Annotated in this window: 100 protein-coding genes, 3 tRNA genes, 2 pseudogenes and 1 other annotated feature (2 of these 106 cut by a window edge); of the genes and pseudogenes, 44 read left to right on the forward strand and 61 right to left on the reverse strand. The window is 63.2% G+C overall.

Features of this window, described 5'->3' with window-relative positions:
- From M2375_RS00785 to M2375_RS00795, 3 genes are all read right to left on the reverse strand, one after another.
- Positions 1-733 carry the 5' portion of an FAD-binding oxidoreductase gene (locus M2375_RS00785; protein ID WP_259163343.1) on the reverse strand. The gene continues 545 nt to the left of window position 1, outside the view, so 733 of the gene's 1,278 nt are visible here — the first part of the coding sequence; the start codon lies at positions 731-733; its stop codon lies beyond the left edge, outside the window.
- Entirely contained in the window at positions 730-1,581 is an 852-nt protein-coding gene (locus M2375_RS00790; RefSeq protein ID WP_259163344.1) for an NUDIX domain-containing protein, read from the reverse strand. Before M2375_RS00790 ends, M2375_RS00785 begins: the two co-directional genes overlap by 4 nt.
- Positions 1,582-1,682: 101 nt before the next feature.
- Positions 1,683-2,663 carry a quinone oxidoreductase gene (locus M2375_RS00795; protein ID WP_259163345.1) on the reverse strand — a complete coding sequence of 327 codons (981 nt, stop codon included), beginning with the start codon at positions 2,661-2,663 and terminating at the stop codon, positions 1,683-1,685.
- A gap of 94 nt (positions 2,664-2,757) precedes the next feature.
- Between M2375_RS00795 and M2375_RS00800 the strand changes: the two genes are divergently transcribed.
- Together M2375_RS00800 and M2375_RS00805 are read left to right on the forward strand one after the other, a co-directional pair.
- Positions 2,758-3,660 (forward strand): DMT family transporter, encoded by a 903-nt coding sequence (locus M2375_RS00800; protein ID WP_259163346.1) that lies wholly within the window; start codon positions 2,758-2,760, stop codon positions 3,658-3,660.
- A 122-nt stretch (positions 3,661-3,782) separates the two neighbouring features.
- Positions 3,783-4,628, forward strand: a complete 846-nt coding sequence (locus tag M2375_RS00805) for a DUF2076 domain-containing protein (protein WP_259163347.1) — start codon at positions 3,783-3,785, stop codon at positions 4,626-4,628.
- Between the two features lie 78 nt (positions 4,629-4,706).
- On the opposite strand, the gene M2375_RS00810 is transcribed toward M2375_RS00805, so the two are convergent.
- The 11 genes from M2375_RS00810 to M2375_RS00860 form a co-directional block, all read right to left on the reverse strand.
- The gene (locus tag M2375_RS00810) at positions 4,707-5,534 is read right to left on the reverse strand and encodes an SDR family oxidoreductase (protein ID WP_259163348.1); all 828 of its coding nucleotides are present in this window, start codon (positions 5,532-5,534) and stop codon (positions 4,707-4,709) included.
- 72 nt (positions 5,535-5,606) lie between these two features.
- Entirely contained in the window at positions 5,607-6,479 is an 873-nt protein-coding gene (locus tag M2375_RS00815) for a DMT family transporter (protein WP_259163943.1), read from the reverse strand.
- A 73-nt stretch (positions 6,480-6,552) separates the two neighbouring features.
- Positions 6,553-7,860 (reverse strand): DUF3422 family protein, encoded by a 1,308-nt coding sequence (locus M2375_RS00820; protein ID WP_259163349.1) that lies wholly within the window; start codon positions 7,858-7,860, stop codon positions 6,553-6,555.
- Between the two features lie 121 nt (positions 7,861-7,981).
- Positions 7,982-8,632, reverse strand: coding sequence for a DUF4198 domain-containing protein (locus M2375_RS00825; protein WP_259163351.1), 651 nt, complete (start codon positions 8,630-8,632; stop codon positions 7,982-7,984).
- 281 nt (positions 8,633-8,913) lie between these two features.
- Entirely contained in the window at positions 8,914-11,391 is a 2,478-nt protein-coding gene (locus M2375_RS00830) for a TonB-dependent receptor (protein ID WP_259163352.1), read from the reverse strand.
- Positions 11,392-11,582: 191 nt separating this feature from the next.
- On the reverse strand, positions 11,583-12,710 hold the full coding sequence (locus M2375_RS00835) for a FecR domain-containing protein (protein WP_259163353.1): 1,128 nt from the start codon (positions 12,708-12,710) through the stop codon (positions 11,583-11,585).
- Between the two features lie 60 nt (positions 12,711-12,770).
- A complete protein-coding gene (locus M2375_RS00840; RefSeq protein ID WP_259163354.1) occupies positions 12,771-13,316 on the reverse strand; it encodes a sigma-70 family RNA polymerase sigma factor in 546 nt (181 codons plus the stop codon).
- A gap of 123 nt (positions 13,317-13,439) precedes the next feature.
- Complete coding sequence (locus tag M2375_RS00845; protein WP_259163355.1) at positions 13,440-14,954, reverse strand: tripartite tricarboxylate transporter permease; 1,515 nt, start codon at positions 14,952-14,954, stop codon at positions 13,440-13,442.
- 12 nt (positions 14,955-14,966) lie between these two features.
- Entirely contained in the window at positions 14,967-15,455 is a 489-nt protein-coding gene (locus M2375_RS00850; RefSeq protein ID WP_259163356.1) for a tripartite tricarboxylate transporter TctB family protein, read from the reverse strand.
- Positions 15,456-15,710: 255 nt separating this feature from the next.
- Positions 15,711-17,474 carry a GspE/PulE family protein gene (locus M2375_RS00855; RefSeq protein ID WP_259163945.1) on the reverse strand — a complete coding sequence of 588 codons (1,764 nt, stop codon included), beginning with the start codon at positions 17,472-17,474 and terminating at the stop codon, positions 15,711-15,713.
- A gap of 497 nt (positions 17,475-17,971) precedes the next feature.
- Positions 17,972-18,754, reverse strand: a complete 783-nt coding sequence (locus M2375_RS00860; RefSeq protein ID WP_259163357.1) for a spermidine synthase — start codon at positions 18,752-18,754, stop codon at positions 17,972-17,974.
- Between the two features lie 226 nt (positions 18,755-18,980).
- On the opposite strand from M2375_RS00860, the gene M2375_RS00865 reads away from it, so the two are divergent.
- Positions 18,981-19,274: a DUF2798 domain-containing protein gene (locus M2375_RS00865; RefSeq protein ID WP_259163358.1), complete on the forward strand. Its 294-nt coding sequence runs from the start codon at positions 18,981-18,983 to the stop codon at positions 19,272-19,274.
- Here the strand turns inward: M2375_RS00865 and M2375_RS00870 are convergent.
- From M2375_RS00870 to M2375_RS00885, 4 genes are read right to left on the reverse strand one after another with little or no spacing between them, the layout of a single operon-like run.
- Entirely contained in the window at positions 19,253-19,759 is a 507-nt protein-coding gene (locus tag M2375_RS00870) for a DNA-deoxyinosine glycosylase (RefSeq protein WP_259163359.1), read from the reverse strand. The two genes, M2375_RS00865 and M2375_RS00870, sit on opposite strands and share 22 nt — an antisense overlap.
- Positions 19,752-20,624, reverse strand: coding sequence for a TatD family hydrolase (locus tag M2375_RS00875; RefSeq protein ID WP_259163361.1), 873 nt, complete (start codon positions 20,622-20,624; stop codon positions 19,752-19,754). The genes M2375_RS00870 and M2375_RS00875 overlap by 8 nt, the downstream gene beginning before the upstream one ends.
- 29 nt (positions 20,625-20,653) lie before the next feature.
- The gene (gene lolD / locus M2375_RS00880) at positions 20,654-21,337 is read right to left on the reverse strand and encodes a lipoprotein-releasing ABC transporter ATP-binding protein LolD (protein WP_259163362.1); all 684 of its coding nucleotides are present in this window, start codon (positions 21,335-21,337) and stop codon (positions 20,654-20,656) included.
- Positions 21,330-22,586 (reverse strand): lipoprotein-releasing ABC transporter permease subunit, encoded by a 1,257-nt coding sequence (locus tag M2375_RS00885; protein ID WP_259163363.1) that lies wholly within the window; start codon positions 22,584-22,586, stop codon positions 21,330-21,332. The genes lolD and M2375_RS00885 overlap by 8 nt, the downstream gene beginning before the upstream one ends.
- A 100-nt stretch (positions 22,587-22,686) precedes the next feature.
- Between M2375_RS00885 and M2375_RS00890 the strand changes: the two genes are divergently transcribed.
- The 3 genes from M2375_RS00890 (at position 22,687) to M2375_RS00900 (ending at position 26,861) form a co-directional block, all read left to right on the forward strand.
- Positions 22,687-23,607, forward strand: coding sequence for a phosphoglycerate mutase (locus M2375_RS00890; RefSeq protein WP_259163364.1), 921 nt, complete (start codon positions 22,687-22,689; stop codon positions 23,605-23,607).
- A complete protein-coding gene (recJ, locus tag M2375_RS00895) occupies positions 23,604-25,319 on the forward strand; it encodes a single-stranded-DNA-specific exonuclease RecJ (protein ID WP_259163365.1) in 1,716 nt (571 codons plus the stop codon). The genes M2375_RS00890 and recJ overlap by 4 nt, the downstream gene beginning before the upstream one ends.
- A 282-nt stretch (positions 25,320-25,601) precedes the next feature.
- Positions 25,602-26,861, forward strand: a complete 1,260-nt coding sequence (locus M2375_RS00900; protein ID WP_259163366.1) for an FAD-binding oxidoreductase — start codon at positions 25,602-25,604, stop codon at positions 26,859-26,861.
- A gap of 40 nt (positions 26,862-26,901) precedes the next feature.
- Here the strand turns inward: M2375_RS00900 and M2375_RS00905 are convergent, their stop codons facing one another.
- From M2375_RS00905 to M2375_RS00925, 5 genes are all read right to left on the reverse strand, one after another.
- The gene (locus M2375_RS00905; RefSeq protein ID WP_259163367.1) at positions 26,902-27,612 is read right to left on the reverse strand and encodes an aspartate/glutamate racemase family protein; all 711 of its coding nucleotides are present in this window, start codon (positions 27,610-27,612) and stop codon (positions 26,902-26,904) included.
- An 8-nt stretch (positions 27,613-27,620) separates the two neighbouring features.
- Positions 27,621-28,091 carry an Lrp/AsnC family transcriptional regulator gene (locus tag M2375_RS00910; protein ID WP_259163368.1) on the reverse strand — a complete coding sequence of 157 codons (471 nt, stop codon included), beginning with the start codon at positions 28,089-28,091 and terminating at the stop codon, positions 27,621-27,623.
- A gap of 15 nt (positions 28,092-28,106) precedes the next feature.
- The gene (locus M2375_RS00915) at positions 28,107-28,880 is read right to left on the reverse strand and encodes an amino acid ABC transporter ATP-binding protein (RefSeq protein WP_259163369.1); all 774 of its coding nucleotides are present in this window, start codon (positions 28,878-28,880) and stop codon (positions 28,107-28,109) included.
- 1 nt (position 28,881) lies between these two features.
- Positions 28,882-29,547 (reverse strand): amino acid ABC transporter permease, encoded by a 666-nt coding sequence (locus M2375_RS00920; protein ID WP_259163370.1) that lies wholly within the window; start codon positions 29,545-29,547, stop codon positions 28,882-28,884.
- Positions 29,548-29,639: 92 nt separating this feature from the next.
- Complete coding sequence (locus M2375_RS00925) at positions 29,640-30,479, reverse strand: transporter substrate-binding domain-containing protein (protein ID WP_259163371.1); 840 nt, start codon at positions 30,477-30,479, stop codon at positions 29,640-29,642.
- A gap of 272 nt (positions 30,480-30,751) precedes the next feature.
- Here M2375_RS00925 and M2375_RS00930 point away from each other — a divergent pair, with 272 nt between their 5' ends.
- The 7 genes from M2375_RS00930 to M2375_RS00960 all read left to right on the forward strand — a co-directional run bounded on the left by M2375_RS00930 (position 30,752) and on the right by M2375_RS00960 (position 39,561).
- Positions 30,752-31,636, forward strand: a complete 885-nt coding sequence (locus tag M2375_RS00930) for a 3',5'-nucleoside bisphosphate phosphatase (protein WP_259163372.1) — start codon at positions 30,752-30,754, stop codon at positions 31,634-31,636.
- 69 nt (positions 31,637-31,705) lie between these two features.
- Positions 31,706-32,341: an L-threonylcarbamoyladenylate synthase gene (locus tag M2375_RS00935; RefSeq protein WP_259163373.1), complete on the forward strand. Its 636-nt coding sequence runs from the start codon at positions 31,706-31,708 to the stop codon at positions 32,339-32,341.
- Between the two features lie 116 nt (positions 32,342-32,457).
- Entirely contained in the window at positions 32,458-33,114 is a 657-nt protein-coding gene (locus M2375_RS00940) for a site-2 protease family protein (protein ID WP_259163374.1), read from the forward strand.
- Between the two features lie 45 nt (positions 33,115-33,159).
- On the forward strand, positions 33,160-34,452 hold the full coding sequence (locus tag M2375_RS00945; protein ID WP_259163375.1) for a tryptophan--tRNA ligase: 1,293 nt from the start codon (positions 33,160-33,162) through the stop codon (positions 34,450-34,452).
- Between the two features lie 157 nt (positions 34,453-34,609).
- Positions 34,610-35,317 (forward strand): response regulator transcription factor, encoded by a 708-nt coding sequence (locus M2375_RS00950; RefSeq protein WP_259163377.1) that lies wholly within the window; start codon positions 34,610-34,612, stop codon positions 35,315-35,317.
- A gap of 120 nt (positions 35,318-35,437) precedes the next feature.
- Positions 35,438-37,141 (forward strand): FecR domain-containing protein, encoded by a 1,704-nt coding sequence (locus M2375_RS00955; protein ID WP_259163378.1) that lies wholly within the window; start codon positions 35,438-35,440, stop codon positions 37,139-37,141.
- Positions 37,142-37,203: 62 nt separating this feature from the next.
- Entirely contained in the window at positions 37,204-39,561 is a 2,358-nt protein-coding gene (locus M2375_RS00960; protein WP_259163379.1) for a CHASE2 and HATPase_c domain-containing protein, read from the forward strand.
- Here the strand turns inward: M2375_RS00960 and M2375_RS00965 are convergent.
- The 5 genes from M2375_RS00965 to M2375_RS00985 form a co-directional block, all read right to left on the reverse strand.
- Positions 39,558-40,811: an MFS transporter gene (locus M2375_RS00965; RefSeq protein WP_259163380.1), complete on the reverse strand. Its 1,254-nt coding sequence runs from the start codon at positions 40,809-40,811 to the stop codon at positions 39,558-39,560. The two genes, M2375_RS00960 and M2375_RS00965, sit on opposite strands and share 4 nt — an antisense overlap.
- 178 nt (positions 40,812-40,989) lie before the next feature.
- Entirely contained in the window at positions 40,990-42,231 is a 1,242-nt protein-coding gene (hemW, locus tag M2375_RS00970) for a radical SAM family heme chaperone HemW (RefSeq protein ID WP_259163381.1), read from the reverse strand.
- A gap of 1 nt (position 42,232) precedes the next feature.
- Positions 42,233-42,868 carry a non-canonical purine NTP pyrophosphatase gene (locus M2375_RS00975; protein ID WP_259163382.1) on the reverse strand — a complete coding sequence of 212 codons (636 nt, stop codon included), beginning with the start codon at positions 42,866-42,868 and terminating at the stop codon, positions 42,233-42,235.
- 148 nt (positions 42,869-43,016) lie between these two features.
- Complete coding sequence (locus M2375_RS00980) at positions 43,017-43,877, reverse strand: PP2C family serine/threonine-protein phosphatase (protein WP_259163383.1); 861 nt, start codon at positions 43,875-43,877, stop codon at positions 43,017-43,019.
- Complete coding sequence (locus tag M2375_RS00985; protein ID WP_259163384.1) at positions 43,874-44,866, reverse strand: serine/threonine-protein kinase; 993 nt, start codon at positions 44,864-44,866, stop codon at positions 43,874-43,876. The genes M2375_RS00980 and M2375_RS00985 overlap by 4 nt, the downstream gene beginning before the upstream one ends.
- 72 nt (positions 44,867-44,938) lie before the next feature.
- Here M2375_RS00985 and M2375_RS00990 point away from each other — a divergent pair, with 72 nt between their 5' ends.
- From M2375_RS00990 to M2375_RS01005, 4 genes are all read left to right on the forward strand, one after another.
- Positions 44,939-45,850, forward strand: coding sequence for a YicC/YloC family endoribonuclease (locus M2375_RS00990; protein ID WP_259163385.1), 912 nt, complete (start codon positions 44,939-44,941; stop codon positions 45,848-45,850).
- Positions 45,851-45,864: 14 nt separating this feature from the next.
- Positions 45,865-46,503 carry a guanylate kinase gene (gene gmk, locus M2375_RS00995; RefSeq protein WP_259163387.1) on the forward strand — a complete coding sequence of 213 codons (639 nt, stop codon included), beginning with the start codon at positions 45,865-45,867 and terminating at the stop codon, positions 46,501-46,503.
- Positions 46,503-46,706 (forward strand): DNA-directed RNA polymerase subunit omega, encoded by a 204-nt coding sequence (gene rpoZ, locus M2375_RS01000; protein WP_259163388.1) that lies wholly within the window; start codon positions 46,503-46,505, stop codon positions 46,704-46,706. The genes gmk and rpoZ overlap by 1 nt, the downstream gene beginning before the upstream one ends.
- Positions 46,707-46,870: 164 nt before the next feature.
- Positions 46,871-49,048: a bifunctional (p)ppGpp synthetase/guanosine-3',5'-bis(diphosphate) 3'-pyrophosphohydrolase gene (locus M2375_RS01005; protein WP_259163946.1), complete on the forward strand. Its 2,178-nt coding sequence runs from the start codon at positions 46,871-46,873 to the stop codon at positions 49,046-49,048.
- Positions 49,049-49,138: 90 nt separating this feature from the next.
- Here M2375_RS01005 and greB read toward each other — a convergent pair whose 3' ends face one another.
- The 5 genes from greB to M2375_RS01030 all read right to left on the reverse strand — a co-directional run bounded on the left by greB (position 49,139) and on the right by M2375_RS01030 (position 53,179).
- Complete coding sequence (gene greB / locus M2375_RS01010; RefSeq protein WP_259163389.1) at positions 49,139-49,699, reverse strand: transcription elongation factor GreB; 561 nt, start codon at positions 49,697-49,699, stop codon at positions 49,139-49,141.
- A 98-nt stretch (positions 49,700-49,797) separates the two neighbouring features.
- Positions 49,798-51,309 carry an amidase gene (locus tag M2375_RS01015; RefSeq protein ID WP_259163390.1) on the reverse strand — a complete coding sequence of 504 codons (1,512 nt, stop codon included), beginning with the start codon at positions 51,307-51,309 and terminating at the stop codon, positions 49,798-49,800.
- Positions 51,306-52,259 carry a tripartite tricarboxylate transporter substrate binding protein gene (locus tag M2375_RS01020; protein ID WP_259163391.1) on the reverse strand — a complete coding sequence of 318 codons (954 nt, stop codon included), beginning with the start codon at positions 52,257-52,259 and terminating at the stop codon, positions 51,306-51,308. The genes M2375_RS01015 and M2375_RS01020 overlap by 4 nt, the downstream gene beginning before the upstream one ends.
- The gene (locus tag M2375_RS01025; RefSeq protein ID WP_259163392.1) at positions 52,256-52,855 is read right to left on the reverse strand and encodes a TetR/AcrR family transcriptional regulator; all 600 of its coding nucleotides are present in this window, start codon (positions 52,853-52,855) and stop codon (positions 52,256-52,258) included. The genes M2375_RS01020 and M2375_RS01025 overlap by 4 nt, the downstream gene beginning before the upstream one ends.
- A 120-nt stretch (positions 52,856-52,975) precedes the next feature.
- Positions 52,976-53,179, reverse strand: a complete 204-nt coding sequence (locus tag M2375_RS01030) for a hypothetical protein (RefSeq protein WP_259163394.1) — start codon at positions 53,177-53,179, stop codon at positions 52,976-52,978.
- A 306-nt stretch (positions 53,180-53,485) separates the two neighbouring features.
- Here M2375_RS01030 and M2375_RS01035 point away from each other — a divergent pair, with 306 nt between their 5' ends.
- From M2375_RS01035 to M2375_RS01055, 5 genes are all read left to right on the forward strand, one after another.
- Positions 53,486-55,303 (forward strand): IPTL-CTERM sorting domain-containing protein, encoded by a 1,818-nt coding sequence (locus M2375_RS01035; protein ID WP_259163947.1) that lies wholly within the window; start codon positions 53,486-53,488, stop codon positions 55,301-55,303.
- A 39-nt stretch (positions 55,304-55,342) separates the two neighbouring features.
- Positions 55,343-56,941, forward strand: coding sequence for an IPTL-CTERM sorting domain-containing protein (locus M2375_RS01040; RefSeq protein WP_259163398.1), 1,599 nt, complete (start codon positions 55,343-55,345; stop codon positions 56,939-56,941).
- 153 nt (positions 56,942-57,094) lie between these two features.
- The gene (locus tag M2375_RS01045; RefSeq protein ID WP_259163399.1) at positions 57,095-57,469 is read left to right on the forward strand and encodes a hypothetical protein; all 375 of its coding nucleotides are present in this window, start codon (positions 57,095-57,097) and stop codon (positions 57,467-57,469) included.
- 57 nt (positions 57,470-57,526) lie between these two features.
- Positions 57,527-58,069, forward strand: a complete 543-nt coding sequence (locus M2375_RS01050; protein ID WP_259163400.1) for an RNA polymerase sigma factor — start codon at positions 57,527-57,529, stop codon at positions 58,067-58,069.
- 2 nt (positions 58,070-58,071) lie between these two features.
- A complete protein-coding gene (locus tag M2375_RS01055) occupies positions 58,072-58,941 on the forward strand; it encodes an anti-sigma factor (protein WP_259163401.1) in 870 nt (289 codons plus the stop codon).
- Positions 58,942-59,010: 69 nt separating this feature from the next.
- Here M2375_RS01055 and M2375_RS01060 read toward each other — a convergent pair whose 3' ends face one another.
- Positions 59,011-59,184 (reverse strand): hypothetical protein, encoded by a 174-nt coding sequence (locus tag M2375_RS01060; RefSeq protein ID WP_259163402.1) that lies wholly within the window; start codon positions 59,182-59,184, stop codon positions 59,011-59,013.
- Positions 59,185-59,584: 400 nt separating this feature from the next.
- On the opposite strand from M2375_RS01060, the gene M2375_RS01065 reads away from it, so the two are divergent.
- Together M2375_RS01065 and M2375_RS01070 are read left to right on the forward strand one after the other, a co-directional pair.
- The gene (locus tag M2375_RS01065; protein WP_259163403.1) at positions 59,585-59,905 is read left to right on the forward strand and encodes an FHA domain-containing protein; all 321 of its coding nucleotides are present in this window, start codon (positions 59,585-59,587) and stop codon (positions 59,903-59,905) included.
- A 312-nt stretch (positions 59,906-60,217) separates the two neighbouring features.
- Entirely contained in the window at positions 60,218-61,792 is a 1,575-nt protein-coding gene (locus tag M2375_RS01070) for a hypothetical protein (protein WP_259163404.1), read from the forward strand.
- Positions 61,793-61,820: 28 nt separating this feature from the next.
- Here the strand turns inward: M2375_RS01070 and M2375_RS01075 are convergent, their stop codons facing one another.
- A complete protein-coding gene (locus tag M2375_RS01075) occupies positions 61,821-62,444 on the reverse strand; it encodes a LysE family transporter (RefSeq protein ID WP_259163405.1) in 624 nt (207 codons plus the stop codon).
- Between the two features lie 65 nt (positions 62,445-62,509).
- On the opposite strand from M2375_RS01075, the gene M2375_RS01080 reads away from it, so the two are divergent.
- The 4 genes from M2375_RS01080 to M2375_RS01095 all read left to right on the forward strand — a co-directional run bounded on the left by M2375_RS01080 (position 62,510) and on the right by M2375_RS01095 (position 66,153).
- Entirely contained in the window at positions 62,510-63,457 is a 948-nt protein-coding gene (locus tag M2375_RS01080) for a LysR family transcriptional regulator (RefSeq protein WP_259163406.1), read from the forward strand.
- 231 nt (positions 63,458-63,688) lie between these two features.
- Positions 63,689-64,465: an SDR family oxidoreductase gene (locus tag M2375_RS01085; RefSeq protein WP_259163408.1), complete on the forward strand. Its 777-nt coding sequence runs from the start codon at positions 63,689-63,691 to the stop codon at positions 64,463-64,465.
- Positions 64,466-64,659: 194 nt separating this feature from the next.
- Positions 64,660-64,929 (forward strand): hypothetical protein, encoded by a 270-nt coding sequence (locus M2375_RS01090; RefSeq protein WP_259163409.1) that lies wholly within the window; start codon positions 64,660-64,662, stop codon positions 64,927-64,929.
- A gap of 18 nt (positions 64,930-64,947) precedes the next feature.
- Positions 64,948-66,153 (forward strand): low temperature requirement protein A, encoded by a 1,206-nt coding sequence (locus M2375_RS01095; RefSeq protein ID WP_259163410.1) that lies wholly within the window; start codon positions 64,948-64,950, stop codon positions 66,151-66,153.
- A gap of 101 nt (positions 66,154-66,254) precedes the next feature.
- Here M2375_RS01095 and M2375_RS01100 read toward each other — a convergent pair whose 3' ends face one another.
- Positions 66,255-67,847 (reverse strand): THxN family PEP-CTERM protein, encoded by a 1,593-nt coding sequence (locus M2375_RS01100; protein WP_259163411.1) that lies wholly within the window; start codon positions 67,845-67,847, stop codon positions 66,255-66,257.
- Between the two features lie 192 nt (positions 67,848-68,039).
- Positions 68,040-70,277: an IPTL-CTERM sorting domain-containing protein gene (locus tag M2375_RS01105; protein ID WP_259163412.1), complete on the reverse strand. Its 2,238-nt coding sequence runs from the start codon at positions 70,275-70,277 to the stop codon at positions 68,040-68,042.
- A gap of 514 nt (positions 70,278-70,791) precedes the next feature.
- On the opposite strand from M2375_RS01105, the gene M2375_RS01110 reads away from it, so the two are divergent.
- The 3 genes and pseudogenes from M2375_RS01110 to M2375_RS22510 all read left to right on the forward strand — a co-directional run bounded on the left by M2375_RS01110 (position 70,792) and on the right by M2375_RS22510 (position 73,896).
- Positions 70,792-71,631 (forward strand): response regulator, encoded by an 840-nt coding sequence (locus M2375_RS01110; protein WP_259163413.1) that lies wholly within the window; start codon positions 70,792-70,794, stop codon positions 71,629-71,631.
- Positions 71,632-71,766: 135 nt separating this feature from the next.
- Positions 71,767-72,831, forward strand: a pseudogene (locus M2375_RS22505) (GGDEF domain-containing protein); the annotation flags it as partial.
- Entirely contained in the window at positions 72,832-73,896 is a 1,065-nt protein-coding gene (locus M2375_RS22510) for a sensor histidine kinase (protein ID WP_404979269.1), read from the forward strand.
- A gap of 47 nt (positions 73,897-73,943) precedes the next feature.
- Here the strand turns inward: M2375_RS22510 and M2375_RS01120 are convergent, their stop codons facing one another.
- The 12 genes from M2375_RS01120 to M2375_RS01175 form a co-directional block, all read right to left on the reverse strand.
- On the reverse strand, positions 73,944-74,732 hold the full coding sequence (locus M2375_RS01120) for an ABC transporter permease (RefSeq protein ID WP_259163948.1): 789 nt from the start codon (positions 74,730-74,732) through the stop codon (positions 73,944-73,946).
- Positions 74,732-75,952, reverse strand: coding sequence for an ABC transporter substrate-binding protein (locus M2375_RS01125; RefSeq protein WP_259163415.1), 1,221 nt, complete (start codon positions 75,950-75,952; stop codon positions 74,732-74,734). The genes M2375_RS01120 and M2375_RS01125 overlap by 1 nt, the downstream gene beginning before the upstream one ends.
- Positions 75,953-75,992: 40 nt before the next feature.
- Positions 75,993-76,814 (reverse strand): ABC transporter ATP-binding protein, encoded by an 822-nt coding sequence (locus M2375_RS01130; RefSeq protein WP_259163416.1) that lies wholly within the window; start codon positions 76,812-76,814, stop codon positions 75,993-75,995.
- Positions 76,811-77,896: an acyl-CoA dehydrogenase family protein gene (locus tag M2375_RS01135; protein ID WP_259163418.1), complete on the reverse strand. Its 1,086-nt coding sequence runs from the start codon at positions 77,894-77,896 to the stop codon at positions 76,811-76,813. Before M2375_RS01135 ends, M2375_RS01130 begins: the two co-directional genes overlap by 4 nt.
- Before the next feature lie 209 nt (positions 77,897-78,105).
- Positions 78,106-80,250 (reverse strand): tripartite tricarboxylate transporter substrate-binding protein, encoded by a 2,145-nt coding sequence (locus tag M2375_RS01140; RefSeq protein ID WP_259163419.1) that lies wholly within the window; start codon positions 80,248-80,250, stop codon positions 78,106-78,108.
- A gap of 216 nt (positions 80,251-80,466) precedes the next feature.
- Positions 80,467-81,078 carry an alkylhydroperoxidase domain protein gene (locus M2375_RS01145; RefSeq protein ID WP_404979255.1) on the reverse strand — a complete coding sequence of 204 codons (612 nt, stop codon included), beginning with the start codon at positions 81,076-81,078 and terminating at the stop codon, positions 80,467-80,469.
- Positions 81,075-81,743: a CMD domain protein gene (locus M2375_RS01150; RefSeq protein ID WP_259163420.1), complete on the reverse strand. Its 669-nt coding sequence runs from the start codon at positions 81,741-81,743 to the stop codon at positions 81,075-81,077. The genes M2375_RS01145 and M2375_RS01150 overlap by 4 nt, the downstream gene beginning before the upstream one ends.
- Positions 81,744-81,763: 20 nt before the next feature.
- On the reverse strand, positions 81,764-82,861 hold the full coding sequence (locus tag M2375_RS01155) for a putative FMN-dependent luciferase-like monooxygenase (protein ID WP_259163421.1): 1,098 nt from the start codon (positions 82,859-82,861) through the stop codon (positions 81,764-81,766).
- Positions 82,827-84,470, reverse strand: a complete 1,644-nt coding sequence (locus M2375_RS01160; protein WP_259163422.1) for an ABC transporter ATP-binding protein — start codon at positions 84,468-84,470, stop codon at positions 82,827-82,829. Before M2375_RS01160 ends, M2375_RS01155 begins: the two co-directional genes overlap by 35 nt.
- Positions 84,467-85,441 carry an ABC transporter permease gene (locus tag M2375_RS01165; RefSeq protein WP_259163423.1) on the reverse strand — a complete coding sequence of 325 codons (975 nt, stop codon included), beginning with the start codon at positions 85,439-85,441 and terminating at the stop codon, positions 84,467-84,469. Before M2375_RS01165 ends, M2375_RS01160 begins: the two co-directional genes overlap by 4 nt.
- A gap of 2 nt (positions 85,442-85,443) precedes the next feature.
- Complete coding sequence (locus M2375_RS01170) at positions 85,444-86,388, reverse strand: ABC transporter permease (protein ID WP_259163424.1); 945 nt, start codon at positions 86,386-86,388, stop codon at positions 85,444-85,446.
- Between the two features lie 34 nt (positions 86,389-86,422).
- Positions 86,423-88,090, reverse strand: coding sequence for a TIGR04028 family ABC transporter substrate-binding protein (locus M2375_RS01175; RefSeq protein ID WP_259163425.1), 1,668 nt, complete (start codon positions 88,088-88,090; stop codon positions 86,423-86,425).
- Between the two features lie 344 nt (positions 88,091-88,434).
- Here M2375_RS01175 and M2375_RS01180 point away from each other — a divergent pair, with 344 nt between their 5' ends.
- The 4 genes from M2375_RS01180 to M2375_RS01195 all read left to right on the forward strand — a co-directional run bounded on the left by M2375_RS01180 (position 88,435) and on the right by M2375_RS01195 (position 91,473).
- On the forward strand, positions 88,435-89,001 hold the full coding sequence (locus M2375_RS01180; protein WP_259163427.1) for an OsmC family protein: 567 nt from the start codon (positions 88,435-88,437) through the stop codon (positions 88,999-89,001).
- 32 nt (positions 89,002-89,033) lie between these two features.
- The gene (locus tag M2375_RS01185; protein ID WP_259163428.1) at positions 89,034-89,810 is read left to right on the forward strand and encodes a VOC family protein; all 777 of its coding nucleotides are present in this window, start codon (positions 89,034-89,036) and stop codon (positions 89,808-89,810) included.
- A 92-nt stretch (positions 89,811-89,902) separates the two neighbouring features.
- Positions 89,903-90,751 (forward strand): AraC family transcriptional regulator, encoded by an 849-nt coding sequence (locus tag M2375_RS01190; RefSeq protein WP_259163429.1) that lies wholly within the window; start codon positions 89,903-89,905, stop codon positions 90,749-90,751.
- An 83-nt stretch (positions 90,752-90,834) separates the two neighbouring features.
- Positions 90,835-91,473, forward strand: coding sequence for a LysE family translocator (locus M2375_RS01195; RefSeq protein ID WP_259163430.1), 639 nt, complete (start codon positions 90,835-90,837; stop codon positions 91,471-91,473).
- A 151-nt stretch (positions 91,474-91,624) separates the two neighbouring features.
- Here the strand turns inward: M2375_RS01195 and M2375_RS01200 are convergent, their stop codons facing one another.
- Positions 91,625-92,137 (reverse strand): helix-turn-helix domain-containing protein, encoded by a 513-nt coding sequence (locus M2375_RS01200; RefSeq protein WP_404979256.1) that lies wholly within the window; start codon positions 92,135-92,137, stop codon positions 91,625-91,627.
- Positions 92,138-92,206: 69 nt separating this feature from the next.
- Here M2375_RS01200 and M2375_RS01205 point away from each other — a divergent pair, with 69 nt between their 5' ends.
- Positions 92,207-93,451, forward strand: coding sequence for an MFS transporter (locus tag M2375_RS01205; protein ID WP_259163431.1), 1,245 nt, complete (start codon positions 92,207-92,209; stop codon positions 93,449-93,451).
- Positions 93,452-93,669: 218 nt separating this feature from the next.
- Here the strand turns inward: M2375_RS01205 and M2375_RS01210 are convergent, their stop codons facing one another.
- Both M2375_RS01210 and M2375_RS01215 read right to left on the reverse strand, forming a co-directional pair.
- The gene (locus tag M2375_RS01210) at positions 93,670-94,650 is read right to left on the reverse strand and encodes an aldo/keto reductase (protein WP_259163950.1); all 981 of its coding nucleotides are present in this window, start codon (positions 94,648-94,650) and stop codon (positions 93,670-93,672) included.
- A 197-nt stretch (positions 94,651-94,847) separates the two neighbouring features.
- Positions 94,848-95,942 (reverse strand): NADH:flavin oxidoreductase/NADH oxidase, encoded by a 1,095-nt coding sequence (locus M2375_RS01215; protein ID WP_259163432.1) that lies wholly within the window; start codon positions 95,940-95,942, stop codon positions 94,848-94,850.
- A gap of 91 nt (positions 95,943-96,033) precedes the next feature.
- On the opposite strand from M2375_RS01215, the gene M2375_RS01220 reads away from it, so the two are divergent.
- Positions 96,034-96,924 (forward strand): LysR family transcriptional regulator, encoded by an 891-nt coding sequence (locus M2375_RS01220; protein WP_259163433.1) that lies wholly within the window; start codon positions 96,034-96,036, stop codon positions 96,922-96,924.
- A gap of 308 nt (positions 96,925-97,232) precedes the next feature.
- Here M2375_RS01220 and M2375_RS01225 read toward each other — a convergent pair.
- A tRNA-Arg gene (locus tag M2375_RS01225) sits at positions 97,233-97,309 on the reverse strand.
- Positions 97,310-97,324: 15 nt separating this feature from the next.
- Positions 97,325-97,414: transfer RNA gene (locus tag M2375_RS01230), tRNA-Ser, on the reverse strand.
- Positions 97,415-97,608: 194 nt separating this feature from the next.
- On the opposite strand from M2375_RS01230, the gene M2375_RS01235 reads away from it, so the two are divergent.
- Entirely contained in the window at positions 97,609-97,968 is a 360-nt protein-coding gene (locus M2375_RS01235) for a MarR family transcriptional regulator (RefSeq protein ID WP_310473152.1), read from the forward strand.
- Positions 97,969-98,158: 190 nt separating this feature from the next.
- Here the strand turns inward: M2375_RS01235 and M2375_RS01240 are convergent, their stop codons facing one another.
- Positions 98,159-100,279 (reverse strand): hypothetical protein, encoded by a 2,121-nt coding sequence (locus tag M2375_RS01240; protein WP_259163435.1) that lies wholly within the window; start codon positions 100,277-100,279, stop codon positions 98,159-98,161.
- 743 nt (positions 100,280-101,022) lie between these two features.
- Between M2375_RS01240 and M2375_RS01245 the strand changes: the two genes are divergently transcribed.
- Entirely contained in the window at positions 101,023-101,355 is a 333-nt protein-coding gene (locus M2375_RS01245) for a YegP family protein (protein ID WP_259163436.1), read from the forward strand.
- 128 nt (positions 101,356-101,483) lie between these two features.
- Here the strand turns inward: M2375_RS01245 and M2375_RS01250 are convergent, their stop codons facing one another.
- Positions 101,484-102,335, reverse strand: a complete 852-nt coding sequence (locus M2375_RS01250; RefSeq protein WP_259163437.1) for a GIY-YIG nuclease family protein — start codon at positions 102,333-102,335, stop codon at positions 101,484-101,486.
- Between the two features lie 402 nt (positions 102,336-102,737).
- Between M2375_RS01250 and M2375_RS01255 the strand changes: the two genes are divergently transcribed.
- From M2375_RS01255 to M2375_RS01265, 3 genes are all read left to right on the forward strand, one after another.
- A complete protein-coding gene (locus M2375_RS01255; RefSeq protein WP_259163438.1) occupies positions 102,738-103,997 on the forward strand; it encodes a glutamate carboxypeptidase in 1,260 nt (419 codons plus the stop codon).
- A 287-nt stretch (positions 103,998-104,284) separates the two neighbouring features.
- On the forward strand, positions 104,285-104,782 hold the full coding sequence (locus M2375_RS01260) for a DUF421 domain-containing protein (protein WP_259163439.1): 498 nt from the start codon (positions 104,285-104,287) through the stop codon (positions 104,780-104,782).
- Between the two features lie 418 nt (positions 104,783-105,200).
- Complete coding sequence (locus M2375_RS01265) at positions 105,201-106,133, forward strand: hypothetical protein (RefSeq protein WP_259163440.1); 933 nt, start codon at positions 105,201-105,203, stop codon at positions 106,131-106,133.
- Between the two features lie 142 nt (positions 106,134-106,275).
- Here M2375_RS01265 and M2375_RS01270 read toward each other — a convergent pair.
- Positions 106,276-106,908 (reverse strand): annotated as a pseudogene (locus tag M2375_RS01270) (IS3 family transposase); the annotation flags it as partial.
- Positions 106,547-106,691 (reverse strand) — a sequence feature (AL1L pseudoknot). (Overlaps the previous pseudogene by 145 nt.)
- 357 nt (positions 106,909-107,265) lie before the next feature.
- Here M2375_RS01270 and M2375_RS01275 point away from each other — a divergent pair.
- Positions 107,266-107,688 (forward strand): hypothetical protein, encoded by a 423-nt coding sequence (locus M2375_RS01275; RefSeq protein ID WP_259163441.1) that lies wholly within the window; start codon positions 107,266-107,268, stop codon positions 107,686-107,688.
- 421 nt (positions 107,689-108,109) lie between these two features.
- Here the strand turns inward: M2375_RS01275 and M2375_RS01280 are convergent, their stop codons facing one another.
- The 3 genes from M2375_RS01280 to M2375_RS01290 all read right to left on the reverse strand — a co-directional run bounded on the left by M2375_RS01280 (position 108,110) and on the right by M2375_RS01290 (position 112,850).
- The gene (locus M2375_RS01280; protein ID WP_259163442.1) at positions 108,110-109,501 is read right to left on the reverse strand and encodes a lectin-like domain-containing protein; all 1,392 of its coding nucleotides are present in this window, start codon (positions 109,499-109,501) and stop codon (positions 108,110-108,112) included.
- 1,425 nt (positions 109,502-110,926) lie between these two features.
- Entirely contained in the window at positions 110,927-112,132 is a 1,206-nt protein-coding gene (locus M2375_RS01285) for a hypothetical protein (RefSeq protein ID WP_259163443.1), read from the reverse strand.
- A 223-nt stretch (positions 112,133-112,355) separates the two neighbouring features.
- A complete protein-coding gene (locus tag M2375_RS01290; RefSeq protein ID WP_259163444.1) occupies positions 112,356-112,850 on the reverse strand; it encodes a hypothetical protein in 495 nt (164 codons plus the stop codon).
- A 298-nt stretch (positions 112,851-113,148) separates the two neighbouring features.
- Between M2375_RS01290 and M2375_RS01295 the strand changes: the two genes are divergently transcribed.
- Positions 113,149-113,225, forward strand: a tRNA-Arg gene (locus tag M2375_RS01295).
- Positions 113,226-113,367: 142 nt separating this feature from the next.
- On the opposite strand, the gene M2375_RS01300 is transcribed toward M2375_RS01295, so the two are convergent.
- Positions 113,368-114,668, reverse strand: partial view of a DegQ family serine endoprotease gene (locus M2375_RS01300; RefSeq protein ID WP_404979257.1) — the 3' portion only. 172 nt of this gene lie beyond the right edge of the window; 1,301 of the gene's 1,473 nt are visible here — the last part of the coding sequence; the start codon falls outside the window, past its right edge — the gene reads right to left on this strand; its stop codon occupies positions 113,368-113,370.

A 114,668-nucleotide genomic window follows, 5' to 3' on the forward strand; every position in this document is an offset into this window, starting at 1 on the left:
AGCCTTTGTCATCGGGGCGGATGGCCTTGACCTCGGCGCGAATCAGCTTGCCGCCGCGCTGCACAAAGGCATGCAGCATGGTCTGCACATAGCGCAGCGGGTTCAGGATGGTGCCGTGGTCGGCCAGGTAGCGGCCATGGGCATAGCCCTGGGGCGCTTGGGGCTCCAGCGCCTCGATGCCGGCACGGTCCAGCTCCTCAACCTGGTAGCCGTACTTGGCGCGCAGCTGCCAGCCGGTGGCATCCTTTTGCGCGTAATCGGCATCGGGGTAGAGGTGCAGATGGCCGCGCCGCATAAACAGATCGGACACGCCCAGGCTCTGCGCCAGCGCAGCATGCGCATCGACGGCGCCCTGGTACAAGTCGTTGAGCCGCTCGGCCGCAGCGGCCACGCGCTTGGGCTCGGCCGACTGCGCAAAGGCCACCAGCCAGGATGCCGCCTTGGGCAGGTGCTTCCAGCCAATCGACAGCGGTCCGTCCTGGTCCATCAGCATGCCGGGCACGGTCTTCAAGATGCCGGGCAAGGCCAGCGGCGCCACCGAGCCGGGGCTGATCGCGCCGGAGTTGCCGTAGCTGCATTCCATGCCGGGCTCGCCCCGGTCGATCAGGGTGACGGACACGCCATAGCTTTGCAGGGCCAAGGCCGTGGCCACCCCCACCACACCGGCTCCCACCACCACCACCTGCTTGGGCGCTTGGACCCGGGCGCCCTGCTTGTTCGCTGTCTCTGTCATGTCATCCAATCTGCAAAACCGGCCCAGACCAAGGCGGCCTCGGGCGTGAATCGTGCCTGCGCCAGCTGCTGCTGGACCTCATCGGCCTGCCACAGCGCAAACTGCGCCACCTCGCCATCCTGGTTGCGGGGCTCGGTGCCGTCGGGCACGGTGGCGGCATACCAGTGGATGTCCTCGTACATATAGCCCAGGTCGTCGCCGCCGTCGCTGTCGGGCTGGCGAAAGCGCAGCACACCGCCATGGCGCAGGCCCTGCAAATCGGCGATCTGCAGACCGGCCTCTTCCCAGGTTTCGCGGGCCAGCGCTTCATCCAGACTGTCTTGGGCCGAGACCATGCCGCCCATCAAGGTATCCCAGTGCAGCGGGTAATTGGCCTTGTTGGCCGCGCGCTGCTGCACCCACAGGCGCCCATCGGGTGCGATGCCCACCAGGTGCACCGCCAAGGTGGCAATGCCCAACACGCGCACTGCCCCGCGTTCCACGGTGCCGATGCGGCTGCCATCCACCGCCTGTACGGCCAGCTGCTCATTGCGCCAGGGGCCGCTGCGGCCCGCATCGCGCAAGGCATGGGCCAGGCGGCCCATCAGCGCAGTGGCGTCTTGCGTGGGGGATTCGAGCAGCCAGACTGCGGTGCCCGAGCGCTCGCGCTTGGACAGCAGCGCATCACCGCCGAGGCGCCCGGCGATGCCGGTGTCGATCAAAAAATGCTCGACCAAGGAGCCGACCGCCTGGCCGTTGACCCAGAGCGGCAGCCTTGCCTTGCGCGGCGGCGACTGCATGGCCCTGCGCGCAGCAGCCAGCCAGGTGGGCGGCTCGGGCGCGAACAGCGGGGGAGAAACACGGGTCATGGTGCACTATCAAAATAAAAGCAGATGGATGTTAGTCCATCTGCGCCTGGGGGCAGGCGGTGCCCACCCAAAACCCGATGCCCGCATCGGCTACGCCAGTGTCAAGGCAGCAGGATGCTGCTGCCCGTGGTTTGGCGCGCCTCCAGCGCGCGGTGCGCGGCCTGCACCTCGGACAGTGCAAAACGCTGCGCGATATGGATCTTGACCTGGCCCGAGGCCACGACGGCAAACAGGTCGTTGGCCATGGACTGGCAGGCTTCGCGCGACCGCAGGTGGGTAAAGAGGCCCTGGCGTGTCACATACAGGCTCTTGGCCGCCAAAATGGCCGGCGCAAAAGGCGGCACCGGCCCGGAGGCATTGCCGAACGAGACCATCAGGCCAAAGGCGCGCAGGCACTGCAGCGAGCCATCCCAGGTGTCCTTGCCGACCGAGTCGTAGACGACTTTGACGCCTTTGCCGGCGGTGATGTCCTTGACCCGCTCGGCAAAGTTTTCCCTGCGGTAGTTGATCGCTACCTCAGCGCCATTGGCCAGGGCCAGCTGGCATTTCTCGTCCGAGCCCGCTGTGGCGATCAGGCGCAGGCCCAGGGCCTTGGCCCATTGGCAGGCGATCAGCCCTACCCCGCCGGCCGCGGCGTGGAAGAGCACAAAGTCGCCGGCATGCAGGCCTTCGGCCGGCTTGGCCTGGCGCAGCAGGTACTGGGCGGTCAGGCCCTTGAGCATCATCGCCGCGCCGGTTTCAAAATCAATGCTGTCTGGCAGCTGGCAGACATAGGTGGCAGGCATCACCCGCACTTCGCTGTAGCTGCCGGGCGGATTGCTGGCGTAGGCCACCCGGTCGCCCGCCTGCAGGTGCTGCACGCCGTCGCCCACGGCCTCGACGACACCGGCGCCTTCCATGCCCAGGTTCAGCGGCAGCGGCAAGGTGTACAGGCCCGTGCGCTGGTAGACATCGATGAAATTGAGCCCGATCGCATGGTGGCGTATGCGTACCTCGCCGGGGCCAGGGGCGCCGACCTCCACATCGACCAGCGTCATCTCCTCGGGGCCGCCATTGCGCGCAATCTGTACTGCCAAAGACATGGAAATTCTCCTGAATAGGGATTCTTGCTACCACCAGTCACCATGCTGCCACGCTTTCACCAAGCCCGCTGTCACGGGGATGTACAGTCTGGCCATGCAACAAAAACTGACACCGTCGACCATGGCGCTGCTGACCGCCGCCCCGCTGATGTGGGCGGGCAATGCCGTCGTGGGCCGGCTGGTGCATGAGCTGGTCTCGCCCATGCTGCTGAACTTTGTGCGCTGGCTGCTGGCCTTTGCCATTCTGCTGCCGCTGGCCTACCCCTTGCTGCGCCGCGCCAGCCCGCTGTGGCCGCAGTGGCAGCGCTGGGCCACCATCGGCCTGCTGGGTATTGGCTGCTACAACGCCTTCCAGTACCTGGCGCTCAAAACGTCTGGGCCCATCAATGTCACCCTGGTCGCATCCAGCATGCCGCTGTGGATGATGGCCTTTGGCATGCTGTTCTTCCAGACCCGCATCACCCGGCCGCAAATGCTGGGCGCGCTGTTTTCGATCAGCGGCGTGCTGGTGGTGCTGAGCCATGGTGACTGGCAGCAGCTGCGCCAGCTGCGGCTGGTGACGGGCGATTTGTTCATGCTGCTGTCCACCGCCTGCTGGTCACTCTACACCTGGCTGCTGGTGCGCACCCCAGATCCCGCCGGCATCAAAAGCCAGTGGGCGCTGCTGTTGATGGCCCAGCTGGCCTTTGGCCTGCTGTGGTCAGGCCTGTTTGCCGGCGCCGAATGGGCGCTGGGTGCCAGCCAGCTGCAGATCAATAGCAGCCTGCTCTGGGCGATTGCCTATATCGTCATTGGCCCGGCCATTCTGGCCTACCGTTGCTGGGGCATGGGGGTGCAGCGCGTGGGCCCTACGGTGGCGGGCTTTTTCAGCAACCTGACGCCGCTGTTTGCCGCCGTGCTGTCGGCTGCCTTTTTGGGCGAGCCGCCCCAGCTCTACCATGGCGCGGCCTTTGTGCTGGTGATTGCCGGCATCGTGATCTCGTCGCGCCGGGCCTGAGGCACGGCGACCGGGCCGTTTACAACCTGCTACCGATAGAACGCGCCCTTCACACTAGCGCCCTTGCGCAGGCGCACAGTGCCACCCATATGCGGTGACACCACCACCGCAAGGACGCCGAGATGAATGCGCAAGAACAAGCCCTGATCGAGAACCTCTTCCAGCAACTGCGCCAGCTCGATGGCCAGCCCAAGGAAAGCCAGGCCGAAGCCTGCATCCGCCAGCAGGCCCAGCAAAGCCCGGATGCGCTGTACTGGCTGACCCAGCGCAGCCTGCTGCTGGAGCAGGCGCTGCAACAGGCCCAGCAGCGGCAGGCACAGTTGCAGGCACAACTGGCCGAGGCCCGGGCAGCTGCTGCCAAACCGGCGGGCAGCAGCGGTACCAGCTTTTTAGGTGCCGGGCTGGACACGCATTTTGGCCGTAGCCCGGATGCCAATCTGGCCAGCCGCAGCCCAGCAGGCTATGCGCCGAGCTATCCGCAGAACAATGCTGCCTCCGTAGGCTATGGCGATACGCCAGCCCCGGCCAGCAGCGGCCGCTGGTTTGGCGCGGCACCGGCCGCGCCCGCCCCCGTGCCTGCCTCCATGCCTGCGCAGCTCAGTGCTGGGTCGGCAGCGGGCGGCTTTTTGGGCCAGGCCGCAGCCTCGGTCGCTGGCGTGGCGGGCGGCATGCTGCTGTTCAATGGCCTGAGCCACCTTTGGAGCAACCCGGCCCAGGCAGCCAGCACCCCCGCACCGGCGGCATCCGACACCAGCAAGGCAGCCAGCAGCACCGACACCGCTGCGGCCAGCAGCGACAACAGCGGCCTCGACCAGCTCGCCCAGCAGGCCGGCCGCGACCATGTGGACCCATCTGCCAACCGTTGGATGCCGGATGCGGACAACAACAGCAGTAGCAACAGCCAAGACGTTGCGGACTATGACAACGGTGACGATGGCTTTGACTTCTTTGACGACGACCAAGCCTGATCGCCACCGTTAAGGTACGCGCATAAAAAAACCGCCCGGGCATCGGCTCGGGCGGTTTTGCTTGGTGGCTTGCGACGTTTAGAACGTACCGGCGTAGGAGCCACCATCGGGCAGGATGTTTTGCCCGGTGATATAGGCCGCCTGCTGGCTGCACAGGAAAGCGCAGATGGCGCCAAACTCGTCAGCGGTGCCGTAGCGGCCGGCAGGAATCTGCTTTTGCTGCAGCTCGCGGATATCGGCTTCGCTCTTGCCGGTCTTGCTGGCGGTGGCCGAGATGGTGGCGGCAATGCGGTCGGTGTCGAACTTGCCCGGCAGGATGTTGTTGATGGTCACGCCCTTGCCGGCAATGGGGCTGCGCGCCACGCCGGCGACAAAGCCGGTCAAACCACTGCGCGCGCCGTTAGACAGGCCCAGGATATCGATAGGCGCCTTGACGGAGCTGGAGGTGATGTTGACGATGCGGCCAAAACCGCGCTCGGCCATGCCATCAATCAAGGTCTGGATCAGCGCAATGGGGCTGAGCATATTGGCGTCCAGCGCCTTGATCCAGGCTTCGCGGTCCCAGTCGCGGAAATCACCGGGCGGTGGGCCACCCGCGTTGTTCACCAGAATGTCAAAGCGCAGACCAGGGCCGCCTGCGGCGCCCAGCACGGCGGCACGGCCGGCTTCGGTGGTGATGTCAGCGGCAACGGCAATCACCTGGGGAGCCACGCGGCCGGGGGCTGCAGCGGCCCACATGGCGGCCATCACCTTGAGCTGGCGGGCGGTGTCCTTCAGGGCTTCTTCGCCGCGGGCGTTGATCACCACGTTGACGCCCTCATTGACCAGCGCTTGCGCGCAACCACGGCCCAGGCCCTTGCTGGCTGCACAGACCAGTGCCCATTTGTTGGCAATTCCTAAATCCATATTCAAATCTCCTTGTGGGTATCGATGCTAAGTCACAAATGGCCCCGAGGTTGGCGCGCATGCGCATGCCCTTTATGGCCTTTTGACTTGGTGGGTGAATACGTAGATGCCAGTCAGCACCAGCGCAGTGCCAGCCACCATCACCGGGGTCAGCGGCTCGCCCAGCAGCCACACGCCCATCAAGATGGTGGACAGCGGGCCGATCATGCCGGTCTGCGCCACCGTGGCGGCGCCCAGGCGCTCAACGGCCAGCATCACCAGCAGAACGGGCACGGCAGTGCACAAGGTGGCGTTGAGGACGGACAGCCAGATGACGGCCGAATCCACCTGCGCGGCCTGCAGCGGCCGGGTGAGCAAGAATTGCGCAATGCAGAACAGGCAGGCAAAGCTGGTGGCCAGCCCCACCAGGCGCAGGGCGCCCAGGCGTTTGACGTACTGGGCGCTGTAGACCAGGTAGACGGCGTAGCTCACGGCGCTCAAAAACACCAGGGTGGCGCCCAGGCCCACCTGCTGGCCGGCGCCGTGGGTGTACAGCTCCATGCCAAACACCAGCATCACGCCGGCATAGCTGATGGCCAGGCCCAGCAGTTGGCGGCCACTGGCCACCTTGCGGTACAGCAGCCAGCCCAAGGCCAGCACCAAGGTGGGGTTGAGGTAGAGGATCAGCCGCTCCAGCCCCGCGCTGATATAGCTCAGCCCGGCAAAATCCAGGTAGCTGGAGAGGTAGTAGCCGCAAAAGCCCAGGGCCACCACGGCCAGCCAGTCGCGCAGCGACAGCGCCGGTTTGCCCCGCCCAGCCCACCAGGCCATGATGACAAACAGCGGCAGCGCAAACAGCATGCGGTACATGATCAAGGTGATCGCGTCGACCCCATGGCGGTAGGCCAGCTTGACGATGATGGCCTTGCCGCTGAAGGCAATGGCGCCGACGACAGCGCAGACCATGCCGGCGCGGCGCACACTGGGCGTGAGCACCGCAGCCGGTGCAACAGAAACAGACAAGATAACTCTCCAACAATCAGTGCTGATCCGCCGACCCATGGAACAAGCGGTGGTGCATGCGGCGTATCGACCACCAGACGCCCAAGCCTATCACCGGGATGGCCAGCGCCGCCGTCGTTTCTGGCGACAGTGGCCAACCCCATTTCTGCAGGCCCTTGGCCAGGTAGCTGATGAGGCCGGTGATGTAGTAGGTGATGGCGGCGACCGACAGGCCTTCGACCGTGGACTGCATTTTGAGCTGCAGGCCCTGGCGCTCGTTCATCGCCTTGAGCACCGCTTGGCGGCCTTGCTTTTGGCTGATGTCGACCCGCGTCTGCAGCAGGTTGCTGAGGCGCGATACGCGCTGAGACAGCGCTTCGAGCCGCTGGTGCGCGGACACACAGGTGTTGCGCGCGGGGGTCAGGCGCCGGTCCATGAAGTCGCCAATGGTCTGGTAGCTGCCCAGGCGCGTTTCCTGGATATCTCCCACCCGCTGCTGCACCAGCGCAAAGTAGGCGGTGCTGGCCGAAAAGCGCGAATGGTGGGCGGCGTACTGGCTCTCGACCTGGGCGGCCAGGCGCGTGAGCTGGTCAAGCAACTGCGGCTCGCTGGCTGCGCCGGCACTGCGGATGGCAGCAGACAGATCGGCCAATTCAGACTCGGTGCTGGCGAGCTTTTCCATGGTTTCGCGCGCAGCGGGCAGGCCCAGCAAGGCGGCCATGCGGTAGGTTTCGATCTCCAGCAGGCGCTGCACCAGGCGGCCATTGCGCGCGGCTGACAAACCTTGGTTGAGCACAAACAGGCGCGATGCGCCATCCGAATGGATGGAGAAATCGGTGTAGATATGCGCCTTCTGGTCGGAGGCCTGGGAGGCGACGAGCTTGTCCTCGTACAGCCAGCGCTGCTCGACTTTTTTCTCCAGCGCGGGGGACGCGGGCAGCACCCAGGCGTTCATCGCCAGCAGGCAGCGGCCGGGCAAACCGGCCAGCCACTGGGCGGGCACCAGGTCGCTGGCAGACGGCAGCCCGGCCTCGTCCAGCGCTTCGGGGCGGATGGGCACCATCCAGGTCCAGGAGACAAACTCGGTATGCAGCTCCCAGCGCAGGCGGCCATTGCCCAGGTCCAGGCGCAGGTGGTTGGCCTCGGCATCGGGCACGGGCAGTTGCAGATCGCGCAGCAGCTGGTGCAGCCACTGGCGGCTGGCCGCGCGCTCGGCAGCATCGGCCCACATCACCGTGCAGAACACGGCGGTGTTGTCGGGCAGGGCTTCCGGGGGGCGGGAATGGACTTCGTTGTGCAGCGCACGGCGCAAATCGTGCTGTTGCAACAGGGGCAGGTTTTTCATGAAAGACAAAAGACGGCTATGACCAGACGGTGGTCAACCAGCCGCAATTGTCGTGCCAAGCCAATACTTGTGCAGGCGGGCGATGAATGGGGCCAGGGCCCCTGCCCACGGATCTGCAGTTTTACTGCGGCACCTCAAAGCTCAAGGTGGCGGTGTGGCGAACGTCGTCGTACTGCTTGCCATCGATCTTGACGCTGCCGTTGTTGACCCGGGCGCTTACCTCCAGCACATAAAGGCCCGGGAAGGACGGCGTAAAGCTCACAGTGCCATCCTTGGCGGGTGCCAGCACGCGGCGCCAGCCTTCGCTGGTATCGACATTGACCTGGCTGGCCGCCACCGGCCGGCCCTTGAACATCAGCTGAAAGGTGTTGCCCTGCGGCGTGGTGGGCACCAGCTCCAGGTCATTGACGGGCTTGGTCTCCTGGCGGCCAAAGCGGGCCTGGTAGTAGGTCAATACGCCATCGCTGCCGGCACGGGTGGCTGCAAAGCGCTGGTCGGCCGCTGCGCCCTCTTCCTGGGTCAGCACATAGGGGTCGGCCGATGCCGGCACGGCCTTGCCTTCGGCCACCACCTGGCGGGGCTCGCTCAACGCGCTCAGCGGGCCGGGTGTCTTGTGCAGCTCGCCCACCTGCGCGCGGGTCTGGCCGTTTTCGGTCTGCAGCCATAGGTAATCGGCATGGGCTGGCGAGAGCGCGCCGACGCTGGCAGACACGGCCAAGGCCGCCGCAAGCAAGGGGCGAAACAGGGTGGATGGGTGGGTTTTATTAGGCATAGGCTCCTCCTCTTGGACTGAATACGGTGGCTGGCGGGTACCAAACGACGCCCTGCGCGGTGGCAGGGCGGCGGTAGCGGCGGTAGCGGCTGGCTCTGGTTGGGCATCGCGCGGGGCCGGGCTGCTGGCCCCGGGGCCATGCAGGGCCCACACCATCGGGATGGGTGGCTTGCGGATCGCAATGCGCAGCCTAACGCAGTTTGCGCAGCGCAAAACCCGGACGCTGCCGTTTTTAGACAAGTCCGGGTTCTGCCACTGCCGGTTGGCAGTTCAGCTTCGGATTACAGCTTGGGCGTGTACTTTAAGGTCAGCATGGCATTGCGCGGATCGCCATAGGTGCCACCGGTGTAGCCGACAAAGCCGGGCAGCAGGTAGCGCTTGTCAAACAGGTTGTTGACGTTGAGGGCCACGCTGACTTCGGGCGTAGCTTGGTAAGCCAGGCGCAGGCTGGTGATGGTGGAGCCAGCCACCTTGAACGAGCGGTCATAGCTCAGGGTATGGCTTTGCGCGGTGACGCCGGCGCCCACGCTCAGGCGGTTCCAATCGCCGGGCAGCTGGTAAGACAGCCAGGCGCGCAGCATGTGCTTGGGCGTCCAGGTGCTGAAGACCTGGCCCTGGTTGGTCGGGTCGTTCAGGAACTTGCTGGTGTTGAAGGTGTAGCCCACCATGGCCTGCAGGTCGCGCGCGACTTCGCCGCTCACCTCGGCCTCCACGCCCTGGCTGCGCACCTTGCCGGCCGAGGTGGAGCAGTACCAGCCGTCGCAGGCAAAGCCCGATGCCAGGTCGTTGACGGCCCGGTTCTTGTGGTCGTAGCGGAACAGTGCCAGCGAGGTGTTGAGCTTGCCATTCATCAGCTCGCCTTTGATGCCCAACTCGTAGTTGCTGCCGGTGATCGGGTCGAGCACCTTGCCGTCCACGGTGCGCTCGGACTGGGGCTCGAACACGCTGGTGTAGCTGCCGTACAGCGACCATTCGGGGGTGAGTGCATACACCAGGCCGGCGTAAGGTGTGATCTCCCCGGAGGTAGTGATGACCTGGCGCTCGCCATTGACCGCATTGGTGTAGAGCGAGTCATACCAGCTGGTGCGAGCGCCCACAATCGCGGTGAGCGGCTCGGTCAAACGCGTGCGCAAACTGCCATAGATGCCTTTTTGCCGCACATCGTAGGCAGACTTCCACTGCCGGCCACCGGCGGCCAGCAGGCTGTCCAAGGTCGGCTCGGGGCGGTGGTGGTCGATGTCGAAGATATTGGCGCCGGCTGTGAAGGTGCGGGCATAGACATCGTTGGAGCGGTACTTGGAATAGTTGGCGCCCACGGTCACATCGTTGCGGAATCCCGCCAGATCGAAGCGGCCGTTGATGAAGGCATCAAAGGCGAGTTTCTTGAGGTCGAAATCGGTGTACCAGTTGTCATAGGTCACGCCGCCACCGCCGGGCTCGACCTTGCCGGTCATGCGCTGGTGCAAGGAGGCGTTCTGCTCGCTCATGTGCAAGGCCGAGACCTTGAGCTTCCAGTCGTTGTTGATGCGGTGGTTCAGATCCGCATAGACCGTCGTTTGCTTGACGTTCGAGCGATTCCAGTCGGAGCCGGTGAAAGTGGAGCGTGGCAGGTCGGTCATGCTGCCGTCCGCGTACAACGGCAGGCCCATGATGAAGGGGCGGCCCTTGCTGTCGAGCTGGCTGACGCCAAAGCCCACCGTGGTGTCGGGGCTGATGTCATAGTCCAGCACGGCATAGAGCGAGCGTGTGCGCTCATTCACATAGTCGACAAAAGAGTGGCCACGCGCCTCGTCCACCACCAGGCGGCCGCGCAGTGTGCCCTCGTCGTTCAGGGGGCCACCGGCATCGAGTTGCAGGCCGTAGCGGTCCCAGGATCCGGCGCGGGCGGTGACCGTGACGGTCTTCTCGCGCTGGCCGCGCTTGCGCACCAGGTTGACAGCGCCGCCCGGGCTGCCCGTGCCTTGCAGCAGGCCTGAGGCACCGCGCAGCACCTCAATCCGGTCGTAGAACGCCATGCCCTCGGCGCTCCAGTTGCCTAGCGAGTAGTGGTTGCGCGGAATCGCCACGCCGTCGTACTGCCAGGCATCGATCTGGAAACCGCGCGAGGACAGCACCATGCCCTGGCCCACGCCCTTGACACCCATCGTGCCCGTGGCCGCGTTCATCGCATCGCGCAGGTCGCTGATGCCTTGCTCGTCGAGCTGCTTGCGCGTGATCACGCTGATGGACTGCGGAATGTCTTTGAGCGCCTGGTCGCCCTTGTTGATGCTGACCGCCGAGGCCGCCAGCGAGCCCGAGCCTTCGCTGGTCGCGTTGCGCTCGCCTTGCGCGGTGACCGTCACGGTCGGCAAGGTGCTGGTGTCGGCAGCCGATGGCGTGGCCTTGATCACCAGGGCCTCGCCCTGGCGTAGCGCCATCAGACCGCTGCCGGCCAGCAGGCGGTCAACCGCTTGCTGCGGGGTCAGCAGGCCCGAGACGGCTGGGGCCGTCTTGCCCTCGACCAGCGCTGGTGCAAAGCCGATAGACACGCCCGTGGCTGCCGACAGTGCCTGCAGCGCAGCGCCCAGCGGCTGCGCCGCAATCGACAGGCTGCTGGCCTGGTTGGCGGGCGCTGCCGCTTGCGCATGTGCGGCCAGCGGCATCGCCAGCACCAGTGCAGCAGCCAGGGCCAGGGGTGCGGGGTGGAAGCGGGCCATCTTGGCGACCGGTGCGGCAGTCAAACGGGAAGGAGAACGGAAGGACGGAGGGGTTTTGGACATGGTCAGGCAATGAAGTAAATGAATCTCATTACCTTCTATGACGCACGGCCGGCACAGAACTGCACCCCACTCGCGCCATTTATTTGAATTATTTTTTCCAGCTAGGCTCTGCAACACCCTCGCCCAATGGGATGGGCGCGGATCGCCCGAGCCCGCGTTCAGCCCAGGGCAGGGACTGGTGCAAAGACGGCCTAATGCCTGGCCGCTATCTCGGCACGGCCATCGGTGCCGGGCACCAGGCGCACCGGCAGCACCAGGGTCAGCATGTTGGCAAACTCTGCCGGCCTTGCCGTCGCGTAGCTGCCGCCAATGGGCAGCGCCGCCACGGCGGGGTCGCGCAGCACCAGGCCGGTGGGGCCGTAGCGCTCCATCTCCTGCAAGGCCTGGGCCAGGGGGGTGTGGTCAAAGCGCAGCAAGCCCTTGCGCCACAGGCCCACGCTGTCGGGGGCCACGCTGCCTACGGGGGCCAGCAGGCCATAGGCGGCTACCTGGGTGGTTTGGCCAGCAGTCAGCAGCACAGCGGTTTGCGGTGCCTGCGCGGCGGCCACACGCACGCGCCCCTCTTGCACCTCGACCCGCACCTGGCCGGCACCGACGCCATCCTGGCGGTAGCGCACCGAAAAGCGGGTGCCCACTACGGTGACCCGTGCCGGGCCAGCCTGCACCTCAAACGGTTTGCTGGCATCGGGTGCGACGCTGAACATGGCCTGGCCATGCGCCAGTTGCACCTCGCGCCGGTGGCGGTACAGGCGCACCTGTGCATCGGTATCGGCATCCAGATCCAAGGTGGAGCCATCGGGCAGCTGCACGCTTTGGCGCTGGCCGCGCTCGGCCACATAGTGTGCGCTGTAGACCGGCTGCATCCACTGCTGCCAGCCCAGGCCCAGGGCCATCAACAGCGCTGTGCACAAGGCCAGCGCGCGCGGGCTGGGCAGTAGCAGCTGAAACCATGGCCGTGGGCGGGCGGGCGCTGGCATGGCCGGTGCAGGCTTGGGGGTTGCTGCGGCGCTTGCAGGCTGGCTGGCCTGCTGGCTGGCCCGCCACTGGGCCACCGCGTTGGCAGGCAGCGCGCGCAAGCTGGCAACGCCCGTAGCGATCCGGCCAAAGGCTTCGGCGTGGCGGGTGCTGGCCTGCAGCCACTGCAGCAGTTCCGCCTGCTCAGCGTCGCTGAGGCCCTGTTCCTGCCGGGTGTGCCACTGCGCCGCTTGCACATCGACGGGATCTTGCGCGCCCAAGAAGGCCTGCAGCGCGCGCGCCTCCGCTGCCTCGTCAAAAGGCGGGGCGGATGCGTTGGAGGGCAAGGTGGAAAAGCGGCTCATCTCAAAGCTATAGACGCATGGGCGCAGAAAAACTGCATGTCGGCCCCCAGCCGGATTGGATCAATCACCATGGTCCAGCTCCTGTTTGCGGGCAGCGCAGGCGATCTTGCCACGGCTGATGTACTGATTGACCATGCTGAGCGAGATGCCCATGCGCTCGGCGATCTCTTGGTTGGACAGCTCATCGAAGAGGTACATGCAAAAAGCCTCGCGGCAGCGCGGCGGCAAGGCATCAATAGTGGCCAGATAAGCCTGCACGGTTTGCGACGAGGCATAGGCCGCCTCGGGCTGCAGCCGCTGGGGGCTGGCCGGTTGCTGGGCCTCATCCAGCGCATCGATATCGTCATGCTGGCGCAGCTGGGCGCGGCGGTCCAGGTCGATCTTGGCGTTCAAGGCCACCTGCTTGAGCAAGGCCGCCGGCTGCTCGATCACCTTGCCAGCGCGCTGCATGGTGAGCACGCGTGCATAGCTCTCCTGCGCCAGGTCAGCCGCGGTGTCGCGGTCTCTGACCTTGCGCAGGCAGAAGTTCAGCAGTTCTCGGTAGTAGTGCTCCAGCACAAATCGGCATCGCCCAGTGGAAAGCAAACCAATCCATCGGCGATCCATCACTCGCCCCTCAGATGGGAATAACTCTCATTATCACCGATAAGCCGCGACATTCTTGCCTTGCAGAAATGGAAAAAGGCACCCGAAGGTGCCTTTGTGAGCTTGCTGCATGGCTGCGGGCGATCAGTCTTCTTCGACAAAGGCCTCTTCGCGCCTCTTGCTCACGGCTGGCAAGCAGACCACGATCAGCAAGATGGCTGCTGCAATCAGCAGACCGGCAGAGATCGGACGGGTGACAAACACCGACCAGTCACCGCGCGACAGCAGCAGCGCACGGCGCAGGTTTTCTTCCATCATCGGGCCCAGGATAAAGCCCAGCAGCAAAGGTGCAGGCTCGGTGCCCAGCTTGTGGAACACATAGCCCACGAAGCCGAAGATACCAACCATCCACACGTCCCAGCTGTTGTTGTTGGTGCCATACACACCGACAGCGCAGAACAGCACGATCGATGGGAACAACCAGCGGTAAGGCACGGTCAGCAGCTTGATCCAGACGCCGATCAGCGGCAGGTTCAAGATGATCAGCATCAGGTTACCGATCCACATCGAGGCAATCAGGCCCCAGAACAGTTCTGGGTTGCTGGTCATCACCTGGGGACCAGGCTGGATGTTGTGGATGGTCATCGCACCCACCATCAGTGCCATCACGGCGTTTGGTGGAATACCCAGGGTCAGCAGCGGAATGAACGAGGTTTGCGAGCCGGCGTTGTTGGCCGATTCAGGCGCGCACACACCACGGATATTGCCTTGGCCGAAAGGAACTTCACCAGGCTTGAGCTTGGTCTTCTTCTCGATCGTGTAGGCCGCGAAAGCCGACAACATCGCACCGCCACCAGGCAAGATACCCAGGGCCGAACCCAGCGCCGTACCACGCAGCATCGCGGGGAACATCAGCTTGAAGTCTTCCTTGGTGGGCATCAGGCCGGTCACCTTGGCAGCAAACACTTCGCGCTCGTCATCGGGCTTGGACAGGTTGGCAATGATTTCGCCGTAGCCGAACACACCCATGGCGATCACGACGAAGTCGATACCGTCGGTCAGCTCAGGAATGTCGAAGGAGTAACGGGCTACGCCGGAGTTCACATCGGTACCCACCAGACCCAGCAGCAGACCCAGCACAATCATGCCAACGGCCTTGAGCAGCGAGCCCGAAGCCAGCACCACCGCGCCAATCAGGCCCAGGGTCATCAGCGAGAAGTACTCGGCAGGGCCGAACATGAAGGCCACTTCGGTCAGCGGAGGTGCAAAGGCAGCCAAGATGATGGTGCCCACGCAGCCAGCGAAGAAGGAGCCAATGCCCGCAGCCGCCAGTGCCGGACCCGCGCGCCCCTTGCGGGCCATTTGGTAGCCGTCAATCACGGTCACCACTGAGGAGGATTCTCCTGGCAGGTTCACCAAGATCGCGGTGGTGGAGCCGCCGTACTGGGCGCCGTAGTAAATACCAGCCAGCATGATCAGCGCGGCCACGGGTGGCAGTGCATAGGTGGCAGGCAGCAGCATGGCGATGGTGGCCACGGGGCCAATGCCCGGCAACACGCCAATCAAGGTACCCAACAGACAGCCGACAAAGCAGTAAATCAGGTTTTGAAAAGTGAAGGCAACACCGAAGCCGATGGCCAGATTGTCAAAAAGTTCCATGGTCCTGGCCCCTTATCCGGTAATAAAGCTAGGCCACACGGGGAACTGAAGGTTCAGTGCCCACACGAATGCGACGTAGCTGCCAATGGCCAGGACAGTGGCCAACACGAAGACCGACTTGGCATGAAATTCCTGGCTGGCCAGGCTGGCGATGAAGACCAGTGCGTAGATCGCAACAATCAGGCCCATGGCGGGAATGCCGATGCTGGGCACGCCCACGAGCAAGACGCCGAAGGCAAAGTTGGCCAGCAAGATGAAGAACACCTGCTTCCATGCCCATTTGCCGATAGGGTCCCCATCAGCGGGGCCAGCGGTGACGCCCTTGAAGGCCACCGCAGCACCGATCAGCGTCAGCAAGACGCCAAGAATCAACGGGAAATACCCCGGACCCATGCGAGCACCCGTACCGATCGAGTAGTTCTGGGCGCCAACGGCGAACCCAATACCCACTGCCATGTACATCATGCCCGCCCAAAAGTCTTTTTGGCTTTTGAGCTTCATTAACTTTGTCTCCAAACAATTTTAGGGATGCAGGGCATTGTCAACGCTGACGGCCAGCTGACGCATGTGGATTCCACTTACGATTGCACACAGGAAAACCCCTAGGGCATGCCAGGCTCCCAAGCGGCCAAAACCCAAGCGGGGCGCGGGTTTGCGCAGGATGGCCCGCCCCCGGTGCGGGCGCAGTGACAAGGGTAAGTCCCTGCCGGCGCAACGCCTCCATGCGCTGCGGGCGATGGGCGGTACCGCCGTTTTTTAGCGGTCGCCCATCTCGATGGGCGGCGTGTTGGCCATCACCTCTTCGATGGTGGTGAGGCCTTCGGACACGCGCAAGGCGCCGGCCAGGCGCAAGGGGTGCATGCCATCCTTGACGGCCTGGCGGCGCAGCACCGACATGGAGGGCGCCGCATGCACCTGGTCCTTGAGGGCTTCGGACACGGTGAGCAATTCGTACAAGCCCATGCGCCCGCGAAAGCCGGTGTCGCGGCATTCTTCGCAGCCCACCGGCTTGTAGGGCCGGTAATCGCGCTTGATCTTCCAGGGCTGGATGGCGGCGGTCAGCGCGTCGGTGGATGCGGCCTCATCGGGCTGCTTGCACTGCGGACACAGGGTACGCACCAGGCGCTGGGCCAGCACGCCCAGCAAGGTGGCATTGATCAGGTACGGCGGCACGCCCAGCTCCATCAAACGGCTGATGGCACTGGGGGCATCGTTGGTGTGCAAGGTAGAGAACACCAAGTGGCCGGTCAGCGCAGACTGCACCGCCATTTCGGCGGTTTCCAGATCGCGGATTTCACCGACCATGATGATGTCCGGGTCCTGGCGCATCAGCGCGCGCAGGCCTTCGACAAAGCTGAAATCGAGTGCCGGCTGCACCTGGGTCTGGTTGAAGGCCGGCTCGATCATTTCGATCGGGTCCTCCACCGTCGAGACGTTGACCTCCTCGGTGGCCAGGCGCTTCAAGGTGGAGTAAAGCGTGGTGGTCTTGCCCGAGCCGGTGGGCCCGGTGACCAAAATGATGCCGTGGGGGCGCTCCACCAGCTGCTCCCAGCGCTGCGCGTCGTGCGCGGTAAAGCCCAGTGCCGACAAGTCCTTGACGGTGTTTTCCGGGTCAAAGATACGCATCACCATCTTCTCGCCAAAGGCGGTGGGCAAGGTGGACAGGCGCATTTCCACCTCGTCGCCCAAGGTGTTGCGGGTCTTGATACGGCCATCCTGCGGCCGGCGCTTTTCGACCACGTCGATGCGGCCCAGCAGCTTGACCCGCGAGACGATGGCGTTGTGCACGCCCAGCGGCATCTGGTAGACCTTGTGCAGCACGCCATCAATGCGGAAACGGATCACCGACTGGTCGCGGCGCGGCTCCAGATGGATATCGCTGGCGCGCTGCGCAAAGGCAAACTGCCACAGCCAGTCGACCAGGCGGATGATGCCCTGGTCATTGGCATCGAACTGCTGGTTGGTATTGCTCAGGTCCACCAGCTGTTCAAAGTTACCCAGGGAGCTGAGCGAGCCGCCCAGCTTGCTGGCCGCCTTGACCGATCTGGCCAGCGCAAAGAATTCGCTGCGGTAGCGGTCAATGTCCTTGGGGTTGGCCAGCACCCGGCGCACCTTGCGCCGCGCCTGGCGCTCCACCTCGCTGACCCATTCGTCAATCCAGGGCTCCTTGACCGCGATCACCACCTCCTGGGCGGTGACTTGCACCGGCAGGATGCCGTGGCGCTGCGCATAGGGCGCGCCCATGGTCTCGGCCACCTTGGCGGCATCGACCTTGAGCGGATCGATCTTGTAATAAGGCAGGCCGCAGTGCTTGGCGACAAACTCGGTGAGCAGCTCCACATCCAGCGCCTTGCCATCCAGCTGGCGGGGCACCACCACACTGGCCAGGCGCACGATGGGGTGCTGGCTGCTGGACGCATGGCTGCAGCGGTTGATGGTGGCCAGGGCCAGCTCGGGCGTGATCCAGCCATCGGCCTGCAGCCAGTTGATGATTTGGGTCAGATCGAGGGGACGCTGCATCAGCGCGGGCAAGCCGCTGCGCGCCGGTGGCACCGAGGCCGGGCCAGCCCCGCTTGGCACCGATGGTACGGAGGCAGAGCCAGAGGCGCGGGAAGGCGCAGGCCCCTCTTCCACCTTGCCGGGCACAAAAACAGCGGAGCGCCTGATAGGCGCCCCTGCTCCCGATGTACCGGGCACTGCTGAAGTGCGGCTTTTGCCCGAGGTATCGGCGGGCAAGGCATCGCCCCGACTTTTGTTCTGTTTGTTTGGCTGATCAGGCGCTGCCATGGTTTATTCCCTCTGTCTTTTTATCTTCTGGCTTTATACCTGATCGGCAGCGCTGCGCTTGGGATCCTCTGCAAGACCCTCGCCAAGCGGGATGGACGCGGATCGGGATGAGACGCCAGGCGTCTTTCGCAGTCAATAGCGAGCTATTGACAAGGAAGATAACGCAGCGGATCGCCCGAGTCCGCGTTCAGACCACGGCAGGGAGTTTTGCAGAGGGTCCCTAGGTAAAGTCAGGCGGATACGGGCTGCACAGGTTTAAAAACCTTTAACCACTTGAGCGCCGGCAAGCCGGTCTGCTGCTGCACCTGGTCGGCGCGCTGGCTGAGCAGCTCGCGGCTAGGCCGGCTGGCCGTGCGCTGGGCCAGCACGACGGTATTGCCCTCCTTGGTGGCTGCAAAGCGCCAGACCGCCTCGGTGCCAAAGGCCTCCTGGATATGGGCCAGGCTGCGGGCAAAGCTGTTGGTGCGGCCAAACAGGTTGACGGTCATGCAGCCGTCCTCGGTCAGCAGCTGGCGGCAGTGCTGGTAAAAGTCGGGGCTGTCGAGCACCGGGGCGGCGGCCTCGTGGTCGTACAGGTCTACCTGGAGCGCATCCACCGTTTGCAAGTACGGGGTTTTCTGGATTTCGGCGCCCGCATCGCCCAGCACCACCTGCAGCTTGTCGCTGTCGGGCGGCAGCTTGAACCACTGGCGGCAGACGGTGATGACCTGGGGGTTGAGCTCGATGGCGGTCGTCGCCATGCCCAGTTTTTGCGTGCAGAACTTGGTGGCGGCCGCTGCACCCAGGCCCAGCTGCATGGCTCGGCGCTCGGGCACCGTGGGCCAGTCCACCAGCAGCAGCCAGGCCATCATGCGCTGCACATATTCCAGGTCGATATCAAAAGGCTTCTTGATGCGCATCGAGCCCTGGACCCAGGGGGTCCCCAGGTGCAGGTAGCGGGTGCCGTCGTAGTCGGAGATGGTGACCTCGGGCAGCGGCTCGGCTGCCTGCGGGGATTTTCTTTTCGTCGTCATGGGGTGGGATTATCGGCCGTTGTCCCGCACGGCTCTCGGCATAACCCTGGCCCGCCAGCCTGGGAGCGGATCGGGACAAGGCAGCAGTCGCGCATTGAAAGCCAACCATAGTTATTTCCAAATAAATGGATGCCATAGATAGGCGGTGTCGCTTGCAGACCACGGTGAGGCACTTGGCAGACGATGCATCGCTTTAGACTGCGGCATTGATTTTTCTGGCTCGCTTATGTCAAACGCTCTCAAACAACGCCTTTTGTCTTCCATCCTGATGTCCATGCTGCTCTCGGGCCTGATGACCGCCTGGGTCACCTGGCTGAACCTGGGCTTTGTCGGAGATTTCCTCTCGCGCTGGCTGCATGCCTACCTGCTGTCCTGGCCGGCTGCCTTCACGATCGTGGTGCTGCTGGCGCCTGGGGTGCAGCGCCTGTCATGGCGCATGGTCGGTGGCAGCCCCGTCTCCCCATCGCCTGCCCGCGTCAGCGCGCCCACCGCAGGCGCTCAGGCGAGCAGGCCACAGTGATGCATCACCTCGCGCCAACCGGCGAGCTTGCGCGCAAAGCTCCATGACGCATTGGCCGGGCTGCTGGAGGGCAGGCGGTAGCTGGGCAGGCCCAGCACGGCCTGCACCCGGGGCGCGTGGCGAAAGCTCTCCCCGCCGTTGTGCGCCGCTGCCAACAGTAGCGGGCATTGCTGTTTGAGCCCCACAAAATCATTGAGCTGGGCATTGCGGATGCTGGTGTCCAGGCTGCCTTCGCGCTCACAGGCGGCATACACATCCCACAAACCCAGGCCCCGATCCAGCAGCCAGGCGCAGCGCTCGGCATAGGCAGCTGGCTGCGGGTGCTCGGGCCACAGCGCTGCCAGCAGCGGCCACATGTGGTTGCGTGGATGGGCGTAGTACTGCTGCCATTGCAAGGATTGCACGCCGGGGAAGCTGCCCAGAATCACGACCTTGGTGCCCGGCCCCACCACCGGGGCCAGCCCACACAGCAGCGCATCAGGCATGCGGCGATCCCCCATCGGCGCCGGGCAGCAGAGGCTGCAGCTTTGGCAGCACCCTGGCAGCATTGGCGCTGGTGGCGCGCTGCCAGTCGGCGGCGTCTATGGCTTCATCGGCATGGGCTTCGGCCCGCAGCTCCCGCATCACCTGCGCGATGCGCGGAATCTCCGCCGGCTGGTTGCGTCCCTGGGCCTGGCCGGCGTCGCGCTGCTCGGCGGTGGTGTAGAGCCAGTGCGGCGGAATATCGGGGGCATCGGTCTCGACAACGATGGCCTCCATCGGCAGCTGCTGCAGCATGCGGCGCAGGTGCAGCGCGCGCTCATAGGTGACGGCGCCGCCAAAGCCCAGCGCAAAACCGCGCTCGATAAACTGCTGCGCCTGCTGCAAGCTGCCATTGAAGGCGTGCGCTATGCCCCCGGGCACCGGCCAGCGGCGCAGCGCCCGCAGCAGCTGGTCAGACGAGCGGCGCACATGCAGGATGACGGGCAGATCAAAGCGGCGCGCCAGTTGCAACTGCTGCTCGTAAAACCAGGTCTGGCGCTCGGCATCCAGGCCGGGCACAAAAAAATCCAGGCCGATCTCGCCAATCGCCACCAAGCGCGGGTCATCGCGGCAGGCTTCGAGCATGCGGGCCAAGGCGCCGATGTCGTCTTCAGCCGCGCGCCCGGTGTAGAGCGGGTGGATGCCCAGCGCATAGCTGTCGCCCCAGCGATGGGCCAGATCGCGCACGGTGGCCCAGTTGCTGCGCTCCACCGCTGGAATCACGCAGTGCACCACCCCAGCAGCCTGCGCAGCCGCGCGCAAGGCATCGCGGTCGGCATCGAACTCGGGGGCATCCCAGTGGCAGTGGGTGTCAATCCAGAAGGGCATGCGGGAACAGAGCCGTTCTTACAACGTGTTTAGCGCTCGAACTGGCCGTTCACCATCCGCACGGCACGGTCGCAGCGCTGGGCCAGCTCGCCATCATGGGTGACCATGACAAAGGCGGTGCCGCGCTCGCGTGCCAGCTGCAGCATCAGCGCAAACACGGTGTCGGCGGTGGCGCGGTCCAGGTTGCCGGTGGGCTCATCAGCCAGCACACAGGCCGGCTGGGTGACCAGCGCGCGCGCAATGGCAACCCGTTGACGCTCGCCGCCCGACAGCTCGGCCGGGCGGTGCAGCACCCGGTCCTTGAGGCCCACCGAGGCCAGCACCTCGCGCGCCCGCTCAGCGCATTCGGCATAGGGCAGGCGGCGGATGCGCAGCGGCATGGCCACGTTGTCCAGCGCACTGAACTCGGGCAGCAAATGGTGAAACTGGTAGATAAAACCCAGGTGCTGGTTGCGCAGCTCGCCCTGGCGCGTGGCGCTCAAGGTGTCAAGCCGCTGGCCATGCAGGCTGACCGTGCCACTGCTGGGCGCATCCAGCCCGCCCAGCAGGTGCAGCAAGGTGGATTTGCCCGATCCCGAGGCGCCGACGATGGCCAGGGTTTCGCCCGCGCGCACGGTCAGGTCGATGCCATGCAGCACCTCCACATCGAGCAGGCCTTCGGTAAAGCGCTTGGTCAGGCCCGAGGCCTCCAGGACGATGGACGAATCATTCATAGCGCAGTGCCTCCGCCGGGTTCACGCGGCTGGCACGCCAGCTGGGGTACAGGGTGGCCACAAAGGCCAGGATCAGGGAAATGACGGTAATCGGCACGATATCGCTGCGCTGGGGCTCGCTGGGCATCTGGCTGATGAGGTAGATGTCCTTGGGCAGGAAGCTGGTGTGCAGTGCGCGCTCAATCGCGGGCACGATCACATCGATATTGCAGGCAATCAGCAGGCCCAGGCCCAGACCGACCAGGGTGCCGATCACGCCGACCAGCGCGCCTTGCACCACAAACACGCCCATGATGCTGCGCGGGCTGGCGCCCAAGGTGCGCAAGATGGCAATATCGGCCCGCTTGTCGGTCACCGTCATCACCAAGGTGGTGACCAGGTTGAACGCGGCCACCGCGACGATCAGGGTCAGGATGATGAACATCATGCGTTTTTCGACTTGAACGGCGGCAAACCAGGTCTTGTTCTGCTGCGTCCAGTCGCGGATCAGCAAATGGCCGCTCAGGCTGTTGGCCAGCTGCTGGGTGACCTCGGGGGCCTGGTGCAGGTCCTTGAGCTTGAGCCGCACGCCCGTGGGGCCTTCCAGGCGGAACAGGCGCTCGGCATCCTCATGGTGCATCAGCACCAGGCTGGAGTCGTACTCGTAGTGGCCGGAGTTGAAGGTGCCCACCACTTGCATTTGCTTGAGACGGGGCACGGTGCCCGCTGGCGTGACCTGGCCGCTGGGCACGATCAGGGTGACCTGGTCGCCCTGGCCGACGCCCAGAATACGCGCCAGCTCCGAGCCCAGCACGACATTGAAACTGCCCGGGGTGAGCGCCTGCAAACTGCTTTGCTCGATGCCGGTGGTCATGTCGGTGACCTCGGGCTCCAGCGCCGGATCGATGCCGCGCAGCAAGGCGCCGCGCATGTCTTCGCCACGTGCCACCAGCGCCTGGGCCGAGACAAAGGGCGCCGCACCGATCACATTCGGGTTGGCCTTGGCCTCGGCGATGGTACGCGCCACATCGGGCAAGGCGTCGCCACCGGGCGTGAAGATCTCGATATGCGAGACCACGCTGAGCATGCGGTCGCGCACCTCTTTTTGAAAACCGTTCATCACCGACAGCACGATGATCAAGGCCGCCACCCCCAAGGCAATGCCCAGCATGGACACGCCCGAGATGAACGAAATAAACCCGTTGCGCCGGGTGGCCCGGCCCGCACGGGTGTAGCGCCAGCCCAGCGCCAATTCATAGGGAATCTGCATAAATCGTTCTAAAAATATAGTTGGTGCAAGGTCTCAGCTAATACAGCGCCATAAACCACTGCACCGCAAACCGCATTGTGGCATCGCCGACAATAGACCCATGTCGGAAAACCAGCATTTGATCATCTCTTACGCAGCCACGGACGAGCCAGGCTGCCAGCAAGCCTTGCAAACCCTCGCCCTGCCGAACCTGCAACGCCTGCTCAAGCAGTGGTCCCTGAGTACGACCGACAGCGGCACGCTGGAAGATTTTGCGCCCCCGCATGAACGGGTGCTGGCCAGCGCGCTGGGCCTGCCCCGCCAGGCCACGCCCTGGGCCGCGCTGCACCAGCTGCAAAACGGCCAGGCGCCGGGCGACGCCGCCTGGGCCTTTCTCTCGCCCTGCCACTGGCAAATCTCGCCCGACCAGGTGCGCATGAGCGCGCTGGCGGCGGCGCAGATGAGCGAGGACGAATCCCGCAGCCTGCTGGCCATCATGGCGCCCTGGTTCACCGAAGACGGCATTACCCTCGTCTACGACCGGCCCGACCGCTGGCTGGCAAGCGGCGAGGTCTTTGCCCAGCTCGATACCGCGGCACTGGACCGCATCGCACTGCGCGATGTGCGGCCCTGGCTGCCCAACAAGGCGCAGGCCGCCGTGCTGCAGCGCCTGCAGACGGAGATGCAGATGCTGCTCTACACCCATGCCTTCAGCGATGCGCGCGAAGCCAGTGGCCGCGCGCCCATCAATTCGTTCTGGATACATGGCGCAGGCGCCCTGCCCGCCGCTTACCAGGCCCCTGCGGATATGCCCGAGCTGAACACCGCGCTGCGCGACAGCGCCCTGGTGGGCGACTGGGCCGGCTGGCAGCAGCAGTGGCAGCAGATCGACGAGACACTGGCTACGGCCAAGCTGACCAAGCTGACCTTGTGCGGCGAAAAAAATGCCATCACCCTGGAGCCTCTGGCCCTGGGCTGGTTACCCAAAATCAAGCAATGGCTGGGCCAACCCAAGCCGGCCGCGCTTTTAAGTTCTTTATGAAAATTCTGGCAAGAGATATTCCTCCGCGCACCGTATGGACGCTGGAACAGGCCGGTGTGCACCCGCTGCTCGCCCGCCTGTTTGCCGCAAGAGGCGTGCAGGCGGTGGCCGAGCTTGACGACGGCCTGGCGCAGTTGCTGCCGCCGGCGGATCTGCTGGGCACGCGCGAAGCCGCCCTGCTGCTGGCCGATGCCATCGGCCGCCAGCTGCGCATCTGTGTGGTGGCCGATTACGACTGCGACGGCGCCACCGCCTGCGCCGTGGCCCTGCGCGGTCTGCGCATGCTGGGCGCGCACCATGTCAGCTACCTGGTGCCTGACCGCGTGGTCGACGGCTATGGCCTGACGGCAGCGATTGCCGAGCGCGTGCACCAGCAAGGCGCCCAGGTGCTGGTAACCGTGGACAACGGCATTGCCAGCGTGGAGGGCGTGGCGCGCGCCAAGGCGCTGGGCATGACGGTGATCGTGACCGACCACCACCTGCCCGCCGCGACTTTGCCGCTGGCGGACGCCATCGTCAACCCCAACCAGCCCGGCTGCAGCTTTGCCAGCAAGGCCATGGCTGGCGTGGGGGTGATGTTCTATGTGCTGATGGCCTTGCGCGCCGAGTTGCGCGAGCGCGGCGCCTTTGCCGACATGGCCCAGCCGCGACTGGACAGCCTGCTGCCCCTTGTGGCGCTGGGCACCGTGGCCGATGTGGTCAAGCTCGATGCCAACAACCGCCGCCTGGTGGCCCAGGGCCTGCGCCGCATCCGCGCCGGCCATATGCCGCCCGGCCTGGGCGCGCTGTTCTCCGCGGCCAGCCGGCGTGCCGCCACGGCCAGCACCTTCGACTTTGGCTTTGCGCTGGGCCCACGCATCAATGCCGCCGGCCGCCTGGCCGATATGACCATCGGCATCGAGTGCCTGCTGACCGATGACACCTTGCTGGCCGACACCTTGGCGCGCCAGCTGGACGCCATCAACCGCGAGCGCCGCGACATCGAAACGGGCATGCGCGAGCACGCCATGCTGCTGGCCGAGGCCTTGTTTGAAGAGGGCACTGAGCCGCCACCAGCCGTGAGCGTGTTCGACCCGGACTTCCACGAAGGCGTGGTGGGCATCGTTGCCTCGCGCATCAAGGACAAGCTGCACCGCCCCTGTTTTGTGTTTGCCGCCAGCAGTGCGCCAGGCCATGAGCACGAGCTCAAGGGCTCGGGCCGCTCCATCCCCGGCTTTCATCTGCGCGATGCGCTGGACCTGGTGGCCAAGCGCCACCCCGGCGTGCTGCTGAAGTTTGGCGGCCATGCGATGGCGGCGGGCTGCACCATTGCGCTGGACGATTTTGAGGTGTTTGAGCAGGCCTTGTCACAGGTTGCCCAAGAATGGCTGGATGAGCGCACCCTCACCCGCCAGCTGGAAACCGATGGCCCGCTGCCGGTGCAGTTTCGCCATGCCGAAACCGTGGACACCCTCAACAGCCAGGTCTGGGGCCAGGGTTTTGCGCCGCCCACCTTCAGCGAAGAGCTGGAGGTGGTGAGCCAGCGCCTGGTCGGAGAAAAGCACCTGTCTCTCAAGCTGCGCCACCACGGCGAGATGGTGGACGGCATCTGGTTTGGCCACACCGAGCCCTTGCCGGCCAAGGTGCTGCTGGCCTACCGGCTGGACATCAATGAATGGCAGGGCCAGCGCAAGCTGCAGTTTCTGGTCGAAGGCGCACAGCTGCCCGTGTGAGCGCAGGCGCTGCGCTTGCGCCGACGCAAGACTTTACGAAAAGTTAAGGGAATTGCCGCCATAACGAAGACCTTCGCTGCGGCAATTTTCTAGAATAGACACCGCAGGCCTCGCTGCAAAAACCCTTTTTGCAGAGGCGGCCGGCGCAGCGGTTGGCAAGCGCTTCGCGCCCAGCCGTGGCTGGGCCGCCAGCGCTTGCTGGTTCAGTCAATTCAACTGTTAATTTAATATCAGTCATATCCTAGATATTTTCTGGATGTCTGCTATGCACCAAGAAACTCCATGAGCAATATTTCCGTGGCCGTGCTGGGTGCCGGCATGGTCGGCGTTGCCAGCGCGTTGGCGCTGCAGAAAAAGGGCTTCCGCGTCACCTTGCTCGACCGGCTGGCCCCTGGCGAAGAGACCTCCTACGGCAACGCCGGGGTGATTGCGCGCAGCTCGCTGATGCCCTTCAACAACCCCGGCCTGTGGTCCAACCTGCCCGTGCTGCTGAAGAACCAGAGCGCCGGCTTCCGCTACCAGGCCCAGTTCCTGCTGCAGAACCTGGGCTGGGCCGCCCGCTTTGTGGCCCATGCCCGCACCCGCGTGTTTGAGGAAACCACCACCGCGCTCGACAGCCTGATTCGCCTGTCGATGACCGAACACGCGCAGCTGCTGCGCGCCAGTGGTGCGGCCCACCGCATGCGCGACAACGGCTGGCTGTTCCTCTACCGCCAGTCCGCCGCCTTTGCCGGTGGCGCGCTGGCGCGTGAGCGCATGGCCCATTTTGGTGTGGCCACCGAGGTGCTGGAGCGCGACCACATCCGCCAGCTGGAGCCGGCCCTCAACCCGATTTTTGAGCGCGCGCTCTGGGTCAAGGACACCTGGTCGGTGGACAGCCCCGGCGATGTCGTCAAGGCCTATGCCGAGCTGTTCCGCAAGCAAGGCGGGCAGTATGCGCAGGCCCGCATCAAAACCGTGGAGCCGCTGGCAGGCAGCCGCTGGCGCATACGCGCCGATGGCGCGCACGATGGCCTGGAGGCCGACCGCGTGGTGGTGGCCCTGGGCCCCTGGAGCCGCCAGTTCATGGCGACCCTGGGCGTGAAGGTGCCCATGGCCTATGAACGCGGCTACCACATGCATTTCGCGCCGCCGGCGTCCTGCAATATCTCGCGCCCGGTCTACGACACGGCCGGCGCCTATGTGCTCAGCCCGATGGAGCAAGGCCTGCGCTTGACCAGTGGCGTTGAGCTGACCGATATCGATGCCCCCGCCAACCCCGTGCAGCTGAGTTTGGCCGAGGCCGCAGCACGCGAGGCGATTGACCTGGGCGAGGCACTGGAGCCCGCCCCCTGGATGGGCAGCCGGCCCACCTTGCCGGACAGCCGCCCCATCATTGGCGCAATGCCGGGCCAGCGCAACCTCTGGCTGGCCTTTGGCCACCAGCACATTGGCTTTAGCACGGGGCCCGGCACGGGGGCCATTTTGGCAGCGCTGATGCGCGGGGACGATGCACCGGTCGATGCGCGCCCGTTCCGCGCCGAGCGTTTTCTCAAGGGTTAAGGCCGCAGCGCCCGGGCCGGATGGCCGGGCGTGCCAGGCATCAGGCGGGCAAGGCAGCCCAGCGCTGCGCCAGCAGGCTCACCACATCATGCACCGGCAGGCCCGTGGCCTGCGCCACGGCATCGCGGTAGACGGGCATATTGGTGCACTCCAGCACCATTGATTCGATCTGCGGATGGGCCTGGCACAGTGCCACGGCAGCCGCCACCACATCGCGCTCGGCCTGGGCGATATCCATATGCGGGTCATTGCCCAGGATGCGCATCGCAAACTCGCTCTCCGGCGCCACCCCTTGCACGGGGGTGCCGGCGGGCACGCCCGCCGCCGCCAGAATGCGCGGCGTGAGGCTAGCCGCTGCGATGGTGACCACGCCAGGGCGCGGCACAGTTACGCACTGCAGCAGGCTGGAGCTGACCACCGGCACATCGACGCTGCCCGCCAGCAGATCCTGGTAGGCGGCCAAAAAGCCGCAGCTGGTGGTAATCAGCGCCGCGCCTGCGGCTTGCAAGGCACGGGCTGCATCGACAAAAGGCTGCACAAAGCGGGGATCGGCCTCGCGCACAATCTTGGCGGGCGATGCGCCTTGCACCTTGTGCATCTGCACAGGGATGCCCAGCGCTGCCCAGGTTTGCGGGTTGCCGATGTCCCCGGGCGGGCGCGGAAACTGGGTGTCCAGCATCAGGATGCCGAGAAACGGTACAGGGGCTGCAGCAGGCACAGCAGGCACCGTCACAGCAGGCGTTGGCAGCATGGCAGGTGTCAGTCGAGCAAAGGCAGCGCCGGCAGCGCGCCTCGGCGGTCGATCTTGCGGCTCAGCACCACCGAGGTGTAGGTCTGGCGGATGCCTTCGATCAAGCCGATGCGGTCCAGCAAGGTATCGAGCTTTTCGTTGGAATCACAGCGCAAGAAGATCATGTAGTCGTGCTGGCCGGAGACGGCCGAGACCTCCTCCACTTCAGGGATGCTTTCGAGCACCTGCATCACCGCCTGGGCGGTCTTGGGCATGACGCTGATGCCGCAGTACGCGCGCACGGCCGACTGCTCCAGCTTGGAGCCCAGGCGCACGCCATAGCCGGCAATGACGCCCTCTTTCTCCAGCCGCGCAATGCGGGCCACCACGGTGGTGCGCGCCAGGTTGAGCTTGCGCGCCAACTTGGCGGTGGATTCGCGCGCATCGGCCTGCAACAGCGCCAGCAGCTTGCGGTCAATATCGTCGAGTCGAAAATCCATAGGTTCCCCTGCTTGTTATACGGCGTGGCCGATGATACGGCCCAAAAAGCTGCGCGTGGCCTCGTGCTGCGGGTTGTCGATCACCTGCGAGGGCGGGCCCTCTTCGACCACCACGCCGTCGCGCATGAAGACCACCTTGTCGGCCACTTCGCGGGCAAAGGCGATTTCATGGGTCACGAGGATCATGGTCATGCCGTCCTTGGCCAGCGACTGGATCACCTGCAGCACCTCGCCAACCAGCTCGGGGTCGAGGGCCGAGGTAGCCTCGTCAAACAGCATCACGCTGGGCTGCATGGCCAGCGCGCGGGCGATGGCTACGCGCTGCTTTTGGCCGCCGGAGAGCTGGTCGGGCATCATCTGGGCGCGCTCGGCCAGGCCCACCTTTTGCAACAGCGCCGTGGCGCGCGCCTGGGCTTCTGCCTTGCTGATGCGCAGCACCGTCAGCGGGCCCTCCATCACGTTCTGCAGCACGGTCATGTGCGGGAACAGGTTGAAGTGCTGGAAGACCATGCCGGTGCGGGCGCGAAAGCCCGCCAGCACCTTGTCCTTGGGCAGCTGGGTTTGCTGGCCGCTGAAGGCCAGCGACTGCGCATCGACCCGCACGTCGCCGCCATCGGGAACGGTCAGCAGGTTGATACAGCGCAGCAAGGTGGACTTGCCCGAGCCCGAAGGCCCGATCAGGGCCACCACCTGGCCACGATTCACATCCAGGCAGATATCTTTGAGAACTTCGAGCTTGCCAAAGGATTTTTTCAGGCCACGAATACAGATGAGCGGTTGGTCTTGCATCTCAGGCCTCCTTGGCAGCGCTGCCGTGCTCCAGGCGCTTGGCCCACAAAGTCACTGGGAAAAGAATCAGGAAATAGGTGATGGCGATAAAGGTGTAGACCTCCAGCGGGCGGTAGGTGTCATGCGCGATCACCTGGCCTTGGTAGAGCAGATCGGGCACGGCCAGCACCATCAGCAAGGAGGTGTTCTTGAGCTGCAGGATCGACTGGTTGACCAGCGGTGGAATCATCTTGCGGAAAGCCTGGGGCAGGATGATGCGGCGCATCACCTGGAAACGCGTCATGCCAATCGCTTGGCCGGCCTCGGTCTGGCCGATGTCGGTGGAGATGATGCCGCCCCGGATGATTTCCGAATAAAAGGCACCGCCGTAGAGTGACAGACACAGAGCGGCCGCTACGGGCGCGCTCATCTCGATACCGGTGAGCACCGGCAGCGCGTAGTAGAACCACACCAGCTGCACGAGCACCGGCGTGCAGCGGAACACCTCGACAAAGGCGCGCAGCGGCGCTGTGATGATCTTGTTGCTGGACAAACGGCCCAGCCCCGCCACCAGACCGACCGCCAGGCCACCGAGCACGCAGATCACGGTAAACAGCAGGGTGTAGCCCACACCGCCGACCAGCAGCATGCGGTACTTCCACAGGAAAGCAAAGTCCCACTCGTACATAAACAATCAACCTTTAACGCAAGCACCCCGGGCACAGCGCGGGCGCTGCAGCCGGGGTGTTTCACATGGGCTCAGCCCACGCGGAGAAACCATCAGAACTTAACTTCCTTGGGGAAGGACTCGGCCTTGACGCCAGCGAGCTTTTCCATGTTCTTGAGCACCACGGACTGGATCTCGCCCTTGGCGCGCGACTCATCCAACCAGGCATTGACGGCGTTCTCGAAATCCTTGTTGGGCTCTTTGCGCAGGCCCACGTTGGTGTTGGCCGTCTCCACCGGCGTGGGCACATACACGGCACCCACATCCGGGCGCTTGGCGATCAGCGGCTGCGACAGCAGCACCACCAGCACCTGGCAGTCCGAGCGGCCGGTTTGCACCGACATCGTGGCCGCGCCCGAGCTTTCCAGACGCGAAATGCTGGCCTTGGGCAGCGCACGCGTGGCGAACTGGTCCTGGTTGGAGCCGATATCGACCACCACCTTGGCATCGGGCGTGTTCAGCTGCTCCCAGGTTTGCACCGGGGCATGGCCTTTTTTGCAGACGGCCGTGAAGGTGTTGTTGAGCAAAGGCTTGGAGAAGTTGACCACTTCCATGCGCTGGGGCGTAGGCGCCATCGCAAACATCAGGTCGATCTTGTTGGCCTGCAGATCCAGCACGGCATTGCCCCAGGTGGTCTCGACAAACTTCACGTTCACGCCGAGTTTCTTGGCCAGGCTCTCGCCAAAGTCAGGGCCAAAGCCTTCCCATTTCTGCGACACCAGGTCCTTGTTGAAATAGGGAATGGCGCCCGCCACGGCACCCACGCGCAGCTCCTTGGTGCGCTTGACGCGGTCCATGGTCGACTCACCGCTTTGGGCCAGCGCTGCACCCGCCACCGACACACCCGCCACGACCAGGGCGGCTGCACCCATCCACTTTTTGACAGAAAACATCTACGTATCCTCTAGACGCAGCGAAAACGGGCTGCGCGACCGTGAAAAACCGACAGTGTATTCCTGTTAAAAACCCTAGTGAAAAACACAAAACGTCGAGATGCATTGTTATTTTCGTCAAATCGGCGAAACAACGACAATTTAAGGGTTAATACTGACATTTCAGAGACAGCCGGCCTCAGAAAACCCGAGATACACCTGAGGCTGCGTCCGGTCTGACGCATCCAGCCCAACACGCGGCCTACAATGCCCCGACAACCTTAGCCAATTTCATGCCAGACATGCTCAACGCCGATCTGCACTGCCACTCCACGTTTTCCGACGGCACCCTGAGCCCGGAAGCGCTGGCGCAGCGTGCGCGTGAGCGGGGCGTGCAGATCTGGGCGCTGACCGACCATGACGAGGTCAGCGGTCTGGACCGCGCCAGCGCCGCAGCCGCACAGCAGCAACTGGCTTTTCTGAGCGGTGTTGAAATCTCTGTGAGCTTTGGCCAGACCACCGTGCACATCGTGGGCCTGGGCTTTGACTGGCAGCACACCGGCCTGCGCGCCGGCCTGGCCAGCACGCGCGGTGGCCGCGAGCAGCGCGCCCGCGATATGGCAGCCGGCCTCGAAAAAGTGGGCATCGGCGGTGCCTACGAAGGGGCGCTGCGCTATGTCGGCAATCCCGACCTGATCTCGCGCACCCACTTTGCGCGCTTTCTGGTCGAAACCCGGGTCTGCCGCGATCCGGCCGAGGTCTTCCGCCATTACCTGGTGGAGGGCAAGCCCGGCTTTGTGCCCCACCGTTGGGCCAAGCTGCAAGATGCGGTGCAGTGGATTGTGGCGGCTGGCGGCATGGCCGTCATCGCACACCCCGCGCGCTACCCTTTGAATGGCGGTGAGGAGCATGCGCTGTTCACATCCTTCAAGGACTATGGCGGCCAAGGCGTGGAAGTGGTGACCGGCAGCCACTTTGCCCACGAGTACACCACCTATGCGGACATGGCCAACAGCTTTGGGCTCTATGCCTCGCGCGGCTGCGATTTTCACAGTCCCGGCGAATCCGGAACCGACTTTGGCGCCCTGCCCCCGCTGCCCAGCGGCGTCCAGCCTGTGTGGCAAGCGCTGGAGGGGCGCATTCTTTACCCCCAGCACCTGCCGCCGGCCTCCCCCTGATGGCCCTGCCCCGAGGCAGACCACCCCGATCACAAAAGTAAAAGCAAAAGCAAAAGCAAAAGAAATACCATGGCCCAATACTTTGAGGTTCACCCCGACAACCCCCAGCCGCGTCTGCTCAAGCAGGCCGCCGCCATGCTCAAGCAGGGCGGTATCCTGGCCGTCCCCACCGACTCCAGCTACGCCTTTGTCTGCGCGCTGGACAACAAACAGGTGGTGGATCGCCTGCGCCGAATCCGCCAGATCGATGACAAGCGCATGCTCACCTTGCTGTGCTGCGACCTGTCCCAGCTGGCCAGCTACGCGATGGTGGATAACCACCAGTTCCGCATCCTCAAGTTGGGCACGCCCGGGCCCTTCACTTTTATTCTGGACGCCACCAAAGAGGTGCCGCGCCGCATCAGCCACCCCTCGCGCAAGACCATCGGCCTGCGCGTGCCCGACAACAAGGGCCTGCTGATGCTGCTGGAGCTGCACGGTGAGCCGCTGCTGTCCACCACCTTGATCCCGCCAGGCGAGACCGAACCCCTCAATGACCCGGAAGAGATCCGCGAGCGCTTTGAATCGCAGATCGAGCTTGTGGTCAATGCCGGGCCTTGCCCGCTGGAGCCCACGACCATCGTGGACCTGACCCCCATGGGCACGGGTGGCGCACCGGTCATCGTGCGCGAAGGCCGGGGGCCGCTCGCGCAACTGGGCTTGTAGAGCGCCCTGCCCGCCTCCATCTACGCGATGGAGGCCCTTGGTGAATCTGTTAGGCTTGGCCGCTCGCTTGCGTGCCCTGCGGCCGCGGTTTTCTCCAGTTTTGCGACAATCGATCCGTGAACCCTGACCTGATCCAAAACATTCTGATCTTTGCCCTGCCCGTGTTGTTTGCCATCACGGTGCACGAGGCTGCCCATGGCTATGTGGCGCGCCACTATGGTGACAACACCGCCTATATGCTGGGGCGCATCACCCTCAACCCGTTCAAGCACATCGATCCCATCGGCACCATCGTGATGCCGCTGGTGCTGTACTTTGCCACCAGCGGTGCTTTTGTGTTTGGCTATGCCAAGCCGGTGCCGGTGAACTTTGGCAACCTGCGCAACCCCAAGCGCGACATGATCTGGGTGGCACTGGCCGGCCCGCTGACCAATTTCGCTCAGGCCATCATCTGGGCACTGCTGCTGGGTGTGTTGGCGGTTTCCGGTGTGCAAGAGCCGTTTTTCATCAAGATGTGCTATGCGGGCATCTCGGTGAATCTGGTGATGTGGGCCCTCAATCTGTTTCCCCTTCCACCGCTTGACGGTGGCCGCGTGCTGGTGGGCCTGCTGCCCTACAAGCAGGCCGTGCTGGTCTCCAAGATGGAGCCCTATGGTTTCTTTATCGTCATGGGCCTGATCATCAGCGGCGTGCTCGGCACCATTTGGATGACCCCCTTGATCAGCGTGGGCCGCAGTCTGATCAGCCTGATTTTGCTGCCGTTCACGGGCTGAGGCCCGGCAAGCGCTCGCACCCGTCTTTATTGCGATTTTCCCGTTATGACCAAAACCCGTTACCTCACCGGCATCACCCCTTCTGGCACGCCCCATCTGGGCAACTACGCCGGCATGATGCGCCCGGCCATCGCTGCCAGCCGCGCCGGCGATGTGGAGAACTTCTACTTCCTGGCCGACTACCATGCACTGATCAAGTGCCAGGACCCGGAACGCGTGAACCGCTCCACGTTGGAGATTGCCGCCAGCTGGCTGGCAGCAGGCCTGGATCCCGAGCAGGTCACCTTCTACCGCCAGTCGGACATTCCGCAGATTCCCGAGCTGACCTGGCTGCTGACCTGCGTGACCGGCAAGGGCGTGCTCAACCGCGCCCATGCCTACAAAGCCGCGCAAGACAAGAATGCCGAAGGCGGCAAGGATGGCGATGACGGCGTGACCGCCGGCCTGTTCATGTACCCCGTGCTGATGGGTGCCGATATTCTGGTCTTCAATGCCAACAAGGTACCGGTGGGCCGGGACCAGATCCAGCACATCGAGATGGCGCGGGACATGGCCTCCAGCTTCAACCACCTGTATGGCGAGCATTTTGTGCTGCCCGAGGCCGCCGTGGATGACAATGTGGCGACCTTGGCCGGCCTGGACGGCCGCAAGATGAGCAAGAGCTACGACAACACGATCCCGCTGTTCTCCACCCAGGCACAGCTCAAGAAGCTGATTGGCAGCATCGTGACCGACTCGCGCGCTCCGGGCGAGCCCAAGGACGTGGAAGGCTCGGCGCTGTTCCAGATGTACCAGGCCTTTGCGACGCCCGAGGAAACCGCAGCCCTGCGCCAGGCCTATGCCCAAGGCATTGCCTGGGGTGATGCAAAGGCCCTGCTGTTCGAATGCATTGACCGGGAACTCGCTCCGTTGCGCGAGCGCTACAACTACCTGATGACCCACCCCCAGGAAGTGGAAGCTATTTTGCTCAAAGGTGCAGAAAAGGCGCGTACATATTCGAGCCCTTTACTACACAAGTTACGTGCTGCCGTTGGTCTGCGGCCACTGACGCCCGCCAGCACGGCTGCTGCCCCCAAGGCGGCCGCCAAGCAAACGGGTGCCGCTTTCAAGCAGTACCGCGACAAGGACGGCAAGTTCTACTTCAAGCTGGTGGGTGGCGATGGAGCCGTGCTGCTGCAAAGCCAGGGCTTTGATGCACCCCGGGATGCCGGTGCGATGATTGCCCGCTTGCAGGCCCAGCCAGAGGACCTGCAGCAGGCCATGGCGAACCTGCAATTGGGCGACAGCTTTTCGCTGTCCGATGTGCAGTTGGCACTCAAAGAGATAGCCGAGAGTTAAGAGACTGCCTATACTGCAATTGCAACCAATTGTTGACGTTGTCACCAAAGTGGCAACTAACCCGTTTAACGCAGTGTGGAGCCAGTGATTCAATTTGCTTTTATTATTGGGTTATCAAATAAAAGCAGACTATCGAGATTTGTGGGAGTGAGCACTTATGAGAATTGTGGCACTGGATGATGATCTAGTGGTGTTGGACATGCTCTCCAAAACAATGGAGGCAGAGGGCCACGCCTGTACAACCCATTCTTCTGGCGCCTCTCTGATAAAAGATATGCGCCGGGAGACCTATGACCTGCTGATCCTGGACTGGCAGTTGCCAGACACCACCGGTCCGCAGGTAGTGCGCTGGATACGTGAAAACGTCAACCAGGAACTGCCGGTGCTGTTTATCACCAGCCGCCATGGCGAGGCAGATATTGTCGAAGGCCTGGAGTCCGGGGCCGATGATTTCATGATCAAGCCCTTGCGTGTGGCGGAACTGGTGGCGCGTGTCCGTGCCTTGTTGCGCCGCGCCTATCCGGCCGCCACCAAAGGCACGCTGGAGTTTGGCCGCTACAAGTTCCTCTCGGATGCCCGGGCGCTTGAAGTGGATGGCAAGCTGGTGGAATTGAAGAACCGCGAGTACGACCTGGCCCTGTTCCTGTTTCAGAACATGGGCCGCCTGCTGTCTCGCGACCATTTGCGCGAAATCATCTGGGGCCAGAACTCGGATGTCATCTCGCGCTCGCTGGACACCCATGTATCGCGCCTGCGTACACTGCTGGATCTGCGACCGGAAAACGGTTTCATCATCACCGCCGTGTATGGGGTCGGCTACCGCTTCGAGGCCGTCAAACCTTTGTCCGAGACGCTGCCCGAATAGGCCACTGCCATTTTGCGCAGCCCGGTATACGGCCAACACGCAACACGTGTTGGCCGTATTTACTCGGCAGCATTCACCCATAGCGCCCGGCGTCAACGCCTGGCTGCAAGGAGACCCATAGTGTTTCGTTCGCGTCTGCCGTTTACTACTGCCATCGTGCTGGCCATCGGCGTGGCCGCCCCGGGTCTGGTGCTGGCGGCATCGGCAGACCAGTTGCCCGATATCCGCCACACCGTGCAAAGCGGAGATACCTTGGAGGCAGTGGCCAAACGCTACCTCCGGGATCCGCAGCAGTGGCAAGCGGTCGGAACACTCAATGGGGTCAAGAATCCGCTGCGCCTGCCGATTGGCTCGGTGATCGTCATCCCTGCGCACCTGGTGGGCTACCAAGAGGTGACCATCAGCCATGTCAAAGGCATTGCGCAGGCGCGCTCGCCCCTGCTTGGCGGCGACTGGCAAGGCGTGGTCTCCGGCGCCAAACTGACCGAAGGCGATGAGCTGCGGGTGCCCGCAGGCAGCTTTGTGACCCTGCGCTTTGCCGATGGCAGCTCGGTGCGCATCAATGAAAACTCCGAACTCAAGCTGAGCGAATTGCGCAAGAGCAGCCGCACCGACGAGCAGCAATCCGTGCTGGACCTGAGCCGTGGCGGCCTGGAATCGCATGTCGCGCCAGTGATGGAGCAGCGCCGCAAACGCAAGTTCGAGATCAAGACCCCGATGGCCACCACCAGCGTGCGCGGCACCGTGTTCTCGGTCAGCATTTCCGAGTCTGGCAAAGCCATCACGGCAGTCGACAAGGGCGTCGTCGAGGTCCAAGGCCGCCAGGCGACGCAACAGGCGCGCGTCAAGGCTGGCCAAGGTGTTGCCGTCGCCAACAGTGGCCAGGTCGGGCCCACGGTGGCATTGCTGCAAGCCCCCAGCCTGCAAGCCAATCCCCCCGTCTTTGAGGATGCCAATTTTCTGACCTTGCAGCTGGGCGAAGTGCCGCAGGCCCAGAAATACGGTGTCGTGCTGGCCCTGGACCCGGAGCTCGCGCGCGTGGTCCTGCACGAAAGCCATGCCAGCCCCACGTTCAAGTTCGAAGCCATTGCTGATGGCACTTACTACATGAGCGCCAGGGCCATCGACGCCCAGGATATTCCCGGCATGCCCGCGGTACAGGCCATCAAGGTCAAGGCCACGCCGGTGCCCCCGCTCTACGCCAGCCCGGCCCCCGGTGGCCTCATAGGCCTGTCGGACGGCGAGCTGCTCTGTACCGAAGGCGGTACGGGCATTGCAGGCTACCGCATTCAGGTGGCCGCCAGCCAGGACTTCGCCAACCCGCTGCAGGACAGCGGTGTCGTGGACAACTGCTATGCCAGCGCAGCTGGCTTGGGTGTGGGCTCCTATTTCTGGCGCGTGGCCAGTGTGCGCAAGCTGGCCGATGGCCGCCTGGACCAAGGTCCGTTTGCACAGCCCCAGGCCTTCAAGACAGGCAGCAACCCGCCGACCTTGGGCGCCGACGCACTCAGCCCCGCCGAGACCAACAATCCCAACCAGCTGCAGCTGTCTTGGCAGGCAGAAGCCGGCCAGCGCTTCAATCTGCAGTTGGCCAGCGACGAGGCCTTCAGCGATGCCCGGAGTTATGCACTCGACACCCCGCAATGGGCATCGGACAGCCTGCCGCCCGGCGACTACTACGTGCGCATCCAGGTGCTGGACCCTTCGGGCCTCAAGAGCCGCTACTCTGCCCCGCGCAAGCTGCCGGTAGAGCCCGCGATCATGACTGGCGCCGGCGGCGTGCTCAAGAGCGGTGATGGCAAATCGGTGCTCAGCCCGAAGTAAGGGGCGTGCCGGCCCCGGCAGACGCGCATGACCGCGTTCACCCCCCGCCCATCCACTAGCCCATGGCCGCTCCTTCCTTGTCGCTGAGCCGAACCCAGTTGCGCTGGCTAGAATGGCTGGCGCTGGCGGCGCTGTTGCTGGGCCTGGTGGCTTGGGCCAGCCTGCGCCACCAGCCCCGTGTCATCAACACCTTTGTGCAGGACATCACGGGCTGGCTCAGCGCGCCACAGCCGCGCGATGACATCGTCATTGTGGCCATCGACGATGCCAGCTTGCAAAGCGTGGGACGTTGGCCCTGGAGCCGCGCCGTGCATGCCCAGCTGATAGCGCGCATTGCCGCCCAGCAGCCCAAGGCCCTGGGGGTGGATGTGCTGTTCAGCGAGCCCGACTGGCAGCGGCCGCAAGACGATGCACAACTGGCCCAGGCCATCGCCCAGGCAGGCAACGTGGTGCTGCCCGTGGACTGGCGCATGGCCAATGTGGACATTGGCGCAGAGTTGCCCTTGCCCATCTTGCGCAGCGCGGCACGGCAATTGGGCCATGTGAATGTCACCGTTGACGACGATGGCGTGATACGCCGTTACTTCGGCGCGCAAGGCGAGAACACCGGCCCCTGGCCGCATTTCAGCATTGCCATGCTCTGCGCCAGCGGCCAGAGCCACCCGCTGTGCCAAGGCACCCAACCGCCCGAGGCGGGGGAGCAATGGGAGCAGCGCTCGCCCGAGATTTTCAACTTCGCCCGTGGCGACCGGCCCTATGCCTTGTACGCCGCAGAAGATGTGCTGGCCAACCGCGTTCCGCCCGATGCCTTTCGCAGCAAATATGTGCTGATCGGGGCGACTGCATCGGGCCTGGGTGATTACTTTGCAAGCCCCGCCCGCCCCGCCTCACGCCATATCGCCGGGGTGGAGCTGATTGCGCATGCGCTGGACTCGCAGCTGTCTGACCAGCATGTGCATGCGCTTTCCTCCTCGGCCAACCTGGCTGTCAATCTGGGGGCCATGGTGCTGGCCCTGATGGCCATTGCCCTGCTCGGCCCCATGGCGGGTTTGATCGCCCAGATCGCCACGGCCGCCCTGCTGCTGCTGCTGTGCCTGGCGCTGCGCAGCTTTGCCGGCCTGCAGCTGGCCCCTGGCGCCGCCTTGGTGGGCCTGCTGGTGATCTACCCGATCTGGAGCTGGCGGCGCCTGAGTGCCGCCGCCCAGTTTTTGCAGCAGGAGATGCACAACCTGCGCGCTGCGCTGGACACCACCAGCGCGCCCCAGCGCAACGGCATGCTGATGGACGACTTTCTGGAGCGGCGCATCAAGGCCGTGGAGACCGCCACCGATACCTTGCGCCAGATGCACGGCTTTGTGCGCGACACCTTGCGCCAGATCCCCTCCCCGACCTTTGTGGTGGACCCCTTAGGCATGGTCAGCCTGCACAACGCCGCTGCCGGCCGCTACTTGCAAGACCTGGGCCTGCCCAGCCAAGGCCTGATCGCCATCCAATCGGCGCTCAATGGCATGCGTATCAAGGAGTCGGGGCAGGTGCTGTCCTTTGCCAATGCCGAGCAACTGCGCGAGCTGCCCGCCGAGTGCGAAGTTCTGGACCGCCGCGAACACCCCTGGCTGCTGTTGGCCGAGGCTTTCCGGGCGCCAGCCCCCGCCGGCTGGCTGCTGATGCTGGTGGACCTGACGGAACTGCACAAGGCCATGCAGCAGCGCGACCAGGCGCTGCGCTTTATCTCGCATGATTTCCGCTCGCCCCAGGCCTCGATCATCACCTTGCTGGAGATGTACAAGGAGTTCCCAGGCCAGATGAGCGAGGCCGAGCTGCACCAGAAGATCAACCGCCTGGCCCACCAATCACTGGAGATGGCCGAGAGCTTTGTGCAGCTGGCCTCTGCGCAGTCGCAGGCCATGCAGCCCCAGCTGCTCAGCATCGATGTGCTGCTGCAAGAAGCCGTGGACGATTGCTGGGCCAAGGCCTCGGAGAAAAAGATACAGCTGCGCTACCTGCCCGGCGCACTGGAGGCGGCAGAGACCGACATGGCTTGCCTGGGCGACCGCTCCTTGCTGCAGCGCTGCTTTACCAACCTGCTCACCAACGCCATCAAGTACAGCCCCAGCGGCACGGCGGTGGAGGCCAGCATGGCCGATGACGGCGACTACTGGCTGGTGCGGGTGCGCGACCATGGCTTTGGCATGACCCAGGAGCAGCTGGACCAGCTGTTCCAGCCGTTTCAGCGCTTCCACCAAAGCAGCCAGCCGCAGATCTCCGGCATCGGCCTGGGCCTGAGCTTTGTACACACCGTGGTGCAACGCCACCAGGGCTTTGTCACGGTGACCAGCGCGGTCAACGAGGGATCGTGCTTTAGCCTGCACTTGCCCAAGGCATCTGCCGCGCCCCCCGGCCTGGCAGCGCGAGCGGCCTAGTCCAGTTCCTTGCCTTTGAGCTCCGGTATCAGCCACAGCGTTGCCAAGGCATCGAGCACATAGATGGCCGCCAACAGACCAATGGCCATCTGGAACGAGTACTGGGCGGCGATGGCGCCGATCACCACCGGGCCGGCGCCGCCCACAGCGCGGCCGATGTTGAACAGCACGTTCTGCGCCGTGGCACGCGCCTCGGTCGGATAGGCCTCGCTCATCAGTGCGCCAAAGCCGCCCATCATGCCGTTGACGAACATGCCCATCAGCGCACCGGCCCAAAGCATGGTGATCGGGTCATTGAGCTGGGAATAGAACAGCACCATGGCCGCCGCACCCGCCTGGAACAGCAGGAAACTGGGCTTGCGGCCAATCCGGTCGGCCAACTGGCCGAAGATCCAGATCCCGGCCATCATGCCCAGGATGGTGACTGCGGTCCACAGCGCGGACTTGGTCAGGTTAAAGCCCAGCTTGTTGGCCAGGAACGCCGGCATCCAGATCATGATGCCGTAGTAGCCAAAGTTCTGCACCGAAGTCAGCACGGCAATGCCCACGCTGATGCGGGTGGTGGCACGGTCTTTGACCAGCAGTTTGAAGCACTGCAGCACGGACTGCTTTTTCTCCTGGCTGCGCACAAACACCTCGGGCTCATGCAGGCGGTTGCGAATGAACCAGGCCACAAAGGCCGGGATCACGCCCACCAGGAACATGCCGCGCCATCCGATATAAGGCAGGAGCAAGGGCGTGAGCAAGGCGGCGCCCAAGACACCCACCTGCCAGCCTAATGCCACATAGGACGAGACACGGGCGCGGTAGCGCGCGGGCCAGGCCTCAGCCGCCAGCGCCATGCCAATGCCAAATTCACCCCCCAGGCCAATGCCGGCAATCGTGCGGTAGATCAGCAGATCCCAGTAGCCCTGCGCAAACGCGCACAACCCGGTGAACACCGCAAACAGCACGATGGTCCAGGTCAGCACCCGGATGCGTCCATAACGGTCGCTGAGCATGCCGAACACCACCCCGCCCACCACGGCGCCGATGAGGGTCCAGGTCACCAGGGAGCCGGCCTGGGCTGCGGTCAGCCCCAGGTCCTCGCGGATGGCGCTGAGCATAAAGCCCAGGATCAGCAGGTCAAAGCCATCCATGGCATAGCCCACGGCCGAACCAGCCAAGGCCTTCCAGCCATAGCGGTTGACGATATCAGAGGAGGTAGAGGCGGTGCCTGAGGCAGCAGACGCAGCAGCGGGAGAAGACATGGAGGCGCTTTGTAGTAGGTTTTATGACTGCCCTGGTCGCAAAAAATGCCGCACAGTGGGCGGCATCGGCGATCAGCAGCGGGGCGTATTGTGCGCGATATCTATACGCTCTGCGTAGGCGCTGCCCAGTCCACACATTGACTAGTCGGTAAAACTTGCAGCGCTTGCACGCGCATCGTCAGGCCAGAAACAGCTCCTGCAGGTCGTTGAGGAAGTCAAAACCCCGCTCTGTGGGTTTTACTTTTTGAAAGTCGAGGGTGATCAGCCCCTTGGCCTCGGCCGCGTGCAAGGCCTTGGCGATGGCGCTGAGCGGCAGGCCGGTGCGGTCCAGGTAGTCCTGCAGCGCAAAGCCCTCGCGCAGGCGCAGTGCGTTGAGCATGAACTCAAACGGCAGATCGGCGCGCTTGACGTCGGCATCCTGGGCCAGCGCATGGCCCTGCAGTGCCTGGGTCATGTAACGCGCCGGATCACGCAAGCGCACCTGGCGCACCACCCGGTGGGCAAAACTCAGCTTGCTGTGGGCACCGGCCCCAATGCCCAGGTAGTCGCCAAACAACCAGTAATTGCTGTTGTGCACGCTGGCATGGCCCGGCTTGGCATAGGCCGAGACCTCGTAGCGCTGCAGGCCGGCCTGCGCCGTGCGCGCGGTGATCTGGTCGAGCATGGCATAGGCCACATCGTCTTCCGGCACCGCAGGCGGGAACTTGGCAAAAAAGGTATTGGGCTCGATGGTCAGGTGGTAGATGGAGATATGCGGCGGCGCAAAGCCCAGCGCCGTATCCAGGTCCCGCGCCAGGTCTTGGGCGGTCTGGCCGGGCAAGGCATACATGAGGTCGAGGTTGAAGGTCTCGAAACTGGCCGCGGCCTCTTCGACGGCCGCCAAGGCCTGCGCGCCGTTGTGTACCCGGCCGATGGCCTCCAGGTGGCGGTCGTCAAAGCTTTGCACGCCAATCGACAGGCGGGTGATGCCTGCGCCCCGAAATGCCCGAAAACGGTCTTTCTCGAAGGTGCCGGGGTTGGCCTCCATCGTGATCTCGCAACCCGCGTCCACCCTCAGGCGGGCGCGGATGGCCGAGATCAGCCGGTCAATCGATTCCGGGGAAAACAGGCTGGGCGTGCCGCCGCCCAAAAAAATGCTGTGGATGCTGCGGCCCCAGATCAGCGGCAGGGCCTGCTCCAGGTCGGCGATCAGCGCATCGATATAGCGTTCTTCGGGCACGGCATGGCGGCCATCCCGCGCCTCGTGCGAGTTGAAATCGCAGTACGGGCACTTTTTGATGCACCAGGGCAGGTGCACATAGAGTGACAGCGGCGGCAGGCTGGGCAGCTGCAAGGTGCCCGGGCGCATGTAGTGCTGGATATCACGCTGCACCACGGGCTCGGCGCTGGGCTCGGACTGCAACGGAATATGCACCGCCATCTCAGTCCTTCGCCGCCGCAGCCACCGGGGCCTCGCCAGACAACCAGCTGTCCCGGAGCAAGGCCATCATCAACCGCGACGCGCGGCCACGGTGGCTGTGTGCATGCTTGACCTCGGTGGCCATTTGCGCAAAGGTCATGCCCAGCTCGGGAATCAGCAGCACCGGATCAAAGCCAAAGCCGCCCTCGCCCAGCGGCTCGGTCGTAATTTCTGCGGCCACCCGGCCGACGGCGACCAGCGGTTCCGGGTCTTTGGGATGGCGCACCGCCACCAAGGTGCTGACCATGGCCGCACGGCGGTCGGTCACGCCGACCATTTGCGCCAGCAAGGCTCGCACATTGTTGGCATCGCTTTTCTCGTAGCCAAACTGCGTGCAGTAGTAGGCGGTATCAACGCCTGGCAGCCCGCCAAACGCGGCCACGCACAGGCCGGCATCGTCGGCAATGGCAGGCAGGCCGGTGCGCTCAGACGCAAAGCGGGCCTTGGTCAGCGCGTTTTCCAGAAAAGTAGCGTAGGGCTCGGGCGCCTCGCCGTCCATCAGCTCGCCCTGGGGCACCAGGCTGACGCCCAGTGGCGCAAACATGGCCTGCAGCTCGGCAAGTTTGCCCTGGTTGTTGGAAGCGAGAACGATTTTCATGGGACGGCACCAGCAACGGTGCCCGCGTCGCGCGCGCAGCCAGCTGCTTTTTCAAGAAGGGGTAAAACAGGCATGGCGGCCTTGCAGCCGCCATGCCGGGAACAGCGCCAATTATCGGCGGCCCTGCAAAACGCAGTGCGCGCCAGGCCTATGCGGTCGGTGTGTCGGGCTTGGGCTGGGCCGCAGGCGGCTGGGCCACAGGCGGCTGGGCTTCGGCATCGGGCTCCAGCGGCGGCAGGGTGTCGCTCACCGGCTCTTCCGATTCAAAGCGTTCGGCGCCCGGCATCTCCCATTCCATCGCCACCGCTGTCACGTTGTCGCTGGTGGCACCCGCCTTGCGCAAGGCCGCATCGATCAGGTCGGGAATCGCACGGGAGACCGACTTGTTGGCCAGTTCGCGGGCGATCACGGTCTCGGAGACACTGCTCCACAGGCCATCGGAGCACAGCATGATGCGGTCGCTGCGGTGCATTTCGGTGGGGCCTGCCACGTCAAAAAACGGCCGCGATGGGCTGCCCAGGCAGGTGAACAGCACATTGCGGTTGAAGCGATCGGGGTTGATGCTGGTGACGCCGGAGCCGCGCAGCTCCATGTAGGAATGGTCGCGAGTGCGCGCCATCACCTTGTTGCCGCGCACCAGGTACAGGCGCGAGTCACCACAATGCACCCACCAGATATTGCCGTCCTGCACCACCGAGGCCACCAAGGTGGTGCGGGGCGGGTCGTCCATGTTGTTGGCGATCGCGTACTTCAGGATATTGTGGTGCGCCGACAAGAGCGCGTTCTCCAGGAACTCGGCCGGGTCCTCCAGCTTGGGCCGGGCCAGACGCTGAAAATCCAGCGACACGGTCTGCAAGGCCAGCTGTGCGGCCACCTCCCCTTCGGGGTGCCCGCCCATGCCATCGGCCACGACAAACAGACAGGCTTCCTTGGTATAGCTATACCCCATCCTGTCTTCGTTTTTTTCCCGCCCGCCCTTGCGGCTGAGCTGGAAGACCGAGAACTTCATTTGGTTTGGCCTCCGCCCACGCGCTTTTTGGTATCGCTGACCAGCGAATCAATCGACATACGAACCTTCTCGGAGACACTCAGTTTGGTATAGCGGCGCTCATCTTCGCGCGCCAGCTCTTTTTGTAACAGGAACACCGACTGGGGCCGGGCTTGGGGGTCCAGTGCCATGCACCATTCCACCAGTTCGATCAGGTTGTCCGAGTAGACGCCGCGCACCTTGGACATCGCCAGGCCGAGGCGGTCCTTTTCCTGGCGCTTGGGCGCATCATTGGGCGGAATGCCCTGCATGCAGGCATAGATGCAGGCGCCAATGGCGTAGATATCGGTCCAGGGGCCCAGCGACATGTCGCGGCGGTACATCTCCGGCGCGGCAAAGCCGGGTGTGTACATCGGGCGGACAAAGTTGCCCTCCTTGCTCAGCACCTCGCGCGCGGCGCCGAAGTCAATCATCACGGCCTTGTTGTCGTCGGTGATGAAGATGTTGGCCGGCTTGATATCGAGGTGCAGCATCTTGTGCTGGTGCACGATGCGCAGACCGCGCAGCACCTCGTCGAACAAGGAGCGGATGGTGGACTCGCGGAAGACCTTGGCTTCCTTGAGATCGCGTGCCGTGACAACAAAATCCTGCAAGGTCGCCCCTTGCAGGTAGTTCATCACCATATAGACGGTGTCGTTCTCGCGGAAGAAGTTGTAGACACTGACAACCGAGGAGTGCGAGATCTGGGCGAGCGCACGGCCCTCTTCGAAAAAGCTTTTGAGACCCAGGCGGTACAGCGACAGCTTGTCGGGCTCAATGCTCGGAGACAGCGAGCCCGGCGCACGGGTGGCCAGGCTCGACGGCAGGTATTCCTTGATCGCTACTTGCTGGCCATCAGGCGCCAGCGCCAGATAGACCACCCCGAACCCCCCTGCCGAAATGCGCCGCACGATACGGTAGCCACCTATGACGGTATTGGCTGGTAGCGGCGCTGGCTTTACTTTTGACATAGTTTGATGAACAACGCAGGTATATGAGAAGCCTGATAATGAGCGCGATTGCAAGCAACCTCATACAGTCCTATGCCAGTTTACAGCATGACAGGCTATGCCTCTGTCCAGCAAAGCATCCCACCTGACGGTGACAACCATGCTCCCTCCCTCTGGCGCGTCGGACTGGAAATTCGCTCGGTTAACAGCCGATTTCTCGATTTATCTTTTAAGCTTCCGGAAGACCTCAGAAGCTGCGAACCACAGTTACGCTCTCTTGTCGATAATAGTCTGAAGCGCGGCAAGGTGGAAGTACGTGTACTGATCAACAGTGAACAAGCCTCCAGCGTGCCAGTGGCATCGCCCCGTTTACTGCAGCAATTGGGTAGCTTCCAGGACACGGTACAAGCCTGGATGCCTGGCGCACCCCCTTTCTCTGTGGCAGAAGTGCTACGCCTGAGCGGTTTGGGCAGCTCGGAATTGCCAGAAAGCTGGCCCGAGCATGTGGCTGTGTTGTGTCAGCAAGCCCTCAAGGGTCTGCTCGATGCCCGCCAGCGCGAAGGTAAGCGCCTGGCCGACATGCTGCAAGACCGCGTCAAGCAGCTGCGCCAATTGGCCGACCAGGCCGAGCCCCTGATCCCCGAACTCGTCAAACAGCAAAAGCAGCGCTTTTTGGAGCGCTGGCAAGAGGCCATGGCACTCAGCGCCGGCAGCGTCTCGCCCGAAGCCGCCCAGGACCGCGCGCTGACCGAAGCGACATCCTTTGCGATCCGCATCGATGTGGCAGAAGAAGTCACGCGCCTGCGCTCGCACCTGGAAGAAATCAGCCGCCTGCTGACCAAGGGCGGCGATATCGGCAAGCGCCTTGATTTCCTGATCCAGGAGCTGCACCGCGAGGCCAACACCCTGGGCTCCAAATCGGCCGCGCTGGACCTGACCCGCATCAGCGTGGACATGAAGGTGCTGATCGAGCAGATGCGCGAGCAAGTGCAGAACATCGAATAAAAAGAAGCTACACCATGGAATACCCCGGAAATCTGTTTGTCGTCTCGGCCCCCAGCGGCGCGGGCAAGTCCTCCCTCGTCAAGGCGCTGCTGGAGCTGGACTCTCAAGTCTTTCGCTCCATCTCCCACACCACGCGCCCTCCGCGTGGCCAGGAAAAGCATGGCCGCGAGTACTACTTCGCCTCGCGCGATGATTTCGAGCGCATGATTGCCTCCAATGCCTTTGTCGAATGGGCCAATGTGCATGGCAACCTGTACGGCACCTCTAAGAAAGCCATCGAGGAGCGCCTGGCCAAGGGCACCGATATCGTGCTGGAGATCGACTACCAAGGTGCCTTGCAGATCAAGCAAAGCTTTCCCCACGCCGTGCTGATCTTCATTCTGCCGCCCAGCTGGGAAGAGCTGCGCTCGCGGCTGGAGAACCGCGGCGAGGACGCCTCCGAGGTCATCGAAAAGCGCCTCAAGAACGCCAAGGACGAGATGGCCCAGGTGCATAAATTCGACTTCGTTATAATTAACGAATTGTTCGAACGCGCTTTGTTCGATTTGAAGGCCGTTGTACATTCACAACGCTTGCGCTATTCGGCCCAAAAGCGCGTTCGCAGCGAAATTTTCTCGTCACTCGACATCCCTATCACCCTGGAGAACTCCTGATGGCCCGCATCACCGTTGAAGACTGCCTCGAAAAAATCCCCAACCGCTTCCAACTGGTTCTGGCCGCTACCTACCGCGCCCGTATGCTGAGCCAAGGCCACACGCCAAAAATCGACAGCCGCAACAAGCCAGCCGTCACCGCACTGCGCGAAATTGCAGCCGGCAAAGTGGGTCTGGAAATGTTAAAAAAAGTGCCAGGCTGATCGCTGCCTGCGCTTCCAATGGCACCGAATATCGGTGCCATTTTTCTTGGTATTCACACAAATTTGTCATCGCAGGCTACAGTTAAGGCGTGAAGTCCGTGTCCATCCCCTCCGCACCCGCCCAAGTCTCTGGCGCCATCGCTAACGCCGCAGCCAAGCCTGCCATGTCTTACCCGGTCGTGGTGAGTGCCTACGCCGAATTTCTGGAGCAACTCGACTACCTCAGCGAAGCCGATCTGGCCCTGGTTGAAGAGGCCTTCGAGTTTGCGGCCAAGGCCCATATGGGCCAGTTCCGCAGCAGCGGTGACCCCTACATCACCCACCCGATTGCCGTGGCCGAAATCTGCGCCAGCTGGAAGCTCGACGCCCAGGCGCTGATGGCCGCGCTGATGCATGACGCGATGGAAGACTGCGGCGTCACCCGCGATGACATTGCCCGCCAGTTTGGCGACACCGTGGCCGAGCTGGTCGATGGCCTCACCAAGCTGGACAAGCTGCAGTTCAACTCGCGCGAAGAGAACCAGGCCGAATCCTTTCGCAAGATGCTGCTGGCCATGGCGCGCGATGTGCGCGTCATCCTCGTCAAGCTGGCCGACCGCACCCACAACATGCGCACCATGTCCGACATGCCGCGCAGCAAATGGGGACGCATCTCGACCGAGACCATGGAAATCCATGTGCCGATCGCCAACCGCCTGGGCATCAACCGCGTCTACCGCGAGCTGCAGGATCTGGCCTTTCGCCACCTCTATCCCTGGCGCCATGACACCCTGGTCAAGGCCCTGGGCCGCTCGCGCAACCGCCGCAAAGAGGTAGTCCAGAAGATCCATGCCGAGGTCGATTCGGCCTTTGCCAAATCGGGCATCAAGATCCGCCTGGGCAACCAGGAAAAAACACTCTACGCCATCTACAAGAAGATGGATGGCAAACGCCTGTCGTTTGCCCAGGTGACCGACTCCTACGCCGTGCGCGTCATCGTGCCCAACCTGATCGACTGCTATACCGCGCTGGGCGTGCTGCACCAGGTGTTCCGCCCGGTGCCGTCCAAGTTCCGCGACTACATCGCCAACCCCAAGTCCAACGGCTACCAGTCCCTGCACACCACCTTGGTCGGCCCGTCCGGCGTGAGCATGGATTTCCAGATCCGCACCGAGGACATGAACCTGGTCGACGAGTACGGCGTGCTCACGCACTGGATGATCCAGGCGCGCGCCATGCCCAGTGGCGAGCAGCTGGGTAACAAATGGGTGCAGTCCCTGCTTGAGATCCAGGACGAGACACACGACGCCCATGAGTTCTGGGACAACGTGCGGGTCGACCTGTTCCCCGACTCGGTCTATGTGTTCACGCCCAAGAACCAGATGCTCACCCTGCCCCGGGGCGCGACGGTGCTCGATTTTGCCTATGCCATCCACAGCAATGTGGGCGAGCGCACGCAAGGCGCCCGCATCAACAACGAGCAGGTACCACTGAGCACGGTGCTCAAGAGCGGCGATGTGGTCGAGATATCGACGTCGCCAGAGGCCGCGCCCCACCCCTCATGGCTCACCATTGTGCGCACGGGCCGCGCCAAATCCAAGATCCGCTACTACCTCAAGACCCAGGGCCAGAACGAGACCGCTGCCTTGGGCGAACGCCTGCTGCTGCAAGCCATGCGCGCTGAAGGCATCTCGCGGTTGCCCGAGGACAAGGCCGTCTGGGACAGCCTGCTCACCCGCCTGGAGGCGCGCAACAAGGTGGAGCTGTTCAACGACATCGGCCAGGGCAAGCGCATTGCGGTGTTTGCCGCCAAGCAAGTGGTGGACCTGCTCGCCGAGCAAGGCCAGCGCCCGGATGCCGTGCTGCTGAGCCAGGAACGCTTCAAGACCGAAGCCAGCACTGCAAGCCCGGCCCTGCTGCTGGACGGCTCGCCCAACGCTGCCGTCAAATACGCCAAGTGCTGCCGCCCCGTGCCGGGCGACCCGATTGCCGCCCACCTGGACCGCAATGCCGGCCTGATGGTGCACAACGCCCAGTGCGCGGTGTGCAAGCGCCTGCTGGCCAAGGATGCCGAGCATTTCGTCGATGTGGAATGGGCCGATGAGCCCGCCAGCGAGTTCGACACCGGTGTCGTGGTCACCATCAACAATGGCAAGGGTGTGCTGGGCAAGATCGCCGCAGAAATTGCCGCGATGGGCTCAGACATCACCCACATCACGATGGATGATGAAGTCGCCATGGACACCATGGCGCTGCGCTTTGTACTGACCGTCAAGGACCGCGCGCAGGTCGAGCTGCTGCTGCGCCAGCTGGTCAAGCTTCCCTATGTGCTGCGTGCCCACCGGGTGCTGCCGACTGCCTGATTTCCGCCCAATTGCGATCGGGGCACTGCCCCAACACCCAGCGCGCCTTCTACGGCGCGCTTGTGCTTTGAGCGTAGGTTTTGGTGGCGCTCAGGATGTCCCCAGCACCGGGTACTGCACATCCAGCACTTCCAGCACCCGCACCCCGCCCGGCGTAGGCAGCTGCACCTCATCGCCTACCCGGGATTTCAGCAGGGCCCGCGCAATCGGGGCCACCCAGCTGACCTGGCCCCGGCTGGCATCGGCCTCGTCAATGCCCATGATGGTGATCGACTCCTCACCGCCGTTCTGGTCGCAGTAGCGCACCGTGGCCCCAAAGTACACCTGGTCGCTGCCATGGTGCAGCCCAGGGTCCACCACTTCAGCCGCTTCCATGCGCTTGGTCAGAAAGCGGATGCGCCGGTCGATCTCGCGCAGGCGCTTTTTGCCGTACAGGTAGTCGCCGTTTTCCGAGCGGTCGCCGTTGCTGGCCGCCCAGTGCACCACCTCCACCACCTTGGGCCGCTCTTCATCGATCAGCTGCAGCAACTCCTGCTCCAGCGCGCGGTAGCCGCCAGGCGTGATGTAGTTCTTGCCGCCGGCAATCTTGGGCAGTTGCGGCAGATCGTCATCGTCGTCGTTGTCTGTCTCTTTGGTAAAAGCCTTGTTCATCCCGCTATTTAAACAAAGATTGGGGATATCTCCCGCCAGAAAGAAAAAAGCCTGCCACCGCCATGGCAGGCTTGCCTTCAAACGGAAGACCGCTGTGTTTACACCGCCTGGCCCACGTCACCCTGCACGGCAGTGCCATACACCGGCGGGTGGGTGACGATGCTGCGCAGCTCGGGCCGGGCCTGGGCCAGGGCCGACAGATCGGGGCGGGGGCGGGCAAAGTCCGGGTGGTGCAGGCCCATCTTTTCCACTGCTGCGGCCATCGCCAGCAGGCGCCCATCTTGGTGCAGCGGGCCAATCATCTGCAGGCCAAAAGGCATGCCCGCTTCATCGCGGCCGCAGGGCAAGGACAAGGCCGGGTTGGTCGCCAGGGTCACCACATAGGTCAGGCTCAGCCATTCGTAGTAGTTGCGCTGGGCCTTGCCATCCACCTCCTGCGCATACAGCTGCGTCCAGGGAAAGGGCGACAGCGGCGTCACGGGGGCCAGCACCAGGTCGTATTGCGCAAACGTGCTTTGGAACAGGCGCTGGATCCGGGTCTGCGCCAGATGCGCCCAGGCCCGGTCGCCCAGGCTGATGCGCGCGGCCATCTCCACATTGGCCAGCACATTGGGGCCCAGGGTCTCAGGCGCGGTGCGGTAGATATCGGCAAAGGCAGCGACAAAGCTCTCGGCGCGGATGATGTCAAAGCAGCGGTGGGCTTCTTCCAGACTCCAGGGCAAGGCATCCATGCAAGCCACCTCGCCAGCCAGCGCCTGCACCCGCTGGCGAAAGGCGCGGCGCACCATCGGGTCCACCGCGCAGGTGCCAAAGTCTTCGGTGTAGGCCACGCGCAGGCCGCGCAGATCCAGCTCAGGCACCGGCCAGACGGGCGCATGGCTCACACCCATGCTCAGCGGGTCCATCGGGTGCGGGCCCATGCTGGCCTGCATCATCAGCGCGGTATCGGCCACATCGCGGCCCATGGGGCCCAGCACCGAGATGGCCGACCAGCCCAGCGGCCGGTCGTCATTGGCAATCAAACCCGGCGAGGGCCGCAGGCCCACCACGCCGCACAGCGCTGCCGGAATGCGCAGCGAGCCGCCGGTGTCCGAGCCGGTACACAGCGGAAACATATCGGTCGCCAGCGCCGCCGCCGAGCCGCCCGACGAGCCGCCGGCATTCAAATCCGGGTTAAAAGGGTTGCCCGTGGCGCCCCAGACCGGGTTGCGGCTGTTCGCACCCGCGCCCATGTCCGGCGTATTGGTCTTGGCCGCCACGATCGCGCCCTGGCCGCGAAGCCGGGCTACAAAGGCATTGTCTTTGGAAGGCACATGGCCACGCAGCCGCACATTGCCGCTGGTGGTCAGCAGGCCTTCAGTGGCCTGCAAATCCTTCACGCCCAAGGGCAGGCCATGCAAGAGCGGCAGCTGGCTGCGCCGCCCCACCTGCGCCTCGGCCAGTTGGGCGGCTGTGCGGGCCCGCTCAAAATCGGTGGCGCAGAGCGCATTCACCGCCGGGTTGATGGCCTGCATGCGGGCGATGCAGGCATCGAGCAGTTCGACCGGCGAGACCTGCCGGCTCTGGATCAGTGCGCGCAGCTCAACGGCGCTGTGTTCTACCAAACTCATTGCGTGGCCAATCCCAATTTATCGATCAAAGGCTTCCACACGGCGATGTCGCGCTCGGCAAAACCCAGCACATCGGCGGGCTGGCTGCGCATCACGGTCACGCCCATCTTGTCCATGCTGTTGGCATAGACCGGGTCGGTATAGCACTGGTTGGTGGCCTCGTTCAAGGCCTTGATGAACTCTGGCGGCGTGCCCTTTTTGGCCACCACCGCGATCCAGGACGGCCGCGCCAGCACGGCCGGCCCACCGGCCTCGGCGATGGTCGGCACATCGGGCAAGACCGCCGAGCGCTGGCTGGCAAACACCGCCAGCGGCACCAGCTTGCCCGCCTTGACCTGGGGCGCTGCGGTGTTCAGCACCAGGGTCATCGCCTGGATCTGCTGGCCCATCAGGGCCGTGAGGCCTGCGCTCTCACCCACAAAGGGCACATGGGTCGCAGGCCAGTGCATGGCATCGGTCAGCGCCGTGGTCAGCAAATGGGCCGGGCTGCCCTTGCCGGGCGAGCCAAAGTTCAACCCGCCGGCCTGGGCCTTGGCCACCTTCTCCAGATCGGCCAGCTTGCTGACGCCAGCGCCCGCTGGCACCACCAACACCAGCGGCGACGAGCCAATCATCGCCACACCGGCAAAGTCCTTCAGCGGGTCATAGGGCATCTGCTGGTGCACATAGGGCGTGATCGTCATCTGCGACATGCCAATCGTCATCGCAAACGCGCCATCGGCCGCCTGGCCCTTGAGGTAGTTGATGGCCAGGATGCCATTGGCACCCGCCTTGTTCTGCACTACCACCGGGCGCCCCATCAGCCGCCCGGTGCATTCGCCCCAGGCGCGGGTCATCGCGTCCGAGCCACTGCCTGGCGGCTGCTGCGCGATCACCTGCAGGGGCGTCTGGGCGGCGGCGCCGAGCGCCCAGGCCGACAGGCCGCAGGCAAGAAGAAATGCTCTGGTCAAAGGGTCACCTCGGAGGTCAAGGATTGAAGAAGCAGGGACAGCTGCTGCAGTTGCTGGTCCATGGCAGCAGCGTTAGAGAAGGGAGCGACCACGCCCATGCCGCGCAGGCAGGACAGCACCAGCTGAAAACGCGCTTCAGCGGCAGGCGTGGCGGCCCATTCGGGAAAACTGCGGACCATGCGCAGCAGCAGCTTGTCGTTGATAAGTGCGCGCTCGGCCTGGATATGCGCCACCATGGCCGCGTCAGCGCGCACCGCCAGGTAGGCCTCCCAGGCCACCGCAAAGCGCGGCTGGCCATAGAGGCGTTGCCAGGCCTGCTGAACAAAGTGGTCGGCACGCCGCGCCAAGGGCCAGCGCGCTGAGGGCCAGAAGCTGTCGTCGGTATCGATCTTTTGCACCAGCCGCTGGATGATCTGCAGCATCAGCGCGGCCTTGGACGGAAAGTGGTGCTGCACCGCCCCCGTGGTCATGCCTGCCGTTCGCGCAACCTCGTGCATGGACAGGCCCGCGAGCCCTTTGGCCTGCATCAAATCCAGCGCAGCATCCATCAGCCGCTCGCGTGTCTGTTCACTCTTGATCTGATGCAGGTTGGGCACAACAGGGTCTCCTGAAATACATTATGCGTGTAATGTAATTTGGGAGAAATCCGGGTTTGGCCTAGGGCGGTGGTGCGCCCTGAAGGCTGGGTTCACTTCAGAAAAATGCCATGCCCCGCTTCAGAAAAGATCGGTTAGCAAGGCCAGCTCGGCCAGAAAAGCCTGCATCTGCGGGCTGGCCTCTTCACCCGGCGCCAGCAAGCCGTGCTTGTGCGCCAGCTGCCGAAACACCGAGGCAGCAGCCAGCTGCGGCACGGCCGCCCCCCCTGCGCCCGCTCCCCAGTCACCGGCGTCGATCAGGTTGTCATGGGCCACTTCAATCATGCGAAATCCTCTCTTCTTGTTAGCAGCCAGCGCATAACGACTTCGGCTGCTGCTGGGCGGCAAAATCAGCTATTTTTTTCTTTGCCTAGCTAAACAGCGTTATTGATAATAACTGTATAAATATACAGCATTTGCGCATCGCCGCCGAACCCACCAGAACTTTCACTATCACCACTTTCAGGGATTGACACCCCACTGGCCCTACAGCACATTCAAAATGTCAATATATGTAAAAATCTTGTGAAGGTGTACGGCGTGGCCATGAACCATTTTTTATGCGCGGGAGCGCTTGTAACACTGGCATCCATGGGGACGCACACCAGCGCGCAAGCACAGGCATTTACAGAGGGTTTTAACGACCTCAGCACCCTTGCAACTAACGGATGGGTGATGAGCAATGCCAGCGTGGCAGTCGGGTCCACCGGCTGGTTTCAAGGCAATCCCCTCACAGCCGGTGGTCCTTTTGACGCTCAAAGCGGCGCTGCCAATGCGTATATCGGGGCCAACTACAACAACACTGGCAATGTCGGGACGATCAGCAACTGGCTGCTCACGCCCAATCGAACCCTGCGCAACGGCGATGTACTGACTTTTTACACAAGAAAGGCATCCCCCGACACCTACGCGGATCGGCTGGAAGTGCGTCTCAGCACGAATGGGGCCAGCACATCTGTCGGCAGTGGCGCTGGTGTGGGTGACTTCACGACGCTGCTGATGAGTGTCAACCCGAGTCTCACCCTGGGGGTCTATCCAACCACTTGGACGCAGTACACCGTCACCGTTGCGGGTCTGCCAGCCCCCACTTCCTCGCGCATGGCCTTCCGCTATTTCGTGACCAGTGGCGGCCTGTCTGGAACCAACTCTGATTACATCGGTATCGACAGTGTGAGCTATACGCCCTATGTCTGCCCCACCGTTGCGCTGACACCTGGGGGGGGCCTCAATGGAGGCAATGTGGGGCAGGCTTACAGCACAGCACTCAGCCAAAGTGGCGCCCTGGGCACTCCAAACTTTGCCGTGACCTCCGGGGCACTGCCACCGGGCTTGACGCTGTCAAGCGACGGCGCCATTTCTGGCACCCCTACGGCCAGCGGAACCGCCAACTTCACGGCCACTGTGAACGATGCAAGCGGATGTTCGGGCGCCCAGTCCTACTCCATCGCCGTGGAACAAGGACCGCAATCCATCACCTTCCCATCACAAAGCCCTTCCAGCCAGCTGTTCGCACCTGGCGGCTCCTTCGCGATCCATCCGCTGGCCTCTGCAAGCTCCGGTTTGGTCGTCAGCTATGACAGCAGCACCCCAGCGGTGTGCACGGTGGCAGGCACCGATGTTTCTATCAACGGTGGCGGCATCTGCTCGCTCGTCGCACAGCAAGCCGGGGATGCGAACTACACCGCAGCACCTTCCCAATCGCAGAGCGTCACGATTGACAAGGCAGCGCAGACCATCAGCTTCAGCTCGTTCATCCCCGCCAATGCCAAGGTAGGCGGCAGCTATACCATTTCCGCCGACGGTGGTGGCTCCGGCAATCCCGTCAGCTTCTCGGTCGACAGCGACAGCCTGTCGGTCTGCAGCATCAGCGGCAACCTAGTCTCCTTCAATGGTGCTGGCAACTGCAGCATCAACGCCAACCAACTGGGCAATGCCAACTACAGCGATGCTATCCAGGTGCAGCAGACGGTCTCCATCGGTCAGGGCGGATCGGGCATCAGCATCAGCTCCAGCCAGAACCCCTCCCTACCCGGTCAGACCGTGACGTTCACCGTGTCGGTAGTGTTCGATTCCACCACAAGCGCCGCGCTGCAGGCAAAAGCTGCGCCTGTGCCCACGGGCACTGTCGAGATTCTCGAAGGCACAACATCGCTGGGCAGTGCTGCGCTTGTCAACGGCATAGCCACCGTCACTGCCGAACTGCCCGCCACTGCGGGGGCGCACAGCCTTATTGCCAGCTACAGCGGCGATGCCAACTACCCAGCAGCCCAGAGCGAAGCCTTTATCCAATCCGTTGCGACAGCAGTGCCAACGGCGGTGCCTACGCTGTCCGCATGGGCCGCACTCGGCTTGTCCGCCGGGCTGGCACTTGTCGGACTCACTGCAGTCCGCAGACGCCCTGGCGCATAAGCGCAGCAAGCCACCCCAACGGGGTGGCTTGCTTAGCAGTTGTCGCTGCACCACTCGATCACCACCGGCCATTTTGACCAGGACCCTCCCATGCACACATCACTTCACATGTTGCGGCGCGCATCGCTTTTTGTCATCGCGCTTTTATGTACTGCCTTTGCCCATGCGGCCACACTGACGACCACCTATGGCACAGACAATAACCATCGAGGCAATATGTTCGATGTCATGGCCAACCAGGCCATCGCCATTACGCAGTTTGATATCTCGCCGATGGGAAATACGAATTATGAAATCTATTACCGCGTAGGCACCTGGGTAGGCCATGCCAATTCGCCTGGGGACTGGACCTTGCTGCAAACAGGACCGGTATCGACACCTGCGCCAGGCTCAGGTGCACCGGTAGTAATGGACACCCCCTTGACCCTGCTTGCCAATGAAACTTATGCGTTCTACATCACGTCCACATCGACCGCTGTCAGCTTGAACTACAGCAACGGCAGCAACGTCGGAGCGCTTTTTTCATCAGACCGCGTACTGTCGTTTTTCGAAGGAGGTGGCATGGAGTACCCCTTCACTGCAGGCACCGGAGCGGTGTACCAGCCGCGGGTCTGGAACGGTGCAATCCACTATGAAATGGTAGGCCCCGTAAGTCGCCTGGCCGTCAAAACACCTGCCACCGCTACCCAAGGCACGGCGCTTGACTTTAGCGTGACAGCAGTCGATGCCCAGGGCTACCAAGTACCGAGCTACACCGGGACGGTGCAATTTTCCAGCTCGGATGCGGCTGCAACGCTGCCCGCCAGTGCGGCATTGGTGAATGGCCAGGGCACATTCTCGGCAACATTCTTCGCCACCGGTACACAAACGATCGTGGCTACAGATACGGCCACGTCCAGCATCCTCGGCACATCCAACAATACGCTGGTTGCGGCAGCGCCAGTTCCTGATGCACCGTCCATCACCTCGGCCGTTGCTGGCAATGCAGAGGTAGCGTTGAGCTGGTCCGTGCCTGCGGACAATGGTTCAGCCATCACGGAATATGTGGTGACAGGCTTGCCCCAGGGCAGTTGCACATCCGAGTCGACGAGTTGCGTGGTCACCGGCTTGACCAACAGCACCCCCTACACCTTTACGGTGGTGGCCAAGAATCTCGGCGGCAGCAGCGCCCCTTCGGCTGCAAGCGCTAGCGTCACTCCTAGCGCCGATTTGCTCTTCTCTGGCGCAGGCCCAACCATTGTTCTGGCACAAGGTGCCGTGGGCCAGAGTTACAACACGTCGATCCTGATCAGTGGCGGCCTGCCACCCTACAGCTTCGCACTGAGCGGCAACCTGCCTGCGGGCCTCAGCCTCAACACCGACACCGGCGTGATCAGCGGAACGCCCACTGCGGCGCAGACGGAAGAGTTCAGCATCACGGTCATGGACAGCGTAGGCGCACAGCAATCCATGGACAAGGCAGTGGCCGTCCACACCGCAACGCAGAGCTTCAGCATCACCATCACGGCGGCACCCGTGGCGGCCACGCCAACGCCGGTTCCTGGCTTGGGCGCTTGGGCGCTGCTGGCACTGTCTTCCTTGATGGTGCTCCTGGGCATCGCACGGGGCCGTGGCCGGTCCCAATCCTGGTCGCGCTGAGCGGCTCATCAGGTCTGGAGAGTGGACACTGCCCCACCTCTCCAGACCAGCGCAACCCGCGCTCCCTAAAAATATCTAACAGGCCGGGAATAATCTAGCTATGCCATCCGTCTACAGAGGTGTTCCTCCACCCAACCCTGAAAGACGGTCGCCATGAAAACCCCTTACGCCTCCCTGATCGCCCTGTCACTGGCAGCCCTGCTGGCCCCTTTGGCCCAGGCTGAGCCTGTGGCCAAGATGGCCAATGGCATGCTAGTCAATGCCAGCGGCATGACGCTCTACACCTTCGACAAGGACGTGGCCGGCAGCCACAAGAGCATGTGCAATGGCCCTTGCATTGCGCTGTGGCCAGCGGTCTCGGCGCCTGCCGATGCCAAGCCTGAAGGGGCCTACTCCATCATCACCCGCGACGACGGCAGCAAGCAGTGGGCCTACCAGGGCAAACCGCTGTATACCTATACTGCGGACAAAAAGGCCGGCGACGCCACGGGCGACAACTTCAAGGACGTCTGGCACGTCATCAAGTAAGCGCTGGCCGCTGCTGATCCTCTCATCCCCTGATCCCCTATCCCCAGCTGCCACCCCATGCGCGCACAGGACGAAGCCGAGATTGTGGCCTGCATCCCCAGCCTGCGGCGCTATGCGCGCGGGCTGGTCTCCGACCCCGACCGGGCCGATGACCTGGTGCAGGACACCTTGGAACGCGCCTGGTCGCGCTTTTCCATGTGGCAAAAGCGCAATGAGCTGCGGGCCTGGATGTTTGGCATCATGCACAACCATTTCATCGACCGCCTGCGGGCCCAGCGCAGCCGGCCCGAAGACAGCGCGGGCGACGATCTGCCTGAGCTACCCCAACGCGCCCAGCAAACCGATGCGCTGGAAGTGCGTGACCTGGACCGCCTGCTGCAGCGCCTGCCGCCCGAGCAGCGCGAGGTATTGCTGCTCGTCAGCGTCGAAGCGCTGAGCTACCAAGAGGTGGCGCAAATCACCGGCGTGCCGCTGGGCACGGTGATGTCGCGGCTCTCGCGTGCCCGCGCCAGACTGCGCGACGAGATGGCTGGCGCTGGTCAGGGCAAGGCGCAGGACACCGTCAGCAGCGCCGCACAAAAAATTCAACGGGTGAAGTGACCATGGACCAGCCCCCTCTCAAAGCCCTGGACGCCAGTCCGACGCCCCCGGTGACCGAGGCCGATCTGCATGCCTATGTCGACCAGCAGTTGCCCAGCGCGCGCCACATCCAGGTGGCGCAATACCTGCAGGACCACCCGGAAGAGCGCGCCCGGGTGCAGGATTGGCAGCAGCAAAATGCGCGGCTGCGCGAGATGCTGGCGCCCGTGATGGATGAGCCTTTGCCCATGGGCTTGCCCTTGCGCCCCACGCACAGCGCCATGCCCTGGCGCAGCCTGGCTGCCGGCTTGCTGGTGGCGGTTATCAGCGCCGGCGCTGCCTGGTCAATCCGTGGCGCGGTCGATGCCAAGGCCATCCAGGTCGCGATGGCTGGCCAGCCCGCAGCCCACACCCCATCATCCGCCCCACCCCAACGTTTGCCCGCCAGCGGCAGCGCCTTGAGCGGCTTTGCCCAGCGCGCCGCGATTGCGCATACGGTCTACAGTCCCGATGTGCGGCGCCCGGTGGAGATTGGTGCCGAGCAAGAGCAGGCGCTGGTCACCTGGCTCACCAAGCGCATGGGCACCACCGTGCAGCCACCGCCGCTCACGGCGCTGGGCTACCGGCTCATCGGTGGCCGCCTGCTGCCGGGCGGCAGCGGGCCGGTGGCGCAGTTCATGTACGAGACCGGGGCGGGACTGCGCCTGACCCTCTACGTCACCCGCGAGGTGCCCGGCACGGGCGATGTGCAGTTCAAGTTCGGCCAGGCGGGGCCGGTCAACGTGTTCTATTGGGTGGAGAACCACCTGGGCTACGCCATCTCGGCCGGTGCCGACCGGGCCGAGCTGCTGCGCGTCTCGCAGGCGGTGTACCAGCATCTGCAGCAGGACTGATCGGCTGCGCCCTGGCTGGCAGGGTCAGAGCGGCTGCTTCCAGCAGCCAGTGCCTGGCTTGGAACCCCGTCAGTCGCCCTGGTGCTTGGCATGCTGCATCGCTGCGAGCCTGCGGTACTTTTCAAAAGTCTTGCTGATATCCGTGGAGACCGAAGGCACATAGCGCTTCGCTTTCTCGCCGCGATGGGCCACCAGCGGACGAGTCGGCATGGTCAGCATCGGAAATGATGGCTGGTTGTGCATACCCAACTCCTTTCGCAAAAGACTTGTTAATCGATTCAGTCAATGACTTAAGAATGTAAGCCTTGCTTGTGCAAAGTCAAGACGCAGATCGAGATGGCCCGGGTTTGGTTGTAATCAATTGCAAACTGAGTGCAGGCACACGCGGCCCATTCGGCAGAGCCGGATGCTGGCTGCTGGCAGCGCCTTTTGGGACGGCGGCGCAACAAGCCGCCCACGCCCACACCATTGCCATGGCCATTGCTCCAGCCCAGGCGCGGATGCGCAGATGCGCGGATGCACCCGCCACCACCGGTTAGAGATTGCTGACAATCTATTTCAATAATTTCATACAGAATCCATATCTTCAAGAACGCAGCCAGGGCCTTTGCCAGGGATTGCTTTCCACGATTGGAGGTTCCCCGTGCCAGCGCTCATTCAGGTCCGTTACGCCACATCATCGTCTCCTAGCCCGCTCAAGCTCAGCAAAGGCCGCACACAGATTGGTCGTGATCTGGGCTGCGGTCTGCGGCTGGAGGACCAGGGCGTCAGCCGGGACCATGGTGCCTTCACCTATTACATCGGGGTGCTGATGGTGGAGGACCACGACAGCACCAATGGCATCTTCGTCAACGGCGCCAGGGTCAAGCGCCAGGTGCTGTATGCCGGCGATCGTGTCAAGGTGGGACCGACCGAGATATACATCCAAAAGGGCTCCGCCGCGTCTTCGCCAGACACCCCCTAACCGCCCCGACGCGCACCAACCCGCTGGCTTGCGCATGCCGCCAGGCCCCGCCGCCGCCGCGCCCGTTTCGTCTGCACAGGGCATGCAAACAGCAGCTTGCCAGCCTGCGAAACGGCGCGTTTTATTTCTGCTACGGGTCAACAAAAAATGGGTGCTGGTTTTTAAAATTCAGGCATTTTGTTGATTATTTTTACAACTAGCAACGTTCATACGGCCCAGCGGTGCCTTCAAGCAGACGTTGGCGCAAGGCCCTGGTCTGTGCACTGGTGCAGCAAAACCCGACCAGGGTGATTCATAGAAATGGATGGATTCATGAAGTCGATGTGTGCTCGGATGGTGGGTCGATACCGCCTGGGGATGGCGGCCTTGTGGCTCGCAGGGGCCGCCGGCCCCAGCCTGGCACAGCCCTATGTGTTTGCGCCTGCCAGCGCCTTCGGCTATGACGGCTGGGTCGCCGGCTGGATGAGCAACCGCCCGCCAGGAACGCTGACCCAGGATTGGTACCCTGGCTCAGGCGAAGACAGTGTGGGCGCCACCCCGGTCTCAGGCCCTACGCATGACACGACCTTCCTGTCCAGCACCGGCGCACAGCGCTTTGGCACCGGCTTGAGCGCCAGTCCCGACCCTACTTTTCCGGATTTTCAAGTCATCTCTGGTCTGGCCACCAATACGGCCGCAGCGGCCATGCTTGCCGGGCAGTACATCGATTTCCCTTTCACCACCGGCACCATGCAGTATGCGGATGCGACCGCATCGGCTGCGCTGTTCTATGTCAATGCCGCCTTCACTGCAAAACGCTGGAACCTGAACGGCAACCTGCATCCGCGCGCCTTTGGCTATGCCGCCTATATCGTGGATGCCGGCGGCAATCCGGTTGGCGAGCCAATACAGCAGGTGGATGACGTCAGCACGGTGGCTGGGGATGGTTTTCAAGTGGTCCGCGCACCGGATGGACCCGGCCCCGGCATCGTGCTGCAGCCCGGCACGCCCTACGCCTTGCGCTTCTACCTCTACCGTACGCCTGCCAACAGCGATAACAAGGCATCCTGGGATGACACCTTATTCACGATGAGCCGCCAAACGCTGGCGGAAATCGTCGTGAATGCCAGCGCGGTATCTGCAGTTCCCGCCGGTGCGCAGAACAACTACAGCTATAGCTTCAGTGTCTACAACAACGGGCCTGATGCGACCACCGCGCTGGTGTCAGACCCCTTGCCTGCGGCAGCCAACGGCGCTACGGCCAGCTGGTCATGCACGCTGCAGCCTTCGGGCGCACCCTGCGCCAGCCCATCGGGCACCGGGCCCCTCAGTGCCGTTGCGCAGCCTTTGGCTTCCGGGCAGACAGCCGTGTATACGGTGTCCTGGTCCGGCCCGGGCATCACGGCGGCCAGCACCCATACCGTCACGGCGCTGCCCGCACCAGGCAGCCCGACCGATCCCATCGTCAGCAACAACACGGCCGAACTCCCACTCAGCCCTCCCACGATCACGGCGGTGGACGATGCAGTGACCTTGGCCACCCACACCAGCAGCGCCGCAACGGCCGTGGCTGCCAACGACAGCGGCAGCAACGGGCAGGTGGACCCCGCGAGCCTGAGCTTGGCCACGCCACCCGCCGCGGGCTCGGTCAGCTGTGAAGCGGGTATTTGTAGCTTTGTGCCGCCAGCGGGCGGGCTGACCAGCCCGGTGAGCTACCAGTACAAGGTGTGCCTGGCAGCGCCTAACCAGACGGTATGCACCACGGCGACGGTTCGCGTCTCCGCGCTACAACCCGCTGCCGTGCCGCCAACGCCCACGCCGGTACCGACGGCGGGGGCCTATAGCCTGTCCTTGCTGGCCTTGCTGCTGGGCACCCTCGGCATCCACCGCCAGCGCCGCCGTCGCTAAGCGCAGTGATGGCGTGGCTGGCCTGCTCTCAGCGCGTGCCGCGTGACAGCGCCAGCAACACGCCAAAGCCCACCAGCAATCCGCCAAAGGCGCGGTCAATCCAGTGGCGGGCTGCCAGCAAACGGCCACGCACGGCGCCAGCCGAAAAGCACAGCGCCACCAGGCTGAACCAGGCGATGTGCGCCAGCGATATGAAGGCGCCATAGCCAATCTGCACCGCCAGCGGCGTCTGGGGCTGCACCACCTGCAAAAACAGGCTCAGCATGAACACCGTGGTCTTGGGGTTCAGCGCATTGGTGAGAAAGCCGGTGCGCAAAGCCGCCCCGTCCGACAGCGGCGCAGCAGCGGCTTCGGCAGCGGCTGCCGCACCTGCAGGCTGGGCGCGCAGCATCTTCAAGCCCAGGTACACCAGGTAGGCAGCGCCCGCCAGCTTGATGGCATTGAACAGCCACAGCGACTGCTGGATCATCAGCCCCAGGCCCAGCAAGGTGTAGCTGACATGGACCAGCACACCCAGCCCAATGCCCAGGGCCGTCAGCACCCCGGCGCGCCGCGACAGCAGCAGGCTGTTGCGCGTCACCATCGCAAAGTCAGGCCCCGGGCTGATGACCGCAAGCAAGGTGATGGTGATAACAGCTAGCAATTCCGTCATGGCGTATCCTGTGCAATAGCAAAAACAGCCCGCATGATGCCTGCCATGCAGCGCCATGAAAAACGATGATTTCTAACAAACATGGTGAGTTTGACTCACCATTGTCTGACACCCGCCTGCCCTCCTTGCTGGCACTGCGCTGCTTCGAAGCCGCCGCGCGGCTGGAGAATTTCAGCCGCGCCGCCGACGAGCTGCACCTGACCCATGGCGCCGTCAGCCGCGCTGTGCGCCTGCTGGAGGACGAGCTGGGCGTAGCGCTTTTTGAGCGGCGCAGCCGGCGCGTCTTCCTCACCGCCGAGGGGCGCTCGCTGGCCCAGGCGGTCAGCCAGGGGCTCGGTCTGATGCGCCAGGCCGTGGGCGAGCTGCGGGCCCGCGCGCGCCAGCAACCGCGCTGGGTACTGTCCTGCGAGCCCACCTTGCTGATGCGCTGGCTGATTCCGCGTTGGCCGGATTTCCAGGCGCGGCACCCGGGCTTGGAGCTGCACCTGGTCGCTGGTGGCGGCCCCTTTTCTTTTGCCAGCGGCATCGATTTGGCCATCCGCCGCGATGACTTTGCCTGGCCCCAGGGCTGCCATGTGGAGCCCCTGTTTGCAGAACGCATTGGCCCGGTTTGCCGCCCCGAGCAGCAGGCGCGCTGGTTCAGCGGCGGCAAACGCCGCAGCGCCCTGCGCCCCGAGGCCCCTGTACTGCACACGCGCACGCGGCCCGCTGCTTGGCAGGACTGGGCCCAGGCCACGGGCCAGCCCTTGTCCAAGCAGGCGGGGCAAAGCTTTGAGCATTTCTATTTCAGCTTGCAAGCGGCCGTGGCCGGGCTGGGGGTGGCCATGGGCCCCTGGCACCTGGTGCAGGACGACCTGGCCCACGGCCTGCTGGCCGCCCCGCTGGGCTTTGTAGACGACGGCTCGCAGTACTGCCTGCTGTCCCCGCAGCCCATGTCGCCGGGCAGTGTGCAGGCCGATCTGCTGGCCTGGCTGCGCAGCATGGCCGAGGCAGACTGCAACACGGCCGCATAGCCGCCCAGGGCTTGCCAGCAGGGATGCGCGCAAAAAATAGCAGCAGCTATTGGAGCAGCTGTCAGAGCAGCTGCTGGCAACGATTGGCGAAGCAATAAATTCAAAAATAAATGTCAGCAACGCCAATAAGCAAAAAATCCATCGATTTAGCAATGTTGATTGATTGGAAAAGACAATAAAAATCTCCATGGTGATACCCACCTATCCACATCACTTTTTTGGAGATGCACCATGTCGAAAGCCCACACTGTCAAAGACAAAGTCGTTCTGATCGCCGGGGGAGGAAAAAACCTGGGCGGCCTGATTGCCCGTGACCTGGCCAGCCATGGCGCCAAAGCCGTCGCCATCCACTACAACAGCGCCGCCAGCCGCGATGAAGCACTGGCCACCGTGGCAGCGGTAGAAAAGCTGGGTGCCAAGGCGATGGCCTTGCAAGGCAATCTGAGCAGCGCAGGCGCAGTGCAAAAGCTGTTCGCCGACACCGTGGCAGCGCTGGGCCGGCCTGACATCGCAATCAACACCGTGGGCAAGGTGCTCAAAAAGCCGATGGTCGAGATCTCCGAGGCAGAGTTTGACGAGATGTCCAACGCCAACAGCAAGGCGGCATTCTTCTTTTTGAAGGAAGCGGGCCTGCAGCTCAATGACAATGGCAAGATCGTCACCTTGGTCACCTCCTTGCTGGGCGCGTTCACCCCTTTCTACTCGTCCTACGCCGGCACCAAGGCCCCCGTGGAACACTACACCCGCGCAGCGGCCAAGGAGTTTGGCGCGCGCGGCATCTCGGTCACCGCCGTCGGCCCCGGCCCGATGGACACCAACTTCTTCTACCCCGCAGAAGGCGCTGATGCGGTGGCCTACCACAAGACCGCCGCAGCCTTGTCGGGCTTCAGCAAGACGGGCCTGACCGATATCGAAGATGTCGTCCCCTTTATCCGCCACCTGGTGACCGATGGCTGGTGGATTACGGGCCAGACGATTCTGATCAACGGCGGCTACACCACCAAGTAAGGGCCGCAAGGCCTGGGGGCGGCGACGCTCCCACGGCCGGCTCCGCCCCCTCGGGCATCGCTGCAATGCCACGCCGTGGTTTGCGCGCCGCCTGGGGGCGATCCCTGCCTCGCTCCCTGCAGCGAAGGCTTTGCAGTGCCGCCCTTGCGGTGCAGCAGCCGCGTCTTTTTTACCCAACGCTGGAGAGTGTCGATATGCATGTACTGATGGTGATGGGCGGTGGCCTGCTGCTGCTCGGGGTGTTTGTGCTGTTTGGCTGGCTGTGGTCGGCCAGCACGGTGGGCATGCTGGTAGCAGCCAAGCTGTTCATGCCGGTGTGGCTGCTGATCGCTTGCACCAATATGTGGGTGGGGGTCACGCAGGCGGGTTACAGCGTGCGCGATGAGGCGCTGATCTTGCTCATCGTGCTGATGGTGCCGGTGCTGCTGGCGGCCTTCATCACCCGCGTGCTGTCCCAGGCATAAAAATCCCCAAGGACTCCCATGCCTATCACTCCCGCCTTTGCCCATCCCTTGCTGCGCCAGCGTGACGGCCACCACGCCCGCGTGACCTATGAAGAGCTTTTCTTTGACCTGGTCTATGTGTTTGCCGTCACCCAGCTCAGCCATGAGCTGCTGCACCAGCTGACGTTCATTGGCGTGGCACAGACCTTGGTACTCTGGTTTGCCGTCTGGCTGGGCTGGCAGTACACCTGCTGGGTCACCAACTGGTTCGATCCGCAGACGCGCCGTATTCGCGGCATGCTGTTTTCCACCATGCTGCTGGGCTTGCTGATGGCCTCGAGCATTCCCCAGGCCTTCGCCGAGCGGGGACTGGTCTTTGCGCTGGCCTACGTGGCCATGCAGGTGGGGCGCAGCGCCTTCATCTGGTGGCAGTTGCCTGCCTGGCATCCACTGGCGCACAACTACCGGCGCATGCTCGGCTGGGTCTGCATTTCTGCCCTGTTCTGGATGGCCGGCGCGCTGGCCGAGCCACAGCTGCGCTTGCTGCTGTGGCTGGTGGCCGTGCTGTGCGAGTATGTGGCGCCCATGCTCGGCTTTGCGCTGCCAGGCCTGGGCCGCAGCCAGACCCGGGACTGGACCATCGAGGGTGGCCACATGGCCGAGCGCTGCCAGCTTTTTGTGATTGTGGCGCTGGGCGAGACGCTGCTGGCCAGTGGCGCCACCCTGGCAGATACCAAGGCCTGGGAATGGCAGGTGCTGATGGCCCTGGGCGCCACCTTTGTCGGCACGCTGGCCATGTGGTGGCTGTACTTTGGCACCTCCAGCAAGGATGCGACCGAGGCCATCACCCGCGCCGACGATCCAGGCCGCATTGGCGCCTATTTCCACTATGTGCATGCCCTCCTGATCGCCGGCGTGATCGCCTCTGCGGTGGGCAACGACTTGGTGCTAGCGCACCCCCTTGCACTGGCAGCAGCCCCGCAAATCGCCATCTTGCTCGCCGGGCCCGCCATCTACCTGCGGGGCAGTGCCATCTACAAAAAGACGGTGTATGGCTCGCTCCCCGCTTCGCACTGGGTGGGCGCCTTGTTGCTGCTGGTGCTTGTGCCGCTCAGCCAGGCCTGCAAGCTGTGGGTGCTGGGCTGGTTGACGACGGCGCTCATCCTGGGCGTGGCGCTGTGGGACACCTATGGCAGCAGCGCCCGCAAGCGCCGCAATGCCATCGCGGGGATGGGCCACCACTAGAAAACGACCCTCGCAAAACGCCCCGGTCAAAGCCTCTGCACACCGCCGCCACCGCCGCAGGGGCGCAGCACAGCGCAGAGCACTTGCGGTCTCAGCCCCGCCTATCGCATGCGGCTGGTCGCTGACAGCCGCTGCTGACGCCATGCGAGAAGCCCCACCCAGCCCGCCAGCCCAACCAGCGCAAAGCCGCCCAGACCAGGCACCGGCGTGGGGCTGGCCGGGCTGGTGGGCGTTGTGGGGGTGGAGGGGATAGTGGCCTGTGTTGCGACGGCTGCGCTCGACGCGTTGTCACCCGCAGAGGCATCACGCCCTCCATCGCTGTCATTGTCCGCACCCGTGCCGCCCAGCACGCTGATGCTGGCGCTGCCCGCCATGGCAAAGTTCAGCGTGCAGCTGAGCGTGCCATGGGGCGGCACATCAGCGGGCGCACTGCACACGGGCGCGGGGCTACCGGGCAAACTGGCCGCATTGGGGATTCTGCAAAACCCCTGCAGGGCGGTGCTGCTGCCCACATTGCTGCAAGTCGTCGTGCAGCTGACCGTGGTGCCTGCGGCCGCTGTGCCTGGTGTACACACCGTGGCGCTGCGCATATTGGTCACCGCGCGCAGCGCAAAAAGGTTGCCCGCCGATCCTTCGGTCGGCACGCTGACCGCAATCGTCTGCACCGCCGTGCTGCCGGCAACGCCAGTGTTCAGCACGCCAGGCGCGCCGCTCTCCCCGGTGCTGCCTTGTTGTGTGTAGGCCATCTGAAAACCGGCCGGCGGCGTGGTCGTGATGGCGCAGTCCGCCCCAGCGGGCACATTCTCAAAGCGGAAGCTGCCATCCGATGCGGTATCGATCGGGCCCGCGCTGTAATCGGGGCCCCTGCACAGCAAAGACACCGCCACGGCTGCCCCCATGTCAACACCGCTGCCATCGTCTTGCGTGTTGGCAGGGCTGCTGCCCTCGGCATACACCCGGCCCGAGACAGCGGCGAGCTGGGTCAGATTCATCATGAAGGGGATCGCGTTGGCCATGGCTTCCTCCGTGGTAAAGCCGATGCAGCCCACCTCCGCTCCCGCGGCCTCGCAAATCGCCGGATCCAACGGAGTGGCTGCAGGCTCGGGGAAAAAGCTGAAGGTGAATTCCTGGCCGTTCATCACCACGCTGCGGTTGACCGAACCGTCGAGTACCCAGATGTCGCTGCAAGGGACGCCGCCTGGTACCACGCAGATGCTGGGGTCACTGCCGTTAGGCGTTTCAGAGAACTTGATGGTGTAGATGAAGTTCTCATAGGTGTAGGGATCACTGCTGCCTTTGGCTCTCAAACCGAGCGTGGTGCTGATCGTCGCACTGGCCAAGGTGGCAAAGGTTGAAGCCACGATGTTGTTGGTGTGGGTGTAGACATTGGCATATTGCGCGGCGCCATTGGCCATCAGGGTGCCGGTCTGCGCCGTGCTTGAAATGCCGATGCCGCTGCGGCCAGCACCTGCGGCGCCGTTGGGGCAAGCCCCCCAGGTGATATTGGTGGCGGAGACCAGTTCGCATCCGTTTGCGTCACCCGGGCCCGCTCCGTTGAACCTGGTGGCGCCAACGGTCGTCACAAACTGGGCCGTGACGGTGTAGTCCCATTCCAGCGGCGCAGCGACGGCACTGCCGGTGGCCATGGCCCCAGATAGTGCCAGGGCTGCAAAGCATGGGCGAAGGCATGGCATGGCTTTCTCCTCTTTCCATCCGTCTGAATCGACCAGGATCGCGCAGGCGCTCCGGCTACGCGCGTCACCCGCTCAGCAGCGCCGTGCTGTGGACGGTAGTGCTGCACTGCGCTGGCGCTTGCTGGGCGCGCAGATTCGTCAATCTGCGCACCCGGCAAGTGCTCGTCACAGCCAGCCTATGACCGCAAAGGATCAGGCGCGGCGGCGAAAGCCGACAAAGCCCAGCATGGCAGCCAGCATGGCCAGCGCCCAGGTGCCAAGGGTGGGCACTGGCGTTGCAGCCGGCAAGGCCGTCACCGCAACCGACTGGCTCACCGGCTCGGCCACCGTGAAGAAGTCATTGCCTTCCTGGTTGGCTTCAATGGTGCAGGTACCCGTTGCCAAAACGCGCACGGAGCCTGCAGTCACCGTGCAGACGGCAGGCGTCAAGCTGGTGTAGCTCACCGCCAGGCCCGAGCTGGCCGTTGCGGCCGGTGCCAGCGCAAAGCTGCTGCCGGTCACCACGCTGTGGGCCGATTGGGCCGGGAACGCAATGGTCTGTGCGCTTTGCAGCGTCACGCTCTGGGTCGCCTGCGCCGCTGCATTGAAGGCCACCGCACCCAAAGTACCGCCAGGTTGGTCGGCAGCGATGGTGCACAGGCCACCAGCGAGCGGCGTTACCGTGGTGCCCGATACCGTGCAGATGGAAGGACTCAGGCTGGAGTAGCTCACCGCCAGGGTCGAGCTGGCCGTCGCCGCAGGGTCAATGCTGAACGTCCCTGCGGCCACATTGCGCGGCGAGGTTTGTTCCGGGAAGCGGATGCTCTGGTCCGGTGGTGCATCGATCTGCATGCTTTGGCGCACCGGCGTTGCCGGGTCGACGTTGTAGACCAGGCCACCCACCGTCTGGGTACCCGCTGCCGCATTGGCTTCGATGGTGCACAGACCCGTCACTGCCGGCGTCACCAGGGTCACTGCGCCAGTCGACGCATTCACGGTACACACCGAGGTGGTGATGCTGGTGTAGGTCACCGGCAAATTCGCGCTGCTGGTGGTCGGTGGCGTGGGGTTCCAGGACACGGAGGCGCCATTCAACGCCGAATAGGTACCAGGCTCTGGCTCCAAGAAGTTGATGGCCTGCTTGGTGGGATCCAGCTCAGCCAAACGGGCAATGCCGCGGCGTGCCATGCCAGCCACGCTGGTGAACTTGCCACCCAGATAGACGGTGCCATCGTTGTTAGGCAGCACGCTCCAGACCCAGCTGTTGGCGCTGAAGGAGGTATCAAACTCGGTGTCCAGCGAGCCATCGGCATTGAAACGCGCAATGCGTTGGCGCGCGGCATCGGTCACCACCGCACCGGTTGCAGGGTTGGTCACACCCGCTCTGCTGTAGTCACCGCCCACCACAATCTTTTGCTCGCCACCCACGTTCTGCAGGGCGATCGAGGAGGCCCACCAGCTGACATAGGACTGGAAGCTGCTGTCCACCGTGCCATCGGTGTTCAGGCGCGCAATGCGCCAGTGGATCTCATCGGCATAGCGGTGCGTGCCGCCGGCGTACACAATCTTGCCGTCATCCTGCAGCGCCAGCTGGTAGACGGGCCAGGAACCATCCCATGCGCCGTTGCGACCAGCAATCGACTGGCCGGCATCGAAGCTGGTATCCACCGAGCCATCGGCATTCAAGCGCGCCACGCTCATGCGGTTCACGCCATTGACCTGGGAGAAAGTGCCCGAGATCAGGATCTTGCCATCCGCCTGCAGCTTGACATCTTCAATGCCATTGTTGGGGCCCGTACCCACGTTGAAGCTGCTGTCGAGCGTTCCGTCGGCATTCAGACGGGCGACCCGGTTGGCGACAGAGCCATCGACACGGTTGAAATAGCCACCAATGATGATCTTGCCATCGGGCTGCAGCGCAATGCCGCGCACATTGCCATTGGCCTTGACCGATCCGGCCGGCGCGTTCTGGAAGGCGGGATCCAAGGTCCCATCTGCATTGAGGCGGGCAATGCCCCAGAAGGGGGTGAAGCTGGCAGCACCCTTGGGCTTCACCGATGTGAACTCGCCACCGATCAAGAGCTTGCCATCGGGCTGCACCGCAAGGGCCTTGACGAATGCATTGGTTGCCACCTTGAAGTCGGTATCGAGCGAATCATCGGTATTGAAGCGCGCCACGCCCTGGTAGCCAGCCTGGCCTTCCACGGTGTTGAACAGGCCGCCAATCACCACGCGGCCGCTGCCATCCTTGACCATGACCATGGTCTCCAGATTGCTGCCGCCTGCATTGGCAAAGTTGTCGGGGGCATACACGGCGGCCTGGGCCATGCCCAGCATGCAAGACCAGGCCAGCAGCGCTGCCGGCAAGGCTTTCAGCACCTTGGGCGTCTTTGGGCCTTTGTGCATCTTGCGGCGGTCCACTGCCCCATCCATCCCAGATAAATTTGCCATTTTTCAAAACCTCCAGTTGCGATTCATCGGCGCGTCCCACCGCCCATGCGGGGGGCGTAGAAAAACTCTCAGAGGATTTGTACATACGTAACAAAATTAGTTATTTGGTTTTTTTATAAATTTTTTGGATTTGCTTCATTACCCAAGAAATTTCTAAAAAGCAGGCATGGCTACAACAGCGCAGCACGGTGTTTCCACCCGGTTTTTCTCTGTGGCCCGGGGCCGATGGCGCCGGCCATCAGCCGCATCGACCACCCCGCCCAGCCCCAGTGGCGGCAGCGAATGGCGCAGACAACATCCTAGGTTTCATGCGCGTTTGCGGGCTTTTCCGCCCGCAGCGCCGGCCGGTCCGCTTGCGCTGCCACAGGGTCTTCAAGGCCTGTCTGTTGCCTCTGCAAAACCGGCTACAACGCGGTTCAGATCCCGGTTTCGACCCCACGCAAACGACAAGCAAAATGCTTTGCATGTGTGACAATTCACAACCGTTACAGGCAAACAAGGGCCCGCAAAACCTATGAGCAATGGTGAAATCCAGTCGCCACATGTATTGATCGTGGACGACGATCCCGACCAGCTTCGCCTGCTGGTGGCAGCACTGCGCAACACCGCATTCCGGGTGAGCGTCGCGCTCAATGGAGACCAGGGCTATGCGAGAGCCGCCGTCTTGCTGCCCGACCTGATCTTGCTGGATATGCGCATGCCCGGACGCAATGGCATCACGATTGCGCGCCTGCTCAAAACCAACCCTGCCACCCAGCATATTCCGATCATTTTTCTGTCCGCCTTGGTCGCGCAGGAAGACCGGCTGTCCGGGTTGCGGGCCGGTGGCGTGGACTACATCACCAAGCCGTTTTATGTGGAAGAGATCCAGGAGCGCATTCGCATCCACCTCACACTCGCCCAGCACCAGGCGCGGCCTGCCCAAGACGACAAGCACCCGGCACTGGCTGACCAAGCGGTGCAGCCTTTGAGCCGGTCACCGGCCAATCTCACGCTCAAGCAAGTGGCCACCGAATTCATTCTGAGCCACATCAATGATCCCTCGCTCAAGAGCTCAGACGTGGCACAAAGTCTGGGCCTGTCCATGCGCCGCCTGAACATGGTGTTTGAAGCCTGTGATGGCCTGTCGGCCTTTGAATTCATCCGCCAGGAACGCATGCGGCGGGCCGCACTGATGCTGGCGCAAAGCACCTTGAGCATTGCCGATGTGGCGCTTGAGGTGGGCTATCTGAACTCCGCCAACTTCTCCACCGAGTTCAAAAAATTCTGGCAGAAATCGCCCACCCAGCTGCGCAGCGAATGCCAGGCCGATCCGCAAGTGCTGCAAAACCTGGTGGCATCCAAATTCCAATGAGCGCTGTGCCACCAGGGCCCTGCCCTGTTCTGCCGGCAGCTTGATTTCAGACATCAACCAATGGTCACCCTCGACACCAGTGCGCAGCCCACCGATTCCGGCCGTGGCAAGACGGGCATAGCCCCGCCACCCACTATGAAACGCGGACGGGAGATGCTGCCCCTGGTGCGCAGAGCCACCGCTGCATTGGTGCTTTTCTGGCTGTGCCTGGTTGCCGCTTTGGGCTGGTGGATATCGCAGCGCGTGGCCACCCAGTGGAGCCAGAGCCAGGCATCGAGCGCCGCCTACGAGGCCGAGACCACCGCCCGCGTGGTGGACCGGCTTTTTACCCAGATGGTGAGCGTCGCCAACATGGTGGCCAGCCAGAGCCAGGTGATCCAACTCGCCACCCGCTACCGCGAGGACCAGCCCGGTGCTGAGGCGCTGACCCGCCAGCAGCGAGCCGCACAGTTCACCACGGACCCGCTGGTGCGCAAGGTGGGTGACTTCATGGACGCGCTGGCCAGCGACCTGCGCTATGCCCGCATCTACCAGAACAACCTGTCTGACGACACCGTCACGGCCAGCAACTGGGCGGCTCCGGACAGCATCGTGGGCATGATTTACGCGGGGCGCATTTACCTGAACAACGCCTTGCGCGACGGCAGCGGCCATTCCTTTGGCATTGCACGCATCAACAAGACCCCCTCGTATTTTGTGGCCAGCCGCATTGACGATGCCAACGACGAGGTGCAGGGCTCCGTCACCGTCAAGTTCGATGCGCCCGATATGGCCCACTACCTGACGGGCAGGCATATTGCGCTGATCGTCAACCGCCAGGGACGCGTGACGACCAGCTCGTCCGAGCCCTTCATGCTGCGCAATGTGGCCGCGATGCTGCCAGCCGGCGTGCTGCACCCCTCGGACGACGACGATGGCGAGGCGCTGGGAGATGCGATGGACATCCACCCGGTGGCAGCCAACGGCATTGCCGACCAATGGCTGGTGGATGGCAAGCCCTATGTGATGAAGCGCCAGCCGCTCAACAATACGCATTACCAGCTGCTGACCTTGGCATCGCTGGAGCCCTTGGCCGCCATCCGTGAGCAGCACCTGTGGACGGCGGTTCTGGTGGCCGCCGTCGGCACCGTGCTGATCTTGCTGTCCTGCCATATCCTGGGCCAGATGGTGGTGCGCCGCCAGGATGAGAAATACGCCGCCATGCTGACCTCGGCTTTGAATGCCAACCTGAGCACGGCGCTGAGCGATGCCCAGACCAAGGAGCGGCAGAAGGTCGAGGTGCTGGGCTACATCGGCCATGATCTGCGCGCGCCACTGGCCACGATCAAGGGCTACTCCGAACTCTTGCTGGCCGATGCGCCGCCCAAGCAGCAAGGGCTGGTCAAGACCATCCAGCGCAGCGTCAAATACCAGCTCGACCTGATCGATGAGCTGCTGGAGTACGCCAAGTCCGAGCTGCAGCCGCTGGCCGTGCGCCCCGCCCCCATCGATCTGCAGGCGCTGCTCGATGACATCTCTGACTACGCCGTCTCGCTGTGCGCGCAGCAGAACAACCACTTCCACTGCCACGTCAGTGGCGCCCTGCCCCGCCGCATCGCGATGGATGGCAAGCGCCTGCAACAGGTGCTGCTGAACCTGGTCTCCAATGCGGCCAAGTTCACGCGCGATGGCGTGGTGACCCTGACGGTCAACGCCCGGCAGGAGGGGGAGTTCTGTGTGCTTCACATTTCCGTGAGCGACACCGGCATTGGCATCGACCTGGCCCAAAAGCCCGATATCTTTGACGCCTTCCAGCAGATCCAGGCCGAGGGCGGCAGCACCGGCCTGGGGCTGTTCATCTCGCAACGCATCCTGATGGCCATGGGTGGCAGCCTGGAGGTCAGCAGCACCGCCGGCCAGGGCACGACCTTTTCCTTCGAGCTTGATGTACCGGTCATCGATGGCAGCGGCGCAGCGCCTGCCAGCGGCCCCCCAGCGGCAGGCGGATGGCCGGGACAGCCGGCCCGCCCTGCCGTGGCCACCGTGGCGGCGGTCGCCCCACCCGGCGATGCTGCGCTGGATGAACTCGCCGAGCTGGCCCTGCATGGCCGCCTGACCGACATCGAGGGCTGGATCAACCACCATGCCAACGGCACGGCCCATGCGGCCTTTACCGCAGCGCTGCTGGACCGGCTGGAGCAGTTTGACTTTGCGGGCATCCGCAGCTTGGCGCTGCACAGCAAAGGCAGCGGCAGCGCAGGCACTGCGCCCCAATCAGCGCCATAGCGCCATGGCGCTAAGCCGTCTCAGCGGCGCTTATGGGTGCGCAGTACTCAGCCCCGCTGCAGCCAGTGGCTGCTGACCGTGCGGGCCAGCCAATCGAGCACAAAGCCCAGGCAGCCGATGACCACGATGCCGGCCATCAGCTCGTCGTAGGCCAGGCGGTCGCGCGTGTCCAGCACAAAATAGCCCAGGCCGCTGGAGACGCCCAGCATCTCCGCAGGCACCAGCACAATCCAGCCAATGCCCACCGCCAGCCTAAAGCCGGTCAGGATATGGCTGATGCAACCGGGCAGCACCACCCGGGCAATGGTCTCCCAACGCGTGGCCGAGAGGCTGTGCGCCAGCCGCATCCAGGCCGGGTCCAGCGCGGCCACACCGGCAGCGGTGTTGAGCATGATGGGCCAGACGGTGGCAAAGGCCAGCAGAAAAATCACCGGTGCCTCGCCCACGCCCAGCGCCATCACCGCCAGCGGCATCCAGGACAAGGGCGAGACCATGCGCAAAAACTGGAAGGTCGGCCCGCTGATGCGCGCAAACAGTGGCGACAGCCCCAGGCACAGGCCCAGCGGCACACCGATGGACAGTGCCAGCACCAAGGCAATGGCTATGCGCTGCAAGCTGGTGCTGATGTGCGGCCACAGCTCGCCACTGCCCAGCAGATGCAGCAATGCCTTCAAGCCCGCTTGCGGCGCAAAGGCCGAGCGGATGACATCCACGTCGGAGATATACCGGGCGGCCACGGCCCACAGCCCCAGGGTGATGGCCATGCCCAGCAGCGGCCAGGCCAGGCGTCCCACCCAGGCGCTGCCTTTGCCAGCACCTGGCTTGGCATCAGCCATCATGCGGCGATCACTTCCTTGCGGCTGAAGTCATCCGCATGGCCAAAGGCCTTGAGGCCGCCGACCTGGCTGAGCGCCTGCTTGACGAAGCGGTCATCGACCAGGTCCTTGGCCGCAAAGGCCGGGTCCAGCTCGCGGATAAAGTCCACATTGCCTTCCATCAAGGTGCCCTGCATGGCCTTGACCAGCTCCTGCGTATAGCTGGGGAAGGGATAGGGCTGGAAGTCGATGCGGCGCTGGTTCCACTCGGGGTGCTGCAGCACTCCCTTGGCGCGGTATTGCTCAAAGTCCTTCAGGTCAAACACCTTTTGCAGCACCGGCAGCGGGTGCGGCGTGTACTTGTTGGCGCCGTCCTTGGACATCAGCTCGGCCGTCTCGCCCATGTGGTCGCGCGTCCACAGCTGCGCCTTGACGATGGCGGTGGTCACGCGCTGCGCCCATTCGGGGCGCTCGGCAATGTCACGCTCGGACAGGGTCACCAAGCAGCAGGCGTGGTCCTTCCAGATATCGCCCAGGAAGCGCGCCACCTTGCCCACACCCAGGGTCTCGGCCACCGCATTGAAGGGGTCGGCCACGATAAAGCCCGACACTGACTTGGAGGCCAGTGCCGCCACCATCTCGGCCGGCGGCACGATGACCAGGTTCACCTCTTTGGCGCCCAGCGCCGTGCCCTTGGGCTTGGTGACGGGCGTGAGGCCGTTCTTGCGCAGCACCTGCTGGATGAGGATGTTGTGGATCGAGTACCAGAACGGAATCGCAAACGTGGTGCCGGCCAGATCGGCCACGCTGTTGACGTTTGGAGCGACGGTAATGGCAGAACCGCTCATATGGTTCCAGGCCACCACCTTGGCGCCAAACTTGGAGCCATAGCGCACCGACAAGGTGGTGGGTGACAGCAAGTGCACCACATTCACCTGGCCGGCAATAAAGGCCTCGATGAGCTGCGCCCAGCTGCGGAACAGGCGCGGCTTTTCCGCCTGCAAACCTTCGGCCTCAAACAGCTTGCGGCTGTGCGCCACAAAGAATGGCGTGGCATCAGTGATCGCCAGGTAGCCGATGCGCACGGGCACATCGTCGCCCTTGAATTTTTGTGCGAAGGCATCGCCCGCGCGCAGCAGCGGCGTGGCGGCCGCACCGCTGATCGCCGCAATACGCAGCCAGTCGCGGCGGCTGATGCCGCAGTCGCAGTGGCTGGATGTGCAGATGTGTTGGTAAGCCATGGGTTTTTTCCTCGTCTGTAATGTTTCGCTGTCGGTGACTTCAAACTGGGCTGTCTGGGGGACTGGCCACTGGGCTGCGCAATGCCTGGAGCGCATGCAAAATCTGCAGCCGCATGGCCGCAATGCGCTCGTCGTCCATGCGCCGGGGGTGGGGAATGTCGATGCGCCAGCTCTGCACAATGCGGCCGGTACCCGCCTGCACATCGGGCGTGCTGCCCATCAGCAGTACGCGGTCTGCCACCAGCAAGGCCTCGTCGATGTCATGGGTGACCAAGAGCGCTGCGGTATGCCAGCGGTGCACCACCTCTACCAGCAGGGCCTGCATGTCACTGCGGGTGAGCACATCCAGCGCCGAGAAAGGCTCATCGGCCAGCAGCAGACGCGGCTCGCGCGCCAGCGCACGGGCCAGCGCCGCACGCTGGGCCATGCCGCCCGAGAGCTGAGCGGGGAACAGCTTTTCCTTGCCGCGCAGGCCCACGGCCTCGATGCTGGCCTGCACGCGCTGCGCAATCACCGGTTGCGTGGCCTTGGGCTGGTGCTTGAAGTCCAGGCCAAAGGCCACGTTGTCCTGCACAGTCAGCCAGGGCAGCAGGCTCGCTTGCTGGAACACCACGGCCGCGCGCGGGTGCGGCGCCCGCAAAGGCGCGTCCAGAAACTGCAGGGTTCCCGCATCGGGCGGCTGCAGCCCCGCCAAGGTGCGCAGCAGGGTCGATTTGCCGCAGCCGCTGCCGCCCAGCAGGGCCACAATCTCCTGGCTGTCGATATCGATGTCGATACCGGCAAACACCGGTTGGCTGGCGCGGTAGCCATAGCGCAGACCCCGCCCCTGCAAGGCCTGGGTTGATGGGGGCGTTGCCGTCATGCCGTCACCTGCGCGGTATGTTGTGCCAGCTCGCCTTCGAGCTGCGTCAGGCTGGGCGTGACGATGGGGATAAACGCCGATTCGCGCCAGCGGCGGCCAAAATCGGGCTGCTGGTCTTGCAGATAGGCGCGGCCGCCGGTCGCCTGCAGCTCCAGCTGCAAGGCCTCTTGCACCAGCGCGGCCAGGCGCATGCGCAGCGCAAACAAGGGCGTCACATCGGCCACCCAGCGCTGGTCCTGCACGCCTTCCAAAACGCCCGCTTCGATCTGGCCCAGCGTCTGCTGGGCCTCGGTCACGCGGCTGTGCAAGAGGCCACGCGCTCCGCCACCCTGGGCAGCAGCCTGCAACGCGGCCCGCGCCAGGCCGATGGACAACGCACATTGCATGCCCAAAAAGCCCGGCCGTGCCGCCTTCAGGTACGGCGGGCCGGCCTGCGCCAGCAGGGCCTGGGCGGGCACCGTCACCTGGTTCAGCTGCAGCGCGGCCGTGTTGCTGGCCCGCATGCCCAGCAGGTCCAGATCGGGAGAACGCAGCAGGCCCGGCAGGCCGCTCTCCAGCGCCACCACCATCGGCAGGCCACCGCCTTCGGGCTGCACGGCAGCAGCGACTACAAAGCCCTGCGTGCGCACGTTCGACACCCAAGGCAGGACGCCATCCAGGCACCAGCCCTGCGCCACCGGCTTGGCCTGCACCTGCAAGGCCTCGATGCGCGAGAGAAACTTGATGACATTGGACAGGCCCACCGCGCCCGCGATCTCGCCGCGCAGCAAAGGCCCCCACCAGCGCTCGCGCGCGGCATCGTTGCCGCTGGCCTGCAGGTAGTGGATAAAGGCGCGCTGGCTCCAGAACACAAAGGCCGTCGTCAGCGACAGGCTGGCCACCTCGGCGATCGCCGCAATGGCATCGCGCACATCGCCGCCATGGCCGCCTTGCGCAGCTGGCAGGCCGGTGCGCAGCAGGTCATGGTGGGCCAGCATCGGCAGCACAGTGCTGGCCAATTCGGCCTGGGTGTCCAGCGCATAGGCACGCTGCGCGATATCGGTTCTTGCGCTGTCGGTCAGCAAGGGGCGGGAAGTGCTCATCGTGTTTGGGGGCCAGCACGGTCGTCTCAGACACACCGGCTGCCCCAGCCAGCCCGCAGCAGAAAGCGGTTGGAGAGCACCCGTCGCATGGTCAGTCGCCGGACCGGCAAAAAGTCATGGTGGGAGCGCGGGCAGGCCCCGCGCGAGGATGCAGCAGTCTAACGCAACTGCCTTATAAGCCTATTTGACCAATCGCAGGCCCATCACACTCAACGCTCCGTCAAGGCCTGGGCGCGCAACCATTGCTCGCGCATCTGCGCCTCCAGCGCCAGCAGGCTCTCGGGCGCACCGCCACCGCCCACGGCCTGGATGTCTTGCAGCTGCTTTTTGACCTCGGGCCGGGCCAGCAGCTGGGCCACGGCCTGCTGCAGTTCGCGGTTGGCAGCGGCGTCGGCGTTGGCCGCTGCCCAGAGGATGAAGTGGTCGTAGACCGCCAAACCCGCCAGGGACGCATGGGAGCCCAGCGTGGGCCAGGTGACCCCATCCAGGCTTTGCGGATGGGCCGGGTCGGCCGTGGTGCCCAGCACCCGCAGCTGGCCGCGCCGCACCGCCGTGGCCACGCCATTGACAGGGGCCAACACCAGCTCCACCGCATGCGCCTTCGTCACCACATCGGAGTCGGGGTACCTGCCGGGGAAGACCACGCGCGCCATGTCAACACCGCTGCGCGCCACCAGCTCGGCAAACGCCAGCTGCCCGATCCAGCCATCGTCCCCCGTTCCCACCCGCAGGCGGCCCGGATTCGCTCTTGCATAGGCCAGCATCGCGTCGGTGCTGTCAATGCCCAGCGACTCGGCTTGTGTGCTGTCGATGGCCAACACCAAGGGCTGCGACGCGACCAAGGTCACCGGCAGCAGCGATCGCAACGCCACATCAATCGGCGGCCCTTGGTGCAAGCCTGGAATGCCGCCGCGCGGAAGGGTCATGGCGGTGAACAGGACCTGGCGGTCGCCGCCTTGCGCGGCCACCCGGTCGTAGTCGGCCACGCTGGCATCGGGCAGATGCTTGATCTCCACGTTGCGGCCCAGCAGCGGTGGCAAGTGCGCCGCCAGCATCTGGGCATAAAGGCCATTGCGGCCGCCGGCTGGGGACGGCACCGTAATCTGCAGCGGGTACTGCGGCAGCGGCGCCAGCCACTGCCCGGCATCGTTCATCAGGCCAACGCGCAGGGCCCACTCGCCAGAGGTCGATGCGTTGCGCACCAGCGCCTCAGCCACCCAGTACCGGCCCATGCGCCAGTACTGCCGGATCATCGGCCACTCGTCTTGCCAGCCGGGCGGGCGCCAGTCCTCGGCAAACAGCGCCGACACCACCGCGTAGCCATGGCGAAACCGGCGCGCCTCATGGAACTGCGGCGCAATCACCCATTGGCCGCGCGCATTCTGGTAGCCCCATCGCCCGCTCGCCGCATCCACGGCGGGCCGCAGTGCAGCCCCGCCCTGGCTGCGCTGCAGGCGCTGCCAGCGGCACACCCGGGGCGTCCGGGCGTCGCGCAGCAAACGCAGCCCGGCGTTGCTGCACAGCTGGATGCGGCGCTGCGCCGTCGCGTCGGGCAAATCGCCAAAGATGAATGGAATCACCATGCGCCCTTGCGGATCGATCAGGCCCGAGCCGGTCGAGCCCGGTGTGACGATCTGCTTTTTGTAGTCCATCCACTGCGCGGTGGTGATATCGCTGGGCGGTACGGGCGCCAGCCAGCGGCCCCGGGCATCGCGCAGGCCCGGCTGTGCAAACACCAGATCCAGCCTGAGGTCCGAGGCCAAGGGCTTGGCATCGCCCGGCATCAGATAGGCCACAGCATCGGCGGAATACACCGCGTTCGTGGTGCGGCCATCGCAGGTCAGCGGCGGCACCGCCCAGTCGCCTTGCGCATCCACACGCCCGTAAGCGGTGGTGGCTTCCAGCTTGCCGTTGGGTTTGTACTGCACCAGCCACACCTTGGTGGCAGGCTGCAAGCTGTTGTTGACGCTGGAGTTACTGATGGATTCCACCCGTACCACCTGCCAGCGGCCACCACACAAGCTGCGCGCTGCAGGGGACAGGAACAGCGTGCGCCCCTCCAAGGCATCGAACAAGGCCGGCGACAAGCCGGCGTTCTGGCCGGGGTTCAGGCTGAGCCAGCGCACGCGGTCCATCAACCGGGGATCGAAGCGGGTCTCGAACATGAAGATATCGGCCCACCGCGCCTCAGGCGCAGACACGGGTTGCAACTGCCAGTGCTGCTGCACCGGCATGGCCTGCTCGGGGTGGGCGTACAGATCCTGGTAGGCAGGCGGTGCAGCCTGGGCGCTGGCCAGGGTGAGGCTGAGCGCCAGCAGCCACCGCCAAGCGCGCAGGATTTGCAAGGGTTTCATACCCAGCCCCAGGCCAGCAGCCTGGGCGCGGAAAGCTGCTGCGGTATGCCGACGCTAGAGGAATGCAGAAGAAAGAGCATGCAAGCCAAGGACTAAAGGGGATACAGCGCCAAAGTATCCCCTTTTTTTGCGCCAACCCGCCAGCGGCCTGGCCCAGAAAAAACCCTGGGTGGCGCTGCGCCCTCCGCTCAGGGCTTTTCAGGCTGCTGGGCCGATCTAGCCCTGCGCAGCTTCCAGCGCAGGCTCGCCCAGGCTCAGCATCAGCCGGTTGGCCCAGTTGAAGAAGGCGGCGCCTTGCAAGGCGTCTGCAATCGCATAGTCATCCAGCCCGGCCTGGCGCAGGCCATCGATATGCGAAGCATCCAGCGCCAGCGGCGTCTCGGTCAAAGCGACGGAGGCGGCGACAATCGCGTTCCAGCGCTCACCCAGATCGGCCTGTACGCCGTCATCCAGCAGCTTTTGCACATCCGCCTCGCGACGCGAGAAATGCGAGGCAAAGCGGGCATGCACCGAGGCGCAGTAAATGCAGCCATTAAGGCGTGATGTGGCCGCAGCGGCCAGCTCCCGTTCGGCCCGGGGCAGGCCACCATCGGGGTTGTAGAAGATGTCCTTGTCGGTACGGGTGCGCGCGCCCAAGGTGTCGGGGTCGCGGACCAGCAGCCGAAAGTACGGTGATTTGGCACGTGAGGCATCGACCAGGCCTTCGACATGGCGTGGGCTCAGCTCGGCCTCCGGCAGGGGCTCGATCCAGGGCAGCCAGTCCAGTTGGGCCTGGGTGAAGACCTGGGGTGCTGTGCTGTTCGGGTAGTGCAGGGTTTGCTTGCTCATGCTGCGCTTTCCTCGGGCGTTGGTTGTGGGGTGGATAGGGCCGGGACGGGATGGGCTTGCAACAGGCGCAGGCCCGCCACCACGCGGATCTGAAAGGCCAGAAAGGACACCAGCTGCGACAGCACCACGATGTCCGTCTCGCTCCAGCCGGCGTCCAGCAAGGCCTGCAGATGTGCGGGCTGGGCATCGCGGGGGTGGAACACCAGCAGATGCGCATGGGCCAGGCCGGCGGACAGGCGCTCGCCCAGCACGGCGCGGGCCTCTGCGCCCACTGCATAGACGGGGCCTGCTTGGTCCTCAGCACTCAGCGGGCCTTGCGGGTACTGGCCATAGGGTCCGGTGGCAGTGCCTTGCGCCACTTCGCCATCGATGGCTTTACCCAGCGCCAGGCTGGCCTGGGCAGCCAGCGCATCGCGGTAAAAGCGCTGCACTTGCGGCTGCTGGTGCAGGCCGGCCACAAAGGCGGCGACGGCCAGGCGCTCGTTCAGCGGCCAATGGCTGCTGACCGGCGCGCGGGGCGCAAACAGTGCCAGGTAGCTTTGCTGGGCCTGCTCGCGCGCCTGCAGGCGGTGGCGGCGCACGGCGTCTAGATGGCTGCCCGGCTGTATGCCGGCCAGCTGGTCAATCACATCATCGGTAACCGATGGGTTCCATTCAGAAGTCATAAGTCATCGCTCCAAAAAAGTCAGGCCAGTGCCGGCACCGGCACGGGGAAAGAGGCAGTTGCTTGCGGCGCCAGCGCATCCTCGCGCTGCCAGCCCAGCGCCGGGGCCACGTACTGCGCCGTCAGCGCAATCGAGCGCAGGATGTCGGCATGCGGCGGGTCGATGGCATGCACCTGAAAAGAGATATCCGTCGCCCGGGCCAGGGCGCTATCGGCGCGCAGCGATGCAATTACCTCATCGGGTGTGCCCACATGCACGTCGTAAGCGGCCAGCAGTTGTGCCAGCGGCGCATCGGGCCCAAATCGAGCCGCTTGTCCGGAGGCTGCAGCAGCTGCTCTGGCCAGGCTGCGGCGCAAGCCCACATCGGCCAGCTGCAAGGCGCGCTGGCGGTCTTCGGCCACAAACAGGGTGCGCGATCCCAGAATGCGCGGCGCAGTGCCCGCGGGCAAGGCAGCCAGGTAGGTATCAATCAAGGGGTTCTGAATCTCGGCCAGGCTGGCACCGGTCACCTCGGCACTGCGTGGCTGGGTGCGCGACAGCATCAGCCCATCGCCAGCCAGGCCAGCGCGCTCGGCGCCAGCGGCCGAGAACGTGGCTTGCCAGATGCGAGACAACAGTTGCGGCCCGGCGGGGTAGAGCCGATCACCCCCCGGCAGCGGCAACCCTGCCCAGGCATTGCGCAGCACGGCCAGGTGCTGCGCATAAATGCGGGCGCGGTCGTCGCTGCGCAGTCCAAAGGCGCTAAAGGATTCCGGCGTGCCGCCGGTGCCCACGCCAAACTCCAGCCGGCCGCCCGAGAGCAGATCGAGCACCACCGCATCCTCGGCCACGCGGATCGGGTTTTCCATCGGCAAGGTGACGATGCCGGTGCCCAGGCGAATGCGCTGGGTGCGCGCGGCCACATGGCTCAAAAACACCAGCGGCGCGGGCAGGCCGCCTTCGGCTTCATGAAAGTGGTGCTGCGCCACCCAGGCGGTGTCAAAGCCATGGGCCTCGGCATGCTGGATCTGCGCGGTCACCAGGCGGTAGCGTTCAGCGGCGCTGGTCGGGTCCAGCAGGCGGCTGAAAAAGCCCAGGCGTTTTCTAGGCGGCGAGTGCGGGGATAGGCTCTGGTTCATGCTGGTGCTTTTTTCCGGGAATGGCGGCGATCAATTCGCGCGTATAGGCGCTGCCGGGGCGCGAGAAGACCTCGTCCACCGGCCCGGCATCGACCTGGCGGCCGCCTTGAAAGACCGAGACGGTGTCGGCAATCTGGCGTACTACGGCCAGGTCGTGCGAGATAAAAAGATAGGTCAGCTGCAGCTCGCGCTGGAGCTGGTCGAGCAAGGCCAGAATCTGCGCCTGCACGGTCACATCGAGGGCGGATACCGCCTCGTCCAGCACCAGCACGCGGGGCTGCAAAATCAGCGCCCGGGCAATGGCCACCCGCTGGCGCTGGCCGCCCGACAGCGCACGCGGCCGGCGCGCCAGCACCGAGGGCGGCAAGCCCACCCTGGCCAGCATGTCGTGTACCCGGCGCTCGCGCTCGGCAGGCGCCAGCCGCTCAAAGTTCAAGAGCGGCTCTTCAATGATGGCGTAGATGCTCTGGCGCGGATCGAGCGAGCTGAACGGGTTTTGGTAGACCAGCTGCACGGTTTTGCGGAACTGGCGCAGCCCTTCGCCGCGCAAGCGGGTCACATCCACCCCTTCGACCGTGATGCTGCCCGATGTGGGCTTGCCAAAGCCGACCACGTCGCGGATGGTGGTGGTCTTGCCTGAGCCGGACTCGCCCACAATCGCATGCGTGCTGCCCCGGGGTACTTCAAACGAGATGCCATCGACCGCACGATAGGGCTGCGGGCTGCCGGCCACGGCAAAGTCATGCACCAGATCACGCACCACAATGGCCGGCTCTGCCGCCAACGCCCGGGGCGCACGTGCGGGGGCCTTGCCCAGCGAGGGCGCATCGGCCAGCAATTGGCGCGTGTAGCCGCTTTGCGGGTTGCGCAGCACCTCGGCCGTGGGCCCCTGCTCCTGGATGCGGCCGGCCTGCAGCACCACCAGGCGGTTGGCGCGGTCGGCGGCCACGCCCAGGTCGTGTGTGACCAGCAGCACGGCAGTGCCAAACTCGCGGCGCAGGTCATCGATCAAATCAAGAATGCGGCGCTGCACCGTCACATCGAGCGCGCTGGTGGGCTCGTCGGCAATGATCAGCGCCGGCTGCAGCGCAATCGCAATGGCGATCAGCACGCGCTGCTTCATGCCGCCCGAGAGCTCATGCGGAAACTGGCGTGCGCGCAGCTCGGGCTGCGACAGCCCCACCTTATGCAGCAGCTCCAGCACCCGCTGGGCAATCTGCTTTTTGTCGCGCCAGCCATGCAGGCGCAGTATCTCGCCCACCTGGTCGCCCACGGTACGCACCGGGTTGAGTGAGGTGGTGGGGTCTTGCGGAATCAGGCTGACCACCTTGCCGCGCAGCACTTGCAGCTGGCGCTGCGACCAGCCGGCCACGTCCTGGCCATTGATGCGGATGCTGCCCGCCTGCACCCGGCCGTTGTCGGCCAGCAGGCCGATGATGGATTGCGCGGTCGTCGTCTTGCCCGAGCCGGACTCGCCGACCAGGGCCAGCACCTCACCGGCGGCGATGGAGAACGAGACCTCGTGCACCGTGCGCTGCTCGGCCACCCCATCGTGGTAGGCAATGGACAGCTGCTCGACGGCTAAAACTGGGACGCTGGCTGGTGTCATGCGCGCCCCCGGGCCAGCGCAGCGCTGATGTGGTTGGCGGCCAGCACCACGGCTGCTACCAGCAGGCCAGGGGCCGCCGTCAGCCACCAGGCGGTGGAGAGGTAGTTGCGCCCTTCGGCAATCAGCAGGCCCCATTCGGGTGTGGGCGGCGGCGCGCCATAGCCCAGAAAGCCAAGGGTAGAAATCGCCAGAATCGCCGAGCCAAACTGCAGCGCCGCCAGCGCGATCACCGAGGTCAGCGAATTGGGCAGCACATGGCGCCACAACACAGCCGCAAAGCGCCCGCCACTGCCCAGCGCCGCCTCAACATAGTCAGCGCGGCGCACCCGCACCACCTCCGAGCGCAGCAGCCGCGCAAAGCTGGCGACCGACACAATCCCCACGGCCAGCGCGGCATTCACGGTGCCAAAGCCCAGGATGATGATCACCGACAGCGACAGCAGCAACGAAGGCACGGACAGCAGCACATCGACGATGCGCATCACCACATCCTCGACCCAGCCGCCGGCAGCGCCAGCAACCAGGCCCAAGAAGCTGCCCAGCACCAGGCCCACGCTGACGGCCACAAAGGCGCCGCTGAGCGAGTGCACGGCGCCATACACCAGGCGGGTGTAGCTGTCGCGGCCCAGCGCATCGGTGCCCAGCCAGTGCGCGGCGCTGGGCGCCTGCAGCTGCTGGCCGGCCGTGCCCAGCACCGGGTTGTAGCTGGTAAATAGGCCCGGTGCGATGGCCCACAAGGCCACAAGCGCCAGCACGCTCCAGGCCAGCAACAGGCCCAGTGGTGCGGCGCGCAGGCGTTGCGCTGCGGCGGCCAGACGCTCTTGTAAGGCGCTTGGTGAACGGGCGGGCGCGGCGCTGACCGGGGTGGTCCCCCGGGCTGCAGCGCTGCGCTCTTGCGGGGCCGGCCCCAGCAGCGCTGGCTCGGCGGTCAGCGCGCCCAGGCTGGCGGCGGAAGAAGTGCTTGCAGACATGGTCAAACTCCCAAACGGTTGCGCAAACGCGGATCGAACAGCGGGTAGAGCAAATCCACCGCCAGATTGATAAGTACAAAAGCCGTTGCCGAGATCACCACAACGGCCTGCAGCACGGCGCTGTCCTGGTTGCCCACGGCCTGCTGCGTGAGACTGCCCAGGCCGTTGAGCCCAAAGACGGCCTCGGTCACCACGGCGCCGCCCAGCAGCTCGCCAAACAGCACGCCGGCCATCGTCAGCATGGGCAGCGCAGCATTGCCTGCCACATGGCGCAGCAGCACCCACAGGCGCGGGGCACCCTTGGCCCGTGCCACGGCCACAAAAGGCTGGGTCAGCACCTCGTCCACATTGCGCAGCAGAATCTGCGCCAGCGGTGCGGCAATGGGGATGGCCAGGGTCAGGGTTGGCAGCAGCAGGCCTTGCCACTTGCCCGGGTTGATCACGGGAATCCAACCCAGGCGGAATGACATCAGTTGGATCAGCACAATGCCCAGCCAGAACACGGGCACCGAGACAAACACCGAGGGCAGCGCATACAGCGCGTGGCGCAGCCAGCGCCAGGGCGCCAGCTGGGCCAGCAGCGCCAGCGCTATGGCCAGCACCACGGCCAGCGCAAAGCCCAGGCCCGCCAGGCGCAAGGTGGGCGGCAGGCTGGTGGCCAGCCCCTGGCTCACCGGCACGCCGGCCTGCAGCGAGTAGCCAAAATCGCCGCTGACAAAGCCGCTGAGGCTGTGCCAGTACTGCTGCCACACGGGCTGGTCCGCGCCGTAGGCGGCACGGATATCGGCCACTTCTTGCGGGCCCAGGCCCAGCTCGGGGCTCAAGAACTTGATCAGCAGCGCATCGCCGGGCAAGAGCTGCAGCAATACAAACGACGCGGTAAACGCCGCCCACAGCACCAGCAGCGCCTGGCCGCTGCGCCGGGCCAAATAGGGGTAGAAGGACATCGATGCTCTCCTTGCTGATCAAAACGCGGGCGCCTTAGCGCTTGGCCAGCCAGGTGCTGTAAAAGCTGGGGCGCCCCACCGCCTCAAAGCCCACTTCACGCACCCAGGGGGCGGCGGCAAAGGCCTGCGGCTCTTCAAAAATAGGGATCACATAGGCCTGGTCGATCAGGTAGTGCTGCACCTCGGCGGTGAGCGCCAGGCGCTGCTGGGCATCGGTCTGCGCCGCAATGGCTTCCAACAGTTTATTGAGCTGTGGATCGACAAAGCCCTTGACCTTCTGGCTCACGCCGCCTTGCTGCTGCAGCACGTTGCGGTTGCTGGGGTAGTAGTTGCTCTTGATCACATCGGGATCAGCCCGGCCCACCATGCCCGGGGCGACGGGTGTTTTTTCCGGGTCGAGGTTGTCGACGATGCGCACGCCGGCATCGCCGCTCAGCACCTGCAGCTTGACCCCCACCTTGCCCCACTGCTGGGCCACCAGTTGCAGGGTCTCCTTGTTCTGGGGCTGGGGCAGCGAATCGTAGGCGGCCAGCACCAGCGCGCGGCCATCCTTTTGGCGGATGCCGTCCGGCCCGGGGGTCCAGCCTGCGCTGTCCAGCAGCTGCTGCGCCTTTTGCGGGTCGTAGGCCAGCTTGCTGGCCAGGTTGACATAGCCCAGCGCGCTGGATGCGATCACCGAGGTGGCCTGCGGGTAGTTGTGTGAGAACAGGGTCTGCACGACTTCCTGGGTATTGGTGGCATGCAGCAGCGCCTGGCGCACCTTCAGATCAGCAACCAGAGCGTTGTCGGGGCGGAAGGCAATGCTGTTGTTCACGCCCCGGGTAGAGGGCGCGTAGATGACAAACTTCTGCTCTTCCACGCGCTTTTCGTCATAGGCCTGCACCTGGCGGATCACGCCGGCCTGGCCCGACAGCAGCGCGCCAATGCGCACGCTGTCCTCAGGCGTCACGATAAAACGCACTTCATCCAAGCGCGCGCGGCCCTGGTGTGCCAGCTGGGCGGGGCCCCAGGCGTAGTCCTTGCGGGCCGACAGCACCAGCTCCTTGCCCAGGGTTTCGCTGGCCACCACAAAGGGGCCTGAGCCGATGATCTTGGTGGCATCACCCAGCTCGTCAAACGGGCGCTCCAGGGTCTGCAGTGCCACCAGGCCCGAGCCGATCACCGAGGTGCCTTGCAAGAAGCCCGGCGAGGGTTTGCTGAAGAAGAACTTGACCGACAGCGGGCCCAGCACTTCGCTGCGCTCGTAGTTGTTGATGACTTCGGACACCGGCAGCTTGAGCGCCTTGTTGCCGCGCCCATAGGTGTCAAAGTTCTTGGCCACGGCAGCGGCATCGAGCGGCGTGCCATCGGAGAAAGTCACACCCGGGCGCAGCTCAAAAGTGAACTCGGTCGCGCTGTCGTTGATGGTCCAGCTCTTGGCGATCCAGGGTTGGATCTCCAAGGTCTTGGGGTCCTGGTAGGTGAGCTTGTCGGTGATCTGGTTGAGCACCCCGCCATTGGGGTAGAAGCCGCCCGCTGGCGGGTAGAGGTTGGTATGGGCCTGCTGCTCCAGGTACACCAGCGCCCCGCCGTTGGCAGGCCCGGTGTCCGTTTTGGCCTCGGCCACGCTCTCGTTTTTGGAGCAGGCCGACAGCAGCCCGCCCAGCGCCAGCAATGCCGCACTCCATACCGCCAATTTTTTGAATTTATTTGCTTTCAACACCACGTACCACCCTCGCTAGCCATCGGGCAAAAATGCCTGCGCCGGTGAGCCAACTGCGGCCACCGACCAGCAGTACCCGTGCATGGATTACCGCCGTCTGGGTTTGTCATGCTAGGCATTTGGCGCGCGGCGAGAAGGTATTTTTCGGAGCATCGATATGCGCAAACCGAGGAAGCGTGCGGCCGCCAGGCCTGCTACCGCATAGAGGGTTTGCGCATAAGCACATGCGCAGGGGCCGCATATGCACATGCGATCTGCGCAGTTCACGCCAGAGGCTGGCGCACCAACAATGGTCTTCGGCATGCATCACCTCCCGCCGATGCAGCACATTTCCAAGAGACTCCATGAGTGCAAGCCCCGCTACCTTGAATGATTACCTGGCTGAAAAGCGCAGTGCCGTGTTGGCACGCGATGCCCATATCGATGCCGGCACGGCACAGGCCACCGCCCTGCTCGCCAACGTGAGCGCAGAAGGGCGCAGTGGCGTGCGCCGCATCCGCATCCGCGAGCACCAGGTCATCAGCGACAGCCCACCCAGCTTTGCCGGCTACAACCTGGGCCCCAGCTCGCCCGAGCTGCAGCTGGGCGTGCTGGGCAGCTGCGTCACGCATATCTTCTTGATCCAGGCGGCCGCCCAGCAGGTGCCACTGACCAGCCTCGATGTCGAGGTGAGCGGCGTGATTGACCCGCGCGCCGGCAAGCCCGGCCACGAGGCCACGCCCGTTTGGCCCCACGACATTGCCTACACCGTGCATATCGACTCGCCCGCGCCGCGCGCCGACATCGATGCACTGTTTGCCGCCGTGGAGCGGACCTGCCCGATCCTGAACCTGCTGCGCCAGCCGCAGACCATCCGCGCAAATGTGGCGCACAGCGACTCTTTGGCGCAGACACACAAACAAGCGGCCTGACGCCTTTCCCTCACCTTTTTCGGATCTATCCCATGGCACTGACACTTGACCACATCGTGATCGCGGTCCACGACCTCGAACAAACCATTGACGACTATGCAGCACTCGGCTTTACCGTTGTGCGCGGCGGCGAGCACCCCGGCCGCCCCACCCACAATGCGCTGGTGGTGTTTGAAGACGGGGCCTATTTCGAGCTGATCGCCTGGCGCAGCCCCGCGCCGCAGGACCGCTGGTGGCAGCTGCTGGACCAGCATGGCGAAGGCATCATCGACTTTGCCCTGCTGCCCCCCAGCACTGCCGAGGTGATTGCCGCTGCCAAGACGCGCGGCCTGAGCCTGCAAGGCCCCCTGGACGGCGGCCGCCTGCGCCCCGATGGCGAGCGCCTGCAATGGCAAACCGGCCGCCCGAACACGCATGACCTGCCCTTTCTCTGCGGCGATATCACCCCGCGCAAGCTGCGCGTGCCTGAGGGCGAACTGCGCCAGCATGCCAATGGCGCAACCGGTGTGGAGCGCCTGAGCATTGCCGTAAGCGATCTGCTGCAAAGCCTGGAGCGCTACCGCGCCTTGCTGGGGGATGGCGCGCACATCCACGCCAATGACGACGGCACAACCGCCACCATCGCGCTGGGCACCAGCGTGCTGGAGCTGACGCAGACGGCGCCGCAGCTGCAAAGCAAAGGCGAAGGGCCGTTGGCGATTGCGCTCAAGGGCGGCTCTGGCGCATGGGACCAGGCCTCCGCCAAGCTGGCGCATGGTGCGCCCATTGCGTTTGCGCAATCGGAGCTGGCCGCTGCAGTGACGGCTTGAATCCCAGGCCATCGCTCTGGGCCCTAGGGACCCTCCCTAGGTGGTGGGCACGCCGTGCGAGAATCCCCCGACTTAGCGTTCCGAGAGATGGCATGTCTGCCCCACCCGCCCCCCTGATGCCTCGCAGCCATCCGGCCCAGGCTTTTTGGCGCGATCCGGCCCTGCCCTTTGTGGACAGCCGCCGCGCCAGCCAGAGCCGGGCCTGCTACAAGCCGCACCACCACCCGAGCTTTTCCATCGGCGCCGTCGATGGCGGCCACAGTGTGTTTACCGGGGCCACGACAGGCCCCGTCCGGCTGTCACCAGGGACCTTGGTGTTTGTGCCCGCCGAGCGTGTGCATGCCTGCAACCCTGCGCCTGATACCGCCTGGAGCTACCAGATGCTGCATCTGGACGCGGGCTGGCTGCGTGCGCTGCGCCAAGAGTACGCCAACGCGGATGCGTTGGATGTAGAGCCCGTGCAGATTGTCAACGACCCAGCCAGCTACACCCGCTTTTGCCAGCTCAATGCCCAGCTGTTTTCGCAGGCAGCGCCTGGCGACAAAGAGGCCTGGCTGATCGCGTTCATCGGTGACCTCGATAGCCCGCAAGGCCTGCGCATCGGCGCGCCAGATATCCCAACGCGGCTGGCCCAACAGATCCGCCCGGCATTGGACTGCCTGCGCGCCAGCCCCTGCACCAGCATCGCGCTCCATACGCTGGCGCAACTGGCGGGCATGAGCCGCTACCAGACCATCCGCGCCTTCCGCAGCGTGACGGGGATGACGCCCCATGCCTGGCAGTTGAACCAGCGCATCAACCTGGCCAAGCAGCAGCTCCGTGGGAAGGACGGCATTGCCGCGGTGGCCCAGCAACTGGGCTTTGCCGACCAGGCGCATTTTCAGCGCGTGTTCAAGGCGCATACAGGGGTTACGCCGGGGTGCTTTCGCACAGCAGGCTGAGCGGCCGCTGCTGCAATTTCGTTCAATACACACGCGTTGGCAGCCGCCACCATGCGAGGCATCCCCCCGCTTGGTCACCTGCAATGCAACCGTTTTTGCTCATCGCCGCCGCCCATTTTTTGGCGCTGCTCTCCCCCGGTCCCGATTTCTTTCTTATCGCCCGCACCTCGCTGGCCAGCGGATGGCGTGCAGCCAGCGCCGTCTGCCTGGGCATCGCGTTGGCCAACGGGGTGTTTATCGTCACCGCATTTGCGGGCGTCGCCGTGCTCCAGCCGGACAGCATGCTGTTCATCGCCCTCCAACTGGCGGGAAGCGGCTATCTGCTGTACCTGGGTGTGCTGTTCATCCGCCATGCGGGCAAGAGCGCGCTGAGCGTATCGGCCAGCAAGGGCAGCCCCGCTGCCGGCCCGGCCCTTGGCACCTGGCTCAGGGCCGCTGGTATGGGTTTTCTCTCGGGCATTCTCAACCCGAAGAATGCGCTGTTTTATGCCAGCCTGGCCGCCATGCTGACCGGCCCCCATGCCAGCCCCGGCTGGAAGGCGCTGTATGGCAGCTGGATGTTCGGCACCGTGCTGCTCTGGGATCTGCTGATCGCCGCGCTGATCGGCAACCCCGCCGTGATCCGGCACTTTGCACGGGCACTGCCCTGGCTGGAGCGCATCTCTGGCATGGTGCTGATCGCCCTTGCGCTGGGCGTTATCACGGTGCTCTGGCTGCGCTGAGTGCTCAGCGCACGGGGGGCCTGGGGAGCTAAGACAGCGCCGAATGCCTCTGGGTCGCTGGCGGCACCCGCGTTCTCTTGATGTGCGCAATGGCGCATAGCGCCTCAGGTGACAAACCCAAACCCGCGTCCGTCAAACAGACCATGAGCGGCTAGCTGCAAAAACCTGGCGGGGCGCTACCGGGACTGGCGCCTCTGCTATCCGAGCCATCGCCAGGTGCCGCTCGGTCTGCGGGCAGGTCAGACATCGATTTCTTCTTCACGCGCTTGGTGCTGCTTTTGCCGGCCACCTCCACGAGCCGCCGGAAGGTCGCACAGTCCATGTGCGAAGGCTCCGGGCAGTTGGCAACGTGGCGGAGCGTGTCGCGCAGCGCTGTCAGCCTCAGGATTTGGCGATCGATGTCATCGGCCTTCTGATGAAGAACGGTGCGCGGCAGATCAGGCGCACCATTTCCGCCCAACATCCCCGCGATCTCTTCAAGCGAGAAGCCTGCTGACTTGCCCATGGAAATCAGCTTGAGCCGCAACAGCACCTCATGCGAAAACTGCCTGCGCAGTCCATGCCGAGACACCGAGGCAATCAGGCCCAGCTCCTCGTAGTAGCGCAGGGCCGAGGGCGTGGTGCCACTCTTTTCCGATACTTCCCCGATATCGATTAATTTCATGCTTGACCTCAAGTCGACTTGAGGTTGCATGATCCTCTTTAGCTGAACTTGACACAAGAGGAACAGAAGATGGAACAGGCGGCAGAATCACTCGCACCAGAGAGGACGCGAACCCGCGTGACGATGGTGCTGGCGTTGGCGATGCTGCTGGCTTCGCTGGGCACAAGCATCGCGAACATCGCCTTGCCAGCGCTGGCCGATGCCTTCTCGGCACCATTCACGCAAGTGCAGGCGGTCGTCGTCGCCTACCTCATGGCTCTGACGGTCTCGGTCGTGTTCGCCGGCCGGCTAGGAGACCGCCGCGGACTGAAACCCATGCTGGTGACCGGCCTTGCGATATTCGCAGTTGCCTCGCTGCTCTGCGCGGTCGCGCCCAACCTGTGGCTGTTGGTCGGCGCACGGGCGCTTCAAGGCACGGGCGCGGCACTGCTGATGACGCTCACCATGGCCTTGATGCGCCAGACGGCGAGCGAGGTGGGTGTAGGAAGGGCCATGGGCTTGCTGGGCACGGCATCCGCGCTAGGAACGGCGCTCGGCCCCTCACTTGGCGGGCTGTTGATACCGATGGCGGGATGGCGCGGCATCTTCTGGGTACAGGTGCCGTTGGCAGCTCTCGCGCTGCTGCTCGCCGTTGTGGTGCTGCCGGCAGATCCTGGACGCGAAAAGACGCCGCCCGCCAAGCTGTGGTCGGTCATGAACCGCAGCCTGGTGCCCAAGCTTGTGGTCAACCTGCTGGTCGCCACCGTCATGATGGCGACACTGGTCGTCAGTCCCTTCTATCTCGGTATCGGACTCGGATTGACAGCGACCCAAATCGGCTTCGTGATGGCGGTCGGCCCCGTGATCTCCATCTTCAGCGGTGTTCCGTCCGGACGACTTGTCGACGCCTTGGGTAGCGACCGTGTGCTCAGCATCGGACTCGCCCTTCTGGCGGCGGGTGCCTTCCTGTTGGCGTTTTTGCCGAACATGATGGGCGTCGCAGGCTATGTGCTTTCGATGATCGTGCTGACGCCGGGCTACCAACTCTTCCAGGCCGCCAACAACACGGCCGCTTTGGCCGCCGTGCCCAAAGAACAGCGTGGCACGGTGTCCGGTTTGCTCAGCCTGTCACGCAACATCGGGCTGATCGCCGGGGCCTCGGCCATGAGCGCCGTGTTCGCCTTCGGCGTCGGGACGGAAGGTTTCGAAAACGCGACCGTCTTAGCCATCGCCGCCGGAATGCAACTGACCTTCTTGTTGGCCGCTGGAATGATGATGGCCGCCATCGTCACCGTATCTGGCGGCCGGCGGTCGCTCGCAGGGAACGGGGACTGACCATGAAGCACGTTGCAGGCGCATGGCAACATCAACACAAGCATCGCCGTCTGCAGGGGTTCACTCGGCCACCTGACCCCAAGTGGTTTCGTCAGAAAGCGCGCAGATCAACAACGGGAAAGCCGCCCAACTGCAGATCTAAAGTGACCGGATAGGGGGGAGAGCCCAGGCGACCGCAGCATTGCGCAGACACTTGGTCTCTCCCAGTGACATGGCCGCTACCCCACAATCGCCATCTGCATCGCGTTCATTCGGCCTCCCACCACTTTTAACTGCGCGAATGCCGCATCGAGCTCCTTCATGTCACCTGCCGTAAGTTGCAGCCTAGCTGCGGCCAGGTTCTCGACGAGGTGGTCAGGATTGCGGGTACCCGGAATGGGGACGATGAATGGCTTGCGGGCGAGCAACCAGGCCAGAGCGACCTGTGCCGGGCTCGCATTCCTCTTGGCACCAAATGCCTGCAGCAAGGCGATGATGGGCCGATTGGCCGTCAACGCGCCAGGTTGAAAGCGGTCAAATTCGAAGCGCAAGTCGGTACTGGCATCAAATGTCGTCTGGGACGTCAAGGTCCCCGTCAAATAGCCCATGCCCAAGGGACCCCAGGGAACAAAGCCAATACCCAACTCCTCGCAGGCCGCGAGCACTCCATTTGTCTCAACGCTGCGTTCCATAAAGGAATACTCGGACTGCACGGCGCTCACGGCTTGCACGGCGTGCGCCCGGCGAATCGTCGTGGCACTGGCTTCCGACAGTCCAAAGTGCAGCACCTTGCCTTGCCGAATGAGGTCTTTCACCGTTCCTGCCACATCTTCAATGGGCACGTTCGGGTCGACGCGGTGCTGGTAGAGCAACTCGATGCGATCGGTTTGTAGGCGCTTGAGCGATTCGTCCACCACTTTGCGGATGCGCTCAGGACGGCTGTTGAGTCCGCCCGCAGGGTTCTCCAGCTCGAAGCCGAATTTGCTTGCAATCGCCACTTGGTTGCGCATCGGTGCCAGCGCTTGGCCCACCAGTTCTTCGTTCCTATAGGGGCCGTATACCTCTGCTGTGTCAAAGAAGGTCACGCCTTTTTCGAAGGCCGTACGAAGGGTGGCTATGCCTTGGCTGATGGGCGCGCTGGGGCCATAGTTGGCGCTGATGCTCATACAACCAGCGCCGAGCGCTGAAACTTCCAGCAAGCCAAGTTTGCGTTTTTTCAGGGTGGTATTGCCTTTTTGTGGCGCCGCTGCTTGCGCGCAGGTGCTGGTCGCAAACGGCATCGTCGCCAGGGCGATGCCCGTGAGAGAAGCTGCGCGCAATGCGCTGCGGCGCGAGGGGTTTGGCGTGCGATCAAATACGTCGACAGGATTTGTCATGGGGTGTCCTTTTCTCGGGGGGAATGAATGGGGGCTGCCAGTCACGGCTGCCAGGTCGCAAGCCAATACGCATAGGGCGTGGGCAGCACGCTGGCAGGTGCATCAATGCCCAGCGCACGTGCCGCTTGATACGGCCAATGCGGATTTGCCAGCAGCGTGCGCGCAAGAAACACCAGGTCCAGCTTTTCGTCTCTCACAAACGCATCGGCATCACGTGCCTGGGTGATGCTCCAACTCGTGCCGACCGGAATGCCGCATTCACGCCGAATGCGTGCGGCGTAGGGCACCATCAGGTTGGGGGCCCATGGCACTTGCTCGGCGGCGGTGGCCAAGGAGAGGCCGACATCCACGAAGTCCAACCCCACCTCCTTCAGCCAACGCAGCACTTGCATGGCCTCGGCAAGGCTGGCTTCCTCGCCTGCGGCGTATTCCAGCACCCCTAGGCGCACCGTCAAGGGCAGTGACGCAGGCCACACTTTGCGCACAGCGGCCACGGTCTCCAGCAAAAATCTTGCGCGGGCTTGCAATGTGCCGCCATAGGCGTCATCACGGGTGTTGGAGCGCGCAGCCAAGAAGTTCTGCGCCAAAAAGCCGTGTGCAAAGTGCAGTTCGAGCCACTCAAAACCTGCAGCCCGGGCGCGCAGCGCAGCTTGCACAAAGTCTTGTTGCACGCGGTGGATATCGGCTAGCGCCATCGCTTGCGGAAGGTGTGGCGCCTCAGGCATGAAGGGCAGCTCGCTGGGTGCAATGGGTTGCCAGGCTTGCGGATCGCTGGCGGGAATCGGCGCGCCGCCTTGCCACGGCGGTGTGCAGCCGGCCTTGCGCCCGGCATGGCCGAGCTGGATACCAGCAATGGCCCCCGCAGATGTGATGGCCTGGGCCACGGATGACAGGCCGCTGATGTGTTCATCTTTCCAGATACCGAGGTCACCGGCGGTGATGCGCCCCTCGGCAGACACCGCAGTTGCCTCCAAGATAACCAATCCTGCACCGCCCTTGGCGAGCGTGGTGTAGTGGGTCTGGTGCCAGTCGTTTACCAAACCGTCTTGCGCCATGTACTGGCACATCGGCGAGGCAACGATGCGGTTGCGAAGGGTGACGTCCTTCAAGGTGTAGGGATCCAACAAACCGGGCATAGCAAATCTCCTGAGTTGCCCGAACTTTAGAAGCTATGTAGCGAAAGAAAAAGGTGCAAATTGCGCATGCTTTTTGAAGATAATCTTCAAAATGAAGCTCAAACAACTCGACGGACTTATCGCCTTTTGGAAGGTGGCCCACTACAAGGGGTTCAGTGCGGCAGCGGCCGAACTGGAGGTTTCACCATCGGCTTTGAGCCAGGCGATTCGACAACTGGAAGCACGCTTGGGTGTGCGGCTGCTGCACCGCTCGACCCGCAGCGTGAGCCTTACTGAGGCGGGTGAGGCCTATCTGGCACGCGTCGGGCCGGCGCTCGGACAGGTGATTGAGGCCGGCGAAGAGCTGAACGTGATGCAGGGGCGGCCTGCTGGGGTGTTGCGCATCAACGCGGCTCGCGTGTCCATCGCGATGGTGCTACAGCAGCGGCTGGCCGGGTTTTTACGCGAGTTTCCACATGTGCAGATTGAATTGACCAACGACGAAGGCTTCATCGACATCGTGGAGCGCGGCTTCGATGCGGGTATTCGCATGGGCGAAAGCGTTCAAAAGGACATGGTGGCGGTACCCATGGGTGGCCCTGTCACGATGGCGGTGGTGGCGTCTCCTGAATACCTCAAGCGCGTGCCTGCACCCCAACACCCTGACGACCTCCAACACCACAACTGCATACGCTTTCGCTTTGCGAGTACAGGCGCCATCTACAAGTGGGAATTTGAGGTGGAAGGGCGCGCGGTAGAGTATGAAATTCAGGGCGGCCTGACCATCAGTGACACGCTCTTTAACCTGGATGCCGCACTCGAAGGGGTCGGCCTTGCCTATACCTACGAGCAGCTGGCAAAGCCCTACATCCAAGCCAAGCGGCTGACGCGGGTGTTGACCAAGTTCTCACCCACCTTCCCGGGCTTTTACCTGTATTACCCCAGCAGACACGACCAACCCACAAAACTCAAAGCGCTGATTGCGTTCATTGGCAGAGGCTGAGGAGGCTGATGTGCAGGGGCAGTGACCGATGTAGCGCGTTAGTGCGACAAGCAGTGGCAATCGCTGCAAAGCCGACGTTTACGGGCGCTGGCACCAACGGCTCAAGCACCTCAAAAGGAGTCACTACCACCATGGAGAACTCACATTGGGCTAGGCCATACGAATCGCGTGAGCGTGGTGGAGCTCCCTGCCCTGCCAACGCCAGTTGGTGAGGAACTTAGCCAGTCGAACGCATCAACTGCGTTTAGGCAAAGCGAATATCGCAACGAAAAAGCCTCAGAGCATTGCTACTCTGAGGCTTGACGTTTTGGTGCGGCTGGCAGGAATCGAACCCACGACCCCTTGGTTCGTAGCCAAGTACTCTATCCAGCTGAGCTACAGCCGCTAATTATCGATGCTATGGCGGAGAGGGAGGGATTCGAACCCTCGGTACGTTTGCACGTACGCCTGATTTCGAGTCAGGTACATTCGACCACTCTGCCACCTCTCCGCAGCGCCGAAGCTGCAATTGTAGCAGGCAATTTGAGGGTGCCGGGAAGAAACGTGAATTTCTAAAAAATTGCTGCGCTAAGGCCAGGTCACCTCCGGCCTGGTCAGCACGGGCCTGGGTACGCGGCTCGTCCACAAAGGACAAGCGTAGAGCGGGAACTGGCGAGGCCTGCGCGTCTGTCTCAGCAGTGGGCGGTGATGGGCGCGCTGTCGCGGCCAGAAACCGCCGAGGGCATGGGCATGGGCGACCTGGCCCGCTACCTGTTGGTGAGCCGCCAGAACCTCACCGGCCTGCTGTCACGCATGGAGGTCGCAGGCTATGTGCACAGCGTGCCCGACCCGGCGGGCAAACGCTCGCGCTTGGTGCAATTGACGCCAGCCGGACAGCAGGTGTGGCAGCACGATGCGGCCGAGTCGATTGGCCGCTATTACGAGCAGGCGCTGGAAGGATTTTCGAGCAACGACATGGTCCACACCCTGCACTATCTGCTCAAGCTGCTGGACAACATGAAGGCGATCGATGCGCAGCAGAATGCGGGCAAGGAGGAGAGCTGAGCGCAGCTGTTTCCTCGCATGCTGGCAGAGCCGGGCAATGGCCGCAAGGATCGACGCCAAGTGGCTCAAGAACGGTTACGCAAGCCAGGGCCGAAATCAATCAATACATCTACGTTGCCCCGGTTGGCGACACACGGCCTGCAAATACGTGGCTCGCGGTCTTTACCCCGTCTCCACCGCGTCAACGCTGCTACAAATTAACGCGCAAAACTGCACCCTCACTCGCTAGAACAAGGGTGCGGTCATCCAGCGCAGTCAGACCGTATACCCAGTTAAGCCGGCCGGGCAGAGTTCCAAGACGGACACCCAAGTTACCCAGCGCTTCGCTGCCAGCCACCAAGCGAAGATCACCGCCGGGCTCCATGGCATAGATAGCACTACTTCCCCCGACAAAATCCGGCTGCGTTGACGACACAAAGATCTGGCCGGAAGGCGAAACGGCCATCTGGTCAAAGGTGGAAACGTCGCTTTCACTTCGCCATAGCTTGCTGGGTTCTGCGCCCTGCCCATCAATGCGGTACACGGCAGCACGCCCGCTGCTGCTGTACAGGTAGACGCGGCCTTGCGAGTCGACCTTGCTATTCCATAGCTGCCATGCCGGCGAGTAGTCCGGGAAAGGCCGCTCCAATACCTGGCCTGGCGTGCCTGCATAGGTGGTCACGCTGCCATCTGGGGTGATACGGCGCAAGGTCTGTCCATACCACAGACGCAGCACTCGAGGGCTAGGAAGCGCGACACCGCCTCGCTCATATTCATACGCCGGTGCATCGATGACCCAGAGGTTGCCAGCCTGGTCGAACGACAGACCTCTAGGCGATGCAAACCGCGCTTGCAAAGCAGAACCGTCTGCATAGCCTTTCTCTTCGATATCGCCCGCAAACACCACCAGACTGCCGTCGGCTTTCAGCTGCATGATGGCGCAGCCTGAAGCATAGAAGATGTTGTCGTTCCCATCGGCGGCAATCTGTGTCACGCCTTCAGGTAATTTGCCAGGCAACGTAGTAACAGCACCATCGGACCCTACTTTTCTAACGACTTGATGGTAGGCCTCGACATCCGGTCGCGAACCCCAATAGCTCTCGAGCACAAAGATATGGCCTTTGGCATTCACCGACATGCTGCTCATGGCACCCGTGAAGCGCGCGTTGGACCCCACGCCATCCACCGAAATACGATCTACGTTGGCCCCCACCCAGGAGCTTACCTTTCTGGTTTGCAGATTGATCCTGCGCAGTGCGTTGGAATCCTCGCCAATGAGCAGATCACCATCAGGCAATTGCACCATGGAGGACGGGCGCTGCAAACGCGCATCCTCGCCCACACCATCGTTCACGTCCCAGAGGTCCAGATGCGCATCCGGAATTCCCACGAACGGCGTGAAGGAGCCGTCCAAACCCAGCTGGACAACGCGGCTGCCCTCCAAGGCATAGAACGACGTGGCGCTCGTCTGCACCAGATTACTGACATTTGTACGCAACTCGTTGGCATTGGACATAGTGTGGACCTGACCGTCCAGTGTGATGCTGCGGAAATGTCTCCTATCCAGCGCCAGAAGGCTGCCGTCCGGTTGCCCGAGCAATTGGATGAGATCGACAAAGCCTGCTTCGCTGCCTTGACCATCCCTGCGCTCTAGCGGAAGACCTTGCCGCCCCGCAACAGTAACAATCTGACCACCGCTCGTCAGCTTACGAACCATCATATCTTCCGGCATTCCAGACACGGTTCCTTTGTCGATAAAGTACAAACTACCGTCCGCACCCAACACCGGGGATGCCACACAACCCATCCGTGCGGACGCGCCATCGCCATCGGCGTAGCCAGCCTCCGAAGGATTTCCGGCAATGGGTATCCAGCCGGTGTCGCTTTGGCGGTAAATGCAGGCCCAAGCAAAGGCATGAAGCCGCCCTTGGGCATCTGCAGCTATTTGGTATTCCGAACCTGCAGGGGGACCTGGAACGAGACTGAGCTGCGCATCCTGGCCGACCTTCGCAAGACGACCACCATTGATCGGGATGTAGACAGCGCCACCGGGAGCAATACTCAAGTAATTACGAGTTGGCAGCCGTGCCTCTGCACCTTTGCCCTCCAGCAAACCGGCTCCGCCTAGTTGACCTGCCAGCAGAAAAATGCCCGGATCCTGCACGGCGGGTGGAGGTGCTGGCACCACTTCACCTCCATCTGAGTCAGAACCTCCGCCGCAGCCTGTCAATACCAATGCCCCCCCACCGAGTGCAGAAAGAAATACCCGCCGACTAAGCCCGTCCAGGCGCACGAAGCTACTTTTCTGTGATTTATTCTGGGGAAATTTCAAGCCACTCTCCTTGTAATTCATCTATCAAATATCGATTCCACAAAACACTATAGATGAAATACTCTCAACCCATCCAGCATTTGGCACGGGGACCATGGCGACTGGTGACGGGGCTGGTGACGGGCAAGCACCGCTGACTGCAACGAGCAGCCTCACTACATACTAGATCAGGGCGAGTACACGATGCGACCTGCCTCAAGAATCAGTCGCGCCCAAGGACCGTGCACGCCACGAAACACTACATGTAGTGTCTTGCCGACCATCAACACACCACCTATAGTGTTTGCAACTGAGATCTATATGCTATTCTTATAAAAGAAAAAGCCACTGAGAGCTGTAACTCTCAGTGGCCTAGCAGATGACCGACACCGGCGAAATCTGCTCCCGAACTCACGTCCTAGGAAACGTTGAGCATAGCTGAATCGATTCGATTGTGCTGAGAGGGTTCTAAGTACCGGAATGTTTGCTGTATAGAAAGGAATCCTTATGACAGCAGGAACGAAGCCCGGTACGAGTACCGGCAACAGTGGCGGTATCTTCCAAGAAGTGGGGCCTCGCGGCGGGCCGCGTGACAACTTCGTGGCAGTACCTGACCACCGGCCTTTGCCTCCAACTACGACTCCTGGCAGCACATGGAAGCCAGTCAGCCGTACGCCGAACAGCAAACGGTGATGTAACTTAAGCGTGGCGCCCTTGCCCCTCAGTGACTCTCAATTTATCGATACTCAATAAAGGAAATTCAAATGCCTGGAATTTTTCATCTCAAGCGCAGTGGAGTTCAATACATGTTCAATCTCAAGTCCTCCGGGAACGGCGAGGTTGTTCTGACCAGTGAGCTCTATACATCTAAACAAAACGCGGAAGGTGGCATCCTATCCGTAAAGGCCAATGCGCAACACGATGCCCGCTATCAGAAGTTGACGGCAAGAGATGGTAGCCCGTACTTCACATTGACGGCTACAAATGGTCAGGTGATAGGTGTCAGTGAGATGTACTCGACTACTCGCGCGCGTGATGACGGTATCGCGTGGGTGAAGGCCAACGCGCCATCGGCTACTACTGTCGACCAGACATAAGCAACGAGCCTGGATACAGTCCAATAGCATGTAAGAAAGTGGGGCTGCGGATGCCATAGAAGGCAGACGTCAGCCCCATTCTCATGTGTACCGCACCGCCATCAGCGCATGTGAGTACGAGCACTTCATTAATTGCGATTAAGGCCAAACCGCCTGCTCCCCAGCGCCAGCTTCCAATAATTCTCCCGTGCGATCACTTCGCGGCGAGGCATAGTTGTTGACAAGGCCTCCAACAGCGTGAACCTGAACTCGTTTTCACGGCCTGGATGATTTTTGAGTAATTCAATCAGCTCCAAATTGCCGCCATGACCGGTGGCGGCATAGGCACACCATCTTTGCCAGATTCCATTGAGGCCGTAAGCTGAACCGACGTACTGCCGGCCACTCTTCTCGTCCGTGATGAGATACACACCGGCAATGGAGCCCAAGCCTTGCTGCCATGTGACCTCCGTCATCGCAAGGCGCAGTTCCGAAATCACCAATGAGGTATCTGAGACGGTCGTAAATGGGACTGCAGGTTCTGCACGTAGACGAATGGGGTAGTTGTTGGCATCCTGAAGAACCCTGCGCCATCCCACTTCTTTGCCGGTCCAGGTGATCTCCAACTTCATGCGCAAGTCAGCCAACTGATCGAGCTCTTCTAGCTCATGATAGTAGCCACTTGTCCGTTCCTCAAAAGGCTCCAAACTCTCTTTCAATAGTCCTCTGTCAAAAGCATCCTGCCCAGGCATCACATCCGTGATTCGCCACAAGCCCAACAGGACCCCCTGACCCGGCTGGTGCCCGTAAAAGCCAATGATCAGGCCGCCCTTCTTATGCGGCCTGATCTGCATGGCCTGGTACAAGGTCAAAGCCCGTGTACCCAGATATTTTTGCAATGGATATTTCCCAGTCTTATGTCTCATCAAGGTGACTGGCTGAGCATTCGGGTCAATGCCCCGCTCCAGAAGCAGTCCGTATAGCTGGGTAGAAATCATCATGGTTTCGTCAAGTGAGAGACGACGAAAATTATCTGTGATCAGAGTTGGAGTTGAATTGGCAAACGATTTCGCTTCTGACCAGGGGCAATCCAAAGATAGACGGATTTCATTTACCTGACTGGCGGCAGTCCAGTAGCAAGCAATTGGAGAGTCTCAGAAAGAAACGCGGATTTCTGAAAAATGGGTGCGCCGGGGTGCGCCGGGGTGCGCTGGGATACGGTCAGCACGGGCCTGGGCACGCGGCTCGCCCTCAAAGGACAAGCGTAGAGCGGGAACTGGCGAGGCCTGCACGTCTGTCTCAGCAGTGACCGCTTTGGCGAGGCGCAACGCGTGTTCCTGGATCAGTTGCATAACAATCCCATGACGCTTACTGCGGTCTCTTCTTCCCACCCATTAATTACTATGAAAAAAACCTTGTTGGCCATTGCCGCTGCTGCGGCCCTTTCTTTGACCGTATCGGGCTGCTCCGACAGCAGCGCCTCCTCGCTCCGCTACAACGCTACGCTCGACCAGGCTTCGCAGGCTGAGAAAGCGGCAGTTCTGCAAACGCTGCAGGAACTGGTCAATATCGAGACCGGCACCAATGACGCCGTGGGCATTCCGCAGATGGGCAACTACCTCGAAGCCCGCCTGCAGTCGCTGGGCGCGACCGTGGTGCGCCACAAGGCAGAAGCGGGGGTAGTGGGCGACAACATTGTCGGCACCTTCCAGGGCAGCGGCACCAAGAGCCTGCTGTTGATGGCGCACATGGATACCGTTTACGCGAGAGGCATCCTGGCCACCGCCCCCTTCAAGATCGAAGGCGACAAGGCCTATGGCGCCGGCATTGCCGATGCGAAGGGCGGCATCGCCGTCATTCTGCACAGCCTGGGCCTGCTCAAAGCGCAGAACTTCAGCAAGTTCAAGACGATCACGGTGATGTTCAACACCGATGAGGAAAAGGGCTCCTTCGGCTCGCGCGACCTGATCCAGAAGCTGGCGGCGACGCACGACTATGTCCTGTCGTACGAGCCTTCAGGCCTGGAAGAAGGCTTTGGCACGGCGACATCGGGCATTGCCTATGTGCAGGCCGTGGTGCATGGCAAGGCATCGCATGCAGGCGTGGCGCCAGAAGCGGGCATCAACGCGCTGACCGAGGCATCGGCTCTGGTGCTGCGCACGCAGGACGTTCAGGACAAATCCAAGGAGCGCGGCTTCAACTGGACCACCATGACCGCCGGCGGCAGCGCTACCAACATCATCCCGGACAAGGCCGTTGTCAACGCCGATGTGCGCTATGGCAAGAACGAGGACCTGGAGCTGATGAAAGGCATGTTGGACAAGGCAGCCGCCGCGCCCCATGTGCACGGTGCCACCATTGACATCAATCTGACCCGTGGCCGCCCCGCCTTCAACGCGACCGATGATGGCGTCAAGCTCATCCAGAAAGCCATCACCATCTACGCCGATGTGGGCGGTAAATCGCAGATGTACACCACCCGAGGCGGCGGCGGATCGGATGCGGCCTACGCCGCCCTCTCGGGCAAGCCGGTCATTGAAGGCTTGGGCCTGCCCGGTGCCAACTACCACTCGAACCTGGCCGAGTATGTGCTGACCGAGCCCATCGCGCGTCGCCTGTACCTGTCGGCGCAGTTGATCTCCGATCTGGGACAGGGCATGTAAGCGCCTGCGCGATACTCCCTCCGCTTCCGGGCGCCAGCAAACACTGGCGCCTTTTTTTATGGCCTGGATGAGCGGCCAGCAGCTGTGCGCCCGATGCGGCGAGCACATACAGAATGCGCGCCAACCGCTACCGGAACAAGAGACAAAAGACGACGATGTCGCAGCCTGCCCGCGTACGCTGCAACACCGCACGCGACTCCAGCTGCGGACTATCATTGCCTGGTCAGCGGGCCATGTCGAAGTTCATGCGGGCGCCGCCCCGACAACCGGCTTTAAGGAGTCAATCCATGTTCTCTATGAGTGTTCCATGGTGGGAGTTTGTCGTTCGCGGCTTTGTCGTTTACGCATTCCTGCTGGTGTTTCTGCGACTGACTGGCCGCCGCCAAATTGGGCAGTACGATCCCTTCGATCTGATCTTGCTGCTCATCCTGTCAAACGCCGTGCAGAACTCGATGAACGCGGGCGACAACTCCCTGATTGGCGGCCTCATATCGGCCACCACCTTGATCGCCTGCCACTCCATCGTGGCGCAGCTGAGCTACCGCAGCAGGCGGGTGTCGCGCTGGGTCGATGGCATTCCCAAGCGGCTCATCGCCAATGGACAGGTCAACCGGCAGGTGATGGATGCCGAGCTCATTACCAGCGACAACCTGAAAGCGGCCCTGCGCGGCGCTGGCTGCCTGCACACCTACGAGGTGGAGCAGGCAACGATCGAGACCAACGGGCAGATCACGATTGTGCTGCGCAACCGCGACAGCACGGAGGGGGCGAACGACGTTGTATAGCCATGGGCGTGCTGCCTCCAACGGTTCGCAAAAACATTCGGAAACGGTTCGCACAGTTTGAACTTTTGCTTCTTGCCCGAGGGCGTGGCTGGCATTTCTGCCCGGTCCACCGCGCACTCAGGCTGGTAGTACATCGCCAACGGCTGTGCGTGCAGGAAGTCGGCCCCTTCACTTGCCACCGGCCAGGCCACACCGTGCTTGCGCACTCGGGTCATCGGCAAGGGCAAGGGCAAGGGCAAGGGCAAGGGCAAGGGCAAGGGCAAGGGCAAGGGCAAGCGTAGCGGAGCTGGCATCACCACGGGCACCAGGCAAACGCCAGACCCGCTACAAACAGTAACCATAGCGAAGAGCAGCACCCCCATCGCGTCATAGCCGCATGCCACACTTGCGGGTTTTGCAAACCCAAGGGGATGGATAAATGCTCGGAAAAATAGAGAGTGGCCTGCTGTATTTGATGCGCTTGGTGATGGTGGTGCTGGTGTTGTTCACCTTGTTCAACTTTGCGTTGTGGAGCTGGGACGCCGTGCGCAAACCCAAGCAGGACACCGCCATTGAAGATGCCCACAAAGACCGTGACTGGGCGGCGCTGCAAATCAGCGACGAAGAACTCAAGAAAATCACCTATTCCGACTTCGGCTATGGCGATACCAGCCAGGCCGTCAACGATGGCAAGCTGGCGGCCGACACTGCCGTAGTGACCGCCTTTGCAGAAGTGGATGCCCTGGTACGCGCCGCCATCGAGCGCAACCCGGCGCAGCGCAAGAAGCTGGAAGATGACAACAACGAGCGAGGCCTGGCACCCGTGCAGGGGCTGGGCGCACTGGTGGAGGCCATGCAGGCCAAGGAGCGTGCCAATAACGACATAGCTGCCATGGACGCAGCCAGCGCAGCAGCCGCAGCCGTCGCAGCGGCCGATGGCGATGGCGATGGCTGGGAACCGCAGCACACCAGCATTGGCGAGGCGCTACTGAACCAGACACGCAGCATCATCAGCAGCTACAACTACGACGCAGGCCGCGCCTTTGTGCTGGGCGCACCCAAGGCCCTCAAAACCCTCTTGGCCGACCCCCAGGTGCAGGCGGGCATCAGCAAGCAGACGGCATCCATGGTGGTGAGCAATCTGCTGCTCAACTACAACATGGTGTTCAGCGCCAAGGCGGGCGAGGGTGACTCGCAAGCCGCAGCGCCTAGCTGGCTGGAGCGCCTGATCGAGCCCAGCAACCTGCTGGTGTTCACCGTGCTGCTGTGGTCCTTCGTGTTCTTGATGATGATCGTCGTCTTCCTCCGTGTGGAACGCCATCTGCGTGCCATGTCTCAGGAAGGCAAGGCCCTGAATCGCCCCGGATTGTAAGGAGACTATTTGGTTTAAGTCCGGCCACTACCGCAGTGGCTTGATTGGCGAGTTGCCGCTTGTCGTTTGCCTCAGCTTCCGCCGGTGGGCGGTATCCGATGGGTTCGAGCCAAGCCGACAACTGGTTTGGCTGCTCGGCTCAGAACGGCCGGTTGACCCAGTCCAATGGGCAGGGTGCTGTGCCATCACTGACCGTGGTTCGCACGACGTTGCCGCGCGCCACCCTGCGCAATCCCATCTTGCGCATCAGCCGCTCGACCGTACTGCGGGCCACAGTCACACCTCCACGAGCCAATGGCCCTCAGACTTTGTCCGCACCGTAGACCCGCAGGTTGGCCTGCGTTGGCCTGCCAGAGGCGTTCAATCTGCGGCATCAGCATCTCGTCACGGTGAGCGCGGGCACAGCACTTGTGAGGCGCAACCAGCAACGCCGCATTCCAACGGTAGACTGAAGGGGACCTTGCAGAGCGGCTCAACCCCATATGCGTGACGGTGCTGGTCAATGAATTTCCGCAAGACTTCAGCCGGTGGCTCTGCTCCGCCTGGGCAAAAAACGCGCTGGCCAATTTCAGTAAGTCGTTGGCTCGGCGCAGTTCCTTGACCTCGCGCTCCAGCTCCTTTATTCGCTGGTCGTGACGCCGTCTCGAACTCCGGCAGCGACCTCAGCGCACTTGACTCCATCGTTCCGTATCTGCGGCACACAGCCAATCTTGGGGGTTATCGATTCAATGGCGGCCCGCAGCGATGGGGACTGGCCTCGGTGCTCTTGCACCATGCGTGCGGCACGCTCACAAGTCTCAGGGAAAAACTTGTTTGACTGGGTTGTGGCTTCATCTTCTCTGTCGTTGAAGCCTCCTCAAACCGGGAACGATTCAGTGCGGGAGATGCTGCAAAGGCCTGGATAAGACCATGGGTGATCAAGACATCGCTGTCCGTACCCCGGCATGGCTGAGCTTGGCGGAATCTACTTGCAATAAGTGGCTTGCAACCCTCGCGCACTGGCGAGCCGATTGTGAGGGTACTGGCCCGAGAGCCAAGGCAGGCAATGGCTAGCAAAAATTTGGCAGCCGACTTCACACCCAGCTCACGGCCAGCTCAATCTCTGCACACACAAGGCTTTTAGCATGCAGAAATGCAAATTCCAAAGCCCCCATCCCGTATTCAGACCGCCGGCCTTATTGTTTTTAGCGTTGTCCTGGCCAACATCCTCGCCACTTGGGTATTGGGTGCCAATCTTCGTGCCATGCGCTACCCCAGCGATGCAGACACCATCATGATTCCCATTGCCAGCAACTTTTTGAACTCCATCAACCTTCTGATATTGGCAACCACGGGCGCCTTGTTACCTCGCCACCATATCGTTTGGCGGGTAATCAGCCGCCTATTGCTTTTGCTGGCGGGCCTGTACGCGCTGGCACTGACGATGTACTGGTGGTACCCCCACCACTATTGGGCAGGCGTAGCATTTCTTCCTCCAGCAGTCGCCTGTGCATGGGCACTTTACCTGCCTGCAACCACGCGAGAAAAGATAGAGATCCATAGCATGCCATCCTGACTGGCGTGATTCGACCCTATGCGCGACAAATACGATTTGAGATGACACCGGCCCATCAAATCACCCTTCTCTGGGCCAAGCTTGCAAGGGCTCAGTCTGCTGTGGCTATTGCTGGGGCCGGGGAGCGGCGAGCGTGTTGTGCCCATGCCGTCAGGAGCAGATCCGGCGGCAACCAGAAAAACTACTAACGATAGGGTTGCAAACCTGAACAACAATTTCTTGCATGCAGGCATGACAAGGCACTGGCCGCTTTTCATGCCACACACGCACCGTTGCCACACAACTGGGCGACCAGCGCCTCATCGCAAGACGCACAGATGTTGGTGCCCTTGGACCCTATCGCCATCCATTGATACGGCAACGGCATGGGAGACAAGAGAGCAGTCGCAGACAAGCACATCCGCGAGCCCCCTTTCCAGCATCAGCCTTGGCGCGTGCGGCGCTGGATAAACACCGCCCATACCAACAAGCCCAATGACAACAGCCCCAGTCCCCAAATGCCTAAGCTGGGGATCGGTTTGGGTTTCGGGACGGTAATAGGCGGTAGTGGCGAGCAATCCACAACGAAGGCAGCGCTGCTTGCACGGTTGTTGCTCAGATCCTGGTCGGTAAAGCCTGCGGTATTGGCAAAATTAACCGTTGCCGTGGTAGCTATCGATGCGTCACAGGTAGCGCTGCTATCCAGCAGCCCCTGAAAGACAAAGCTCAGCTCCCCGCCTTGCCCCATGGTGTAGTTACCCAGATTCGAGAAGTCTCCGCTGCCGCTGGCCGCTGGGCATGTGGTGCCCGGACCGCTGGCCGTGCAGGTCCATGTCTTGTCCGTCAGTTCTGCGATGCTGTCATTGACCAGCGGAGCGCTCGCCGGGTCATCGATCTCTGCCGACAGAATCGAGTTGGGAAAGACATTGTTCTTGACCTTGAGCGAATAGCTCACCAGGTCTCCTATGCGCCGGCTGGCAGGGCTGGTCATCGTGTTGTCGATTTGCACGTCGGCCGTGGCCGCCGCCTTGTTCATGCGGACTTCATGGACCTCGGTGGCACCGCCTGTGGATGCCGCAAAGCCGATGCTCAACTGATCCGGTGCAGCAAAAGGAAAAGGCTGGTCAGTGATGACGGGCACGAGCGCACCCGCTGGGCCGTCTTCCACACTAACCAGGAAGGGAGAGGCGTTATCGCCGGTCGGTGTGAGGATGATGCGGGCTGAACGGTAGGCGGGGCGTGCTGTTGCCGTGGGTTCGTTCAATGCAGGGACCGAGACGCCTGCGACATAGATATTGCGTGTAGACAGCGGCCCACGCACGACGATGCTGTTCGGTGACTGCGCGCCACCAGAGAGCTCACACCCGGAGCTAGGGGTGAAATTACCAAAGGAATCGAATCCAATTCCGAGATAACCCCCATCGCCACCACAATAGCCCAGACCACCACCTGACGAGGCACCCGACATCGATTTGGAGGCGTCATAGAGGTAGAAAGAAAGACCATCCCCCGCCGAATTCTGCGCCGGGTTTCTCATCCACATTACATAATCAAAATCAATAACTACACCCTCGGTTGCGGAGAAGCTCCCACCGGTATAAGAGGTCACCCCCGTCTGTACGACTGCATTCTCAGTCAATCGCAGCCAACCATCACCTTCCGGGTCATACCCGGGAGGCACTGCGGCCGTCAATTGGGCGGATCCAGTCAGCGACCAACCCGGTTGACTGCTGTTGCGAAACGCGGGGTTCACAACAAATTTCGACCAAGCCCCTAGTGGCGCACATGCCAGCGCCACTAGCATTAATTTCCTCACAATAGAATTCAAAGACATATTTTCTCCTGAATATGACAAAAACAGCGATCAAGGAGGCTTGCCGCGATGTAATTAGAAGTTCAGAACTCGCTAGGCATTGCACCAAGGACTGACCCTCTCTAGTGCCTTTTGAAACCATGTTCAATCAATGGTCATCCATTCAGTTCACCGTTGTATGCATTGCCGCCCTCGCCGCATATTTATACAGCCCAGACTGACATTCCTCCAAGCCAGCGCTATTTTCTTCACCCGTGGGAGCGTTGTATTCTTAAAAACGTAAAATATGCAAGCACTGGAGAAAATTGCGCTCTGCGATTTAAATTTCGCGTGAAATCTCTTAGACAACAAGGACTTCGAGCGTTTCAATTGGATATATATGGTTTCAACTTTCCAAAAACCGTCGCATACTCTCAGCGACATCAAACATGCTTAAAATCGCATGGGTTATTTTTCATTTGAGGCGTATAAATCATCATCACAACTACAAACTTAATAGCCACTCACGAGAATCAACCACAAAAACACCGTATCCTCCGGCGACATGGTTTTAGGTGCACTGCAGCATGGCGATGGTTGTGAAAATTAATGTAATTGGAGCATTGCAGCATTTGTATCACTGCCTTTTCGCCTACCTTGTCTGTGCCGATTCGAATACCCGGTACCTATCTCCGTCCGAACGGGATCTGTACCGCGCTAACGATCCACCTGCGCAGCCGTGTCTGCAGCGAATCATGGGGCGCCAAGACGCGACCAACCCCTGCCACCCAAGATGCTTTGCAAAGCCTGGCCCGATGGGATGCCATGGGATGGACGCGAATCGGCACCAGCAGTCAGGCGCTTGCTGAGGTCGACCTGCAGTTGTAGAAAAGTGAAGAAAAAGAAAGCGATGCAAGGGATCGCTTGGGACCGCGTTCAGCCCATGACCGGGATTTTTTCCAGGCCGCTATGCCTGCCGTGGGCTCTGTCAGACCCCCTCCTTGGCAGCGAAGGGCTCAGTCCATCCGCATAGGGCCTGGTTCCGCTTGGCCAAATGTCTCCACAAGGCTGCTGGCAGCAGAATGCGCTTGCAACAAGGGGCTGTGGCCTTCTGAATACCTGTGCAGGTCCTCAGCCCGCGAGAGGGACAAAGGCCATTGCATGCCAGGGCTGGGTGGTGGCCACTTACGGCTTCCATGCCCAGATTCAGAGGCGCTCCCAAGACCCAGCAGCCGAAGGTTAGCGATTGAGACGAGACGAGACGCGAAGCCGCAGACCGTACAAACGTACGACAAGGCTTCGCAACGGTGTATCAAGGTTGGTATTAGCGACTGTGAGGGCTGGGCATGCAGGCCACAGGCGCACCAAGGGATGCGCTACAGAACCGCCCCAGGTCTGGATGGGCCACGTGGTCGTGCGTCTGCGCCGTTGCTTGCGCAGGCTCCGACCAGAAAGAGCCCAAGCGGGCTACCGAGCGCGGCGCACGGCACTCAGCCGCCACTGCCCATTGCGACGCCCCGCCACACAGGCACAAACCGCCAGTACGGCGCAAAGCAGCGCCAGCGCCCCATGCGAGAGGCTGGGAACCGCGACGGGCGACAGGCTGGCGGGCGGTGCGGCAGCTTCGCCGTCGTCGTTCGCAATGCGGACCTCCGCACTGGATGCAGCGGGCAACACGCTGTAGTCTTGCACCTGGTTAGGCGCCGCAATGGCCACGGTCAACGTGACTGAGCCATCACCTTGCGTGGTGTTGGCGGTGGCCGTCAGCACACAGCTTGCACTGCTGGCCCCAGCAGCCATCTCCAGCGGCTCAGCGCAGCCGCTGTAGCGCCCAGTGTCGCCGGTCGTGATCAAGCGAAGGCTCAGCGCATACGGCGTGGGCCGGGACAGTGTGACCGTGCAGGTGGTGGTCTGCCCCGCAGAGTCCTGCAACGCGGACTGGTCACATTGGATGGATGCCACCGGCGGCACCACCTCGAAGTTGGCGCTTACCGAGGCCTGCGGCCCCTCCACCACAATGTTGTCGATGGCACCCACAAAGCCGCTAGAGCCGTTACCTGCACCACCCTCTACGGCAAATACCACCATATCGGCAAAACGCGGGTCCGCCTGGAAGGCCGTGAAAGGACGCGCCAGGTTGGGATCGAAGCCGCCTTGCGCCGCACTGCGTCCCTGCCAGACGATGCCGGTCAGCACATTGGCATGGGTCCACTGGTCCAGCCCTATGCCGCGCACGCCAGCGATGTCGGGTGTGTACACCAAGGTCTGCGTGTGCTGGCCCGCTGCATTGCGCAGATACAGGCGCAGCACCGGGGCTTGGTCGACCACATCCGTGGTGTGCACCAGCCATTCGAAAGAGACAGCGCTCAGCTCGGACAGCTTGCCAAAGGGGGTGCCAGGGTAGAACGCCAAGCCGGCCTTGGAGGTGGTGATCGGCAAATCCAGCCGCAGGGAGCCATTGCTGCTGTTGGGGAAGTCCGTGGTCACCTGGGCCAGACCGCCACTGGTCAGCCCCACCTGGCCCCACTGGTCGGGGCCACTGCTCCCCCACTGGAAGGTGGCCTCGGGCACGACATCCGCCGCGGCCACCACACTGGCGCGGGCGCTGGCGCCAAGAAGCGACGCGAGCACCAGGACGCAAAGAAACAGCGGTATGCGAAACAAGACCTTCATAGCAGCACTCCAGATTTGGCTGCATTATTGTTTCATAATGTAAAAAAGTCTATCGATATTTGCTTTCAGCTTGCGGCAAATGGCAGGGCCGGTGCCGGCAAAGAGAGGCGCCTTCAGAGGCCTCTGCAAGAGCCAATGGCAGGTCATTGATCGTGCAGGCCAACAACTGCTTGCAGGCCTGCCGCGCCTAAATGTTGATTGGCACCCGGTTGCGCGCCGGTGCTCATTCAGCCGTTTCACGGTGCCAGCGCAGGCTCAGGATACCCAGCACCGTGGCAAACGCCGCTAACAGCACAAGCAGCAATCCGCCCAGTTTGGGCGTCGGGCGCTGCAGCGAACCGGTTACCTGGTCCGTGAGTACGCCAACGCCGTGGCGAACCAGATGGAAAACCGTTTCATCGTCCTGCAGGCTGGGGCTTGCTGCGCCCTGGTGGTCCAAAAGACCTTGCGCCAAAGAGGCGCCCTGCAAAGCAAAAGGCCGGTCATGGCGTTCCGATGCGGCGCGCTGTGGCACCGTACTTTCAACGGCGCTGCCATCAGTCCCCAGCTCCAGCACCCGCGAAGGGGCAGCACTCTCCACAGCCTGCGCCAAGGTCCAGCTCCCCACCATGCAAAGCACAACAATAAAGCCCCTGCCGTAAGACATTTCCCCATCCAAATGTAGAAGTAAACGATAGACGTGACTATCAAACAGCCCCGGACAGCGGTCAATCCCCAAAATTAGTGAATATGTACTACGGCTTGACCGCTGAGCCGCCAAAGATGCGGGTAGCAAGCCCCCAAGGCCCGGCCCCTTCCTGGTAGCGATGGGCGAGTGCGCTCCAACCGATTCGTCTTTGCGGACGTTTACCGCTGGCTAGCAAGGGGCTGCAGCGCCAAAACCCAGACTGGCCCCAAGCCTGCAACCTGTCCCCAAAACCCCCAACCCCCAACCGAGGCTGCCATGGGCGCATCTTATACAGCAAACCAGGGAAAACTTTCCATGCATAAAAATGCGTGCTATAATCGTCAGCTTAGCGGCTGTAGCTCAGCTGGATAGAGTACTTGGCTACGAACCAAGGGGTCGTGGGTTCGATTCCTGCCAGCCGCACCAAAACGTCAAGCCTCAGAGTAGCGATACTCTGAGGCTTTTTCGTTGCCCGGCTTAGCCGCTGCTCGGCTGAAACCCCAGCGCCAATAAAAAAGCCGGCCACCCCATTCAAGGGTGGCCGGCTTTGTCCATGGGGGCGAAGCACTTACTTGGTGGGGCGAATCAGCACGTATTGCGTCCATTCGCCACGGCGGAACAGCACATTGACCGGCTTGGACTTGTCCGCCTTGGTCACGGCCGCATCGAACTGCTTGACATCGTTGATCTCAGTATTGGCAATACCCAAGATCACATCGCCTTGCTTGAGGCCGGCACGGGCCGCCGCTTCATCGGCCGAAACAATCTGCACACCTCCCTTGAGATGCATGGACTTGCGCTGCGCATCGGTCAAATCCGTCACCACCAGGCCCAGCTGCTGCGCAGCCGTGGACGGCTTGGATTTCTCCGGCTCCTTGCTGGCAGCGGCAGTGTCTGCGTTGGCATCCGATGGAATCTCGATGATCGTGATCGGAAGATCCAAGGTCTTGCCACGGCGGAACACCGACACCGTGCTCTTGGAGCCAGGCTTGGTGTTACCCACCCAGCGGGGCAGATCGGCCAGCTTTTCCAGGGGCTTGCCATCAAACTTGGTGATGATGTCTCCGGCTTCCACGCCAGCCTTCTCCGCAGGTGAGCCACTTTCCACACCCGTGACCATCGCGCCCTGGGCCTTGCCCAGACCAATCGATTCCGCCACTTCCTTGCTCACGGTGGAGATTTGCACACCAATCTTGCCGCGCACCACGCGGCCAGTGGCGCGCAGCTGGTCGCTCACGCGCACTGCTTCATCGATAGGAATCGAGAAGGAGATACCCATAAAACCGCCCGAGCGCGAGTAGATCTGGCTGTTGATGCCCACCACTTCGCCGCGCATATTCAACAGCGGGCCGCCCGAGTTGCCGGGGTTGATGGCCACATCGGTCTGGATAAAGGGCAGGTAATCGCCCGTATCGCGCTGCTTGGCAGACACAATCCCGGCCGTCACCGAATTCTCCAAGCCAAAGGGCGAGCCAATGGCCATCACCCATTCACCGACGCGCAAGCGGTTCACATCGCCAATCTTCACCGCTGGCAGGCCGGTGGCTTCAATCTTGACCACGGCCACATCGGTGCGCTTGTCAGCGCCAACGATCTTGGCCTTGAACTCGCGCTTGTCGGTCAAGGTGACGATGACTTCATCCGCACCTTCCACCACATGGGCATTGGTCATCACATAGCCGTCTGCCGTCAAGATAAAGCCTGAGCCCAGACCACTGGGGACTTCATCGCCATCAGCACCCGGCCGCTGCGGGCGCTGCTGCTTGGGAACACTGGGCACCGGCAGCCCAAAGCGCTTGAAGAACTCGAGCATCTCCGGGTCCAGGCCGCTTTGGCTTTGGCGGCTGGAGACTTTTTCCATCGTGCGGA

Origin of the sequence: Comamonas sp. BIGb0152 (assembly GCF_024809975.1) — a bacterium.
Lineage (GTDB): Bacteria > Pseudomonadota > Gammaproteobacteria > Burkholderiales > Burkholderiaceae_C > Comamonas.

Excerpts from the sequence above, each read along its gene's own strand:
- M2375_RS00790 (WP_259163344.1), bottom strand. The coding sequence starts at position 1,581 with ATGACCCGTGTTTCTCCCCCGCTGTTCGCGCCCGAGCCGCCCACCTGG.
- M2375_RS00795 (WP_259163345.1), bottom strand. The coding sequence starts at position 2,663 with ATGTCTTTGGCAGTACAGATTGCGCGCAATGGCGGCCCCGAGGAGATG.
- M2375_RS00800 (WP_259163346.1), top strand. The coding sequence starts at position 2,758 with ATGCAACAAAAACTGACACCGTCGACCATGGCGCTGCTGACCGCCGCC.
- M2375_RS00805 (WP_259163347.1), top strand. The coding sequence starts at position 3,783 with ATGAATGCGCAAGAACAAGCCCTGATCGAGAACCTCTTCCAGCAACTG.
- M2375_RS00810 (WP_259163348.1), bottom strand. The coding sequence starts at position 5,534 with ATGGATTTAGGAATTGCCAACAAATGGGCACTGGTCTGTGCAGCCAGC.
- M2375_RS00815 (WP_259163943.1), bottom strand. The coding sequence starts at position 6,479 with ATGGTCTGCGCTGTCGTCGGCGCCATTGCCTTCAGCGGCAAGGCCATC.
- M2375_RS00820 (WP_259163349.1), bottom strand. The coding sequence starts at position 7,860 with ATGAAAAACCTGCCCCTGTTGCAACAGCACGATTTGCGCCGTGCGCTG.
- M2375_RS00825 (WP_259163351.1), bottom strand. The coding sequence starts at position 8,632 with ATGCCTAATAAAACCCACCCATCCACCCTGTTTCGCCCCTTGCTTGCG.
- M2375_RS00830 (WP_259163352.1), bottom strand. The coding sequence starts at position 11,391 with ATGTCCAAAACCCCTCCGTCCTTCCGTTCTCCTTCCCGTTTGACTGCC.
- M2375_RS00835 (WP_259163353.1), bottom strand. The coding sequence starts at position 12,710 with ATGAGCCGCTTTTCCACCTTGCCCTCCAACGCATCCGCCCCGCCTTTT.
- M2375_RS00840 (WP_259163354.1), bottom strand. The coding sequence starts at position 13,316 with ATGGATCGCCGATGGATTGGTTTGCTTTCCACTGGGCGATGCCGATTT.
- M2375_RS00845 (WP_259163355.1), bottom strand. The coding sequence starts at position 14,954 with ATGGAACTTTTTGACAATCTGGCCATCGGCTTCGGTGTTGCCTTCACT.
- M2375_RS00850 (WP_259163356.1), bottom strand. The coding sequence starts at position 15,455 with ATGAAGCTCAAAAGCCAAAAAGACTTTTGGGCGGGCATGATGTACATG.
- M2375_RS00855 (WP_259163945.1), bottom strand. The coding sequence starts at position 17,474 with ATGCAGCGTCCCCTCGATCTGACCCAAATCATCAACTGGCTGCAGGCC.
- M2375_RS00860 (WP_259163357.1), bottom strand. The coding sequence starts at position 18,754 with ATGACGACGAAAAGAAAATCCCCGCAGGCAGCCGAGCCGCTGCCCGAG.
- M2375_RS00865 (WP_259163358.1), top strand. The coding sequence starts at position 18,981 with ATGTCAAACGCTCTCAAACAACGCCTTTTGTCTTCCATCCTGATGTCC.
- M2375_RS00870 (WP_259163359.1), bottom strand. The coding sequence starts at position 19,759 with ATGCCTGATGCGCTGCTGTGTGGGCTGGCCCCGGTGGTGGGGCCGGGC.
- M2375_RS00875 (WP_259163361.1), bottom strand. The coding sequence starts at position 20,624 with ATGCCCTTCTGGATTGACACCCACTGCCACTGGGATGCCCCCGAGTTC.
- lolD (WP_259163362.1), bottom strand. The coding sequence starts at position 21,337 with ATGAATGATTCGTCCATCGTCCTGGAGGCCTCGGGCCTGACCAAGCGC.
- M2375_RS00885 (WP_259163363.1), bottom strand. The coding sequence starts at position 22,586 with ATGCAGATTCCCTATGAATTGGCGCTGGGCTGGCGCTACACCCGTGCG.
- M2375_RS00890 (WP_259163364.1), top strand. The coding sequence starts at position 22,687 with ATGTCGGAAAACCAGCATTTGATCATCTCTTACGCAGCCACGGACGAG.
- recJ (WP_259163365.1), top strand. The coding sequence starts at position 23,604 with ATGAAAATTCTGGCAAGAGATATTCCTCCGCGCACCGTATGGACGCTG.
- M2375_RS00900 (WP_259163366.1), top strand. The coding sequence starts at position 25,602 with ATGAGCAATATTTCCGTGGCCGTGCTGGGTGCCGGCATGGTCGGCGTT.
- M2375_RS00905 (WP_259163367.1), bottom strand. The coding sequence starts at position 27,612 with ATGCTGCCAACGCCTGCTGTGACGGTGCCTGCTGTGCCTGCTGCAGCC.
- M2375_RS00910 (WP_259163368.1), bottom strand. The coding sequence starts at position 28,091 with ATGGATTTTCGACTCGACGATATTGACCGCAAGCTGCTGGCGCTGTTG.
- M2375_RS00915 (WP_259163369.1), bottom strand. The coding sequence starts at position 28,880 with ATGCAAGACCAACCGCTCATCTGTATTCGTGGCCTGAAAAAATCCTTT.
- M2375_RS00920 (WP_259163370.1), bottom strand. The coding sequence starts at position 29,547 with ATGTACGAGTGGGACTTTGCTTTCCTGTGGAAGTACCGCATGCTGCTG.
- M2375_RS00925 (WP_259163371.1), bottom strand. The coding sequence starts at position 30,479 with ATGTTTTCTGTCAAAAAGTGGATGGGTGCAGCCGCCCTGGTCGTGGCG.
- M2375_RS00930 (WP_259163372.1), top strand. The coding sequence starts at position 30,752 with ATGCCAGACATGCTCAACGCCGATCTGCACTGCCACTCCACGTTTTCC.
- M2375_RS00935 (WP_259163373.1), top strand. The coding sequence starts at position 31,706 with ATGGCCCAATACTTTGAGGTTCACCCCGACAACCCCCAGCCGCGTCTG.
- M2375_RS00945 (WP_259163375.1), top strand. The coding sequence starts at position 33,160 with ATGACCAAAACCCGTTACCTCACCGGCATCACCCCTTCTGGCACGCCC.
- M2375_RS00950 (WP_259163377.1), top strand. The coding sequence starts at position 34,610 with ATGAGAATTGTGGCACTGGATGATGATCTAGTGGTGTTGGACATGCTC.
- M2375_RS00960 (WP_259163379.1), top strand. The coding sequence starts at position 37,204 with ATGGCCGCTCCTTCCTTGTCGCTGAGCCGAACCCAGTTGCGCTGGCTA.
- M2375_RS00965 (WP_259163380.1), bottom strand. The coding sequence starts at position 40,811 with ATGTCTTCTCCCGCTGCTGCGTCTGCTGCCTCAGGCACCGCCTCTACC.
- hemW (WP_259163381.1), bottom strand. The coding sequence starts at position 42,231 with ATGGCGGTGCATATTCCGTTGCAGTCCGAGCCCAGCGCCGAGCCCGTG.
- M2375_RS00975 (WP_259163382.1), bottom strand. The coding sequence starts at position 42,868 with ATGAAAATCGTTCTCGCTTCCAACAACCAGGGCAAACTTGCCGAGCTG.
- M2375_RS00980 (WP_259163383.1), bottom strand. The coding sequence starts at position 43,877 with ATGAAGTTCTCGGTCTTCCAGCTCAGCCGCAAGGGCGGGCGGGAAAAA.
- M2375_RS00985 (WP_259163384.1), bottom strand. The coding sequence starts at position 44,866 with ATGTCAAAAGTAAAGCCAGCGCCGCTACCAGCCAATACCGTCATAGGT.
- M2375_RS00990 (WP_259163385.1), top strand. The coding sequence starts at position 44,939 with ATGCCAGTTTACAGCATGACAGGCTATGCCTCTGTCCAGCAAAGCATC.
- gmk (WP_259163387.1), top strand. The coding sequence starts at position 45,865 with ATGGAATACCCCGGAAATCTGTTTGTCGTCTCGGCCCCCAGCGGCGCG.
- rpoZ (WP_259163388.1), top strand. The coding sequence starts at position 46,503 with ATGGCCCGCATCACCGTTGAAGACTGCCTCGAAAAAATCCCCAACCGC.
- M2375_RS01005 (WP_259163946.1), top strand. The coding sequence starts at position 46,871 with ATGTCTTACCCGGTCGTGGTGAGTGCCTACGCCGAATTTCTGGAGCAA.
- greB (WP_259163389.1), bottom strand. The coding sequence starts at position 49,699 with ATGAACAAGGCTTTTACCAAAGAGACAGACAACGACGACGATGACGAT.
- M2375_RS01015 (WP_259163390.1), bottom strand. The coding sequence starts at position 51,309 with ATGAGTTTGGTAGAACACAGCGCCGTTGAGCTGCGCGCACTGATCCAG.
- M2375_RS01030 (WP_259163394.1), bottom strand. The coding sequence starts at position 53,179 with ATGATTGAAGTGGCCCATGACAACCTGATCGACGCCGGTGACTGGGGA.
- M2375_RS01035 (WP_259163947.1), top strand. The coding sequence starts at position 53,486 with ATGGGGACGCACACCAGCGCGCAAGCACAGGCATTTACAGAGGGTTTT.
- M2375_RS01045 (WP_259163399.1), top strand. The coding sequence starts at position 57,095 with ATGAAAACCCCTTACGCCTCCCTGATCGCCCTGTCACTGGCAGCCCTG.
- M2375_RS01050 (WP_259163400.1), top strand. The coding sequence starts at position 57,527 with ATGCGCGCACAGGACGAAGCCGAGATTGTGGCCTGCATCCCCAGCCTG.
- M2375_RS01055 (WP_259163401.1), top strand. The coding sequence starts at position 58,072 with ATGGACCAGCCCCCTCTCAAAGCCCTGGACGCCAGTCCGACGCCCCCG.
- M2375_RS01060 (WP_259163402.1), bottom strand. The coding sequence starts at position 59,184 with ATGCACAACCAGCCATCATTTCCGATGCTGACCATGCCGACTCGTCCG.
- M2375_RS01070 (WP_259163404.1), top strand. The coding sequence starts at position 60,218 with ATGAAGTCGATGTGTGCTCGGATGGTGGGTCGATACCGCCTGGGGATG.
- M2375_RS01075 (WP_259163405.1), bottom strand. The coding sequence starts at position 62,444 with ATGACGGAATTGCTAGCTGTTATCACCATCACCTTGCTTGCGGTCATC.
- M2375_RS01080 (WP_259163406.1), top strand. The coding sequence starts at position 62,510 with ATGATTTCTAACAAACATGGTGAGTTTGACTCACCATTGTCTGACACC.
- M2375_RS01085 (WP_259163408.1), top strand. The coding sequence starts at position 63,689 with ATGTCGAAAGCCCACACTGTCAAAGACAAAGTCGTTCTGATCGCCGGG.
- M2375_RS01090 (WP_259163409.1), top strand. The coding sequence starts at position 64,660 with ATGCATGTACTGATGGTGATGGGCGGTGGCCTGCTGCTGCTCGGGGTG.
- M2375_RS01095 (WP_259163410.1), top strand. The coding sequence starts at position 64,948 with ATGCCTATCACTCCCGCCTTTGCCCATCCCTTGCTGCGCCAGCGTGAC.
- M2375_RS01100 (WP_259163411.1), bottom strand. The coding sequence starts at position 67,847 with ATGCCATGCCTTCGCCCATGCTTTGCAGCCCTGGCACTATCTGGGGCC.
- M2375_RS01105 (WP_259163412.1), bottom strand. The coding sequence starts at position 70,277 with ATGGCAAATTTATCTGGGATGGATGGGGCAGTGGACCGCCGCAAGATG.
- M2375_RS01110 (WP_259163413.1), top strand. The coding sequence starts at position 70,792 with ATGAGCAATGGTGAAATCCAGTCGCCACATGTATTGATCGTGGACGAC.
- M2375_RS22510 (WP_404979269.1), top strand. The coding sequence starts at position 72,832 with ATGCTGACCTCGGCTTTGAATGCCAACCTGAGCACGGCGCTGAGCGAT.
- M2375_RS01120 (WP_259163948.1), bottom strand. The coding sequence starts at position 74,732 with ATGGCTGATGCCAAGCCAGGTGCTGGCAAAGGCAGCGCCTGGGTGGGA.
- M2375_RS01125 (WP_259163415.1), bottom strand. The coding sequence starts at position 75,952 with ATGGCTTACCAACACATCTGCACATCCAGCCACTGCGACTGCGGCATC.
- M2375_RS01130 (WP_259163416.1), bottom strand. The coding sequence starts at position 76,814 with ATGACGGCAACGCCCCCATCAACCCAGGCCTTGCAGGGGCGGGGTCTG.
- M2375_RS01135 (WP_259163418.1), bottom strand. The coding sequence starts at position 77,896 with ATGAGCACTTCCCGCCCCTTGCTGACCGACAGCGCAAGAACCGATATC.
- M2375_RS01140 (WP_259163419.1), bottom strand. The coding sequence starts at position 80,250 with ATGAAACCCTTGCAAATCCTGCGCGCTTGGCGGTGGCTGCTGGCGCTC.
- M2375_RS01145 (WP_404979255.1), bottom strand. The coding sequence starts at position 81,078 with ATGAGCAAGCAAACCCTGCACTACCCGAACAGCACAGCACCCCAGGTC.
- M2375_RS01150 (WP_259163420.1), bottom strand. The coding sequence starts at position 81,743 with ATGACTTCTGAATGGAACCCATCGGTTACCGATGATGTGATTGACCAG.
- M2375_RS01155 (WP_259163421.1), bottom strand. The coding sequence starts at position 82,861 with ATGAACCAGAGCCTATCCCCGCACTCGCCGCCTAGAAAACGCCTGGGC.
- M2375_RS01160 (WP_259163422.1), bottom strand. The coding sequence starts at position 84,470 with ATGACACCAGCCAGCGTCCCAGTTTTAGCCGTCGAGCAGCTGTCCATT.
- M2375_RS01165 (WP_259163423.1), bottom strand. The coding sequence starts at position 85,441 with ATGTCTGCAAGCACTTCTTCCGCCGCCAGCCTGGGCGCGCTGACCGCC.
- M2375_RS01170 (WP_259163424.1), bottom strand. The coding sequence starts at position 86,388 with ATGTCCTTCTACCCCTATTTGGCCCGGCGCAGCGGCCAGGCGCTGCTG.
- M2375_RS01180 (WP_259163427.1), top strand. The coding sequence starts at position 88,435 with ATGAGTGCAAGCCCCGCTACCTTGAATGATTACCTGGCTGAAAAGCGC.
- M2375_RS01185 (WP_259163428.1), top strand. The coding sequence starts at position 89,034 with ATGGCACTGACACTTGACCACATCGTGATCGCGGTCCACGACCTCGAA.
- M2375_RS01190 (WP_259163429.1), top strand. The coding sequence starts at position 89,903 with ATGTCTGCCCCACCCGCCCCCCTGATGCCTCGCAGCCATCCGGCCCAG.
- M2375_RS01195 (WP_259163430.1), top strand. The coding sequence starts at position 90,835 with ATGCAACCGTTTTTGCTCATCGCCGCCGCCCATTTTTTGGCGCTGCTC.
- M2375_RS01200 (WP_404979256.1), bottom strand. The coding sequence starts at position 92,137 with ATGAAATTAATCGATATCGGGGAAGTATCGGAAAAGAGTGGCACCACG.
- M2375_RS01205 (WP_259163431.1), top strand. The coding sequence starts at position 92,207 with ATGGAACAGGCGGCAGAATCACTCGCACCAGAGAGGACGCGAACCCGC.
- M2375_RS01215 (WP_259163432.1), bottom strand. The coding sequence starts at position 95,942 with ATGCCCGGTTTGTTGGATCCCTACACCTTGAAGGACGTCACCCTTCGC.
- M2375_RS01220 (WP_259163433.1), top strand. The coding sequence starts at position 96,034 with ATGAAGCTCAAACAACTCGACGGACTTATCGCCTTTTGGAAGGTGGCC.
- M2375_RS01245 (WP_259163436.1), top strand. The coding sequence starts at position 101,023 with ATGCCTGGAATTTTTCATCTCAAGCGCAGTGGAGTTCAATACATGTTC.
- M2375_RS01250 (WP_259163437.1), bottom strand. The coding sequence starts at position 102,335 with ATGATGATTTCTACCCAGCTATACGGACTGCTTCTGGAGCGGGGCATT.
- M2375_RS01255 (WP_259163438.1), top strand. The coding sequence starts at position 102,738 with ATGAAAAAAACCTTGTTGGCCATTGCCGCTGCTGCGGCCCTTTCTTTG.
- M2375_RS01260 (WP_259163439.1), top strand. The coding sequence starts at position 104,285 with ATGTTCTCTATGAGTGTTCCATGGTGGGAGTTTGTCGTTCGCGGCTTT.
- M2375_RS01265 (WP_259163440.1), top strand. The coding sequence starts at position 105,201 with ATGCTCGGAAAAATAGAGAGTGGCCTGCTGTATTTGATGCGCTTGGTG.
- M2375_RS01275 (WP_259163441.1), top strand. The coding sequence starts at position 107,266 with ATGCAAATTCCAAAGCCCCCATCCCGTATTCAGACCGCCGGCCTTATT.
- M2375_RS01280 (WP_259163442.1), bottom strand. The coding sequence starts at position 109,501 with ATGTCTTTGAATTCTATTGTGAGGAAATTAATGCTAGTGGCGCTGGCA.
- M2375_RS01285 (WP_259163443.1), bottom strand. The coding sequence starts at position 112,132 with ATGAAGGTCTTGTTTCGCATACCGCTGTTTCTTTGCGTCCTGGTGCTC.